The organism is Lentzea tibetensis, from assembly GCF_007845675.1.
Lineage (GTDB): Bacteria > Actinomycetota > Actinomycetes > Mycobacteriales > Pseudonocardiaceae > Lentzea > Lentzea tibetensis.
Map to the genome: position 1 here is coordinate 57,672 of NZ_VOBR01000017.1, position 113,669 is coordinate 171,340.

Below are 113,669 nucleotides of genomic sequence, written 5' to 3' on the forward strand. Positions count from 1 at the left end.
CAGGGCGATCGCGTCGACACCGAGGCCGGCGTAGCGCGCCGCCGCGTCGGGGTCGCCGATCAGGTCCCACGGATATGCATGGACAACGGACGTCACCACCGGGGACGCTTCCTCTCGTAGCTCGGGTCGAACTTCTGCATGTAGCCCGTGTCGTCGCGCGACGTGATGCCGCACTTGACGTAGTTCTCCGCCAGCCGCGCCAGCGCGTCGCGGTCGAGCGACACGCCCAGGCCGGGCGTCTTCGGCACCGGCACCGCACCGTCCACGAAGGACAGCACACCGGGCTCGACGACCTCGTCCCGCGCGTTCCACGGGTAGTGCGTGTCGCACGCGTAGTTCAGGTTCGGCGTGGCGGCCGCGAGGTGCGTCATCGCCGCCAGCGAGATCCCCAGGTGCGAGTTCGAGTGCATGGACAGCCCGATGCCGAACGTCGAGCAGATCACGCCCAGCTGCCGCGACCGCTGCAGCCCGCCCCAGTAGTGGTGGTCGGACAGGATGACCTGCACCGCGTTCACCTCGACGGACGGCTTGAGGTGCTCGAACGCGACGACGCACATGTTGGTGGCCAACGGCATCGGCGCGGACGCCGCGACCTCGGCCATGCCGGCGATCTCCGGCGTCGGGTCCTCCAGGTACTCCAGCACGCCGTCGAGCTCGGCCGCGACCTTCAGAGACGTGCCCGGCGACCACGCGGCGTTCGGGTCGAGCCGCAGCGGGTGGTCCGGGAACGCCTCGCGCAACGCGCGGATCGCCTCGACCTCCTGCTCCGGCGCGAACACGCCGCCCTTGAGCTTGATCGAGCCGAAGCCGTACTGGGTGATCATCTTGCGGGCCTGCTCGACGATCCCCGCGGGGTCGATCGCCTCACCCCACTCGTCCGGCTCGGCGCCGGGGTGCCCGTCCCACTTGTAGAACAGGTAGGCGGAGTAGGGAACGGAGTCCCTGATCGCGCCGCCGAGCAGGTCGTGCACCGGACGTCCGAGCGCCTTGCCCTGGATGTCCATGCACGCGACCTCGAACGGCGAGTACACCCGGTCGACCGTGCCCGCGACGCTCAGCTGGCCGGTGAGCCCGTGCTTGTCGGAGCCGGACTTCCCACCCAGCGAGGCGGCCACGCGGGCGTGCATCTCGTTGAGAGCGAAGACGTCCAGGCCGATCAACGCCGACACGACGGACCGCGTGCGCTCCAGGTGCCCCAGGTCGCCGTAGGTCTCGCCGAGCCCGGAGATCCCCGCGTCGGTGTGCACCTCGACGATCGTGCGCAGCGCCCACGGCTCGTGCACGCCCGCGGAGTTCAGCAGCGGCGGGTCGCGAAAGGCGATGGGCGTCAGCACGATCTCGGTGATCTTGATCGTGGGAATCGTCATGACGACAGCTTCCGCCCGGCCGCGATGATGACCTCCAGCGCGGCGAGGTGCTCCTCGGAGGGATCGATCAGCGGCGGGCGCACGCCGCCGACGTCGAGACCGTTCGCCTTCACCGCGGCCTTGACGAGCGCCACGGCGTAACCGGGCACCTTGTCGCGCAGCTCGACGAGCGGCTTGTAGAACTCGACCAGGTAGCGCTGCACCAGCGCGGTGTCGCCCGCCTGCACGGCGTTGTAGAACCCGAGCGAGATCTCCGGCGCGAAGCAGAACACCGCGGACGAGTACAGGTCGACGCCGATGCCCCGGTACGCGGGCACGGTCAGCTCGGCGGTCGGCAGGCCGTTGAAGAACTGGAACGGCTTGTCGACGTGCGTGCGCACGGCGAGCACGATGCGCTGCAACAGGTCGATGTCGCCGAGGCCGTCCTTGAAGCCGATCACGGTCGGCAGCAACGCCACCTCGACCGCGGTCTCCGGCGTGAACACGGCGTTGTTGCGCTGGTACACGATCACCGGCAGCTCGGTGGCCGCCGCGACCTCGGTGACGTAGCGGACGAGCCCGCGAGCGGGGTTCGTCACCAGGTACGGGGGAAGCAGCAGCAGACCGTCGGCACCGGCCCGAGCTGCGGCGCGCGCGTAGTTCTTCGCCCCCGCGACAGATCCACCGGTACCCGCGAACACCGGGACCCGGCCCGCGGTCGCCTCGACCGCCACCGTCACCGCGCGTTCGAACTCGTCGACCTCGAGAGCGTGGAACTCCCCTGTGCCGCAGGCGACGAAGACCGCGCCGCACCCGGCCGAGACCCCGTGCTTGACGTGCTCAGCGAGCACGGACTCGGCAACCGCCCCCTCGGGGTCGAACGGGGTCACCGGGAAGAACAGCACACCATCGAGTTGCATACCAGACACTCATCCCTTGATCGCTCCGGTGGTGATCCCACGCAGGAAGGACTTCTGCAGCGACAGGTACACGAGCAAGCTCGGCACCAGCGCCAGCAACGCACCGGCCAGCACGATGCCCGGACCGACCTGGTCGTCGGACCGGAGCGTGAGAAGTGCGACCGTGAGCGTGTAATCGGAGGGGTCAGCGGCGACGATCAGGGGGAGCAGATACTGCTCCCAAATCATGTTGAAGCCGAACACGGCGATGACGCCGAGTGCCGGCCGGCAGAGGGGGAGGATGATCTGCGCGAACACGCGCAGCTCCCCCGCACCGTCCACTTTGGCGGCTTCCTCGAGCTCGAGCGGGATCTCCTTCATGAACTCCGTCATGACGAAGATGGAGAAACCCCACGCGCCCAAAGGAAGGATCACGCCCAGGAAGGTGCCCTTGAGGCTCACGTGCACCAGCGGTAGGTCTCCGATCACCAGCGAGAGCGGGATCGCGATGACCTCCTCCGGGAGCATCATCGTGGTCAGGATCGTCAGCAGCGCGATCGCCTGACCCCGGAACTTCTTGCGCGCCAGCGCGTACGCGGCGAACACGCTGACCAGGAGCTGCAGCAGCAACGCGCCGCCCGCGATGACCAGCGAGTTGAACAGGTAGTGCCAGATCTTGTTCTCGCCCGCCACCACGAAGTTGTTGAGCGACGGGGAGTTCGGGATCACCGACAGCTGCGTCGGGTCGTGGTTGTCGTCGAACGCGCCGGAGAAGATCACCAGCAGCGGACCGGTGAAGAACAGCAGAGCGCCCGCGCACAACAGGATGCGGATGCCACGCGACACCCAGGCGTCCCGATCGGTCGCCCAGCCCAGCGCGGTGTCACAACGTCCGGCGACACTCATCGCGCCTCCCTGGCTCGCCGATAGAGCTGGACGACCAGGGTCATCAGGAAGGTGATCAGGAACAGCATCACCGAGCCGGCCGAGGCGATACCGATCTCGGACTGTTCGAAGGCCGTGGTGAACACGCGCGTCATCCACACGTCCGTCGACCCGGCGGGACCACCACCGGTCAGCACGTACACCTCGGTGAACACGCGCAGCCCGCGGATCGCCGCCAGCGTCAGCAGAATGGTGATCACCGGGCGCAACGCGGGCAGCGTGACGTGCCGGATCCGTTGCCACGTCGTGGCTCCGTCGATCGCGGCCGCCTCGTACTGCGTCCGGTCGATGCTCACGAGCCCGGCGATGATCAGCACCATGTCGTACGGCGCGTGCTTCCAGATCCCGACGACCATGACGGACACCAGCGCCTGGTCCGGGCTGCCGATGAACTCCAGCGGCCCCAGCCCGATGTGGGACAGGGCCGTGTTCACGAAGCCTTCCGGCGCCGGGTAGTAGAGCAGCCGCCAGATCTCGCCGATGACGGCGGTGGCGGCGACGACCGGGAGGAACACGGCCGAGCGCACGAACCACAGCGAGCGGGCATGACCTTCGAGCAGCAGAGCGAGGAAGAAGCCGATGAGCATCGCGCCGAACGTCTGGCCCGCGGCGAGGACCAGGGTGTGCCAGATGGCGTCGCGGAAGCGCTCGTCGCCGAGGATCCTGGCGTAGTTCGCGAACCCGACGAAGATGTCGCCGAGGAACGGCCGGACCTCGAACAGGCTGAGGCGGATGCCCTCCGCCATCGGGATGAACTTGAACGTCAGGAACAGCAGGAAAGCCGGCAGCAGGAAGAACCACGGTACGAGAGTGGCTCCCGTGAGGCGGCGCCGGCGGCGCCGCCTCACGGGGTGGGTTTCGACGGCACCGCCGCCACTAGCCGTCGAGCCCACGTCTTGGGTGTCGCTGAGCGGGTGAACCGCTGTCACTGCGACGCCTTCTGGTTGTCCAGTTCCTTCTTCAGGTTGCCCGCCAGCGTCTTCAGCTCACCCGCGACGTCCGGCGTGCACTTGGCGAAGATCGAGTTCAGGGTCTCCGAGGTCTGCTGCCGGAACGGGGTGAAGTTCGGGACGCTCGGGAAGGGCCTCGCCTCGTTGGCGTAGACCTCCGCGGTCGTGTTCCACCGCTCGTCGTTGTAGACCTCTTTGACGTTCACGTTCTTGTTGACCGGCAGGCGCACGACCGGCTGAGGGTTGCCCTTCATGCCCGCCTTCTGCGCGTCCGCCGTGATCAGGTACTCGGCGAGCTTCTTCTGGTCCAGCTGCTTCGGCGACCCGGCCATCAGGTAGACGTCCTCGCCCTCGCCCAGCACGGTCGAGCCGGCAGGACCCTTGGGGGACGCGATGACCTCGTACTTGTCCTTGCCGACCGACTTGTCGAAGCGGCCGATCATGTACGGGCCGGTCAGGTAGATACCGCTCTTGCCCGACTCGAACAGCGGGTGCGCGTCGTTGGTGTTCAGCGTCAACGCGCCAGGCTGGATGACCTTCTTGTCGCAGAAGAGGCCCTTCAGGTACTCCACGGACTTCACCGACTCCGCCGAGTCGATCGCCACGGAGAACTTGTCGCCCTCGGCCTTGAGGATGTCGCCGCCGCCCTGCCAGATGTAGTTGGCCGCCCACCAGCCGAGGTAGCCGCGGTCGGTGGTGCCGGGCACGAGCATGCCGTAGGTGTCGGCCTGGCCGTTGCCGTCCGGGTCGTCCTTGGTGAACGCCACCGCGAGGTCGGTCAGCTCGTCCCACGTCTTCGGCACGGGCTTGCCGAGCTTCTCCCGCCAGTCCTTGCGGATCATCGTGATCATCGCCTGGGTGGAGAACGGCACGGCGTAGTACTTGCCGTCCGCGCCCTTCGCGTTGTTCCAGGCGCGTTCGATGACGTCGCCGTTGCCGGCGATGGAGTTCTTGTCGAGCTGGCCGACCCAGCCCTGCTTGATGAAGTTGCCGAGCGAGCCGGTGTCGGTGATGACCACGTCCGGCAGGTCCTTCGACGCGGCGCGCTGCTGCACCTGCTTGTCGAAGTCGGTGAAGATCGGCTTGTAGTCGACCTTCACGCCTGACTTGGCCTCGAAGTCGGAGAAGATCTGCTCGTAGACCTTGGCGGTCGCCTCGGTGGATCGCGTCCAGACCTCCAACGGCGCGTTGGGGTCCTGGTTCGTGACCTCGGCCGGTTTCGAACCCGATCCACACCCAGCCACGAGCGCGCTCACGGCGAGCGCGGCGACTGCGGAAGCAGACCAACGAGGCATCTTGAGGACCTTCGCTTTCACGTATGTGAACCGGGGTCGTACTTGTGAACCTGGTTCCGGACTGTAAGAATCACCACAGCAACGTGTCAAGGGTGTGTTGCGAGTACGTTTCCCAGGAGGCCAGGTGACATCGCCAGCTCGTCCGGGCGCAGTAAAGTCCGCTGACCGAACGGTCGAACTGCTCGAGGTCCTCTCATCTTCGGACCGGCGGCTGACGCTCACCGAGTTGCATCGGGAGCTGAGCTACCCCAAGTCGAGCCTGTACATGCTCCTGCAGACGCTGGTCGCCCGCGGCTGGGTCGAGGTCGACTCCGAGCGCGGCACGTACGGCATCGGCGTGCGAGCACTCCTGGTCGGCACGTCCTACCTGGACCACGACCCCGTCGTGCGTGCGGCGATCAGGGTGATGGAGCAGGTCAGGCAGGACGTCAACGAGACCGTGCACCTCGCGCGGCTCGACGGACCGGACGTCGTCTACCTCGCCAGCCGCGAGTCCGAGCACCACCTGCGCGTGGTCTCCCGCGTCGGCCGCAGGCTCCCCGCGCACTCGACGTCGCTGGGGAAGGCCCTGCTCGCCACGCGCACTCGCGAGGAGGTCGAGCAGATCCTCCCCGAGGAGCTGGTCCCGCTGACGCCGAACACCGTGATCGAGCGCAACGCCCTGCACGAGCAGCTCGCGGGCTTCCGAAATGTCGGATATGCCCACGAACGCGAAGAGAACACGCCCGGTCTCGGGTGCTTCGCAGTCGCACTGCCGTACCGCAATCCCGTGATGGACGCTATGAGTTGCTCGGTTCCGTTGGGCAGACTGGACCCCGACCACGAACGTCAGGTCATCAGTGCCCTGCTGGACGCCGCCAGAACGATTACCGAGCTTCTCCGCCAGTTCGGTCGCTGAAAAGGTTTACCGGACAGACCATCCAACACGGAGGGGTACCAACCCGTGACCGCACGCATCCTGATCACCGGCGCCGCGGGCGTGGTGGGAACGCTCATGCGTCCCCGTCTCGCCGCGGAGAACCGCGTCCTGCGCCTGCTGGACATCGCCGAGCTACCGGCGGCGCGGGAAGGCGAGAACGTCGAGCTCGTCCAGGCTTCGGTGACCGACATGTCCGCCATGGAGTCGGCCATGAAGGACGTGGACGCCGTGATCCACCTAGGCGGGCACAGCCTCGAGAACCCGTGGGAGCAGATCCTCCAGGTCAACATCGACGGCACGCACAACGTGCTGGAGGCCGCTCGTCGTCAGGGCATCAAGCGCGTGATCCTCGCGTCGTCCAACCACGCCGTCGGCTACGTCGAGCGCGCGACCGGTGAGGCGGGCGACTACCTGTTCCCGCGCCCGGACACGTACTACGGCGTCAGCAAGGTCGCGCTCGAGGCGCTCGGCAGCATGTACGCCGACCGCTACGGCCTCGACGTGATCGCCGTCCGGATCGGATCGTGCTTCGAGAAGCCGCGCGACGTCCGGATGCTCTCGACGTGGCTCTCCCCCGACGACGGCGCCCGCCTGCTCGAGGCGTGCCTCGCCGTGCCGTCGCCCGGTTTCCGGATCATCTGGGGTGTGTCGGACAACGACCGCCGCTGGTTCTCGCTCGACGAGGCCAAGGCGCTGGGCTACGTGTCCAAGGACAACTCCGAGGCGTACGCGGCGGAGGTGCTCGCCGCGCAGGGTGACATCGACCCCGAGTCGTACGCGCTGAAGTACCTGGGCGGCGTCTGGTGCGGCCCCGATTTCGACACCGCAGTCAAGGAGGCAGGACGTTGAGCGTTGTTCAGGGCTTCAACCCGCGCACCGGTGAGCCGTTCGGTGAGGGGGTCCCGAAGACCTCGGACAGCGAGGTCGACCGGATCGCTTCACTGGCCGCCACCGCGTTCGACTCGTGGTCGGCCGTGTCCGCCGCTCAGCGCGCCGTCGTACTGGACGCGCTGGCCGACGCGCTGGACGCCGAGTCCGAGGTGCTGATCTCCACCGCCGACACCGAGACCGCGCTCGGCGTGCCGCGGCTGACCGTCGAGCTCAAGCGCACCACCAACCAGCTGCGGCTGTTCGGCGAGGTGCTGCGCGAGGGCAGCTACGTCGAGGCGACGCTCGACACGGCGAACCCGGACATCATCCCGCCGCGGCCGGTGCTGCGGCGCGTGCTCCGTCCACTCGGGCCGGTCGCGGTGTTCTCCGCGTCGAACTTCCCGTTCGCGTTCTCGGTCGCCGGTGGTGACACGGCTTCCGCTCTGGCGTCCGGGTGCCCGGTCGTCGTGAAGTCGCACTCCGCGCACCCGCGCACCTCGGTGGAGACGGCGCGTGTCGTGTCCGCGGCTCTCGCCGCGGCCGGTGCGCCCGAAGGCGTCTTCGGGATCGTCTACGGCACCGAGTCCGGTCGTGCGCTGGTGCAGCATCCGGCGATCAAGGCGGCCGGCTTCACCGGGTCGACCGGTGGCGGGCGCGCGTTGTTCGACCTGGCGCAGGGCCGTCCCGACCCGATCCCGTTCTACGGCGAGCTCGGCAGCGTCAACCCGACGGTGATCCTGCCCGGTGCGGCCACTCCGGACATCGCCGCGGGTTTCGCGCAGTCGCTGACGATGGGCGTCGGCCAGTTCTGCACCAACCCCGGCCTGGTGTTCGCGCCGGCGTCGATCGTGTCCGCGCTCGGTGAGGCCGTCGCGGCGACCGGTGGTGGCGCGATGCTGAACGAGCGCATGTGCGAGTCCTACCGCGCGTCCACGGATGCCTTGGCCGCCAGCGACCTCGTGTCGGTCGTGTCGACCGGCACGAAGCCGGACGAGGCGTGGGCGGTGGAGCCGCGGCTGTTCACCGTGCCGGTGAAGGTGTTCGCGGAGAACCTGGAGAAGCTGACCGAGGAGCACTTCGGCCCGGCCGCGATCGTCGTGACGTACGCGGACCCGGACGAGCTGCTGCCCGTGCTGGCGAAGCTGCCCGGCACGCTGACCGGCACCGTGCACGCTGCCGAGTCCGACCACGCCGCGGCGTCGCGGATCGCGGAGGTGCTGCGGGGCGTCGCGGGCAGGCTGATCTTCAACGCGTGGCCGACCGGTGTCGCCGTCGCGTGGGGCCAGCACCACGGTGGACCGTGGCCGTCGACGACGAACCCGCTGCACACGTCCGTTGGTGCCACGGCGATCCGGCGGTGGATCGCGCCGGTGACCTACCAGTCGTGGCCGGACGCGCTGCTGCCGGTCGAGCTCCAGGACGCCAACCCGCTCGGCATCCCGCGCCGCGTCGACGGCGTGCTCGGAGTGCACTGATTCGGTGCGGTCTGACCATGCCCCCTTGAGATCATGGGGGCAGGGTCAGACCCGACGCACCGCGGTTCGAGCTCGCCCACGCCGAGCGCTGGCACCGCGTCGGGCAGCGGCGGCTGACGCTGCTGTTCCTGACGTGGATCGCCGTGTTCGTCATCGCGCTCGTCGCGGGCGACTTCTCGTCCATGGCCTACGTCGCCGTGGTCGCCACGCCTCTCCTGCTGCTGACGCGGCCATGGCTGGGTTGTCTGGCCGGACTCGGTTCCGGAGGCTGGCTGGCCTCGTCCTACTCGTCCGAGCCGCTGCTCGTGCGGATCGCCTTCGCGTTGTACGCACTGTTGTGCCTGTGGGCTCTGGTCAGGTTCGTGCGCCAGGTCCGTGCGCAGCGCGCGATCGTCGCCGAGGTCGCCCGCGTGGTGCCGATCGACCTGCCCGCCACCCTCCGCAACTCGTCCCAGCCGCGGATCCGTCCGTTCGTCGTCGGCGGGGTGGTCGCGATCGCGTCGGTGGGCGGAATCGCCGCGGACGACGCCGCGTGGTGGTTGCTCCTGGGGATCTTCGCCGCCGTCCACGCCGCGCGCGAGGTGGGCCGCTGGTTCCCGCGACCGTCGTCGGCGGCCTCCGCGCCGGCGGCTGGGTCGCCGTGATCACCGACAACTGCGTGCTGCTGCCGAGCGGTCCGTTGCGCGACAGGTGGACGCCGCCCGCGGTGACCGTTCCACCGACCCTTGTGGACGGACGCAGGTGGTCCGGCCTTCAGTCCAATTGAGACACACACTGCGAAGTCGGGCTCGCACTGGTATTCCTGTGCGCCGTGTCGATCAACGTCTGGCTCGATCGCAGCGACCAGCTCGTCGCGGGCGCCGAGATCTTCCGCTCACACCGCAAGTTCCAGTGGTGGGACTACACACCCAGCCACAACCAGCTGCTGCTGCGCTGCGACGGCGGTTCCGTCTGGACACGCGTGGACGTGCACTTCAAAGCCGTGTCGGTGATGAAGCTGCAGAGCAACTACAACGGGCTGCACATCCGGTGCGCGACACCGTCCGAACGCGACCGGATCCAGAGCGAGACACCGGGGATCACCTACTTCGACCCGGAGTCCAGCGAGTTCGACCTCGGCTGCCGCTACTTCATCCTCGACGACGGCAGCGGCGGTATCGACTACGTCGTCGCGCAGGCCATCGGGTGGCACGAGTACCACGACCGCGGCCAGCCCGGTTGCGTCACCACCCAGGCCGCGCCCATGCCCGCCGAGGACCGCATCCGCTACCGGCACATCTACGTCGTGCTCGGCCTCGCGTTCGGGCCGGAGCCGCACGTGTACGGGACGTTCCTCACCCGCGGCGAGGCCGAGCACACCCGCAAGCTGCTCGCCGACCGCTACCCCGACGGGACGTTCACCATCGACGAGACCCCGGTCCGCGTCTGAGGCTTGACCTTGGAGTGCGGTCCAAGGTTTAGCGTGGACCGCATGAGAGTCGCCGAGCTCGCCGAACGGGCCGGGGTGCGGCCGGACACCGTGCGCTACTACGAGCGCACCGGGCTGCTCGCCCCGCCGCCGCGCACGCCGTCCGGGTACCGCCAGTACTCCGAGGACGCCGCCGACCGCATCCGGTTCATCCAGGGCTGTCAGCGCCTCGGGCTGAAGCTGCGCGAGATCGCCGAGCTGCTCGCCGTGCGCGACACCGGCGTGTGCCCGTGCGAGCCCGCGGAAGTGTTGCTGCACAGGCACATCACCGAGCTCGACTCGGAGATCGCGCGGCTCACCGTTCTGCGCGCGGAGCTGGTGCGGATGGTCGGGGCACTGCCAGGGGGTCAGTGCCCGGACATCGCGCCGGGCGTGTGGTGCCCGGAGGGAGGTGATCAGGATGGGTGACGAGTGCTGCGACTGCGGCTGTTGCTAGTCGGCTGCTGCTAGTCGGCTGAACCGGACGGTGAGGCGCCCGCCGACCGGCTGAGCCGGTGTCGAACAACCACATCTGCCCGAACTCGTCGCCGTCGAGCAACGGCCGCGAAACTCGCGCTTCATCGCAGGTGTCGAATCGAGAACATGTCATTGATCCAACATCAACGCCGACGAAATGCAAAAACGTCAACCCCTTCTAATACCATCCGTAGCAGAATGGCTACCGCGTGGCGACGTCAAGGGGAGCGCGACATGACGGATCTCGAATTCGCCTGGCTGGAGATCACCGGAAAGTGCCAGCTGACCTGCGCACACTGCTACGCGGAGTCCGGTCCCGGCGGCACGCACGGCACAATGCGGACCGCCGAATGGTTATGCGTCATCGACCAGATCGCCGATCTCGGCGGAAGCGGAGTGCAGTTCATCGGCGGCGAACCGACATTGCACCGGGATTTGCCTTCACTGATGGAGCACGCACTCGCCCGGCAACTGCACGTCGAGGTGTTCAGCAATCTCGTGCACGTCTCCCGGAAACTGTGGGAGACGTTCGAACAGCCCGGCGTCCGGCTCGCGACGAGCTACTACTCCGACAGCGCCCGCGAACACGACGCCATCACCGGCGGCCGCGGCAGCCACGCCCGCACCAAGGCCAACATCGTCGAGGCACTGGACCGCGCCATCCCGTTGCGCGTCGGCGTCGTCGACGTCTCCTCGCAGCGCACGCAGGCCGCGCGCATCGAGCTCCGTTCGCTCGGGGTCAGGCAGATCGGATCCGACTCGATGCGCGGCGTCGGGCGCGGCGCGTCGTCGGCGACTCCGGCGCCCGACCAGTTGTGCGGGCGGTGCGGACACGGTGCCGTCGCGGTGTCGCCCACCGGTGACGTGTGGCCGTGCGTGTTCGCCCGATGGACGTCGCTGGGCAACGTCAGACAGACACCATTGGGTGACATCCTGCGCAGCACGGCGATCGCGTCGACAGGGCGCGGTCCCTCGTGCTGGCCGCAGGGCGCGGGTCCCTGCGCACCGAACGACCGCTAGCCGGGCTCCTCGCACGTCGACAACGGCGTCACCGGGCGGTCTTCCGCCTCGATGAACGAGGCGATCCCGTCCAGCACCCTCGCCAGCCCGAACTCGAACTCGTCCAGCGGGTCCTCGAACCCGCCGCTCAGGTACACGTGCGTCATCATCGGGAACCGGTCCGGCGTGAGGTTCTCCCACACCGCGGCCCGCTTGGACCACCACACCTCTTCGGTGACGCCGGTGTCGCGCTCCTCTCGGACCCGCTCGGCCATCTTCCGCGCGACGCCGTCGACGTACTGCCCGACCAGGGTGACGACCGCCGACATCTCCGCGCCGGACAGCCCGAGCTCGGACACGACGGCCAGCGCGGCCTCGAACGTCGCCAGCGTGTTGGGTCCGGGCGTGCGCCGGGTCCCGGACAGCTGCACCGTCCACGGGTGCGCCCGGTACACGTCCCAGCTCTGCCGCGCGTAGAGCTCCAGCCCCTGCCGCCACGGTCCGCTGGTCAGCTCCATCTCACCAGCGGCGGCGTCGAGCATGAGGTCGAGCAGCTCGGCCTTGCCGGGGACGTACCGGTAGAGCGACATCGTCGTGAAGCCGAGGTGCTCGGCGACCCGGCGCATGGTGAGCGCGTCGAGCCCCTCCTCGTCCGCGACCTCGATGCCGGCCGCGACGACGCGGGCGAGGCTGAGCGCCGGCTTGGGTCCCCGTGACGGCTCCGACGGCGCATCCCACAACAACCGGACGCCGCGCTCCGGATCCTCCTGCTTCACACCGCTCCCCTCGAAACCTCTTGCCTCCGAATCCTAGAACTGTGTATGAAGTACACCTGAGTATATGACGTACACAGTTCATGGGGGTGGACATGGGCCACGCGGTGCTCGCAGAAGGCCTTCGCAAGAGCTTCGCCAAGAAACCCGCGCTCGACGGGATCGACCTGGCCGTGCCGGCGGGCACGGTGTGCGGCCTGCTCGGCCCGAACGGCGCGGGCAAGACGACGGCCGTCCGCATCCTCTCGACGCTCCTCAAACTCGACGGCGGCCGCGCCGAGGTCGCCGGCTTCGACGTCGTCCGCGACGCCGTGCAGGTGCGGCACCGGGTCGGCCTGAACGGTCAACAGTCGACAGTTGACGATGTCCTCACCGGCCGGGAGAACCTGGTGATGTGGGGCAGGCTCTACCACCTGAGCCGGAAGGTCGCGGAGCAGCGCGCGGACGAGCTGCTGGCGCAGTTCGGCCTCACCGACGCCGCCGACAAGCGCGCCAAGGCGTACTCCGGCGGCATGCGCAGACGCCTGGACCTGGCGTCGAGCTTCATCATGGCGCCGCAGGTGATGTTCCTGGACGAGCCGACGACCGGCCTGGACCCGCGCAACCGCGGCGAGGTGTGGCGCGAGGTGAAACGCCTGGTCGCGGCAGGGACGACGGTCCTGCTCACCACCCAGTACCTCGACGAGGCCGACCAGCTCGCCGACCAGATCGTCGTGCTCGACACCGGCAAGGTCGTCGCCGACGGCCCGCCCGACCAGCTGAAGTCGAAACTCGGCGGCGACCGGATCGAGGTCGTCGTGCGCGACGCCGACGACCTCCCCACCACCGCCCGCCTGCTCGGCCCGGCCGCCGAGGTCGATCCCGACAACTACCGCGTCAGCGTCGCCGTCGACGACCGCGTCGCCGCACTCACCCGAGTGACCCGCGCACTCGCCGACGCCGGCGTCGAGGCCGAGGACATCGCCCTGCGCAGACCCACGCTCGACGAGGTGTTCCTCGCACTCACCGGCCACCGGGCGGCGTGATGACCACCCGCGCACTCGCCGACGACTTCGTCGCCGCACGGGCGACCCGCGAACGGGCCGTTCACGCGCTCCCCCACACCGACGTCGTCGTCGTCGCACCCACACGAGCCACCCGCGACCTCACGACCCGACGAGTCACAACCGCCGACGACGACGTCGTCGAAGTCGTCGTCGCACAGCCGGCCGACGACTTCGTCGCCGCACGTGAACGGGCCGTTCACGCCCACCCTCGCACCGACGACCTCGTCGCACACACATTCGACGGCGCCACCGACGAAGTCGTCGCAGAGCCGGCCGACGACCTTGTCGCCGCAAGCGAACGGGCCGTTCACGCTCACTCCCGCACCGACGAAGTCGTCGCGCACACATCCGACGGCATCGCCGACGAAGTCGTCGCGAACACGACCGGCGAGGTCGTCACCGCTACTACCGACGACCTCGTCGCGCGCATCTCAGGCGGTGTCGCCGACGAAGTCGTCGCACACACCGCCGACGACTTCGTCGCCGCACGTGAACGGGCCGTTCACGCCCATCCCACACCGACGACCCCGTCGCACACATCCGACGGCATCGCCGACGCAGTCATCGCGAACACGACCGACGACGTCGTCACCGCTGCCACCGACGACGTCGTCGCACTCGGGCGAGCCGCCCACGACCTGACACCCCACATGCCCACCAACGCCGACGAAGTCGTCGCGCACCCAGCCGACGACCTCGTCACGACACCCACACGGGTGACCCTCGACCCCACCAGCCTCAAGGCGGCGCCATGACCACCTACACGTTCGTCGACACGTACGTGGTCGCCAAGCGCGACCTCATCCACTGGGTCCGCCAACCGGTCAGAGTCCTGTCCGGCCTCCTCTACCCGATCGTGTCAGTGCTGATCTTCGCGTTCGTCTTCGGCAGCGCGATGAGCGTGTACGGCGGAGGCGACTACCGGGAGTTCCTGCTGCCCGGCATGCTCGGCCAGGCCGTCGCGTTCGGCACCGCCGCCACGCTGATGGTGGTGTCGCTCGACGCGGACCGCGGCGTCACGGACCGGTTCCGCGCGTCGCCGATGTCGCAGACCGGGGTGGTCGCCGGGCGCAGCATCGCGGACCTCGTCAACTCGTTCATCGAGATCGTCGTGCTGGTGCTGTGCGGGCTGGCGATCGGCTGGCGCTGGCACACCGGCGTCGGCGGGCTGCTGGCCGCGGTCGGGTTGCTGCTGTGGCTGCGGTTCGCGTTGATCTGGGTCGGCATCTACTTCGGGCTCGCGCTCAAGCCCGAGGCGGCGCAGGCGTCGTGGATGTTGTTGTTCCCGCTGACGATGTTCGCGAACACGTTCGTCTCGCCCGAGCTGATGCCGGGCTGGCTGCGGATCGTGGCGGAGTGGAACCCGCTGTCGTCGACGGTAGCGGCATGCCGGGAGTTGTTCGGCAACCCCGGTGTCGGCGGCGACTCGTGGGCCGCGCAACACGCGCTGCTGCTCGCCGTCGCGTGGCCGCTGCTGCTGATCGCGGTTTTCTGGCCGTTGTCCGTGCGGGCCTACCGCGACCTCAGCCGTTGAGCCAGTCGCGCACCACGGCCTGAACCTGCTCCGCGTCGAGGTGCAGGTTCAGGTTGTGGCCGACACCCCGCCGCAGGTGCAGCCGCACGTCCGGCGACGACACGAAGTACGGGCGCTCCAGCGAGAACAGTGCCTCCTGCGACGTGCAACCGTTGCCGCAGAACAACGTGTCCTCGCCTCCCGCGACCACCAGCACGGGAACGGTGATCGCCGCCGAGTACGGGGCGATGATCCCGAGCGCCATGCCGTCGGCCATCTCGGCCGCCGAGAACACGTCCTTGGTCTGCTCGTCGAGCGACACCACGTGCGGGTCGTACGAGCCGGGGAAGTAGAACATCTCCGCGCGGTGCCCCGGCCGCGTCGACAAATAGCCAGGGTCGTAGCCGGGGAACTTCGGGTCGAGCGGAGCCGGGTACGAGTGCCGCCGGAAACCGTCCGCGACGTTCGCCACGTCCAGCTGGTGCGTGAAACCGGTCAGCACCACGCCGTCGACGTCGTGGTACGTGCCCGCCTCGAAGATCGCGTCGACCGAGCCCATCGAGTGACCGACCAGCACGACGCGGCGGTACCCCTTGTCCCGCAACGACTGCACGACCTCGTGCAGAACGGCGGCCTGTCGCGTCGACGTGACCGTGACACCCAGCGGGACGCTGCTGCGGCCGGTGCCGAGACGGTCGAACGTCACCGTGGCGAAGCCGGAGCGGTTCATCGCGCGCTGGAACGAGTACTTCTCGGGCTGGTACGGGAAGTCCCAGTAGGTCGAGTTGTACCCGGCGCCGGGCACCAGCACGAGCACCGTCGGCGAGCCGGACGTGCACAGCTCGGACCGGGTGCCCGCGACGTCCATGTCCTCACAGGCAAGCGCAGTCGCCGAGGCAGGTGGTGCGAGGAGCAGAGCCACCAGCAGGGTGACGACCGCGCCGACGGTGGAGGCGCGGTCGTCCCGGCCGGCGGCGAGCATGCGAGTCACGTGACCGACTATGGCACGTGAGTGGGAGCGGTCCCTCCTATCGAGCCGGTTGAGACGGCGCTTCGCCACTTTGGATTCGGCGGGCGCCTGCGCGTCGTTCGGCGGCGAGCTGGCTCTGGTAGTCGAAGAAGTCGACCTCGATCGTGTGCCGCTTCGACGTCACGTACCGAGCGTGCAAACCCTTGCGGTAGCTGGTGATCTCGGCGTCCATGTCCGCGCGCGACGGCAGCGCGGCGCGACCCGAGACGAGGTCGGCGATCCACTCCGCCTGCGCCTCCGCGAGCGGCATGATCGCGCCGAGCGGCTGGATGAGTCCGAGGAAGTACAGGCCGCGGTGGGCCGGGTCGACGACCCGCCGGTACAGCGAGACCTCGTTGTCCCGCACGGAGACGACCGAGTCCGGCAGGAACGGCAGGTCGATCTTGTAGCCGGTGCAGTAGATGACGACGTCGACCTGCTCGGTGCTGCCATCGGTGAAGTGCACGGTGTCGCCGTCGAAGCGCTCGATGTTCGGCTTCACGGTGATGTCGCCGTGGCCGAGCCTGGTCAGCAGGTCGTCGGACACGGTCGGGTGCGCGTGCAGCACCTTGTGGTCCGGCCGCGGCAGGCCGTAGTCGGTGACCTTGCCGCGCGCGAGCCGCAGCATGAGCTGGAAGCTGAGGCGCTGGAACCAGAACGGCGTCTTCGACGCGAGCCACGACGTCGTCAGCTGGTCGGTCGGCATGCCGAACAGGTACTTGGGCACGATGTGCGCGCCCCGGCGCATCGCGAGGAACGTGCGATCGGAGACACGGGAGGTCTCGACCGCGAGGTCGCACGCCGAGTTGCCGATGCCGAGCACCAGCACCCGCTTGCCCTCGAACCCCTCGGGCGTCTTGTAGTCGTGCGCGTGCACCTGCGTTCCGGTGAACGAACCGGGGAACGCGGGCTCGGGCATCCGCGGCGACCAGTGGTGGCCGTTGGCGACGATCACGTGCCCGTACACGGCGTCCGTTTCGGCGCCGGTGTCCATTTCCCTCGTGGTGACGCGGAAGCCCTCATCCAGCGGCTCGACCTTCGTCACCTCGGTGCGGAACGCGATGCGGTCGCGGAAACCGTGGTGCTTCACGAAGTCGTCGAAGTACTCGGCGATCTGGAAGTGACTCGGGTATGCCGGGAGGCTCTCCGGCATCGGGAACGACTTGTACTCCATGAGCTGCCGCGACGTGTTGATGTGCAGCGACCGATACGCCGACGACATGCCGTTGTCGTTGAGGTAACGCCAGTTACCGCCGATTTCGGAACCCGTCTCGAAGCAGTCGAAGCCGATTCCTCGTGCGGACAGCACCTGACATGCGGCGATACCCGACGAGCCTGCCCCGATCACGCACACGCGGTCCATGAGACGAAGGATTCTCACGTTTACCCTCCGTGTCAACCGACGATAAGGTCATCGTTGCCGCCGCTGTATCTCCTTCTGCGAATAGAGGATGCATGCGTCGGCGAACGGTTGCCAGCGCTGTCGTGCTGGCACTGGTCGTGGGGTTCTGCGCTGTCGCGCAGGCCGCGCCAGCAGCCAAGCCTGAACCAGGCGGGCAGGTCGTCACACTCGTCACCGGCGACCGGGTCGTGCTCGGCGACCATCCGCGCATCGTCCCAGGTCAGGGTCGCGCGGACATCACGTTCCACACCTCGCGGGTGGCAGGCGAGCTCACCGTGGTCCCGTCGGACGCGGCGCCGCTGCTCACGTCCGGACGACTCGACCCGCGGCTGTTCAACGTCACCGCGCTCGCCCGCGATGGCTTCGATGACTCCCGCCCCGACCTGCCGCTCATCGTCACCGGCGCGGTCACGGCCTCGGTGGTGCGGGAACTGCCGGTTCTGGGCGGAAGTTCCGTTCTGGCGCGGAAGTCCGACCTCACCGGACTGTGGAAAACGCGTCAGTTCTCGCGGATCTGGCTCAACGGCAAAGCACATCTTGTCGACGACGTCAGCAACGCGCAGATCGGCGCACCCGCCGCCTGGCAGGCCGGGTTCACCGGCAAGGGCGTGACGGTCGCCGACCTCGACGGCGGCTACGACGCGACGCACCCGGACCTCGCGAACGTGGCCGGGGCCAAGGACTTCACCGGCACGACCACGACCGACGAGAACGGTCACGGGACGCACACAGCGTCCACGATCGCCGGCACGGGCACCGCGTCGGCGGGCAGGTACGCCGGTGTCGCCCCGGACGCCCGGCTGCTGATCGGCAAGGTCTGCACCGACGGCGACTGCCAGGAGGACGCGATCATCGCCGGCATGCAGTGGGCCGCGGACCAGGGCGCGACCGTCGTCAACCTGAGCCTCGGCGGCGGCCCCACCGACGGCAGGGACCCGCTCTCCCTGGCGCTCAACCGGATCAGCGCCGCGTCCGGCACCCTGTTCGTCGTCGCCGCGGGCAACTCGGGCGCGGCGCGCAAGGTCGGCAACCCGGCCTCGGCGGACCTCGCGCTCGCCGTCGGCAGCGTCACGAAGCGGGACGAGCTGTCCCGGTTCTCCAGCCAGGGCCCCAGGCTCGGCGACGACGCGCTCAAACCGGACATCACCGCGCCTGGCTCGGACATCATCGCCGCACGCGCGGCGGGCACGTCGATGGGCACTCCGGTGGACGCTCGCTACACCAGCGCCAACGGCACGTCGATGGCCACACCGCACGTGACCGGAGCGGCCGCTCTGCTCGCACAACAGCACCCGACCTGGAAGGCGTCCGAGCTGAAGGCCGCGCTGATGAACGCGGCCACGCCGTTGCGCGATCTCACCGTCTACCAGCAAGGCGCGGGGCGCCTCGACATCGGCCGCGCGGTCGCCCAGCAGGTCCGCGCGACGGCGGGCTCGGTGAGCTTCGGCCGCTTTCCGTGGCCGCGCAACGGAAAACCGGTCACCAGGAAGGTCTCCTTCGCGAACTCCGGCACGGAACCGATGACCCTGAACCTGACCGCTCCGGACGTGATCGCCTTGTCCGGCAGGACACTCACCGTGCCGGCCGGTGGATCCGCCTCGGTGGACCTCACGTTCACGCCGCGCGTGGACGGGTTGTTCAGCGGCTGGCTGACGGCGACGTCCGGCACCACCACGACACGGGTCGCACTGGGCGCGTCCGTCGAACCGGAGAGCTACGACGTGACCGTGCGCAGGGTGCTGCGCGGCGAGGACGACGAGAGCTGGTTCGGCGGGCTCGTGAACGTCACGACCGGCACTTACCACCGGTTGAAGTTCCTCGACGGCGACACTGAGGTGCTGCGCCTGCCCAAGGGCCGCTACGACCTCGTCGGGTTCAGCGAGTCGTCCACGGACGGCAAGCGGTACGCGTCCGCCATCGCGAAGCCGAACATCACCGTGTCGTCGCCGGTGACCGTCGTCGCGGACGAGAAGGCCGCCAAGGCGGTGTCCGCGAAGGCGGGCAAGGCGAAGCTGAACGCCTACCAGGCGAGCCTGGTGTTCGGCACGGAGTCGCTGACCTACCTCGCCTCGGCGGGCACCGCGCTCTACGCGACACCGACGTCCGCGCAGTCCGGCCGGGTGTTCGGGTTCTCCTACCGGCCGGTGCTCACCGACGGTGCCTCGGTCTACAACCTCGTTTTCGCGCAACGGGATCGCGTGCCGTCGACGCTCGCGTTCGAGGCACGCGACCTCGCCTCGGTGCGCGCGTCGTACTACGTGCAGGGCGCGCCGGCGTCGGCGACGCGGTCGGACAGCGCCGCGCTGCCGTGGGACGACACGGCGCTCGGGTTCACCGAGCTGCCGGTGCCGGTGCCGGGCACGCGCACCGAGTACTTCACCTCCGGCGCGGACGTGACGTGGCGGCAGTCGCTGGCGCTCACCGACGGCACGTCCAACGAGTACGTGCAGCACGTGCGCTCGTTCCCGCGCGGCGGCTCGTTCACCGACGAGTGGAACCGCGCGCCGATCGGCCCGGTGCCGAACCCGGTGGTGTGGCACGGCGACACCGTCGACCTCGGCGTCGCGCTGTTCGCCCCCGGAGACGCGTCGTCCGCGGGCGAGTCGGACGGGGTCAGCTCGGGCCGCATCACCGGCACGTCGACGTTGTCCCGCGACGGCGTGGTCATCGGGCGGTCCGACGAGCCGGGCGGCGGCACGTTCACGGCCACACCCGGCCCGCTGACGCTGTCGACCACGGCCGTCCGGTCGCAGGGGTTCTCGGTGCTGGGCACGCGCGTGGACGCCACGTGGACGTTCGACGGGCAGCGGCTGCTGTGCGTGCGCACGTCCGGCAAGGTCGACTCGCGCGGCCGGGCGCCGGAGGGCCCGTTCGACCTCGCGGTGCGCGTCGACGGGAACGCGGGTGCGGTGACCGCGCTCGAGCTGTCCGCGTCGTTCGACGACGGCAGGACGTGGACGAGCGTCCCGGTGTCGGAGGACAAGGCGCGGATCGTGCACCCGGCGGGTGACGGGTTCGTGTCGCTGCGCGGCACGGCGCGTGACGCCTCGGGCAACACCGTCGACCAGACGGTGATCCGCGCCTACCAGTACGGACGGTGAGCCCGATGGCCGGAACGAGTGATCGACAGTCGACCGAGGAGCCCAATACGTTGAGCCGCATGACCAAGCGCCTAGCCGTGCTGACCACCGCGCTGACCCTCGTGATCGGCGCGGGTGGCGCCACCGCCGCAGCGGCCCCGCAGCCCGCACCGGAGATCTTCGCGACCAACAACACCTCGGTCATCACCGACCCGGACGACCCGAGGCTGAAGAACAGGCTGATCCGGTTCGACGCCGAGGTGCGCGGCATCGTCGCCACCCACGGCGGCCACACCACCGGCAGCACGCTGCTCGACGGCGTCTTCTGGTCGAGCAGCCTCCAGCAGACCACCTACGAGCGCTCCCGCAAGTTCGACGTCCGCGGGCTGGGCACGGCAGGCCTGCGGCACACCGCGGACACCGTCCGCAAGCGCTTCAACCAGGAATCCGTTCTCACGTTCGAGTTCCTGCCGCGCACCTCGCCCAGGGCCGACGCCGTGCAGGCGGAGATCCCCGGCGTCACCGCGCAGCAACTGCGCACCGGGCTGGCGAACGACCCGGAAGCGCGCGAAAAGCTCGGCGGCGGGTCGGTGACGCTGCACGACAAGCTCATCCTGGTGGCCGACGAGAACGACCTGGCGCTCGTGCGCCGATTCGTCGAGAAGATCGGCGGCGACTGGGAGGAGGCAGAAGTGCGGACCGGCGCGTGGGAGTTCGTCTCCGCCGAGAGTTCCCAGAAGAGTCCACAGTGGAGCGAAGCCGCATAATCCATTCGCGGCCCTGACCTGCGCGACCTAGCCTGGACGCATGGCAGCAACGACCGTCCGCGGACAGAACGTGGACATCCGCATGTGGACTCGACCGGACGAGGTCGAGCCGTTCGCCATGCAGCAGCTCCAGAACATCTCCGCGCTGCCGTGGGCCGTGAAGCACATCGCCGTGATGCCGGACGTGCATTACGGCAAGGGCGCGACGGTGGGGTCGGTGATCGCGTTGCGCGACGCCGTCTCCCCCGCCGCGGTGGGTGTGGACATCGGCTGCGGCATGGCCGCCGTGCGCACGTCGCTCACCGCGAGCGACCTGCCCGCGACGCTGCGGGGCCTCCGCAGCCGCATGGAGTCCGTCGTGCCCGTCGGGTTCGGCCAGCACCGGCAGCCCGCGTTCACCGACCGTGACGCGAGCGACTGGCCCGCGTTCTGGAAGGCGTTCGACGACCTCACGCCCGCCGTCAAGGCGCGGGCGGAGAAGGCGCTGCACCAGATGGGCACGCTCGGTGGCGGCAACCACTTCCTCGAGGTCTGCCTGGACGAGTCGCAGCAGGTGTGGATCATGCTGCACTCGGGTTCGCGCGGGATCGGCAACGAGCTCGCGCAGCACCACATCGCGACCGCTCGGGGCCTCGCGCACAACGCCGAGCTCCCGGACCCGGACCTCGCGGTGTTCCTCGCGGGCACCTCGGAGATGGCCGAGTACCGGCACGACCTGTACTGGGCGCAGGACTACGCGCGCCGCAACCGCGGCGTGATGCTGCGCCTGGTGTGCGACGTGCTGCGCGCCGAGTTCCCGCACGTGCTGTTCGACGACACCATTTCCTGTCACCACAACTACGTTTCCGAGGAGCACCACTTCGGCGAGGACGTCCTGGTGACCCGCAAGGGCGCGATCCGCGCCGGTCTCGGTGAGCTCGGGATCATCCCGGGCTCGATGGGCACCGGCAGCTACATCGTGCGCGGGCTGGGCAACCCGGAGTCGTTCGAGTCGGCGAGCCACGGCGCGGGACGCAGGATGTCCCGCAACAAGGCGCGCAAGACGTTCACGACCGCGGATCTGCGTTCCCAGACAGCCGGTGTGGAGTGCCGCAAGGACTCGGGTGTGGTCGACGAGATCCCTGGGGCCTACAAGGACATCGACACCGTCATCGCGGACCAGTCCGACCTCGTCGAGGTGGTCGCGAAGCTGAAGCAGGTAATCTGCGTCAAGGGATGACGTTTGTGCGTCGTCAACTACGGGAAGCCCACCGACATCAGTCTCCTTGCCAACAGGAGGTTTTCGATGTCAACCGGCAGCGTCATCATCCTGTTGGTCGCGGTGCTGGTCGTACTCGTCTTGGTCGCTATCGCAGCCAAGGTGTTCATGCAGCGCAAGCGGCTGCGTGACCGGTTCGGTCCGGAGTACGACCGCACCGTGGCCGACAGCGACAACCGGACCGCCGCGGAGAAGGAACTCGCCGCGCGCGAGAAGAAGCACACCGAGTTCGAGCTGAAGCCCCTGACCCCCACCGCCGCCGACAGCTACGCGCGGCACTGGGCCGCGCTGCAGGAGCAGTTCGTCGACTCGCCGGCCAAGGCCGTCACGGACGCGGACCGACTGGTCACCGATCTGATGGCCGAGCGCGGCTACCCCACCGAGGGCTACGAGGCCCAGCTGAGCGTGCTGTCCGTGGAGCACGCGAAGACGCTGGAGCACTACCGTGCGGCGCACGACATCTCCGAACGCGAGGAGATCGGTGAAGCCGGCACGGAGGACCTGAGGACCGCGATGGTCCACTACCGCACACTGTTCGAGGACCTGCTCCACACCGGCGTCCGCAGGGAGAAGACCGATGTCTGAGCGTCACGCCGTCACGACCGAGGACCTGGCGAACCAGGAGTTCACCCCGGAACACCGGCGGTCGGACGAACCCATGACCGACGAGTTCCCGGAACAGCACCAGCCTGATCACGACCGGGCGCCGGACGACCTGCGGCCCGAGGCCGACGACTTCCGGCCAGAGGCCGACGAGCCGATGGCCGAGGAGCAAGTGGCCGACGAGCCGGTAGCCGACGAGCCGGTCGCGGAGACGCCGCCCGCAGTGGTGGACACGCCGAAAACCACTGAGCCGCAACGGACTCCGCTGTTCGAGAACGACGACATCGACCGGTTCCGCACCGACTGGCGTTCGCTGCAGTCCGATTTCGTCGACGACCCGCGCGCGGCCGTCCAGCAGGCCGACGAGCTCGTCGCCGAGGTGATGCAGGCGATGGCGACCACGTTCGCGGAGCACAAGCGGACGCTCGAGCAGCAGTGGTCGCAGGGTGAGGCGCAGACCGAGGACCTGAGGATCGCTCTGCAGCAGTACCGCGTGTTCTTCCAGCAGTTGCTGGCCGTCTAGTCACAACGAGTGCCCTGGCGCCATGGCCGTAACAGGTCATGGCGCCAGTTGTGTCCGATCAACTGTGTCCGATCAACTGTGTCCGATCAACTGTGTCCGATCAACTGTGTCCGATCAACTGTGTCCGATCAACTGTGTCCGATCAACTGTGTCCGATCAACTGTGTCCGATCAACTGTGTCCGATCAACTGGGGAGCTCGCGGATCTCCATCTCCAGCACGTCGATCTCGTCGCTGATGGCCTCGTCGAGCATGTCGTCGAGCAGCTTGCGGCAGTCGGCCGCACCGCACTTGGTCCGTCCGGAGCCGAACCGGGGAACCTGCTCCCACCAGACCGCCGGGTTGTTCCAGAACGAACCCGAGCCCTGGTCGACCCCCTCCAGGCAGCGCAGGCGCTTGTCGTGGTCGGGCATCGCCCGCACGAACTCGATGAAGAACGCCAGCGCGTCGGGGTTGCTCACCGGAACGGCGCCATAGCCGCGCAGGCAGTCCTCGAGTTCAGCGAGGAACTCGGCCTTGAAGGTCACGGCACACCCCGCTCCCTCCGCACCGTTGCGGTCTCCGGGTAGTCCCACAACAGTACCTCCGCAACTTGAGTCACAAACGAGTGCGAACGGGCGGTTCCTCCGCGCGTCCATCAGGATTCTGGTGACCCGCTGTCGATTTCGATGTGGCCGCTGCGTCATGGATGTAGCCGGATCGGAGCCTGAGGAGGATGCCATGCAATACGCACTGCTCATCTACCAAGTCGACAAGCACTGGGCGGAGGCCGACGAGGCCGAGCGGGCACGCATGTACGCGGAGCACGGCAAGTTCGTCGAGCTGCTCAACGCGCACGACGCGATGCGGGGTGGCGCGGAGCTCGCGCTGTCCGCCAACGCGACGACCGTGCGCAGGAACAACGGTGAGGCGCTGCTGACGGACGGCCCGTACGCGGAGACGACCGAGCAGATCGGCGGCTACTACATCGTCGAGGCCAAGGATCTGGACCAGGCGCTCGAGTTCGCGAAGGCCTGCCCCGCGGACATCGTCGAGGTGCGGCCTTTCGCACCTGCTTCGGAGCCCGGCTAGCCACATGATCCAAAATCGGGTCGAGCAGGCGTACCGCGAACACTGGGCACGCCTGCTCGCCCTGCTCACCGGCCAGTTCCGGGACATGGACCTGGCCGAGGACGCGCTGCAGGACGCGTTCGCCGACGCGGTGCGCACGTGGCGGAACGACGGTGTGCCAAGCAATCCGGCCGCCTGGCTGCTGACCACCGCGCGGCGGCGCGCCCTCGACCGCATGCGCAGGGAAGCGAGCAACGCTCGCAGAATGCCGCTGCTCGTGGTGGACGGAGGTGAGCCCGAGATGGCTGACATGTCAGCGATACCCGACGAACGGCTGCGGCTCATCTTCACCTGCTGCCACCCGGCGCTCGCGCAGGAGTCGCGGGTGGCGTTGACGTTGCGGTGCGTCGGCGGCCTGACGACACCGGAGATCGCGCGGCTGTTCCTGGTGTCGGAGACAACGTTGGCAGCCCGCATCGGCCGGGCCAAGAAGAAGATCGCGATGGCGGGCATCCCCTACCGGGTACCGGAATCGGGCGACCTGGCCACGCGGCTCGACGGCGTGCTCGCGGTCGTCTACCTCATCTTCACCCAGGGCTACGCGAACCGGGCCGAGCTGGCACCCGAGGCGGTGCGGCTGGGTCGCGTGCTGGCCGAGCTGCTGCCGCGCGAGCCGGAGGTGCTGGGGCTGCTGGCGTTGATGATGTTGCAGCACGCGCGCAGGCTGGCCAGGTTCGACGACGGCGGCGCGCTGGTGCTGCTGGCGGACCAGGACCGCGAGCTGTGGCGGTGGAACGAGATCGCGGACGGGCTCGCGGTGCTCAACCGCGCGCTGGCGGCCAATTCCCTTGGCACGTACGCGATCCAGGCGTCGATCGCGGCGCACCACGCGACCGCGCGACAGGCCGCGGACACCGATTGGGAGCGCATCGCCGTGCTCTACGCGGAGCTGGAACGCCTGACCGGGTCGCCCGTCGTGCGGCTCAACCGCGCCGCCGCGGTCGCCGAGTGGCAGGGGCCGGGCGCGGCGCTGAACCTGTTGGCGGGCTTGGACGAACTGCTCCCCCGCCACCACCGCCTGCCCGCGACGCGCGCGGAGCTGCTGTCCCGGCTCGGCCGCGACACCGAGGCCGTCGAGCAGTACGACCGGGCGCTGGAGCTGGTCGGCGACAACTCCGAGCGGGCGTTCCTCTGTGGACGGCGCGACGTCAGCGCTCGGCGTGCAGCCGGGCGATGAAGCTGAACCGGTCGCCCCGGTAGAGCGAGCGGGCGCGTTCGATCGGGTGCCCGTCCGTGTCGAAGGAAACGCGGTGCAGCAACAGCATCGGCAGCGCCGGGTTCGTGCCGATGAGCAACGCCTCGCGCGGCGTGGCGAGCACGGTCTCGATGCGCTCCTCGGCGTCCAGGAACTCGACGCCGAGCTTCTCGGTGAGGCACGCGTAGAGCGACGTCGTCGGGTCCAGCACGTCGAGCAGGCGCGGGAAGCGGATGGCCGAAAGATACGTCGACTCCAGGCCGATGCGCTCGTCGTCGGCGATGAGCACGCGTTCGAGGTGGAAGACCGGGTCTCCCGCTTCGAGCAGCAGGTCGCGCGCCAGCTGCTCGTCGGCGGTCACGCGTTCGCACGTGATCACGTTGCGGCTGGGCTCGACGCCCTGGCGCCGCATGCCCTCGGTGTAGCTGACGAGCGACAGCGGCTGCACGAGCTTCGGCGGCGCGACGAACGTGCCGCTGCCCTGGCGGCGGATGAGCTTGCCCTCCAGCACCAGCTCGCTCACTGCCTGCCGCAGCGTCACCCTGGAGACGGAGAACCGTTCCGCCAGCTCGCGCTCCGACGGCAGGACCGTGCCCTCACCGAGTGTCTCGACGAGGTCGAAGAGCTCCGTCTTCACCGCGTAGTAGCGGGGGACCCTGCCGTGGTCGGGTACACCGGCACGGACCGGGCGGTCGGCGCGGTGCGATGTAACGCGGTTCACGTTTTGTGAGCATACGTCACGGAACGTGCGGCGGTTCAGTGCTCTTCGGCACTGTTCAAAGGATTCAGTCCTTGAGCTGGGGCGGCTCGGGGATCTTGTAGCCGGAGGATCCGATGTTGTCCTCGAGCGACTTGCGCCAGGCACCGGAGTCGATCATCTTGCGGACCGCCGCGACGATCTTGGCCTTGCTGCTGGGGTCGTTGCGGTGGATGCCGATGCCGTACTCCTCCTTGCTGAACGGGTCACCGACGACCCGGAGCAGCTCGGGGTTCTGCGCGGCGTAACCGGCCAGCAGGACGTCGTCCGTGGTGACCGCGTCGACGTTGTCCGCGAGCAGCGCCGTGACGCAGTCGCTGAACTTCGCGTACTCGACCATCCGCACATCCTTCGCGAACTGGTCGCGGACGTAGGCGGCGGACGTCGAACCGGCCGTGGAGCAGAGGCGCAGCGTGCTGTTGAGCGACTTGGGGCCCTCGATGCGGCTCTCGTTCATCCGCACGAGGAGGTCCTGGCCGGCGACGAAGTACGGGCCGACGAAGTCGACGAGCTCCTTGCGCTTCTCGGTGATCGAGTAGGTCGAGACGACCATGTCGACCTCACCGGTCGTCAGTAGCGTCTCGCGCGAACCGGTCTGCGCTTCTTTCCAGACGATGTTGGTCTCGGACACGCCCAGCTCGTTGGCGACGTACTTGGCGACGTCGATGTCGAAGCCCTTGTACGAGTTGTCGAGACGACGCACCGACATGCCCGGCTGGTCGAAGGAGACGGCGATGGTGAGCTTGTTGGTAGCGCTCGCCTTGCCGACGATGGTCGTCTGGTCGCTGCTGCCGCACGAGGCGAGAACGAGCAGAGCCGCGCATGTGCCGGCCACCAGGCGAAGAACCGCTGCGGGCGTCATTCTCTCCCTCTTCGACTTGCTTGTGTGGGCGTGCGCCGACGCGAGTACGCGGACGTCCTCGTCCAGCGGTCCAGCGGTCGGCGATGCCGGAAACCTAGGCGGCCGATGGACGCATGTCCATACCCGGTCTCGAATAGAGACAACGGAATCGAGGCAACCTGAGTTCAGTTCAGATTTACCACAACTCAACGCAGGCGTCGCGGGCCGACGTCGTGCAGCGACTGCCGCGACCCCACGGTGATCTGCGCGCTGCTGACGTACGCCCCGGCGGCGGAGGCCATCACCGGCTCCAGGGTCAGGCACCGCACCTCCGGAAGGTCCTCGGCCAGCGCGGCCGAACGGAGTACCAGATCCTGCAAAGCGTCCAGGTCAGCGGGTTCGTCACCGCGGTAGCCGGCGAGCAGCGGGGCGGCCTTGGGCGCGCGGACCAGTGACGCGGCATCGGTGTCGGTCAGGGGTACCGCCCGGTAGGCCCGGTCGCCGAGGAGGTCGCTGACGAGTCCCGACAAGCCAAATGAGACGAGTGCGCCGAACGAGGGATCGTCCTGGAGGCCGAGCGTGCACGAGATTCCCTTGGGGGCCATGCGCTGCACGTAGACACCGTCCAGTTCGGAGAGCTCGACGAGGTCCGCGTAGGCGGCGCGGACGGACTCCGCGCCGGACACGTCCAGGCGCACGCCGACCAGGTCGGTGCGGTGGCGCAGGCGTTCGCTGGTGGATTTCATCGCGACCGGGAAACCGAGTTCCACGGCGGCTTCGACGGCCTCCGCGGCCGAGTGCACGATCCGGAACGGGACGACGTCGATGCCGTAGCAGGCGAGCAGGCGCACGGCGGTCTCGTCGTCGACGCGCACGTCGCCGTCGCCGAACTCGGCGAGCACCGCGTCCACAATGGAGCGGGCCTTCGCCGTGTCGATGCCGTCGGGCCGGATGAAGTGCCCCTGGGGCCTGGATCGCCAACTGGCGTACCTGGTGGCGCGGGCGAGCGCGAGCACGGCGCGTTCAGGACTCGGGTAGCTCGGGATGGAACCGCGTCCCGTGCCGGGAACCGCGAGCTCGTCCGGGATGCCCTCGACGGCGAGGAACGTCGACACGATCGGCTTCGTCTGCCCCGACACGGCTTCCCTGAGCGCGCGGGCGTAAGCCGTACCGGGAACGGCGAGCGGCGGGACGAAGACGACGACGAGCGAGTCGGTGTCCGGCCGGTCCAGTGCCTCCTGCACGGCCTTGGCGAACTCGATCGGGTCGGCCTGCGCGCCGACGTCGACCGGGCCCCAGGCGAGTTCGAGACCCTGCGCGAGGAGCGTGTCGGCGGCGAGGACGCCGATGGCGGTGGAGTTGCCGACGACCGCGACCTTCGAGCCCTTCGGCAACGGCTGGTGCGCGAGCAGGAGCGCGGTGTCGAACATCTGGGCCAGCGACTCGACCCTGATCACGCCCGCCTGTTCGAACAGGGCCTGCACGCTTGCTTCGTCAACCGGCACACCGGTGGCGGCGAGCGCGGGCGAGACGGCGTGGCGGCCGGACTTGACCGCGACGATCGGCTTGGTGCGGCCGAGCCTGCGGGCGAGGCGGGCGAACTTGCGCGGGTTGCCGAACGACTCGAGGTAGAGCAGGACGACGTCGGTCGCCGGGTCGGTCTCCCAGTACTGGAGGAGGTCGTTGCCGGAGACGTCGGCGCGGTTACCCGCGGAGACGAAAGTGGACAGTCCGAGCCCGCGTGACGCGGCGTTGGCGAGGATCGCGGTGCCGAGCGCGCCGGACTGGCAGAAGAAGCCTGCGCGGCCGCGGTTCGGGAACTTCGGTGCGAGGGTCGCGTTGAGGCGGACCTTGGGGTCGTTGTTCAGCACACCGAGCGCGTTCGGGCCGACGACGCGCATGCCGTGCGCGCGGGCCTCGGCGGCGAGCCTGCGTTCGGCGCTCAGGCCGTGCGGTCCTGTTTCGCCGAATCCGGAACTCACGACGACGAGTGCCTTCACGCCCTTGGCGAGACAGGCGTCCATGACCTCGTCGACGCTCGCGGCGGGGACGGCGACGACGGCGAGGTCGACGTCGTCGGGGATGTCGAGCACCGACGGGTACGCCCGCACGCCGCGCACGCTCCGGCGTTCCGCGTTGACCGGGTAGACGGGGCCTTCGAAGTCGGCGGACAGCAGGTTCGTGAGCACGGCGTACCCGACCTTGGTCGGGTCGGTCGACGCGCCGATGACGGCGACGGACCTCGGGTGCAGCAGGTTGTGCACGCTGCGCGCCTCGGCGGCCTGTTCGCGGGCGCGGGCGACGGCGACGGACTCGTCGGTGGGGTCGATGGCGAACTCGAGGTGCAGGACGCCCTCGTCGAACTCGCGACTGACCTGGTAGCCGGCGTCGCGGAAGACGCGGACCATCTGGCCGTTCTCGGCGAGCACCTCGGCCTCGAACTTGCTCAGCCCGACCTCGCGAGCGGCGGCGGCGAGGTGTTCGAGGAGGATCGAGCCCAGTCCCCTGCCCTGGTGGCCGTCCTCGACGACGAACGCGACCTCGGCCGAGTCGCCGTTGTCGTCCTTGTTGAGCCGGTCGAACCGGCCGACGGCGACGATGTCGTCGCCGAGGAGCGCGATGATGGCGACCCGGTCCTGGTGATCAACGGTACTGAATCGTTCCAGGTCGCGTTGCGGGATGCGCGGGTACGGGCCGAAGTAGCGGAAGTACCGGGTCCGCTCGGAGAGCCGCCCGTGGAACTCGAGCAGCTCCTCGCCGTCGTCGGGCGTGATCGGTCTGAGGTGGACGGTGCCACCGTCGGACAGGACGACGTCGGCTTCCCAGTGCCTCGGGTAGTCGTACGGGTCGGACACTGTCAGTCCCTCGGGTCGTCGGGGTCCAGTCCGTGCAGCGGGAAGACCGCGCGTCGCGTGTCGCGGATGGCCTTGTCGACGGCGTCGTCGCCGTCTCCGCCCCACGGCTGGTGCACAGGGTCGCACCCATCGGTCATCGACGCAGGCAACGGCCAGTTGGGCGCGATGCGCGTCGCGTGCGCGACCCAGTCGGCGGGCAGCGGCAGGTCGGGGTCGAGATCGCGGTCGAGGACGGTGGCGAGCAGGTGCGTCCAGCTGCGCGGCACGACCCTGAGCAGTTCGTACCCGCCGCCACCCAGCGCGAGCCACTTGGCGTCGTGCCTGGTCACCAGCTCGCGCAACGCGAGGTAGATCGCCCGATGCCCGTCGACCGACAGGTGCAGGTCGGCGAGCGGGTCCTCCTTGTGGGTGTCGGCTCCGCACTGGGTGACGATCACCTGCGGCTGGAACGCGTTGATCAGCGCGGGCACCGTCGCGTGGAACGCCCGCAGCCAGGCGCCGTCCTTCGTGCCCGGCGGCAGCGCGACGTTGACGGCGGTGCCCTCGGCTCCCTCGCCGCCGACCTCGCGCGCCCACCCGGTGCCCGGCCACAGACTCATCGGGTTCTGGTGCAGCGACACGGTCAAGACTCGCGGGTCGTCCCAGAAGGCGGTCTGCACCCCGTCGCCGTGGTGGACGTCGACGTCGACGTACGCGATCCGGTCGAACCCGTTGCGCAGCAGCCACGCGATCGCGACGGAGCAGTCGTTGTAGACGCAGAACCCGGCGGCGTGGTCGGGCATGGCGTGGTGCAGGCCGCCCGCGATGTTGACGGCCCGGTCGGCCTCGCCGCTCGCGATCGCACGCGCCGCGGTGAGCGAACCTCCGACGACCAGCGCCGACGCCTCGTGCATGTGGTCGAAGACGGGGTTGTCGGCGGTGCCGAGCCCGTGTCCGACGTCCCACCCGGCGGTCGGCGCCGCTTGGACGGCGCTCAGGTAGCCGGGCCGGTGGACCAGTTCGATCTCGTCGTCGGTGGCGGTGACGGGGCTGACGACGTCGACGCCGTCGAGCACACCGAGCCCGGTGGCGAGCCGCACGGTCAGGTCGAGGCGGACGGGGTTGAGCGGGTGGTCGCCGCCCAGGTCGTAGCCGAGGAAGGACCGATCCCAGACGACGGTGACTGGCTTACCCATGACCGCAACCTACCGACCAATCGGCCTATCGGGTGATCACAGCTTGGTCGCCGACGAGCAATCCCCCGGTTTGGCGACTTACAGTGACCGCGCTCGGTCGGGGATCAGGGGAACCGAATTGTCTTGACAGGGGTCTGACAACACATGCAATCGCGACTCGCCTCCGCACTCATCGTGCTGACGCTGGCCATCGGCGTGACCGGATGCGCCCAGCGCATCGGCGGTACGGCCCTGGCGGGCGCAGACGCCAAGAAGGCCTCTGAGACCACGTCGAAGAAGCCCCCGACGTCCTCGTCGAAGTCGACGAAGACCTCCGCCCCGCCGACGTCGACGAAGTCGAGCTCGGGCGACGTGAAGATCAAGGTCGCCAAGAAGACCGAAGGCTACGAGGACTGCGACATCCTCAAGCCGGCCGACATCGCCACCGCCGTCGGCGGCAAGGCCGGTGAGGGCGGCTGCGTCCAGAGCACCGAGAACCCGTACGCCGTCATCACCCAGATGGTGACGTTCGCCGACGCCGACGGCGAGAAGAAGCCCATCGAGGTCGGGGGCAACACCGCGTGGGAGGTCGTCGACAAGGAAGGCGACTGCTCCATCGTCGTCATGCTCACCGACGACCCCAAGGCCATCACCCCCGCGTGGGTCGTGAAGGTCCTCGAGGTCGACGACATCGACTCCTGCGGCATCGCGCTCAAGCTCGCGACGCTCGGCTTCGAACGCCTCCCGAACGCCTGAGTCCGCGCGGACCTCGACGACGCCGTCGTACGGGTCGGCGAGGTCCGCCGCAGGTTCAGCCGGTAGCGACCTCACGGTCCTCGGCGCACCAGTTCGACCACGACCCCGCGTAGAGGGTCGCCGGGTTCTCCCTGCTCGTGATGCCCGCCACCTCGAGCGCGAGCACCACCGACGATGCCGTCACACCGGACCCGCAGTACGCGCCGACCGGCTCGCCGGGCTTCACGCCGATCTTCTCGAAGCGCTCGTCGAGCTCGTCGGACGACAACCAGCGGCCGCCGTCGCCGAGGTGCCCGGCCGACGGCGCGTTCAGCGCGCCGGGGATGTGCCCGGCCTTCGGGTCGATCGGCTCCGTCTCGCCCAGGTACCGCTGCGGCGCCCGCGCGTCGAGCAGCGCACCGTCGCGGGCCAGCGCGGCGGCGCCGTCGGCGTCGACGACCGGCATCTGACCAGGCCGGACGACGAAGTCGCCGGGGATCTGGTCGTGGACGTGATCGGTCACCTTGAAGCCCGCGGCCTGCCACGCGGCGAAGCCGCCGTCCATCACCGCGACCTCCCGGCATCCGGCCCACCGCAGCAGCCACCAGGCGCGCGCCGCGACGGACCCGTCGCCCGCGTCGTAGACGACGACCTGCCCGCCCTCGCGGACGCCGACCCGGCGCAGCACCTCCTGCAAGCGCTCCGGATCAGGCAGCGGATGCCTGCCCGCGGGCCCAGGCGGCGACGACAGCTCGGTGTCGAGATCGACGAACAACGCGCTCGGGATGTGCGCGGCCTCGTAGTCTTGACGTCCGGGTGGTCCGCCGAGGCGCCACCGCACGTCGAGCAGGGCGAAGCCCGCTCCCCACTTCATCGCCTCGGCGACCGTTTCGGGAGTGATCAAGGGGTCCACACGCCCCATCCTGCCGAACCGGGACGACCTTGTCCCAGGCAAGACCACCTATGCGACTAACATTGACACCATACGAAGGGGAGCGGGTGTGAACGACCTCATCGACACAACGGAGATGTATCTCCGCACGATCTACGAGCTCGAAGAAGAGGGCGTGGTACCTCTGCGCGCCCGCATCGCCGAGCGACTCGGCCAGAGCGGACCGACGGTGAGCCAGACCGTGGGGCGGATGGAGCGTGACGGCCTGGTGGTCGTCGCCGACGACCGCCACCTCGAGCTGACCGAGCAGGGCCGCAACCTGGCCATCGCCGTGATGCGCAAGCACCGCCTTGCCGAGCGCCTGCTGGTCGACATCATCGGGCTCGAGTGGGAGCACGTCCACAGCGAGGCGTGCCGCTGGGAGCACGTGATGAGCGAGGCCGTCGAGCGCAAGCTCGTCAAGCTGCTCGGCAACCCCACGACGTCGCCCTACGGCAACCCGATCCCCGGCCTCGACAAGCTCGGCGACGGCGAGCCCGCCCCGCCCGCCGAGGCGGACCTCATCCGGGTGGACGAGGTGGCCCGCCGCGGAGGCGGCCGAGTCGAGGTGCGCCGGATCGCGGAGCACGTCCAGCTCGACCCCGACCTGATGGCCGAGCTCCGGCAGGCCGGCGTAGTGCCGGGCGGCACGGTCGAGATCGACTCGCTCGGTTCAGGCAAGGTCGTCCAGGTCCGCGGCAACGGCAACACCGCCGAGCTCGACCCCGCGGTCGCGCACGCCGTCCTGGTGCTGGCCCGGTGACAGCTGGCTCGCTGACTCCGGCAGCCAAGGCGGCCTCGGCGTTCGAGCGTCAGCACGGGCGCGCACCCGAGGGCGTCTGGTCGGCTCCCGGCCGCGTCAACCTCATCGGCGAGCACACCGACTACAACGACGGTTTCGTGCTGCCTTTCGCACTGCCGCACCGCATCGCGGTGGCGGCCGCGCGCCGCGCCGACGGGATGCTCACCGTGAGCACCCTCGGCGACGACGGAGGCGTCCAGCACTCCCCGCCGGTCTCGGTGGCCGACCTGGCCCCCGGCACGCTCTCAGGGTGGAGCGCGTACCCGGCCGGTGTCGCCTGGGTGCTGCGCGACCAAGGCGTGCACGGCGGCGCCGACCTGGTCATCGCCGGGGACGTCCCCGCCGGTGCCGGGCTGTCCTCGTCGCACGCACTGGAGTGCGCGGTGGCGCTGGCGCTGCTCGGACTCGCCGAGCGGTCCGCCGAGCGCCCGGACATCGCCCGCTGGGTGCAGCGGGCCGAGAACGACTTCGTCGGCGCACCGACCGGCCTGCTCGACCAGACCGCGTCGCTGCAGTGCGTCGAGGCGCACGTGCTGTTCCACGACGTCCGCTCCGGCAAATCGGAACAGGTTCCGTTCGACGCTGCGGCGAGCGGGCTGGAGGTGCTGGTGATCGACACCCGCGCCAGCCATTCGAACACCGACGGCGGCTACGCCTCCCGGCGCGCGGGCTGCGAACGCGCCGCCGAGATCCTCGGTGTCCCCGCTCTGCGCGACGTCGACGTCACCGAGCTCGACCAGACGCTCACGCGGCTGCCGGAGGACGTGCGCCCATTGGTGCGGCACGTGGTCACCGAGAACGACCGCGTGCTGCGGACGGTCGACCTGCTGCGCGCCGGACGGCTGGCCGACGTCGGTCCGCTGATCTCGGCGTCGCACGCGTCGCTGCGCGACGACTACCGGGTCTCGTGCCTCGAGCTCGACATCGCCGTCGACTCGGCCATGTCCGCGGGCGCCCTCGGTGCCCGCATGATCGGCGGCGGCTTCGGCGGCTCGGCCATCGCGCTGGTGCCGACCGGCCTCCACACCGAGGTCGAGCGGGCCGTGCTCGCCGGGTTCGCGGCACGCTCCCTGACCAGGCCCCGGCTCTTCACCGCGGTTCCGGCCGCCGGTGCCGGCCGTGACATCTGACTGACTAGGAATGCGAGGAACGCGGTGAAGCTGCTCGTGACGGGTGGTGCCGGATACGTCGGCAGCGTGTGTGCGGCTCGGTTGCTGGAAGCCGGGCACGAGGTCGTCGTGCTCGACGACCTCTCCACCGGCCACGCGGACGCGGTCCCTGCCGGCGCCCGATTCGTCCAGGGCGACATCGCCGACGTGATCGGTGAAGTTCTCGCCGAGGGCTTCGACGGTGTGTTGCACTTCGCGGCGAAGTCCCTCGTCGGCGAGTCCATGCAGGACCCCGGCAAGTACTGGACGGGCAACGTCCTGACGGCGATTCGCCTGCTGGACGCGATGAAGGAGCACGGCACGCCGAAGCTCGTCTTCTCCTCCACTGCCGCGACTTACGGCGAGCCTCGGGAAGTTCCGATCCCGGAGACGGCGCCAACCCACCCGACGAACACCTACGGCGCGACCAAGCTCGCGATCGACCATGCGATCACGTCGTACGCGCAGGCGTTCGGCATCGCCGCGACGAGCCTGCGGTACTTCAACGTCGCCGGCGCCTACGGGCACATCGGGGAGCGGCACGCGGTCGAGACGCACCTCATCCCACTGGTGCTGCAGGTGGCACTCGGCCAGCGGGAGCACATCCAGATCTTCGGCGAGGACTGGCCCACCGAGGACGGCACCTGCGTCCGCGACTACATCCACGTCACGGACCTCGCCGACGCCCACCTGCTGGCCGTCGAGACCTCCGTCGCGGGCGAGCACCGGATCTACAACCTCGGCAACGGCACCGGGTTCTCGGTCAAGCAGGTCATCGACACCTGCCGCGAGGTCACCGGCCACCCGATCCCGGCCGTCGTCGCTCCCCGCCGTGCCGGCGACCCGGCCGTCCTCGTCGCGTCCGCCGAGCGCGCCCGCACCGAGCTGGGCTGGAAGCCCGAACGCGCCGACATCGCGGGCATCGTCCGCGACGCGTGGGAGTTCACCAAGACCAGGCAGGGGGCCTGAGTGACGGACTTCGCCTCGCTCGACAGCTACAACGCCACACCCCGCGTCTCGTCGCTCGCCGTGTCGCCGGACGGCACCCGGCTCGTCACGGTGGTGTCGTCGCTCGCCGCCGACGGCAAGACCTGGCAGGGCGCCCTGTGGGAGATCGACCCGCTCGGTGCCGCTCCCGCCAGGCGGCTGACCCGGTCGTCCAAGAGCGACTCCAGCCCGGTCTTCACCCCGGACGGCGCCCTGCTGTTCCTGTCGAGCAGGCCCGACCCGACCGCCAAGCCTGGCGACGCCACCGACAAGACCGCCCTCTGGCAACTGCCGGTCTCGGGCGAGGCCGCTGAGGTCTTCCGCCCCGGCGGTGGCGTCGGCCAGGTGCTCGTCGCCCGCGACGCGGGGACCGTGCTGCTCTCGGCGTCCGCGCACCGCCTGGTGGACTTCGGCGCCGCGGACGACGTCAAGCGCAAGGCCCGCGAGGATTCCGGGGTCACCGCGATCCTGCACGAGTCCTACCCGATCAGGCATTGGGACGCCGACCTCGGGCCCGCTCACCCGCGCCTGCTGACGGCTCCGGCCGTCCCGTTCGACGAGCCGGTAGAGCTCACCCCGGACGCCGACGGTCGCATCGCGGAGGACGTGGCGATCAGCCCGGACGGCCAGTGGGTGCTGTACGGGGAGGAGGTCGAGGTCAGCGCCTCCTACGGCCGCCACACCGTGCTGCGCCTCGCCGCCGCGGACGGCAGCGGCTCGCGCGTGCTCGCCGACGTGGAGCATCACTCGTTCTACCAGCCGACGTTCACCCCGGACTCGTCCGCGGTGATCGCGGTGCAGGCCCGCGACTCGACGCAGTCCTCGCCCACCCGGCACTGGCTGGTCCGCATCGACATCGCCACAGGTGCCGTCGAGCAGCTCGCGCCGTCGTTCGCCGAGGAGCCCGAGTTCCCGGTCGTCAGTCCCGATGGCGGCTCGGTGTTCTTCATCAGCTCCCACCTGGGGCACCAGCCGGTCTGGAAGCTCGACCTCGCCTCCGGCGAGATCATCAAGCTGACCGTGTCCGGTGCCTACACCGACGTCCGCGTCGCGCCCGACGGCTCCGCTGTCTACGCCCTGCGGAGCTCGGTCGACCACCCGCCGCAGCCGGTCCGGATCGACCCAGCTGTGGCGGACCAGGATCCCGTGCGGCTGCTGGCGCCGGGCGCTGTCACCTCGGTGCCGGGGACCCTGAGCGAGCTGTCCGTGAAGGTCTCCGACGGACGCACCGTCCGCGCGTGGCTGGTGCTGCCGGAGTCCGACGCGCCAGCTCCGCTGCTGCTGTGGGTGCATGGTGGTCCTGTCATGAGCTGGAACGGATGGAGCTGGCGCTGGAACCCGTGGCTGATGGCCGCGCGGGGCTATGCCGTGCTGCTGCCCGACCCGGCCCTGTCCACCGGCTACGGCCCGGACTTCATCGAGACCGGCTGGGGCCGCTGGGGCGGTGCCCCCTACACCGATCTGATGGCGATCACCGACGCGGCGGTGGAGCACCCGGCGATCGACTCCTCGCGCACCGCGGCGATGGGCGGCTCGTTCGGCGGCTACATGGCGAACTGGATCGCCACGCAGACGAGTCGCTTCAAGGCGATCGTCACGCACGCCTCGCTGTGGAACCTCGACGCCTTCACCGGTACCACCGACGAGTCGTTCTACTGGATCCGCGAGATGGGTGACCCGATCGCCCGCCCCGAGCAGGTCCTGGCCAACTCGCCGCATCTGCGGGTCGCCGACATCAAGACGCCGATGCTGGTGATCCACGGCGACAAGGACTACCGGGTGCCCATCGGTGAGGGGCAGCGGCTGTACTTCGACCTCGTCCGGCACGGCGTGCCCGCGAAGTTCCTGTACTACCCCACCGAGAACCACTGGATCCTCACGCCGGGGAACGCGAAGGTCTGGTACGAGACGGTGTTCGCCTTCCTGGCCGAGCACGTGCTGGACCAGGGATGGGAACGGCCCGAGCTGCTCTGACCCGGTCGTCGCGGTCTGGCTGCCCGGACTCCGGTCCGAGCAGCCAGACCGCACCAGGGCTCATTGCTGAGCACCCGCCGCGAGGTGCCAGGCGGCCTCCTGCGCGGCACCTTGCGCCAGCGCCCGGATGCGTGCGGGAGCGAGGCCGCAGTCGAGCGCGTGGCGCAGCAGGCCGGCCAGACGATGCCCTGGGCACGCCGTCTCCGCGGCGTGCAACGCGACCGAGGCCAGCCCGCCGTCGCCGCGCAGGTACGCGGTGAAGGCGAGCAGCGTCGCCGGGTCAGCTCGCTCGGGCGCGGGACAGCCTCGCGTCATCTCCAGCCACAGGTGCTCGGCCGCGGCCGACGTGGGTCCGATGGAGAACGAGAGGCTGGCGTCACGGACGCGGTCGTCGGACAGGGCCATGAGGAGACGCACGATCTCGTCGTCGGTGAGCGGGTTCGTCCGGCTGGGGAACTCGCCCACCGCGTCACGCACCAGGCGAATACCCGCCGCTGTCGCGATGCGCTGTTCCTCGACGGCTTCGTCGAGGAGAGCCGATCTGCGGGCCAGCACGTCGTCCGGCGCCGGGGCCACCAGCGCGGCCATCTCCGCCCGGTTGGAGAACGTGACGATGCCCGCCGCCGCGCTCGCCGCGGCGACCGGGGACGAGCTCGGGTCCGGCATCGTGCCGCCGCAGTCGATGTCGTCGTAGCAGTACCAAGGGGCGCCGGTCTGGCACGACTGCACCCACACGGCGTGGGCGACGGCCACGCCGATCGAGTCCACGGCGTCGTCGAGCACGTCGATCAGCTTCTTGTGGGGCAGTTCTTCCGGTGGGTCGGCTGTGCCGACGCCGCCGAACACGAGGAGCAGCACGCTGGTCGGCTGGTGCTCGCGTATCGGAATGAGCAGCTGTTCGGCCAGCGGCCGGCGGTGTCTGGCCAGTGGCAGGTCGACGCGCATGGTGAACGTGAGGTTGTGCTCGTGCATGGCCATGACGACCAGCGAGTCGTCCGGGTGGAACCCGAGTATGTGCGGCACGGAGGCGATCAGGTCCTCGGGAGCCAGCACGCGGAGCGGGGGCAGGAGTGGGGTGGTCATGGCGCCACTCTGCTCCGTTTGGCGCATTCCGTCCTGCCCCTTGGTCCCGGTTGTGGACAGGTGCCTGGGTGTGGACAGGTCGGGATCTTGGACTGGCTGAGGGCGGGGGTTTGTCGGGGGTGGCGTCTAGGGTGCCGCGGGTTCACGGCAACGGGGGCGTGACCACGGTCGTGGTCACGCCCCCGCGTCAGTGCGAACCGATCAGCCGAAGGAGTGGAACAGCGCACCCCAGCCGCCGACCACGGGCAGCTTGACCGTGGTGCGGGAGAGGTCCAGCGACAGACCAGCACCCGGCTTCGGGCGCAGGGTGTAGTCGTAGTCGCTGGAGATCAGCACGAACTCGAGCTTGTGGCCGGTCTTCAGGATGTAGTCGTCCGGCACGAGCTCGACCTCGACGTCGTAGGACTGACCAGGCGTGATCGGCTTCGTCCTCGACGGGCTGACCCGGTTCTGCGGATCGGTCCAGCCGCGGGTGATGACGTGCGACGTGCCGTTCGGCGCACGGTCGACCAGCAGGGTCGTCACGTTCGCCGCCGGCCGGTCGAACGCCAGCCGCAGGTCGGCGCGCGCGACACCGGAGAGCCGGATGTCCTTGCGCGTGGCGGGCGACGAGTACGACAGCCGGTTCGGCGACGACGGCAGGTCGATCAGCGACTCGGCGGTCTTGCTGGAGTCGTCGGTCAGCTTCTCGACCGCGCGGCCACCGGACCACAGGCCGATGCCGCCCTTCGCGGAACCGCCCGGCGTCAGCTTGAGCCGCACGTCCGACGCGTTCGGCGACGGCCACTCGGCCTCGTCGACCCACGTCTTGTCCTCGCGCTGCAGCGTCGCCTTGGGCTCGCGGTCGACACCGTTGCGCTGGCCCCACAGGTACTGGGTGAACCAGCGGTTGAGCGTGCGCCGCCACTCGACGGACCGCAGCGTGTCCGCGTCGGTGTGCCCGGACTGGTGCAGCCAGATCTTGTGCGCCACACCGTTGCGCTTCAACGCCGAGTACCACTGCTCGACGTGCGTCATCTTGACGTTCCAGTCGTTCAGCCCGTGCACCGCGAGAACGGCAGCACGCACCTTGCGGGCGTCGTTGACGTAGTTGCGCTCGTCCCAGAACTTGCTGTAGTCGCCGGTGATCCGGTCCTGCTCCTTGGCGATCTCGGCGATGACCGGCTTGCAGATCTCCCGGTCGGCGCGCGTGTAGACGTACTCGGCGAGCACGTCCTCGTCCTCGCCCTGGAACGTGCCGGGCGCGACGACGGCGCCGTCAGCGCGGTAGTAGTCGTACCAGCTGGAGATCGCCGCGATCGGGACGATCGCCTCCAGGCCCTTCACGCCAGTCGACGCGACCGCGTTGGGCAGGGTGCCGTTGTAGGAGACGCCCATCATGCCGGTCTTGCCGGTCGTCCACGTCGCCTTCACGGCGGCGCCCGCGGCGTCACGGGCCGACGTGCGGCCGTTCAGCCAGTCGACGACGGACTTGGCGCCGACGGTCTCGTTGCGGCCGCCCGACGTGGGGCAGCCGGTGGACTTGCCGGTGCCGAGCGACTCCGCGTAGACGACGGCGTAGCCGCGCGAGATGAAGTAGTCCTGGTAGCGCGTCGAGATGATCGGCTGCGGACCCACGGCTGCGGCGACGCGCTCGTCGGCCGACGCCTTCGTCAGCTTGCCGGTGCGCTTGTCCGGCACGTACAGCTCGACGTCGACGTTGTGGTTCGCGACGTCGTTGCCGCCGGAGAAGTACGGGCTGACCATGTAGACCACCGGGACCTTGAGTCCGCGGTCGGTCACCTTGGGCCGGACCACCTCGGTGTAGACCTCGTCGTCCTTGCCGTCACGGTCGCTGTCGACCGGGGCTCGGACCCAGAGGCTCTCCTTGACGACGTCCTTCGGGTCGAAGACGGGTTGAGCCTCGCCGTCTTTGAACACCGGGCCTTCCTGCGCGAACGCGGTAGCCGGGCAGAACGGCAGTGCGAGCACGGCCGCGAGCATTGCGGCTCTTCGTGCACCCCTCACGAGGGACCCCCAAGAAAGAATGGGTAATTGAACAGGGATAGAACGCACCCTCCACCGCGTCCACAAGACATGTCAAGCGCACTTCTGGTCCACATAGGACAGAGATGGAAAACACCCGACGAACGACCCCTTGACCTGAGACCATCAGGCGTGCTCTTTCGGACTTCGTCGCCGCGCTGCCCAAGGTCGAACTGCATCTGCACCTCGTGGGCGCGGCCTCGCTCGACACCGTGCTCACCCTGGCCGGAAACCATCCCGACGGTCCCGTTCCGACCGACGAAAACGAACTCAGGGAGTTCTACGCGTTCACCGACTTCCGCCATTTCATCGAGGTGTACGGGAAGGTCAACGATTTGGTGACGACCGGCGAGGACGTCACGACTTTGGTGGTCGGACTCGCGCGAGACGCCGCGCGGAGCAACGTGCGCTACGCCGAGGTGACGGTCAGCGCGACCAGTCACCTGCGCGTGGGCATCGCGCCCGACGAGCTCACCGAGGCACTCGAACGGGGTCGCGCCGCGGCGAAGGCCGACCACGGCGTCGAGCTCGCGTGGATCTTCGACGTTCCCGGACTGTGCGATCAGGACTTCGGGCTCACGAGCGCGGACTACGCGACCAAGTACCGGCCGGACGGCACCGTCGGCTTCGGGCTCGGCGGGTTCGAGGCCGACGCACCGCGTGCGGCGTTCAAGGACGCGTTCGCTCGGGCGCGTGACGCCGGACTGCATTGCGTCCCCCACGCGGGTGAGACGACGCCGTCGTCGGAGATCTGGGCGGCGCTGACGCATCTCCACGCCGAACGCATCGGGCACGGCGTCAGCGCCGTCGACGACCCCGACCTCCTGAAGCACCTCGCGGACCACGGCATCCCGCTCGAGGTGTGCCCGACGTCGAACTTGCGTACAGGTGTCATCAGTCAACTGTCGACACATCCCCTGCCGCGACTGCTCGACGCCGGCGTCGCGGTGACGCTCAGCACCGACGACCCCGGCATGTTCCACACCGACCTCGACCACGAGTACGTGCTGTGCGCGGAGGAGTTCGGGCTCGGCACGAGCGACCTGGCCGCCATCGCCCTCGCCGGCGTGGACGCGTCGTTCGCGCCGGACGAAACCAAGAGCGCGATCCGGGCGGAGATTGCTACGTTGTAGACGTGTACGTCATGGTGCCGCTCCCCCTCTACGGGGAGGACCATGAGCGCGGCGACCTCGACTGGTGAGTGACGGGCCCGATCCCGTCCACCCTCACCTGTTCGAAAGGTTCGTCATGCACAAGTTCATCTTCGGGCTGCCCAAGGTCGAGCTACACGTTCACCTCGTCGGCGCGGCCAGTACCGACACCGTTCTCACGCTCGCGCGCAGGCACCCCGAGGTCGGAGTCCCCACGGACGAGACCGAGCTGAGGAAGTTCTACGAGTTCACCGACTTCGACCACTTCGTCGACGTCTACGTGAAGGTCAACAGCCTGATGCTCAGCGGCGAGGACGTCTCGACGCTCATCACGGGCCTCGCCGAGGACCTGGCGTTCAACAACGTCCGCTACGCCGAGGTGACGGTGAGCGCGGTCAGTCACATCCAGATGGGCGTCGCACCGGACGAACTCAAGGCGGCGCTGGAGACCAGCCGCGTGCGCGCGCTCGCCGAGCACGGCGTGCACCTGGCGTGGATCTTCGACATCCCCGGCCTGCGGACACCGGGCGAGGAGCAGGCGACACTCGACTTCGCACTGCGTCAGCGACCCGGCGGCACCGTCGCGTTCGGGCTCGCCGGCCAGGAGGCCGGCCGGGACCGGGAGGGCTACCGCTGGGCGTTCGACATCGCACGTGACGCGGGACTGCACTGCGTCCCGCACGCCGGTGAGATGACCGGCCCGGCGACGATCTGGGCGGCGATCCGCGCGCTCCAGGCGGAGCGGATCGGTCACGGCATCAGCGCGGTGCGGGACCCGGCGCTGCTGAAGCACCTGGCGGACACCGGGATCCCGCTCGAGGTGTGCCCGATCTCGAACCTGCGCACCAACGTCGTGCGCTCGGCCCAGGAGCACCCTCTGCCGCAGCTGCTGGACGCCGGCGTCGTCGTCACCCTCAACACCGACGACCCCGGCATGTTCCACACCGACCTGAACAGCGAATACCTGTTCTGCCACCAGGAGTTCGGGCTCGGCCGGTCGGAGCTGGCCGACCTGGCGCGCAACAGCGTGCGCGCCTCGTTCGCTCCTGACGAGCTGAAGTCCCGGATCCTGAAGGAGATCTCAGAGCATGCCGGATAGCCGGTAGGCGACGAGGGAACCGGCCACGGCCACGTTGAGGCTGTGGCCGGTTCCGATCATCGGGATCTCGACGCATTGGTGCAGCAACGGCAGGGCCTCCGCCGGGATGCCCGTCGCTTCGTGGCCGAGCACGACCACGGTTCGTTCTCTCGCGGACGGCAGGTCGGCGAGGCGGACGGCCTCGTCGGCCAGTTCGACGCCGATCACCCTGGCGGTCGCGCGCTGCTTTTCCAGCCACCCCAACGGGTCTCCTGTGCGGTGCACGCAGCTGGCTTTGCGGAGCGTGTTGCCGCGGGCGAGTGCCTCGTCGACCCAGCGGAACGGTGGGACGACGAGGCACGCGCCGACGGCGTCGCACGTGCGGAGGAGTGTGCCGAGGTTGTCGCCGTGCATCGGCCACAGGGCGGCGATCAGCAGGTGGTCCCAGCAGCGGTGGGAACGGGTGCGGCGTTGCTTGTCCAGCTCTGCGCGGGTGCGCACGTGCACTGCCATGCGTGAGGGCGTTTCGCGGCACGCCCGGAGCCATCGACGACGAAGGTGTCCTCTCCAGCATAACTTCGACGCCCCGGATCGCCTCCACGGTTTGCCGCCACGCTCACGCAGGCGTCCCCGCCGGGGGTCCCCCAATTCTTACTCTGCCACGAAGCACCGACAGTTTTGGCGCCTCTGGTGCGGTGAACGGCCCGTTCACCGCACCAGACAACGCTTCCGCCTGCTCTAGGCGGTCACTCCCAGCAGAGCCACGACGGCAGGGGCTCGGTGTGCAGCACACCCAGGCGCTGGGTCGCGCGCGTCAGCGCCACGTACAGCTCCCCCGGCGTCATCCGCTGCGGCTCCGTCACGATGACGACGTCGAACTCCAGGCCCTTCGCCTCGCGAGGTGTCATGCCACCCGACCCGATCACCGCGATCGTCCCGGTGGTGTGCATCTCCAGCTCGACCCGCACGGCGTCGTCGAGGTCGAGGACGAACCGCGCCCACGGCCGGATCCCGTTGCGCCGCACGGACATCGGCACGACCGCGAACGGGTCGACGAGCTCGAGCACGGGCGCGGCCACGTCCATGACCTCGCCCGGCGTGCGGTAGTTGATCTCCAGCCTGCGGTAGCCGTACCGCGAGTGCACCTCGTCCCAGCTCCGCACACCGGAAGCGGACTGGCGCTGCGCCAGGTCACCCACGATCGTCATGGACTTGGCGGGACAACGGCGCATAAGCACCCGCCAGTCCATCGGGGACAGCTCCTGCGCCTCGTCCACCACGACGTGGCCGTACGTCCACAGCCGATCGGTCACGGCGCGTTCGGCGAGTGTCCGGTGGTCCCTGACCGTGTTGCGGGATGCCAGCGTCACCTCGTTCACCCAGTCGTCGGCGACCCCTCCCTCCTCGTACTTGTCCTCGTACATGTCCGTGTCGATCTCGATCACGTCCAGCACACCCCGCGCGTAGGCCAGCGCCTCGCGTTCGGCGGCCGAAACGGCGCGTTCCTCGCTGCCGTCGGTACCCAGCAGCTCGGCCAGTTCGTCCAGCAGCGGCACGTCGGACACGGTCCACGCGGCGCCGTCGGACCGGTGCAGCCGGGAGAGCCCGATCCGGAAGCACCGCGAGTGGTACAGGTCCGCCAGCAGCTGCTCCGGTGTCAGCAGCGGCCACAGCACGTCGACCGCACGCCGCAGGTCCGGGCTCCCGAGCAGCTCCCGGCGCACGTCCGCCTCGATCTCCGCCCAGTCGTACCCGATCAGCTCCACCGCGGGCAGCACCAGCTCCTCCGCCAGCGCGAGGAAGAAGTGCTTGCGCGCCGCGTTGTGCGGCAGGTCGAGCGACCGGGCCTTCTCCCGCGCGACGGCGGCGACGTAGGCGTCCAGCGGGACGACCACGTCCTCCAGCTCGATCGGGATCGGCTCGACCGGGACCTGCTGCCGGTCGGCGACGGCCGCGCGCAGCGCGTCCAGCACATCCAGCGAACCCTTGAACCGCTGCAGCTCAGGGGTGTCATCCCGCGACGTCGACACGCCGGGGTAGAGGTCGCCCGGCGTCGCGAACACGACGTCGGTCTCGCCGAGTGAAGGCAGGACGTTCCCGATGTAGGTCAGGAAGCCCGCGTTCGGCCCGACGATCAGCACGCCCTTGCGGGACAGCCGCTCGCGCTGCGTGTAGAGCAGATACGCGACGCGGTGCAACGCGACCGCCGTCTTGCCCGTGCCCGGACCGCCCTCGATCACCAGCACGCCCTGGTGGGTTTCGCGGATGATCTCGTCCTGCTCCGCCTGGATGGTCGCCACGATGTCGCGCATCGTTTCCGACCGCGGTGCGTCCAATGCGGAACGCAATGCCCGCATGTCGGACAACAACTCGTCGTCGTAGAAGTCCCGCAGGTCACGGCCACGCGTGTGGAAATGACGTCGCAGGACGATTCCCTCCGGATTCGCGGCGGTCGCGGTGTAGAACGGCCGCGCCGCCGGAGCCCGCCAATCGGTCAGCAGTGGTTCGTAGTCGCAGTCGAACAGGCCCACCCTGCCGACGTAGGTCGATGTGCCGTCCTCACCGTCGATCCGGCCGAAGCACAGCCCCTCCTCGGCCGCTGTCAACCTGCTGACCTGCGCAGACCAGGTGGACACCGCCACCTCCCGCTCCCAGCCTCCGACCTTGCCGTCCCTCAGGGCCGAGTCGAGCTGTGCCGCCGCGGCGTCCCGTTCCGCGTCGAGCTTGGAGTAGAGAGAGGTGATTTTGGACCGTTCCGCTGAAAACCCTGCCAGCACCTTGCCCCCTGTGATATAGTGAAGGCCGATTCCCAGGAAAAATGATTCCTGAAATTCCCAGCCCTCATTTATATCACGGGTTATCCGCGCACGGCACCCTTCGCCAGATCCGCGATGAAGTTGCGTGCGCCGATCAGGAAGACGATCAGCAGCGGGATCACCGCGAGCACCGTCCCCGCCATCACCATGCTGTAGTCGGTGTCGTGCGTGCGGTTGAGCTGACCGAGCGCGACCTGCAGCGTCAGCCGGTCCGGGTCGACGAGCACGACCAGCGGCCACAGGTAGTCGTTCCACACGCTGATGAACGTGTAGATACCCAGGAACCCGAGCGCGGGCCGCACCACCGGCAGGCCGACGTGCCAGTACTGGCGCAGGAACCCGCAGCCGTCCAGGCGCGCGGCCTCGAGCAGCTCGTCGTGCACGGCGCCCGCGATGTACTGGCGCATCCAGAAGATGCCGAACGCGTTGACGGTCGCCGGGATGATCAACGCCTTCAGCGAGCCCACCCAGCCGAACTGCGCCATCACCACGAACTGCGGGATGGCCGACAGCTGCGGCGGGATCATCATCGTCGCCAGCAGCAACACGAACAGGACCGTGCGGCCGGGGAAGTGGAACTTGGCGAACGTGAAAGCCGCCAGCGAGTCGAACAGCAGCACCAGCACGGTCGCGCCGGTCGCCGCGAGCACGGTGTTCAGCATCGACTCGAAGAAGTCGATCTCGGTGAACACCTTGCTCACGTTGGCCATCAGCTCACCACCCGGCGTCACTGCGGGCGGGAACTTCAGGATCTCCTCGGTGCTGTTGGTCGCCATGACGACCATCCAGTAGAACGGGAACAGCGACAGCACCACGCCGAACCCCAGGACCAGGTGCCGCCTCATGGCCTCTCCCCCCGCTGCACGAGCCGCCAGTTGATGACCGAGAACAACAGCACCACCAGGAACAGGCCGACGCCGATCGCCGCGCCGTAGCCGAAGTCGTTGTGCTTGAACGCCTGCTGGTACAGGTAGAGCACCATCGTCATGCCCGCCTGGCCGGGCCCGCCCTCCTCGCCGACGAGGATCTGGGCCTCGGTGAACGTCTGCAGCCCGCCGATGGTCGACGCGATCACCGTGAACAGGATGACCGGCCTCATCATCGGGATCACGATGCGCCACAGGATCTGCCAGCGCGACGCACCGTCCACTGTGGCCGCGTCGAACACCTCGGACGGGATCGCCTGCAGACCGGCGAGGTAGATGATCGCGTTGTAGCCGGTCCACTGCCAGACGATCAGCGCGGAGATCGACACCTTGATGCCGAGCTCGCTGGTCAGCCACGGGACCTTGGCCGCGCCGATCCAGTCCAGCACCGCGTTGAGCAGGCCGAAGTTGCTCGAGAAGATCGACCCGAACACGATCGCCACCGCGACCAGCGACGTCACGCTCGGCACGAAGTACGCGATGCGGTAGAAGGTCGTGAACCGCACCGACGAGTGCAGCACGAACGCGATCACCAGGCCCAGGAACAGGGTGGGCGCGGTGGAGAGCACCCAGATCTGCAGGGTGTTCGACAGCGACAGCCAGAACGTGTCGTCGGTGACCAGGAACGCGAACTGGTCGAGCCCGACGAACTTCATCTCGCCGACGCCGTCCCAGTAGTGGAACGCCAGGTACAGCAGGAACACCATCGGGAACAGGCCGAAGATCCCGAACAACAGGAAGAACGGTGAGATCGCGAGGTACTGCGGCAGGTACTTCCTCATGTCAGCCCCACGTGGTCGGCGATCCGGCGAGCCTTGTCCTGCGCGTCGCGCCAGGCTTCCTCTGGCGGCTTGCCGAGGGTCTCGACGCTGCTCAGCTCGTCGTGGAACAGGATCGACAGGCGCACCTCGTACGGACTCAGGTAGGCGATCGGGACCTGCTTCGCGCTCTCCGCGAAGGTGTCGACGATGACCTGGCCGCCGAAGAAGTCGTCCGGCTGCCGCAGCTCCGGCCGGGCGAACGTGTCCGGAGTGGACGGGAACAGGTTCAGGTCGAGGAAGCCCTGCGTCTGCCGGTCGGCGTTGAGCAGCCAGGTGATCACCTCGAACGCCTTGTCCGGCTCGCGGCAGTACTTGGTGATGCCGAGGAACGAGCCGCCGTAGTTCGCGGCGCCGCCCGGCGTCAGCGCGACCCGCCACGTGCCCGCGGAGTCAGGCGCGCCGGACTTCAGGTCGGCCGCCGCCCACGACGCGCCGATCATGCTCGGGACCTTGCCGGTGGTGAGCGCGGCGTTGACGTCGGGGCTGCCGTCCTGCATCGCGGCGTTGATGCCCAGTTGCTGAGCTTTGACGGCGAGGTCCCACGCGTGCCGGACGTGGTCCTGGTCGCCGATGAACCTGCCGCCCTCGTCGACCAGCTGCCGCTTCGACTGGGCCATCGCCATGATGAACACCATGCGCAGGTTGAGGATCATGAGCGCGTTGGGCTTGAGCTCGACGCCCGCGTCGAAGTAGTCCTCCCACGTGCGCAGGGAGTCGCCCTTGATGCCTCGCGTGTCGAACACGTCCTGCCGGTAGAACAGGCCGGTCGGGCCGGTGTCGATGGGGAAGCCGATCATCTTGCCCTCGGCGGTGCTGCCCTGCTGCCACTTCCAGTCGAGGTACTGCGGGCGCAGCCGTTCGGCGCCGAGGGACTTGAGGTCGACGAACTGGTCGGCGTTCGGGAAGAACGCGGAGATGTCCTCGCCCTTGAGGCCGGTGATGTCGGGCACGTGCGACCGGCCCGCGAGGTTCGTCATCAGCTTGGACTTGAACGCCGCGCCGACCTGCAGCGGCTTGAGGCCGGGGAACTGCCGCGACGCCTCCTCGAGGAGCTTCTCGCTCAGGCCACCCGACCACATCCACAACGTCAAGCCGTCGCGGTCCTCGGTCGCGCAGCCCGCGGCGACGAGTCCGGCGAGCGCCAGGAACGCCCTGCGGTTCACAGCTCCTCCAACCTGGGTGCCGCGAGCGCGCCGCCGACGCGCTGGACCGAGATCGACGCGGCGCGGTTGGCGAACCGCAGCCGGTCGGCGAGCGGCATGCCAGCGAGCGTCGCGTGGACGAACGCCGCGCCGAACACGTCGCCGGCGCCGGTGGTGTCGACGGCGACGACGTCGTCGCCGTTCACGGACGCCTGCTCGCCGGAGATGGCGTCGATCGCGACGGCGCCGTCGCGGCCGCGCGTGACGACGACGATCGGGACGATCTCGGCGAGGCGGGCTGCGGCGAGTTCGGGGGTGTCGGTGCGGGTGTAGGCCATGGCCTCGACTTCGTTGGGCATGAACGCGTGGCAGTGCTTCAGCTGGTCGAGCACGTCGGGACGCCACTGCTGGGTGGGGTCCCAGCCGACGTCCGCGAACACCAGGCCGGGCAGGTCCAGGTCCGAGTCGGGGGCGATGTGGACGATCGACGCCGCCGTCGACGGCGGCGTCACCTCGAACGACGGCGGCGTCGCGCCGTGCGTGACGAGTGCGCGGTCGTCGTCGTAGGCGAGTGCGACGGTGACCGGTGTCGCCCAGCCGGCGAAGCGGCGCGAGCAGCTGAGATCGACGCCCTCGGCTTCGAGGACGTCCCAGCAGTGCCTGCCGTGGAGGTCGTCGCCGAACGCGGCGGAGAGCACCGGCCGCATGCCGAGCCGTGCGAGTGCGACGGCGAAGTTCGCGATGCCACCTGGGCCGCTGCCCATGTCAACTGTCCACACTTCTTCGCCCGGCGTCGGCGGCTTGGGCAGACCGGTGAAGACGAGGTCGTAGAAGAGCAGTCCGGACAGGTAGACATCGTTGTCCACGCCTCAGCTCCCTTCGAAGATGCGCAAGAGACTGCACAGGTTGTGCACGAGTTGGCAAGAGTTTGCTCAACTTTGCGCAAGTTGGGTTGTAGGGTCGGGCCATGCTTCCCCAGAGCAGGCGCGACCTGATCCTGCGCACGCTGCGCGCGGACGGTCCGAGCGAGGTCCGCGCCCTCGCCGACAAGCTGGGCGTCAGCCAGGCGACGATCCGCCGCGACCTGGAGCACCTCGACACCGAAGGCCGTCTGACCAGGGTGTACGGCGGCGCGATGGTCGTCGACGACGACCACGACGACCCGTGGGCCGACGTCGCCGCCGAGCGCGTCGAAGACAAGGACGCCGTCGCCCGCGCCTGCGCGGACATGATCAAGGACGGCGAGACGGTGCTGCTCGACATCGGCACCACCGCGCACCGGCTCGCGCGGCTGCTGCACGGACGCGCGCTCACCGTGATCACCAGCAACCTGGCCGTCTTCGACGAGCTGCGCGACGACGAGAACGTCGAGCTCGTGCTGCTCGGCGGCGTCGTGCGCCGCGCCTACCACTCGCTCGTCGGCTACCTGACCGAGGACAACCTGCGGCAGGTGCACGCCAACCGGCTGTTCCTCGGCACGAGCGGCGTGCGCGGCGACGGCGCCGTCATGGACACGACCGTCGTCGAGGTGCCGGTGAAGCGGGCCATGATCAAGGCCGCCGACCAGGTCGTCCTGATGGCCGACGGCGGCAAGTTCCCCGGCGTCGGCATGGCTCGCGTGTGCGGGCCGGAGATCCTCAACGTCGTCGTCACCACCGCGTCGGCCGACCCGGCGACGCGGCGTGCGTTCACCGATGCCGGAGTGGAAGTGGTCGAAGCATGAGGCTGGTCATTCTCGGCGGTGGCGGGTTCCGCGTGCCGCTCGTCTACCGGGCACTGCTCGCCGACCGCGAGCCCAGCCGGGTCACCGAGCTCGTCCTGTACGACCTCGACGCGGCACGCCTGACGGCGATCGCACGCGTCCTGCAGGATCTAGCATCCAATATATTGGATGCACCATCCATCATGGTGACGACAGATCTCGACGAGGCGTTGCGCGACACCGACTTCGTCTTCTCCGCCATCCGCGTCGGCGGGCTCGATGGACGGGCCGTTGACGAGCGCGTCGCGGCCGACGCCGGCGTACTCGGCCAGGAGACCGTCGGAGCGGGCGGGATCGCGTACGGGTTGCGGACCGTCCCCGTCGCCGTCGAGATCGCGCAGAAGGTCGCCGTGCTCGCGCCGGAGGCGTGGGTCATCAACTTCACCAACCCCGCGGGGATGGTCACCGAGGCGATGTCGTCGTTCCTGGGCAACCGGGTGATCGGCATCTGCGACTCCCCCGTCGGCCTCGGCAGGCGGGTCGCCCGCGCGCTCGGGGTCGACCCCGGCGAGGCGTGGCTGGACTACGCCGGGCTCAATCACCTCGGCTGGTTGAACGGGTTCCGCGTCGAGGGCGTCGACCTGCTCCCCCGCCTGATCTCGGACTCCGCGCGGCTGGAGTCGTTCGAGGAGGGCAAGCTCTTCGGCGCGGAGTGGCTCGGGGCGCTCGGCGCCATCCCGAACGAGTACCTGCACTACTACTACTTCACGCGGGAAGCGGTCGCCGCGGGCGCGTCGCGCGGGGAGTTCCTGCTGCACCAGCAGGAGAAGTTCTACTCCGACCCGTCGCTGGAGAGCTGGGAGCGCACGCGGCTGGAGCGCGAGGCCACGTACATGGCCGAGACGCGCGACGACGAGCGCGACACGTGCGACCTCGACGGCGGCGGCTACGAGCAGGTCGCGCTGGCGTTGATGCACGCCATCGCGCACGACCGGCAGACGACGCTGATCCTGAACGTCCCCAACGGGTCGACGCTGTCCGCTGTGGACTCGACGGCGATCATCGAGGTGCCGAGCCTGGTCAACGCCAACGGCGCGCGACCGGTGTCGGTGTCGCAGCTGCCCGAGCACGGCGTCGGGCTGGTGACGACGCTGAAGACCGTCGAGCGCCTCACCATCGAGGCCGCGGTGTCCGGGTCGCGGTCGCACGCGTTGAAGGCGTTCGCACTGCACCCGTTGATCGACTCGGTCACCGTCGCCCGTCACATCCTCGACGCGCACCCCTACCTGTCTGGAGACTTCCGTGCACGATGACCGGCGGCTGGTGGAGGATCGGCTCTCGCGCGCGCTGACGACCCGTGTGCAGCCAGCGCTGTATTCGGCCTCGGTGCCGTTCACCGTCGAGGCGTGGCGGGTGCCGGACGAGCCGATCCCGTTCGCGGAAGCGCTTGCTGACGCGGTGTTCGAGCCGTTCGCGATCGGCGACCGGTGGGGTGCGCCGTGGTCGACGACGTGGTTCCGCGTCCGCGGCACGGTGCCCGCGGAGTGGACCGGCCTGCACGTCGAGGCCGTCTTCGACCTCGGCTTCCAGGACGCGTGGCCCGGCAACCAGGCCGAGGCGCTGGTGTACCTGCCGGACGGGACGCCGGTGAAGGGCGTCGCGCCGCGCAACAAGCACGTGCCGATCTCCGATGCGACGGAGATCGAGTTCTACGTCGAGGCGGCCGCCAACCCGGACATCCTCAAGCACGACTTCCAGCCGACACCGTTCGGCGACAAGAAGACCGCTCCCCCGGACCCGATGTACCGGCTGGACAAAGCCGAGCTCGCGGTGCTCGACGAGGAAGTCTGGCACCTGGGTCTCGACCTCGAGGTGCTGCGCGACCTGATGCTGGAGCTGTCGCTCGACGACCCGCGCCGGTACGAGATCCTGCGCGCGCTGGAACGGTCGCTGGACGCGCTCGACCCGCACGCCGTGTCCGCCACCGCGAAGGCCGCGCGAGCCGAGCTCACCGATGTGCTGTCACGTCCGGCCCACGCGAGCGCGCACACGCTGTCCGCGGTGGGGCACGCGCACATCGACAGCGCGTGGCTGTGGCCGCTGCGGGAGACCGTGCGCAAGGCGTCGCGCAGCTTCGCGAACGTGACGTGGCTGGCGACGCAGTACCCGGAGTTCGTGTTCGCGTGCTCGCAGGCGCAGCAGTACGACTGGGTCAAGAAGAACCAGCCGAAGATCTACGAGCGGATCAAGGACGCGGTCCGGAGTGGACAGTGGCGGCCGGTCGGCGGCATGTGGGTCGAGTCCGACGCGAACCTGCCCGGCGGCGAGGCGCTCGCCCGGCAGCTGGTGCACGGCAAGCGGTTCTTCGCCGACGAGTTCGGCGTCGACTGCGAGGAGGTGTGGCTGCCGGACTCGTTCGGCTACACCGCGGCGTTCCCGCAGCTCGCGAAGCTGGCGGGCGCCAAGTGGTTCCTCACGCAGAAGCTGTCGTGGAACCAGACGAACAAGCTGCCGCACCACACGTTCTGGTGGGAGGGCATCGACGGCAGCCGGGTGTTCACGCACTTCCCGCCGGTGGACACGTACAACGCGGAGGTGCTCGGCAAGGAGCTGAGCCACGCGGTGCGCAACTACGCCGAGAAGGGCCGCGGCACGAGGTCGTTGCTGCCGTTCGGTTTCGGCGACGGCGGTGGTGGTCCCACCAGGGACATGGTCGAGCGCGCCCGGCGGCTGAGGAACCTGGAGGGCTCGCCGAAGGTCGAGATCGAGCCGCCGCACGAGTTCTTCCGCAAGGCGCAGGAGGAGTATCCGGACGCCCCGGTGTGGTCGGGTGAGCTGTACCTGGAGCTGCACCGCGCCACGTACACCACGCAGTCGCGCACCAAGGCCGGCAACCGGCGCAGCGAGCACCTGCTGCGCGAGGCGGAGCTGTGGGCGACGACGGCGCACGTGCGCAACGGCTTCGACTACCCGTACGACGAACTCGACGAGCTGTGGAAGACCGTTCTGCTACACCAGTTCCACGACATCCTGCCGGGCAGCTCGATCGCGTGGGTGCATCAGGAGGCCGAGCAGACGTACGCGTCCGTCGCCGCCGAGCTGGAGAAGATCACCGCCGCGGCGCAGGAGTCGCTGGGCGGCGGTGTGTTCAACACCAGCCCGCGGGACCGCGCCGAGGTCGTCGACGTCGACGGCGAGCCGGTGTTCGTCACCGCTCCCGCGAACGGTGTCGGGTCAACAGTCGACTGTCGACAGCGTGTGACGGTCGAAGGCCTCGTCGTCGACAACGGGCTGGTGCGCGTCGAGTTCGACGAGAACGGCCTGATGACGTCGGTCGTCACCGACGGGCGCGAGGTGCTCGCCGGCCCCGGCAACCTGTTGCAGCTGCACCCGGACTTCCCGAACTACTGGGACGCGTGGGACATCGACGCGCACTACAAGCGCAAGCACGTCGACCTCGTGGAGGCGACGTCCGTCGAGTTCGAACAGCAGGGACCCCTGCGCGGTGCGGTCAAGGTCGTCCGCGAGTTCGGCCGCTCCAGGGTCACGCAGGTGATCACCGTGCGCGCCGGGTCGAAGCGCGTCGACGTCGAGACCGAGATCGACTGGCACGAGTCGGAGAAGATCCTCAAGGCCGCGTTCCCGCTGGACGTCCACGCCGACCGCTCGGCTGCGGAGATCCAGTTCGGGCACGTGTTCCGCCCGACGCACACCAACACGAGCTGGGACGCCGCGCGCTTCGAGGTGTACGCGCACCGCTGGGTGCACGTCGCCGAGCCGGGTTTCGGCGTCGCGGTGATCAACGACTCGACGTACGGGCACGACATCAGCCGCTCCGGCCGCGCCACGGTCGTCCGGCTGAGCCTGGTGCGCGCGCCGCACATCCCGGACCCGCACGCGGACCAGGGCCCGCACCGGTTCACGTACTCGCTGCTGCCGGGCGCGGACGTCGTCGACGCCGTCGCCGAGGGCTACGCGCTCAACCTGCCGCTGCGCGTGCTGCCCGGCGAGAGCGCGAGCGGCCAACTGTTGACAGTCGACAACTCTGCCGTGGCGATCGAGTCGGTCAAGCTGGCGGACGACCGGTCCGGCGACGTGATCGTCCGGCTGTACGAGTCGCTGGGCGGGCGAGCCGCGTTCACCATGACGCCGGGCTTCCCCACCACCGCGGCTCACGTGTGCGACCTGCTGGAAAACCCGGTTGACGAGACCTCGCTGGAGGCGATTCCGTTGAGGCCCTTCCAGGTCCTCACACTCCGACTCAGCAGGTAGGTCAATGCGGCACGAGCTGAACAACGACATCTGGCACCCGTTCCGGAAGGCGTACGGCGCCTGCGACGCCCCGGCGTTCATGGCGCTGTACAGCCCGGACCTCATCCGCGCGGGCGGGCCGGCCAAGGAGATCGTCGGCTACGACGCGTACGCCGCGCAGATCGACGAGTGGTTCTCCGGTGTGCTCGAGCGCGGCAGCAGGATCGCGATCGAGTTCCGGTTCCACGAACGGCTCGTCGGCGCCGACGTCGCGAGCGAGCGCGGCGTGTTCCGCATCGACACCCAGCGCGCCACGGGTGAGAGCCGGACGTTCTACGGCCGGTTCCACGTCTTCGCGCGCAAGTCCGGCGGGCGGTGGCGGATCGTCGCCGACCACGACACCGACGAGGGCGCCTCCGAGGAGACGTTCCTGGCCGGGACCGAGGTCGACGACATCGGGTAGCTACGCTGACGCCCGATGGACACCACACACGTTCGCCGCCTGCCGCTCGCACTGGGGATCGCGGCTGTTGTGCTCGTGCTCGACCAGGCCACGAAGTTCTGGGCCGAGCGCACGCTCACCGGCCGCGCGCCGATCCCCGTGCTGGGCGAGTTCCTGCAGTTCCGGCTGCTGTACAACCCCGGAGCCGCGTTCTCCATCGGCGCGGGCAACACGTGGGTCTTCACGATCGTCGCCGCCGTCGCGGTGGTGCTGCTGGTCCGGTACGCCGCCCAGCCCCAGCCGGCGAGCCGGGTCGTCGTGCTGGCGTTGCTGCTGGGCGGCGCGACGACGCACCTGCTCGACCGGCTGTTCCGCGCCCCCGGCTTCGCTCGGGGGCACGTCGTCGACTTCATCGACTACAACGGCTGGTTCGTCGGGAACGTCGCGGACATCGCGCTCGTCTGCGGCGCCGTGCTGCTGGTCCTGTTCAGCTTCAAGAAACAGGACGCAAAAACGGCTTGAGGTCGAGGCTGTCCGCGAACGGTGCGAGCTTCGCCGCGAGCTCGGGCGTCAGCGTCGTCATGTCGACCTCCAGCTTGGCGCGGTTCGTGCCGATGCGGATGTGGCTGTCCGGGTCCGGCAACACGGCTTTGAGCTGATCCCGCAACGCACGGTCGTCAGCGATGCTCAGATCGCCGCCGGCGGCAACGACGCACAGGTTGCCCTGGTAGCGGCTTCGGAGCTCACGGGTCTCCTCCGCGAGGTCACCCCGGACCACGCCCACGACGTACACCTGCTCGGTCACGAAGCCAGGCACGGCGAACCGGTCGGGGTGCGCCTGGGTGACGTAGTTCATCAGGTCTGTCAGGTCCGCACCCTTGCCATCCGGCTTCCACCCGCCGGGCGGCGGCGCGCACGGCGCAGGCCTCCCGTCGGAGGGCGGCTGGAACACCTCACCTGGATCTGCCTGCTCGGTCACGGTCAGCACGCCGCCACGCCACACGCCGGTCAGCCGCGCCTCGCCGATGCGAACGTCGAAGGAGCGCCTCTGGGTGGTGAGGCGGTCGGCGTCGACGCCGACGACCGGCACACCGTCGTCGCAGCCCGGCCCCGTGAGCGGCCCCACCATCAGGTACGCGCTGCAGAACTCGGCCTTGCCGTCCGCCTGCACGTAGACCGTGCCGCTCGCCCGCACCGTGTCGCCCTCGTGCACCACGAGGCCGGCGTACTTTCCCGCCCCGATCGTGTCCGGTGGCGACGTGCCCGTCACTCCGTAGGTGATCCCGGCGGCCAGGAGCACGGCGGCAGCCGCGGCGGTCAACGGCATCCATCGCGCTCGATGGGTCCAGCGCGACGTGTTCACGTCGGGCGGCGGCGGCTGAGCGGCGCGCCAGCGTTCTCCGGCATCACGCAGCAGTTCGTCGACGGGGTCGATCACGAGATCACCTCCAGCAGCACGCGCAACTTGGCGCGGGCATCGGACAAAGTGGACTTCACCGTGCCCTCGGCGCAGCGCATGACCGCGGCGGTCTCCGCGACGGACAAGCCGGCGAAGTAGACGCAGTCGACGGCGAGCCGCTGCCGGTCGGTCAGCTGGGCGAGTGCCCTGCGGAGGTCGACGCCGTCGTCGGAGACCGGGGCGGACTTGCCGCTGTCAACTGTCGACAGCAACCGCGACGACTTCGTCACGCGTGAGCGGGCCTTTCGCGCCTGGTCGGCGGTGATGGCCAGCAGCCACGCGGACGGTGAGCCGCGGCGGTCGTCGTACTGGTGGCGTTTGGTCCACGCGCGGACCAGCGCCTCCTGGACGACGTCGTCGCGGTCGGCGTCCGGCGCGAGCCGCGCGGCCAGCCTGGCCATCGCGGGCAGGTGCGGGCTCACCCATGCGGCGAAGGCCTCGGGCACGGTGTTCATACCGGGTCTACCCGCGGCTAGGGGTGTTCGGTTGGGTCCCGCAGCGAAAGTCGCGTGAGCTGGTCGGCCTGCCGGGTCGTCTCGGGCAGCCGGTAGCGGGGCGCGAGGCGCAGGACCTCGGCGCACGCGCGGTCGAGGTCGATCTTGTGGCCGACGGACACGAACACCGGCTTCACGCCGGACTGGGTGCGCAGCGCGCGGCCGACGACGTCGTCGTCCATCACCAGGTCCGTGTGCGACCCGCGCGCGTCGCCGGGCGGAGCGAAAGAGACCATTGGGCTCTTGGCGACGCCGATGCTCGGGATGCCGGTCTCGACACCCAGGTGGCACGCGAGGCCGAAGCGGCGCGGGTGGGCGACGCCCTGACCGTCGCAGACGAGCAGGTCAGGGGTCACGGCGAGCTTGCCGAGCGCGGTCATCAGCGACGGCATCTCGCGGAACGCGAACAGGCCGGGCACGTACGGGAAGTCGGTCGTGCCGTGGACGACGACCTCGTCGAGCGGTTCCAGCGTCGTCGCGTCGAGGACGACGACGACGGCGGCGAGCCGGTCGTCGGCGGCATAGCCGACGTCGAGACCGGCGACGACGCGGACGTCGAGGTCCGGATCGGTGGTGGTGACCACCAGATACCGGAGCTTCTCCTGGAGCGCGATGGCTTCGTCGACGGTCGTCGGCCAGGTCATGCGGCCAGCCTAGCCACGCGCTTCCAGCCGGAACCGCGCCCCGCGCGCCTGCAGGGCCAGCGCGGGCCGGACCGTCACGTCGCCCGCGGCGTGCAGCCGGAACCGGCGGCAGATCTCGGACACGGCGACCACGATCTCCGTCGTCGCGACGGCCCCGCCGATGCACGCGCGCGGCCCCAGCCCGAACGGGAAGTACGCGCCGCGCGCGGCGAGCCCGTCCTCCCAGCGGTCCGGACGGAACTCCGCCGCCCCGGCGAACCAGCGCTCGTCGCGATGGGTCACCCACTGGCACACCGTCACCGTGGTTCCGGCGGGCACGTGGTGCCCCTGGAACTCCACGTCCCGCGCCGCCTCCCGGCTGGTGATCCACGTCGTCGGGTACAGCCGGAGCACCTCGCGCACGACGCGGTCGGCGTACGAGGGGTCGGCGGCGACGCGGTCGGCGACGTCCGGATGCCCCGCCAGCAGGTGGCACGCCCAGGTGATCGCGTTCTTGCTCGTCTCGAACCCGGCGAGCAGCAGCGTCGCCAGCTCGTCCTGAACGTCCGAATCGGACAGTCCCGACCCGCGCAGCACCTCGAGCACGGGCGAGTCCGCCGGTGCGGTGCGCATGATGCGGGTCAGCAGCTCGTCGATCTCCCGCAACGACCTGCGCAGCCGCAGACCGCGCGGGGTCGGGAACCACTGCGGCAGCATGATCTGCTGCTCGGAGAAGTCCATGATCACGGCGACGAGCCTGCCGATGGTGTCGATGTCGGCCTGCCCGATCGCGTCGCCGAACATCAGGCGGGTGATCGTGCGCAGTGTCAGCACCGAGAGATCGTGGTCGGGCTCGACCGTCTGACCGCCGCGCCACGAGGCGAACGCACGGTCGGCTTCTTCGCGCGCGACGAGGGCCGCGGCATCGACCATGCGACGGGTGAAGGCCGGGCTCAGCCTGCGGCGCTTGGCGTGCCAGTCCTCGCCGTCGCTGTTCATCATCGCGCCGGGGAAACCTTGCTTGCGCGTGTGCAGCAGGGTTTTGTTCGTCGTCTTGACGAACGCCGAGTCGCGGTCGACCAGCACCCGTTCGATGTCATCCGGGTGTGCCAGCAGAACGTTGTGCGAGCCGAGCATCACGACATCGCCGTAGGTGCGGACGCATTCGGTCAGGAACTCGAGCGGACTCGCCGAGAAATCGCCGAGATTGCCGATGAACCGATCGCCCGCAGGTCCGGGCGCGGTGAGAACCCCAGTCGTCATACTGCCCCCCAGCAGGACGGCCGGGGGCACGAGGCCCCCGTCCGCATTGATCATCAGTAGTACATGTAAGGCGCGGTCACCCGGTCGTTGCGAGCGAAACCGGACCACACAGCAAGCGTCAGAAGCGCCTTGCGCATAACACGAACCTTCCTTTCGCAAGCGCCAAGGGCACCACGAGACAGCCATCCCACGGCGATTTCCCCACGAGCCCCCAGAGCCGATGGTTGGACGTTTCCATCAGACCAGAAGTCTGCGAAGTTCGCTAGTGATTCCCGACGCTTTCGAAGTGCGCGGCGAGGAGATCGTCGCCGAAGTCGCCGGAGTGCCTGCGCCACACGGTGTGGGCGTGGTTGGCCTCGTTCGCGGTGTTGTCGTACTCGATCAGCAGCTCGGGTCCCTGGATGCGGTAGTAGTGGCCCTCGCCGCGCCGGGTCGATCCCTCCCACGAGAAGTGCAGGCGCTCCGGGTCGATCCGCTGGAACTCCTCGTCGGCCAGCTCGTAGGCGAGCCGGTCGAGGTAGAAGCGGACGATGTCGACGAGCAGCTCGCCCGACGACTTGCCGAGCTGCGCCGGCGTCACGCCCACGGGCTCGAGGTCGCCGACGCGCGGCGAGTTGCCGGTGCGGATGTCGTGGGGCGCGGTGTCGGACACGATCGCCAGCCGCCGCGCGGTCGGGCCCATGCGGTCCAGCAGCTCGCGGGCCAGTTCCTCCTCCAGCCGCAGCGGTTGCCCGACGACGCGGCCCCGGTACGTCACGCGTGCCGGGTTCGCGCCGAGGAAGAACGGCGTCGCCGACACCTGGCCCTCGGCGACGACGACGTTCACCGACAGGTGATGTCCCTCGATGCGCCAGCCCCACGGGTCGTCGCCGGGCGTGCCGAACAGCACGGTCCAGAAGTCGCCGTTGTGCCGGTCGCGGTGGCCGCCCTCGCGGTGGTCGAGCACGTCCTCCAGCGCCATGACCGCCGCGGCCTGCGCGTAGGCGTGTTGACTGAGAACTGTTGACAGCATGCCGTGCACGGCCTTGCGCTGCGGCCTGCGCAGCTCGCCGAGCACGAGACCGGGCCGTTCACCGGGCGTGTAGGCCCACCGGTGCCGCAGGTCGTCGTCGGTGATGGCTTTGATCGCTGCCGCGCGCTGGTCTCCGTCGAGCTCGTCGAGGAACCGGCGCGTGGCAGCGGCGACGTCATGCAGCATCATTCGAACTTATAGGCCTTCAGGTTGCGCAGCAGCAGGTAGCAGTTCTGCAGCGAGCCGGACGAGTCGCCGAGCGACCGGTAGATGCCCCACTTGGGCCGCAGCCGGTCGCCGAGCCAGGTGTCGACACCTGTCTTCGTCGCGTCGAGCAGCGTGGTCGCGCCGTCGCGGACGACCCAGCGGACGTGGCCGTTGCCGTTGCCCGCCTTGATCTCCACCTCGGTGTCGAACCACTTGTTGTGCAGCGGCGCGAGGTCGACGGTGCCGACCGTGAGGTCTCCCTCGAACACCTTGAGCTCGATCTTCTGCACGCTGCCGTAGCGGCGCAGCGACATCACCGTCACCGGCGCCGAGCCGAGTCCGGGCATCTTGGTCTGCATGATGTGCGAGAAGCTCGTCGTCGACTTCAGCGAGCTGGGGATGAACATGGAGTAGGTCCACTTCCACGTCTCGCCCTCGAAGATGTCGATGTTCTTCCCGCCCGCCTTCATGCCGCGGACCTCGTTGCGCTGCCGGTCGGTCGACGTGTCGCGGTCCCGCGTGTGCATGTCGAACCGGTAGTCGTTGCCCGACACGTAGATGTGCTTCACGCCGGGGTGCGAGCCCGCGCGGTCGTCCTCGACGCCCTCGAACGCGCCGAGCCCGTCCTTCGCGGGGGCGGGGCTCCACTTGAGGTTCCAGGTGGCCGCCGAGGCGACTCCCCCTCCCGCCACCAGCAGCGGCACCGCCGCCGCGCCTCCGATCAACGCCGAACGACGAGTGATCTCCACGCCCGTCTCCTCCTGAGACCAGGGCGGCGGTTTCAGGGAAAGGTCTATGCGTTCCGGATCACATCACCGGCGGCCGATCGTGTCAACGGCAGCAGGGCCAGCGGCAGCAACACCGCCGCCGCCAGCGAGACCACGTTGCCGGCCTGGTCCGCGAACGGCATGTGCTCCAGGTGGTTGAGGTGGAACACGAAGTGCGGCACCGCGAACACCACGTACCCGGTCAGCACGGCCCTCGTCAGGGTCTTCTCCAGCGTGACCGCCGCGAAGACGAGCACCGCGCACAGCGCCAGGTTCAGCGCGCCGAAGTCGCGCATCAGGTGCTCGTTGTACGGCGGGAACATCGCCACCCAGTGCACTCCGGGGAACGGCCCGTCGTCGAAGAACGACCGGGGCGCGACCAGGGCCCAGCCGCCGACGGCGACCTGGGTGACGGCGAGGAGGGACAGTCCGGCTCGAAGCAGGTTCATGCCATGCAGACGAGGCCGGCACCCCAGGTGTGACACCCGAGGCGCGGGGCACGACACACCAGGTGTCCGACGATCTGGAGGCACCATGCTCCACACGAGACGCTCAGCGGCGATCGCGCTGGCCACCACGCTGCTGGTCACCACGCAGGTCCAGGCGAAGCCACTGGAACACGTCCAGTTCCACAACGCGGGCAGCGACGTGATCGAGGACTTCTGCGGCGACCTGGAGGTCAGGTTCACCTTCGACGACCGGGGCACGTTCCTGTTCAACCAGCAGGGCCGCGACAGGCTCGCCCACAGCCACGTCAACCTCCACGGCACCGCGTCGTGGACCAACCTGGCGAACGGCAGGACGCTCACCCACGTCTACCACGTCACCGAGAAGGAACTGAAGGTCACCGACAACGGCGACGGCACCCTCACACTCCTGGTCCAGGCCTCGGGCTCGACCAAGTTCATCGGACCGGACGGGCAGGTGCTCAACGATCCAGGGCAGTTCCGGTTCGAGCTGCTGTTCGACCACAACGGCACGCCCGCGGACCCGAGCGACGACGAGTTCGTCGCGGACCTCGGCGTCGTCAAACCGAGCACCGGGCGCAACGACCTCGAAGGCCACGACCTCTGCACGGACGTGCACGAGCTCATCGGCTGAGCGCGAGGACGGCGGTGTCGTCGTCGAGTCCGTCGCCGAAGCCCTTCAGCAGGGTCTCGACGGCGACGACGGCGTCCGACGCCGTCGTCGGCGTCAGGCCGGTGGCGAACGTCAGCAGCGCGTCCTCGCCGAAGCGGTTGCGGCCGGCGTCGGTGCGCGCCTCGGTGATGCCGTCGGTGTAGAGCAGCAGCGTGTCGCCCGGCCCCAGCCGGACGGAGGCCGACGAGAACCGCGCGTCAGGCAGCACCCCGACGAGCTGGCCGCCGACGTCGACGTACTCGGCGACGCCGTCGTCGCGCAGCAGCAGCGGAGACGTGTGGCCGCCACCCGCCAGGGTGACGACGAAGTCGTCGGGGTCGAGCACGCCGAAGATGACGGTGCAGAACCGCGGGCCGTCCGAGTTGTGGCTGAGCACCCGGTTGAGGTTGGTCAGCACCGCGAGCGGGTCGGGGTCGTACACGGCCGCGGAGCGCAGCGTGTACCTGGTCAGCGACGTCACCGCCGCCGCGGGCGCGCCCTTGCCGCACACGTCGCCGAGGAACAGGCCCCACCGGCCGTCGGCGAGCGGGAACAGGTCGTAGAAGTCGCCGCCGACCTCGTCGGGCGACGCGTGGTGGTAGTAGGCGGCGATGTCGAGGCCCGGCACCGACGGCAGCGTCGGCGGCAGCAGGGTGCGCTGCAAGGTCGTCGCCAGCCGTTCCGCCTCCTGCCGGGCGCGCAGCAGCTCGCGTTCGTAGGCGCGCCGGTCGCGGGCGTCGAAGACGGTGATGCGGATGAGCAGGGGCTCGCCGTCGGCGTCGGTCTTCACCGCGCTCGTCACCAGCACCGGCAGCCGCGTGCCGTCGACGGCGACGACATCGAGCGCGAGTCCACCGACCTCGCCCTGCATGCGCAGCAGCGGCGCGACGTGCGTCTCGTGGTAGATCCGGCTGCCAACTGTCAACAGTTCGGGGAAGCGCTTGCGGCCGACGACCTCGTCGCGGTCGTAGCCGAGCCACCCGAGCAGCGTCGCGTTGACCTTGACGATCGTGCCGTCCGGAAGTGTCGACAGGTAACCGCACGGAGCCTGCTCGTAGAGCTCGACGAGGTCGTCGTCCAGCAGCGGGCTCACGCGACGGCGGCGAACTCGGCGATCGCCCGCGCGGTCGCCTCCGGGGCGCTCAGCTGCGGGCAGTGCCCGGTCGCGTCGAGCGTGACGAGCGCGCTGCCGGGCACGGAGGCGTGCACGTAGGCACCCACCTCGCGCGGCGCGATGGCGTCCTGGGTGCATTCGACGACGAGGGTCGGCGCGGTGACCAAGGCCAGGTCAGCCCGGTTGTCCGACAGGAACGTCGCGCGCGCGAACACGCGGGCGATCCGCGGATCGGTGCGGCAGAAGCTGTTGGTCAGCTCCTGCCCCAGCTCCGGCCGGTCCGGGTTGCCCATGATCACCGGCGCCATCGTCGCGGACCAGCCGAGGTAGTTCGACTCCAGCGACTCCAGCAGCTCGTCGATGTCCGCCCGGCTGAACCCGCCCCGGTAGTCGCCGTCGTCGAGGTAGCACGGCGAAGGTGTCAGCAGCACGAGCCCGCCGAACCGCGAGGGCGCGTCCGCGGCGGCGAGCACCCCGATCATCGCGCTCACCGAGTGCCCGACGAACACGACGTCCCGCAGGTCCAGCTCGTCGAGCAGCGCGACGACGTCGTCGGCGTAGCCGTTCAGCGACGAGTACCGCTCCTCCCGCCACGCCGTCATGTCCGACCGGCCGGCTCCGACGTGGTCGAACAGCACGACCTTGAACCGGGCCGCGAGCGCGGGCACCACGAGGCGCCAGATGTTCTGGTCGCAGCCGAAGCCGTGGGACAGCACGACGACGCGGCCGTCGGGCTGCCCGGTCACCGTCACGTGGTTCCTGTGGAACACGTCCATCCCGCCATCCTGTCACCGGTGACGAGCCGATCGACCTTCACCCGAAGGCACCATAGGTGATATAAACCTTACGTAATGAAGATGACACATGATGACGACGCCGTCTGGAAGGCACTGGCGCACCCGCTGCGCCGGGCGATCCTCGACGTCCTCCGCACGGGGCCGCGCACCACGGGTGAGCTGGTCGACGAGCTGGAGACCGGGCGGCACGTCGTCATGCAGCACCTCGGCGTGCTGCGCGAGGCCGACCTGGTCCTCGTGGAGCCGCGGGGCCGGAAACGGGTCAACCACCTGAACCCCGTGCCCATCCAGCAGATCCACCAGCGGTGGGTCGCGCACTACGAGGAGAACTGGGTGGCCGCGCTCGTGAACCTGAAGCACTCAGCCGAGCGCCCCGAACAGGAGGGACAGGACGTTGGCTGACACGGAACTGCTGCACAGCATCACGATCGCCGCCCCGATCACCAAGGTCTGGGCGGAGCTCACCAGGCTCGACGGCAAGCAGCGCGCCATGATGGACGCCGTGCTGGAGTCCACTTTGGAGCCCGGTGCGCCGTTGTACTACAAGTCGCCGGACGGCAAACGGGTGTTCGTCGTCGGCCGCGTCGTCGAGGTCGACCCGCCGAACCGCCTGTCGCACACACAACGGCTCACGATGCGCGACGACCCGTGGACCGTGGTCACGTGGGAGCTCGAGGAGATCGACGGCGGCACGCGCGTGACGCTGCGCAACTCCGGCTGGCCCGAGGGCGTCGAGCGGCTCGACAAGGTCGACACCACGTGGAAGGGCATCCTGGCGGCGCTCAAGCAGGTCGTCGAGACCGGCGACGTCGGCACCGGCCTGAAGCTGCAGTACGCGATGATGCGCGCGTTCATGTGGGCGATGCCGGCCGGCACGAAGACGGAGAACGTTCCGGAACCGCCTGCCGCGTAATACGCTGCGAGCACGCTCCTTGACCGCCGCCACGCGGAACAGGAGACCCACATGCACCGAACCAGCGTTCTGCTGGCGGCGAGCGTGCTCAGCGCGGCGTCCATCATCGGAATTCCAGCCCAGGCGGAACCCTCTTGCGCCAGAACGGTTCCCGTCGCGAACACCGCCGAGCTCCAGAAAGCGCTGACCGGGTCCAAACCCGGTGACTGCGTCGTCGCCGCGGACGGCAACTACTCCGCCGTCACGGTGACCGCGAAGGAAGTCACGATCAGCGCGCGCAACCTGGGCAAGGCGGTGTTCACGTCGGGTTCGTTGCAGCTCAAGCAATCCGTCGACACCACGCTGTCCGGGTTCACCTGGACCAGTGGCGGCAACATCATGTTCACGGACTGCGTCGGTTGCCGCATCACGCGCTGGACGTTCCCGAAGCGGTCCGGCGGCGGCGAGCTGATCGACTTCGCCGGGTCGAAGAACGACCGCAACCGCATCGACCACTCGGACTTCGGGCCGCGCGGCCAGAAGGGCCGCTACATCTACGTCCGCGGCGGCAAGCCGACGCTCGCCACCCGGACCCAGATCGACCACAACCACTTCCACGACGTCGGATCAGGCCCGCAGGGCGGCGAGTGCATCGTGCTCGGCGGCGTCGGCGCGTGGGGCGACTACCAGAACACGTTCAGCGTCGTCGAGCACAACCTGTTCACCCGCTGCGACGGCGACGCCGAGGTCATCTCCACCAAGGCCTCCAGCAACATCATCCGGCACAACACCGTCCGCGACTCCAAGGGCCAGATCGTGCTGCGCGCGGGCAACAAGAACCAGGTGTACGGCAACGTGATCCTAGGCTGGAACAAGGAGGGCGCCGGCGGTATCCGCATCCACGAGGAAGATCACCTGATCTACAACAACTACGTGGAGACCAAGGACGCGCCGCTGATCGTCGGCGGCGGCACCCCGCGCGGACCCGGCTTCAGCCACGCGCAGGTGTTCCGGCCGAAGATCGTCAACAACACGTTCATCGGACGCGACGACGGCGTGCACATCGGCCAGTCCGGACGGCTTCCCGTGGTGGACATGACGTTCGCGAACAACGTCGTGCGCGCGCACGCCGGCAAGGTCGTCAACGTCAAGACCACGCCCACCCGGCCGATCTACGTGTCCAGCATCCTGCACCCGCAGGGCAGCGCGGCCGCGGGCATCACCGGGCCGGCATTCCTGGTGGCAGACCCCAAGTTCGCGCGCTCCGGTGAGCTGTTCAAGCTCGCCGACGGCAGCCCGGCGGTCGACAAGGGCTCGACGGCGTACGAGTTCGTCACCGTCGACGTCGACATGCAGGCTCGTGCGGCGCACGACATCGGCGCGGACGAGCGTTCCACCGCACCGGAGTCGTACCGTCCGCTCACCGCGGCCGACGTCGGACCGCTGGCTCCCTAAGGCCAGGGGCCGAGCTCGGGCAGGTCGCCGATCTTCGCGGTGACCTGCCCGGCGTACGCACGGCCGGCGAGCCACGCCGTCACATCCGTCGGATCTCCCAGCAGCACAACGTCTTCCGGCACGCGCACCCGCAGGAACTCCTGCGTGTGCGCGTTGAACTCGGCCGGCCAGTCCGGCGCGGCGAGCGCGAGGTCGGCCGTGTGGATCTCGATCTCGCGCCACAGGCAGTAGACCGTCGCGGTGACGTCCGACGAGCGGTAGGTGGTCGGACGCGTCCAGTCCTCTGTGGACGCCCAGGCGGCAGCGACACGGGCGACCGCGGCGGTGATCGCGGCACGGTGCTCGTCCGCGTCACGCCCGGCCTGCGCCTCGATCGCCGCGTCACGCGCGGGACGGCCGCCGTCGTAGACCTCGGTCAGCGTGCCGGCGATCGCGTTCTCCGCCTGCCGCGCCATCGCGTCCGTGATGCCGGCGATGTGGGCGAGCACGTGCCCGCGCGTCCATCCCGGCAACGCCGACGGCGCGCGGACGTCGTCATCGGTCAGGTCGCGCACCAAGCGGGTCAGCCGGGTGCACGACGCCAGCACCTTCAGGCATAGCAATGGATCGGTCCCCGTTGTAGTCGATCATGTCGCCCCACACCTTGATCGGTTCGAGACGCGTCTCGAGCGGGTTGCCGTCGAGCTCGCTGTACGCGCGGTGCAGGTTGCCGACGAGCCGCTCGCTCTCCTGCCAGCGGTCGAACCGCGTCTCCTTCTTGCCGCGCACGACTTCCAGCGGCGTGCGGCCGGCGGCGTGGCCTTCGCGCGCGAGCTCGTCGACGTGCCGCGCGTACGCCTCCAAGTCGTCGAGCAGCGCGGTGACCTCGTCGCCGCGGCGCACCGGACCGTGGCCCGGCACCAGCACCTCGGGCTCCAGTGCGCGGATCCGCGCCAGCGCCTTGGGATAACCGGCGACGCTGCCCTCGGCGAGGAACGGCTGCCCGCCCGCGAACGCGATGTCGCCGGTGTACAGGACGCGCTGCTCCGGCAGCCACGCGACGACGTCGCTGCGCGTGTGCGCGGGGCCGACGTGGTGCAGCTCCAGCGCGCGCTCACCCAGGTGCAGCGTGAGCGAGTCCGTGAACGTGACGTCCGGCGGCCGCACCTCGATGTGCCCGTAGTCGGGCCCGGTGAGCACCTGCGCCGCCAGCAGGCCGGCTGCGAGCACGTCCTCGCGGCACTTCACGTGCCCGATGATCGGCGTCTGGGCGGGCATCAGCCAGTTGCCGTACGTGTGGTCGCCGTGGTGGTGGGTGTTCACCAGCGCACGCGGCCGCCGCGCCGTGACGCCCTCGACCGCGGCGAGCAACGCACGGTTGCGCGCCTCGGTCGAGGTCATGTCCACGAGCACGACGGACCCGTCGTCACCGACGACGAGCCCGGTGTTGTTGATCATCCAGGACCCGTCGGGCTGGATGTAGGCGTGGGCACCTGGTGCCACCTCGACGAGTTCGGGCTTCACCCGATCAAGGTTAGCCAGTGATGTACGCCTGGAGCTGGTCCTGGTTCGTCTCCAGCTGGCTGATCCTGCTCTTGACCACGTCGCCGATGCTCACGATGCCGACGAGCTCGCCGTCCGACAGGACCGGCACGTGCCGGAACCTGCGTTCCGTCATCACGACGGTCAGGCTGTCGACGGTGTCCGACGGCGTGCACGTGAACACCTCGGCCGTCATGATCTCCGAGACCGGCACGTCCAGCACCGCCGCGCCGCCTTCGACGAGCCTGCGCACGATGTCCCGCTCGGACACGATTCCCTCGACCCCTGAGGGTCCCACGACGACGATGGCCCCGATGTTGTGCTCGGCAAGCGCTCTGAGCAGCACGGTCACCGTCGCACTCGGTTCGATCGTCGCGACCTTCGAGCCCTTGGTCCGCAACACGTCCGCGATCCTCATGTGGCGCCTCCAGATCCTCACGCGGTCCGGTGACCTACCTCTCCCAGGTTAGGGCGGATCCGGACAGAACGGGAGATCTTGACGCCCGATAGGACCACGCCGTCAGGTGGATCCGAGCAGAAATCGCAGCTCATCGGCCGTTTGGTCGCCCAGAACTGATCGAGCGCCCGCCACGAGTGATGCGAATTCGATGCCGTCGCGAGCCGACATGTAGGCGGTTCGGCTGTCGTGGACCATCCAGTTCCGGAGGTTCGCGAGCGCTCCCGCCCCCAGTTCCGGGTCGTGCAGGAGCACCAGGTCAGCGCGGACCCGGCTCCGCGGCCCGCGCTCCCGCAGCAGCCGGTGCGCGGCGCGCCGGGCGTGCGGCACTCCCGCGTCGAGCAGCTTCCACAGCGCCTGCTCGGTGAACGGCACGTCGAGCAACGACCTGGCCGCCTGTTTGACGACCGCGGCGGACGGGTCGGTGAGCATTCCGAGCAGCCGCTCGACGGGCACGGAGAACCCGAGCAGGCGCAGCGCGCGCACGGCCGCCGCACGCGCCCCGGCCAGCGGGTGCTCCAGTGCGGGCAGGATCAGCGGGACGTCCGCGGCCGCACCGATCTCCCCCAGGCCTGCGATGGTCGCCGGGGTGAGCGGCGCGGACCGGTAGTGCTCGGCAGGCTCCTCGCCCGCGCGCCGCAGCGCGACCTGGGCGGTGGACCGGACGAGCGGGCTGCGGTCGTCGAGCGCACTCCGTGCCACGCCGAGGTCTCCGGCCCGCGCGAGCAGGTGGACGACGTCGGCCCTGACCGCGGCGATCCGGTTCGACGCGAGCTCGCGCACGATGCCCAGCTGCCCGGTGGCGCGGGCGGTCCAGATGGCCTTGACCGCGCAGTGGGTGCGGATCACGTGGTCCTTCTCGAACCGCACCGCCGCGCGGAGCAGGTTCAGGGAGAGCCGGTCCGCGTCGATCGCGGCGGCGTACGCGGCTCGTTTCACGAGCACGTCGTCGGCCTTGAGCGCGGCGTCGAGCACGTCGGGGCTCGCCTCGCGCAGCGCGGTGACGATCCGGTCGACCAGCCAGCGCCCTTCGGTGCGGCGGCGCAACGCGAAGGCGATCCGGCCGAGCCCGACGATGCCGTGCGGCGTGTCCACCAGGGACTCGCACGCGCGGCGCGCGGTGTCGCGCACCTGCGGAACCCAGTCGGCGCACCGCAACGCGAGCACCGCCAACGCTTGCGGCGTGCCGAGTGCGGCCGGCTGCGCCACCGCCCGCTCGCGGACGTAGCCGCTGCGGTCGCACGCGAGCCACACCGGTTCGCGCGGGTGGTCACCCCACCTCTGCCGCACCCGCGCGTCGAAGTCGATCCACTCCTGTGCCCCCATGGGGCAGAGGGTGTGCCGTCAGGGCCGCCCGATGCAAACGAATAGCGGCCCTGACGGCGGGTGGCTCAGCCGCGGCGCCTGACGGCGTACTGGCGCGGGTTCACGACAGCGCCGGTCTGGCGCTGGGCGGGAATCTTCCCGCCTCCGTGCTTGGCCGCGCGCCGTTCACGACGGCTGAGCTGTGGCTGGGACTGGGACTGGTCTGGTTCGGGATGCTGTTCGGCAGGCATGCGAGAACCTCCTCGGAAGTCAGAGGGGTGCACGAAGAGGCGGCCGGGACACGGCCGCGACAAGACCCGCGAGGGTCACCTGGAGACATGAGAACGCGCGGCAGCGGATGCGCTGCGGGGCGGGAAGAAGACCTGTCAGATCGTCACGCCCACCACGCTAGCGCCGCTGCCGCGCGTCGCCAACCGATTTATTACCGCCGTGCGCGGGAAGCCGCTCCCGAGGCGCCGAGCAGCACGAGCACGATCGTCGCGATCGCCCACTTGCGGGTCTTGGTCAGCGCCGTCGGCTCGGATGCCGCGGCCACCGCGCGGCGCGGTTCCGGGCGTTTCATCGGCGCGCGCGGCGCCACCGGCTGCGGCGGCGTCGCGGAGCTGGACGGCGGCGCCGGCGGCTGGAGCGCCGGGGTGGCCGCAGGCGGTGGGACCGCGGCGGGTGGTGCCTGCGGCTTCGGTGCGGGCGGCGGCACCGGCTGGGCGGGCGGGATCGGCACGTTCGACCTCGGCGGCATCGGCGCCGGGAGGCAGCCCGCGCCGTCGACGAAGCCGACGGGCACGCCGCTGCCGACCTCGGTGGCCGCGTACGCACCGCCGAGCGCGACGTGGAAGAAGCGGCTGCGGTTGAGGAAGCCGTTGTTCAGCGCGTACAGCGTGCCGGTGGGACCAGCGACGACGGCGCCGTACGTGGAACCGCCGGGCAGGACCTCGGGTGCGGCGACCTTCGTGACCGCACCGGACGCCGGGTCGATCGTGACGACCTTGCCGGGGCCGTGGCCCTCCGACGAGAGGCCGTAGAGCCTGCCGTCCACCGGGTTCACCGCGAAGTCGTCCAAGGAGGACCCCAGCCAGCCCGGTTCCAGCCGGACGGACGACACGATCGCGAGGTACTGCGGGCTGGCCGGGTCGATGTTGACCGCGTGCAGCTTCTCGTTGTCCCGCAAGTAGAACAGGTTCCCGACGACGGCACCGGCGCTGACGTCGTCGAACTTGTACCAGGGCGCGCGGATCGCGCCCATGTCCGTCGCGACGCCCTGCTTGTCCAGCAGCACCACGTGCGCCTGGTGCAGGGGCCACTCGTGGCGGGTCCGTGTGCTGAGCGCCACAAGCCTGCCGAGCGCGGTCGAGTACCCCAGCGCATTCACCGCGTAGTCGAGACCGGCCACTGTGGTCACTCCACCGGTGGACACATCTACTCGATAGAGGGTCGACAGCACACCCCTGGCAGAGGCCCTGACTTGAAACGCTTCGCAGTTCACGGGTGCGGCTTGCGCAACGGGGCTGGTAGCGAGGGTAAAAAGCGCCAATAGAGACGCTGTAGTACTCAACGCAACCAAATCAGGCCGCCACCGCAATGGAGCAGCCCGCTGCGACAATCGGGTATTTCTGCCGTCGTTGAGCCGCATTCCCACCTAGCCACAATTCATCGGACCGTGCTGTACCGGCCACAGTAGACCGTGGTCTAATCCCACACCAGAAAGGAGCCGAATTGAGTATTTACGTCACCGGCCTGCTCTGGGTGTTCGGTGCGGCCGCCATCTCCGCGGTCCTGGTCGTTTTCACCCGTCGGTTCGGCTCGGAGGAGGACCGCGAGCGGACGCTCGGTTCAGGCGGCGCGGTGTTCAGCATCGTCGCGGGCCTGCACGCCGTGCTCGTGGCGTTCATCCTGATCTCGTTGTTCGACGCGGCCAACTCGGCCGAGGACGCGGTGACCAAGGAGGCGAACGCTCTCGTCGCCGTCCACTGGGCCGCGAACTCGCTGCCGGAACCCGCGCGCACCAAGGTTGATGAACTGGGCAAGCAGTACGTCAACATCGTCGTCGACGAGGAGTGGCCTCGGATGGACGACGGCGGCGACGTCGACAACAAGGGCTGGCAGAAGCTGAACGAGCTGCGCGCCACGATCGAGACGGCCGCGCCGGACGGCGAGTGGCAGCTCGACCGCAAGGCCGAGGCGGCGAACCAGCTGTGGGAGGTCTACCAGGCGAGGCAGACGCGCATCGACGCGGCGGGCGGCGGGGTGAACCCGGTCGTGTGGCTCGCGCTGATCATCGGTACGGTGCTGTCGCTGTTGTTCCCGTATCTGTTCGGCGGGCCGAACCTGTTCTCGCAGCTGCTCATCACCATCACGCTGACTTCGACGCTGATTCTGCTGTTGTTCGCCATCTACCAGATGCAGAACCCGTTCAGTGGCGGAGTTCACATCCCGCCGGACGCGTTCACGTCCGCTTTGGAACGTTTGAGCTAATCCACTTCCTCGATGGCGATGACTTCACCGTCAAGGATCATCGGGGTGGTTTCCGAGTTCGTGAAGAAGCGCCGGGCGAATGCGCCCACAGCTCTGGTCGAGGCGGCGTCGAAGCCACCGCCGATGACGCCGCCCACCAGTGGCACGCCTTTCGCGAGAGTCACCCCGGCGCGCTTGCCGCCGTACTTCGCGAGCAGCATCGCGGCGACGCGCTTGTTGAACTCCTTGATGCCGACCTTCTTCAGCAGGTCGGTGCCCGCGTTCCCGACCAGGCACAGCAGGATCGCCGTCTGCACCTCCTCGCTGTCGAGGTTCCGGCCGTGGACGGCCGCGATCGACGCGATCAGGTGCGTCTGGATCACGTAGGACGCCGTCACGTTCGTCGGCAGTGCGACGGGCAACGTGATCAGGCCACCCAGGTTGGTGACGAAGCCCTGCGCGCCGGCGAGCGCCATGTGCGTGCGGATCAGGCCCTTGATCGCCTCGTCGCGGTCGCCGCCGCTCTTGCCGAGCGCGTCCTCGGCGGACTCCCTGGCGCTCTTGAACGGGCCGAAGCCGTCCACGCCGACGCGGAGCAGATGGTCGATCAGGCCCTGCTGGGCCTTGGCGAGCGCACCGGGTTCACCTGTTGACACATTTCGACACTACAACGCGGCGAGCTGCCGCTGTGCACTGTCAACAGTTTGCTCGAGCAGCACGGCGATCGTCGTCGGCCCGACACCACCGGGGACCGGGGTGATCAGGCTCGCCTTGCCGACGGCTTCGTCGAAGGCGACGTCGCCGACGTTGCCCTCGTTGTAGCCGGCGTCGATGACGACGGCGCCCGGCTTGATCCAGTCACCCCTGACGAACTCGGGCTTGCCGACGGCGGCCACGACGATGTCGGCGGTGCGCACGACGTCCGGCAGGTTCTCGGTCTTCGAGTGGCAGATGGTGACGGTGGCGTCGCGGGCCAGCAGGAGCATCGCGACGGGCTTGCCGAGGATCGGGCTGCGGCCGATGACGACCGCGTGCTTGCCGCGCGGGTCGACGTCGTAGGCGTCGAGCAGGCGCATGATCCCGCCCGGTGTGCAGCTGGTGAAGCCCGCTTCACCGAAGGACATCTGGGCGAACGAGTGCATCGTGACGCCGTCGACGTCCTTGTCCGGTGCGATCGCCTCGAACGCGGCGCGCTCGTCGACGTGCTTCGGAACGGGGTGCTGCAGCAGGATGCCGTGCACTTCCGGGTCGTTCGACAGCTCGGTGATCGCGGCGACGAGCTGCTCGGTGGTGGTCTCCTCGGGAAGCGAGACGAGCCTGGAGTCGAGCCCCGCACGGTGACAGCGGTTGCGCTTCATGCGCACGTAGGTCACCGATGCGGGGTCGTCGCCGACGATCACCGTGGCGAGGCAGGGCTTGCGGCCGGTGTGCTTCTCGTAGTCGGCCGCCCGGTGAGCGGCCTGGTCGACGATGGCGCGCGCGAGTTCGGTTCCGGACATCATGGGCGTTCTCCTTCGGGGAATCGCCCAGGCGCGCGGCACGTCGTGGAGGCCACTCCCCGGTGGTGCTCCACCCTAGGCGCCAGTCACGGCCTCTTCGCTGATTGTAGAGACGACGCCGGTGCTGCCGTCGACCGTGATCCGCTCACCGGTCTTGATGCGCGTCACCGCCTCGCGGACGCCGACCACGGCCGGGATGCCGTACTCGCGGGCCACGACCGCGCCGTGCGAGTTCGCGCCGCCCATCTCCATCACGAGCCCGCCCGCGGTCAGGAACAACGGCGTCCAACCGGGGTCCGTCGACGGGGCCACGAGGATCTCGCCGGGCTCCAGGTGCGCGCCGACCGGGTCCATGACGACGCGGGCGGTGCCGGTGATCGTGCCCGCCGACGCCGGCGTGCCGGTCAGGTCGCCGGGTGCGACCGGGCCGCGGTGCGCCTCCGGTTCCGTGCCGTCGGAGAGCAGGATGCGCGGGATGCGCCTGCGCCGCATCTCGCGGTCGTAGGCCTCCCTGCGCTCGGCGACGAGCGCGCGCAGATCCCCTTGCGTGGAACGCATTTCCGCGAAGTCGAGGAAGAACACGTCGTCGCGGGCGTCGATGCGGTCCTCGGCGACGAGACGGTCGCCCTGCTCCGCGATCTGCTTGCGCAGCACGCCGAACAGCGTGATCACCAGGTACTTCGGGTACTCGCGGAGCCCGGCGAGCAGGCGGGTGCGCTTGAGCGCCCACCGCACGAACCCGCCGCGCCACTTGGCGCGCTTCGCGAGCGTCTCGATCATCGCCTCGGCCTCGGCCGCGCCCCTGGCGAACAACGCGTCCGGTGCCATCGACTCGTCCTCGAGGCGCAGGTAGTTGCGCACCACGCCGATGACGTAGGTCGGGTCGTCCGACCAGCGCGGCAGGCCGAGGTCGATCTCGGCGACGGCGCGGTGCCCCCACTGCGCGAGGAACTCCTCGATGCCCTTGCGGGCGAGCTCGGGCATGCCGCCGTTCTGGAACTCCCGCGCCGCAACGGGATCCTGCCGGATCGTGCGGGCGAGGCCCCACAGCGCGAGGTCCATCTCGGTGGTGACGTTGTTCGGCAGGCCGCGCAACACCGTCTGCAGGTCACCGGGTTCGGTGCGGACGACCTTGCTGACCAGACCGAGCATCGCGAACCCCGCGAGCGCGGTCGGGGCGAGCCTCGGCAACACCGGGACGACGCACTCGCGCAACGCCTCGTCCGGCGACTTCCCCCTGGCCCTGCCGAGCATCTCCTGTTCGAGCCCGACGGCCTTGGCGGCCGCCTTCTCGGGGTTGATCAGTGCGCGTGCGACGACCAACGGGATCTCGAACCTCCTGGCGAGGCGCGCCATCCGCTTGACGGCGGGCCACGGCGAGGTCTGGGTCAGCGACAGCCGCGGGTCGTCGAAGAGTCCGCGCAGCACCTCGGCCGAGCGGGCCTCCATGACGTCGAGCAGCCTCGGCACGAACGCGCGGCCCACCTTGCTGCGCATGACTTTCGTGATGTCGAAGTAGATCCGCTCACCCGCCTCGGTGTAGCTCTGGCTGTTCGGGTCACCGATGATGATCGCGAACGCGCTCTTGGCGATCTCGCGGAACGCGGCCCTGCCCATCGGCGTGATGGGACGTTCGAGGCCCTGCGCGAGGCTGAAGCAGAAGTAGACGTGGAAGCCGTCGCCGTCCGGCACGGGGTACAGCGTCGTGATCGGCCGCGCCTGGGTGAGGTGCAGCTCGCCGTCGGCGTCGATGGCCCACTCGGTGTCCTGCGGGCTGCCGTAGTGGTTCTGGACCTTCTTCCCCAGCTCGGCGAGCTGGATGATCTGCGCGTCGGTCAGACACGCCTCGCCGTGGTCGGCGAGCTCGACGTGCTCGGTGCCGCCGCCGGGCAGCGACCGGATCGCGAGCTTCTTGTCCCCCAGGCGCCTTTCGACGATCTCGTCGCCGTCCACGATGAAGTGGTCCGGGTTGACTGCGCCGGAGACGACGGCCTCGCCGAGGCCGGGGCTCGCGTCGATGACGTACTGGTTCCGCTTGCCCGTCACGGGGTTCGCGGTGAACATGACGCCCGAGATCGCCGAGTCGATCATGCGTTGCACCACGACCGCCAGGTACACGCTGCGGTGGTCGATGCCGTTGGTCTCGCGGTAGCTCACCGCGCGGTCGGTCCACAGCGACGCCCAACACCGCCGGACAGCTAGCAGAACCTCTTGCGCGCCAACGATGTTGAGGAACGTGTCCTGCTGGCCCGCGAAGCTCGCGAACGGCAGGTCCTCGGCCGTGGCGCTGGACCGCACCGCCACCGGCACGTCGTCACCGAGCTTCTCGTACTCGGCGACGATCGCCTTCGCGACGTCGTCCGGGATCGGCGCGGTGAGCAGCTTCTCGCGGGCATCCGCGGCCGTGAGCCCCGCGAGCTCGTCGATTCCCTCGACCAGGCGGTAGGCGTCCGTGGTGACGCAGAAGCCTTGCGGCACAGGAAGTCCGGCCTTGGTGAGCTCACCGAGGTTGGCCGCCTTGCCGCCGACGACGGCGAGCATCGTGCCATCGATGGCGCTGAAGTCTTCGACGAGCGACATGGTCCCCTCCAGGTTGTCTGAAGGCCACGTTACGAGCGTCCTGCGAAAAACTCAACACGTGATGAATAAATCACACCATTGAGCGGGGGTCGCCCGCGTCGGCCGTCGACGACGTCGTCGTCGAACGCGGCGACGTTAACGACCCGCCGGTCTCTTAATAAGAGCCCAGTGGTCCGTTACACATAACAGACCACTGGGCCGTTAAGGTGCGCGGGTGAGTGAGTTCCGACGAGCACGTCGCCCGGAGCACGTCGAGGCCCGCCGGACGGCGATCCTCGAGACGGCGTCGTCGATGCTGCGGTCGAGGTCGGTGTCGGACATCAGCCTGCGCGAGCTCAGCGACGAGGTCGGCCTGGCGAAGTCGAACGTGCTGCGGTACTTCGACAGCCGCGAGGCGATCTTCCTCGAGGTGCTGGACCGCACGTGGGGCGAGTGGCTGGACTCGCTGGACCTGCCGGCGTCGTTCGGCGACGGGCCGTTCGCACGCGAGGTCGCCGTGGCCACCGAGATCGCCTGGTCGGCCGGGACGAACCACCTGCTGTGCGAGTTGATCAGCGTCACGGCGAGCGTCCTCGAACGCAACATCTCCGTCGAAGTCGCCCGCACCTTCAAACAGCGCGCCGCCGCGCACACCGATCGCTTGGCGGCTCTGGTGCGCGCGGCGGTTCCCGCGCTGAGCCCGGAGGCCGCGGGCCACTTCGCGGGCGCGGTGTTCGTGATCGTCGCCGGGCTGTGGCCGTACGCCCAGCCGACCGAGTCCGTCCGGGCCGCAACGGCCGAGCTGGGCATGCCCGCCGCCGGCGAGATGTTCCAGAGCGGGCTGACCGAGGGCCTGGTCAACCAGCTCGTCGGCCTGGTGGCCCGGTCAGCGGGCTGACCAGTCCGGCAACGGTTCCCGGCGGGCCAGCCAGTTCTCCAGCGGGCGTCCGACGATGCCTCCGACGATCGCGGCGGTCGTGTCGACGTCACCGCCCGCCTCGAGCTTGCGGACCTGGCCGTCGTCGAGGTGGTCGAGCACGGCGTCGAGCAGGTTCGCCGGTCGCGTTCCCTCGAGGCGCGCGTGGGCCGTCACGGCACTGGCCGTCGCGACGGCGACGGCACCGGCGATCCCCTCGGGGTGCTGGTGGGTGACCTCCGCGGACTTGGTCGCCTGCGAGAGGTTCGCGAGCCGGTCCTGGTCGACCTCCCGTGGTCGCGGAGGTCGGTCACCAGGTTGCCGTCCAACGGTTTTCAGCTTCCTCGCGGTGCCGGGTCAGCGCGCACGACGTCCTGGAACAGCGCGGCCGTCTGCAGCACGAACTCCCGGCGCGTCACGTCGAGCACCTTCAACGCCGGGCCGTGGTCGTAGGCGACGGTGACCACGGCCCCGGCGAACAACACCCACCACACGACCCGCGCGAGCCACGGCACCGCACCCAGCCGATCGCAGTGGAACGGCACGTGCCGCTGTTCGTCGGCCAGGATCCGGCCGGCGACCTCGGTGGTGAGCGGGTCGTCGGTGCCGTCGCGCAACGCCCGGTAGTAGCGCAGCGCCACGACCTCCGCGATGAGCAGCACCATCAGCTCGAGCCGCAGCCCCAGCGCACGACGCAGCCGCACGAACACCGCGTCCGTCCAGTGGCCACCGATCGTCGGCCTCCCGGCCGCCCGCAGCAGGTTCTCCAGCAGCCGCGCGTGGTTCTGCTCCTCGGCGACGAACAGCCGCACCGCACCGCCGTAGGCGCCGGTACCGGACTTCGCGATGAGGTTCGCCCCGTCACCGGCCTCGCCGACCTGGAACCGTTGCACGCTGCTGACGACGGCTGGGTGCATGCGCGCACCGACCGTCCACTCAGGATCGCCGAGCTCCGCGCGGCGCGCGGCTTCCGCCTCGAAATCCTCTACCCACGTGGTGAACATGCTCCTAGGACGTGTGCTGCGGTGATCGCGTTGGCCGCCGTTTGCGGAGGTTCCGTGAAGATCCTGTGGTCATCCGGAGGAGCAGCCCGGCGATGCCGCACAACGACGCGACGACCAGCCAGATCATGAACGCCGGGTACAGGTACGCCACCTGGATCCACGCGACGTCACGCCCCCGGTAGAGCCAGCCCACCACCCAGTGGATCGACGGCAGCAGCACGAGCGGCAGCGACAGCAGGTAGATCCACCGGGAGCGGCGGCGCACCCCGCGCACGGTGAGCGCGACCGTTCCAGCGGCGGCGAGCAGCAACCCCAGGTCCACGGCGCGCGGCAGGAACACGTTCGGCAGCGGCACGGACCTGTTCTCCAGCAACGCGATGAGCCGGCCGGCGAGCGCCACGGCGTCGCCGGCTGTCACGCCGGTGTTGGTCATGACCGCGATGCCGTAGCCGGAGTCGGGCAGCAGCGCCTGGTACGCGGTCGCCGTGAACAGGTCACCGCTGTGCTTGATGATCCGCGCACCGGACTCGGTCCTGCCGACCGACCAGCCCAGCGCGTACGACCCCTTGGCAGGCGTGTGCATCTCCTCCATGCCCGGCTCGGTCTGCGCGATCAGCCATGCGGCCATGTCGTGCGCCGAGCTGAGCACGCCACCCGAGCCGTTGCCGAACGCGGGCGGCTCGGGCACCGCGACGGGCAGGCCGGCGATCGTGATGTGGCCGACGGTGCCGGGCAGGTCGGCGGCGGTGTCGACGGTGCGGCTGTCCGGCATGCCGAGCGGGCCGAAGACGTTGTCGCGCAAGTAGGAGTCGAACGGCCGGCCGCTGACGACCTCGACGAGTCGCGCGGCCACCTGGTAGTTCGGGTTGTGGTACTCGAACTCCGCGCCGGGGTCGGCGGCGAGCCCGGCCGTCCGCAGCTGCGCGACGCGTTCCTGCAACGTGCGGGGCTGCGGGCCGCTGAACGCCGCGAAGGTCCGGTCGGACAGGCCGGACGTCTGGTTCAGCAGCTGCCGCACGGTGATCGAGGCGGCCCTCGGGTCGGCCATCTCGAACTCGGGCAGCGAGGCGCGCACCGGGCCGTCGAGGTTCACCCGGCCCTCGCGTACGAGGCGCATCACGGCGTACGCGGTGATCGACTTGCTGACCGACGCCACGGGCAACGCGGTGTGCTCGGTGACCGGCTCACCCGTTGCCGTCCGGCCGTAGCCCGCGATGCGCACCACCTGCTTCCCGTGCGTGACGGCGACGGCCGCGCCGGGCAGTCCGGTCGCCTCCAGGTACTCGTGCACCGCGGTGTCGACCGAGGACGGGACGATCGGCGTCAGTGTCGCGAGTAGACACAAGGCAAGTGTGTGCACATCAACGAGTTTCGCCTCTCGAACTCCGCACGAGATCGGACCGGAGTCCGAGTCGCGATCATCCCGTGGTCGGAGCGGCTAGTCCCACCCGCGCCCGAACGCGGCGAGCTCGTCGCCGTGCTCGATCTGCTCCGCCCACTCCACCGGCCATCTGCGTGTCGTCCGTGATCAGCGCCGGGTCGCCGTCGAGGTCCCGCGGCCCCTCCGGGCCGTAGCGCGCGACGATCTCGTCGACGGTCATGAACTCCGTCGGTGCGCCGAGCGCGTCACCGTACGCGAGTCCCAGCAGACATCCGGTCGCCCGCATGCGTTCCCCTCCAAGATTGTCGATCTTGCTGCGCCCAGGTCGCCTGGTCCCCGACACTGGTACGTCGTGAGCAGAGTCGAATTCAAGGACATCGTCGCCTACTGGCAGAAGAAGGAGGACGAGTCCGGGCTGGCGGTCGATTGGAGCGAGGCGCACGAGCGCTGCTGGCGCTGCGCCTACAAGGCGCGGCTGGAGAAGTGCCACATCATTCCCGACTCGCTCGGCGGCACCGCGACGCCGGACAACTTCGTACTGCTGTGCGGCCGGTGCCACCGGGAGGCACCGAACCACGCGAACCCGCGCTACATGTGGGTGTGGCTCAGGGCGACCTGCCTGCCGTTCAACGACATGTACTGGACCAACCGGGGGCAGGAGGAGTTCGAGACCATGTTCGGCCGGACACCTCTCGACTGGGCCGACGCGCTGGACCTGGACGCGGGCGCGCTCCAGGCCGAGTTCAACACCTTGCTGCGCACCGAATTCAGCCGCGCCGTCATCCACTTCGGGGAAGGCCGGATGAACCCGTCGACCATCGCGTGCGTGCTGGCGGAGGTGGAGCTGCAGCTGGCCGCTCAGCACGACGTCGCGATCACGAACTCGGAAGCCGGGTACGCCGGTGCCCGGTTCATCAGGAAGATGCTCGGCCAGACCGACACCCCGTGACCGGCCGGGCGTCCCTCGTCGCTGGTGAGCCGATCATGACCGGAATCCAACAGGATCTTCACAGTTCCTCGCCAGTGTGCCTGTCATGACACGAATCCGTGACGTCGAACGAACCCGGTTCCGCGCACCGGTGAAACGCGCGCTGATCGCAGCGGTGGCGCTGGTGGGCCTGGCGCCCGGAACAGCGCAGGCGATCTACGGCGGCGAAGAGGCGGCGGAGCCGTACTCGTTCATGGCGTCCATGCAGTTCAAGACGAGCGAGGGTGTCCAGCACTGGTGCGGCGCGACGCTGATCGCGCCGCAGTGGGTCGTGACCGCGAAGCACTGCATGCTGTACCTGCCGACTGCCGGGACCCCGCTGCCGAAGCCGTCCGACGTCCAGGTGCGGGTGGGCAGCCTCGACCGCACGACCGGTGGTGACCTGGTCGACGTCACCGAGTTCGTGGTGCACGGCAAGCCGATCTCACCTGATCCGACCGCGCCGCAGGACACCCGCGGCACCGACATCGCGTTGCTCAAGCTCGCGCGGCCGGTGTCAGCACAGCCGGTCGAGATCGCCGACTCTCCCGCAGTCACGGACGTCCGCCTGCTCGGTTGGGGCTACAACTGCCAGCAGCCGCGCGGGCACGGCTGCACGCTGCCGACCGCCCTGCGGCAGCTCGACACGCGCACGCTGCCGCGGGAGGGATGCGTCTCGGCCAAGCCGGGAGACGCGATCATCGCGGACCGGGAGATCTGCCAGGCCGCGACGCCGAGCGGTGAGTCGATCCGGCCGCACGACTCGGGTAGCCCGATGGTGGTGCGCGCCGGCTCGGGCTGGCGGCTGATCGGTGCGGCGTCCGGTCCGGTCCAGCAGGGCGCGGACACCGACGGCACGGGTCCGAACATCTACACCGACGTCACTGCCTACCGCTCCTGGATCGCCGAGCACGTCCGGTGAAACGCCTGGTGGGGAGCCGGCGAAACCGGCTCCCCACCAGGAGATCACTAGCTGCAGCCGGACGTGCTGCCGCAGCCCTCGCACAGGTAGCAGGACCCGGCGGGGCGCATCTTCGTGCCGCAGGTCATGCAGAGCGGCGCGTCGGCGGCCTTGCCGAGGTGCAGCTCCAGCAGCTCGGTGGAGCTGCCGACCGACTTCGAAGGAGCCTCGACGGCAGGCGTCGTGGCCTCGACGGAGCTGCGCAGACCCTCGAGGTCCACTTCGGACGAACCGCCGTACTCACCGGCGACCTGGGCGGAGCGCTCGTCGGCGGTGAAGATGCCGAGCGACGCCCGCTTCTCGACCGGCAGGTAGTCCAGTGCCAGCCTGCGGAACAGGTAGTCCAGCACCGAGGTGGCGATGCGGACGTCCGGGTCGTCCGTCATGCCCGCCGGCTCGAACCGCAGGTTCTGGAACTTGGAAACGTAGAACTCCAGCGGAATCCCGTACTGCAGGCCCACCGAGATGGACATCGAGAACGCGTCCATCACACCGGCCAGGGTCGAGCCCTGCTTGCCCAGCTTGACGAAGATCTCGCCGAGGCCGTTGTCCGGGTACGAACCGGCGTGCAGGTAGCCCTCGGCACCGCCGACGGTGAACGACACCGTCTGCGACGGGCGCTTCTTCGGCAGGCGCTTGCGGACCGGGCGGTACTCGACGACCGTCTCCGCCTTGGCCTCGGCACCCTTGTTGGCGCCCTTGCCCGCGGACAGCGGCTGGCCGACCTTGCAGTTGTCGCGGTAGATCGCGAGCGCCTTCAGGCCGAGCTTCCAGCCCTGGTAGTAGATCTCCTGAACTTCCTCGACGGTCGCCGACTCCGGCATGTTGACCGTCTTGGAGATCGCGCCCGAGAGGAACGGCTGGGTCGCGGCCATCATGCGGACGTGGCCCATCGGGGCGATGGAACGCTCGCCCATCGCGCAGTCGAACACCTCGTAGTGCTCGCGGCGCAGGCCCGGCGCGTCGACGACGTGGCCGTGCTCGGCGATGAACTCGACGATCGCCTCGATCTGCTCTTCCTGGTAGCCCAGCGACTTCAGCGCACCGGGCACCGTCTGGTTGACGATCTGCATGGAGCCGCCGCCGACGAGCTTCTTGAACTTGACCAGCGCCAGGTCCGGCTCGATTCCGGTGGTGTCGCAGTCCATCATCAGGCCGATGGTGCCGGTCGGCGCCAGCACGGACGCCTGGGCGTTGCGCCAGCCGTTCTTCGCGCCGATCGCCAGCGACTGCTGCCACGCCTCGGTCGCGACCTTGTGCACGGCCGAGTCGTTGCCGCCGTAGGTGCGGATCAGGTCGTTCGCGGCGGCGTGCTTGCGCATGACGCGCTGGTGCGGCGTGGCGTTGCGGGCGTAGCCCTCGTACGGGCCGACGATGCCGGCCAGCTCCGCGGAACGGCGGTACGAGACACCGGTCATCAGCGACGTGATGGTGGCGGCCAGCGCGCGGCCGCCCTCGGAGTCGTACGCGTGGCCGGTCGCCATCAGCAACGCGCCGAGGTTGGCGTAGCCGATGCCGAGCTGGCGGAACTTGCGCGTGGTGTCACCGATCGCGGGCGTCGGGAAGTCCGCGAAGCAGATCGAGATGTCCATCGCGGTGATGATCAGCTCGACGGCCTTGGCGAACTGCGGCGCGTTGAAGGTGCCGTCGGTGCCGAGGAACTTCATCAGGTTCAGCGACGCGAGGTTGCAGCTCGAGTTGTCCAGGTGCATGTACTCCGAGCACGGGTTCGACGCGGTGATCCGGCCCGACTCCGGGCAGGTGTGCCAGTCGTTGATCGTGTCGTCGTACTGGATGCCGGGGTCGGCGCAGGCCCACGCGGCCTTGGCGAGCTTGCCGAACAGGTCCTTGGCGTCGACGTGCGAGATGACCTCGCCGGTCTGCCGCGAACGCAGGCCGAACTCGCCGCCGTTCTCGTAGGCGTGCATGAACTCGTCGGACACGCGGACCGAGTTGTTCGCGTTCTGGTACTGCACGGACACGATGTCCGAGCCGCCGAGGTCCATGTCGAACCCGGCGTCGCGCAGCGCGCGGATCTTGTCCTCTTCGCGCGCCTTGGTCTCGATGAACTCCTCGACGTCCGGGTGGTCGACGTCGAGGACGACCATCTTCGCGGCACGACGGGTCGCGCCACCGGACTTGATGGTGCCCGCGGACGCGTCCGCGCCGCGCATGAAGGACACCGGGCCGGACGCGGTGCCGCCGGAGGACAGCAGCTCCTTGGACGACCGGATTCGGGAGAGGTTGAGCCCGGCGCCGGAACCGCCCTTGAAGATCAGGCCTTCCTCGCGGTACCAGTTGAGGATCGACTCCATCGTGTCGTCGACCGCGAGGATGAAGCAGGCGCTGACCTGCTGCGGCGACGTGGTGCCGACGTTGAACCACACCGGCGAGTTGAAGCTGAACACCTGGTGCAGCAGCATGTGGGTGAGCTCGTGCTCGAAGATCTCCGCGTCACCCTCCGACGCGAAGTAGCCGTGCTCCTTGCCCGCGCCGACGTACGTCTTCACGACGCGGTCGATCAGCTGGCGCAGCGACTGCTCGCGCTTCTCGCTGCCGACGGCACCGCGGAAGTACTTGCTGGTGACGATGTTCGTCGCGTTCACCGACCAGAAGTCGGGGAACTCGACACCGCGCTGCTCGAAGTTCACCGAGCCGTCGCGCCAGTTGGTCATGACGACGTCGCGACGCTCCCAGGTCACCTCGTCGTACGGGTGCTTGCCCTCGGTCGTGTAGACCCGCTGCACCTTGAGCGCCGTCTTCGCAGCCCCGTTGCGCGCGGCTGTCTTCTTGGCTGAGCCGCCGACGGTCTCCGTCACGGTTCCCTCTCCCTCTAGCTGAAAGTACGAGTTCAATGCACGCTGGAGCGCACTAGTTCACTGCCCAGCCCCACCGCGGGCAGTGCGAAGATCAGAGATCTCCTTCTCGAAGTCCTCGACGGAGGAGAAGGAGCGGTACACGCTCGCGAAGCGCAGATACGCGACCTCGTCGAGCTCTCGGAGTGGACCGAGGATCGCCAAACCCACCTCGTGGCTGGGAATCTCAGCGCATCCGGTCGACCGGATCGACTCTTCCACTCGCTGGGCGAGCTGCTGGAACGCGTCCTCGTCGACGGGTCGGCCCTGACAGGCCCTGCGGACACCGGTGACGACCTTGTCCCGGCTGAACGGCTCCGTGACACCGGAGCGCTTGACCACGGCGAGGATCGCCTCCTCGACCGTGGTGAACCGTCGGCTGCAGCTGGCGCAGGAACGACGACGGCGGATCACCTGACCCTCGTCGACCTCGCGGGAATCGACCACACGAGAGTCGGAGTGCCGACAAAAAGGACACCGCACGCCTGTTCACCCCTTCCCAGCGCAGCACCGACCACAGCAGCCGCACACCGGTTGGGTTACCCACAACCTGTGGACTACTTACAACGGTGTAACCACTAGATGTAGGGGTAGAACCTAGATCTCCACGCTAGCGGTTGCAACTCGACACGGCGTGTCGGACGACACTCGGATGGAGGAATCCGAGGTGAACTGCGACTACTACGCACCGGTACCGGCAGATGACCGTCGGGCAACCTCGCCACCCGCCGTCCGCGTGATATTCCTGTGACGCGTCACTCGGGTGGCGCAACCGACAAGAGGGAGTGGCATCTTGGGGGCTGGGGTGAAGAGGGCCGCCGTGGCGGCCTTGCTGGTGGGCGCGTGCACGACACTGACACCGGAGGCGCACGCCGTCAGCCAGTCGGTGACGGCCAAGTGCGCGAAGGCCGACTTCAGCGGTGAGTTCAAGCTGTCCTACGACACCGGGGCCGGGTTCTACCGGCTGAAGGCGGGCAGGGGCGGAGCCGGACCGTACATCGGCGACTCCGGATCGATGAACGTCAAGGTCAACTACCGCGAGGGCGGCACCACCAACAACGCGGTGAACCGCACGAAGAGCGGGCTCAAGTCCGACGAGGTCGGCGAGGTCCCGGTCAACGGCACGAGCGTGCCGAGCACCAGCCGCGCGTGGGTCGAGGTCAAGTTCTCCGACAGCAGCGGCGTGCGCTGCACGGCGCGGAAGAACCTGATCTGAGTCCGACGTACCGCATCTTGGGACCGGTCACGGTCCTCGGTCCGGCCGGGCCCGTGCGCCCGGCCGGCCAGAAGCAGGCCTCGGTGCTGGCGGCGTTGCTGCTCAGCCCCAACCGGGTCGTGCCGGAAGACCGGCTCATCGACCTGACCTGGGGCGAGCAGGCGCCGCGCAGCGCTCGGGGCAGGCTGCAGGTGCACGTGTCGGACCTGCGCAAGCTGCTCGGCGCCGACGTGATCACCCGGAGCTCGTCCGGGTACGCGATCGAGGTCGGGCCGGGCGCGCGCGACCTCGACGTGTTCGACGCCGTCGTCGCCGACGCCCGCGGGCTGACCGGCGCCGCCGCCGTCGCGCGCCTGCACGAGGCGCTCGAGCTGTGGACGGGCACACCGCTCGACGGCGTCAGCGACGAGCTCGCCGAGCTGGAACGCCCCGCGCTCGTCGAACGCAGGCTCGCGGTCGTCGAGGAGCTGCACGAGCTGCGCATCGCCGAGGGCCAGCCCGCCGAAACCGTCGCCGACCTGCGCAAGCTCGTCGACGAACACCCCTACCGGGAACGGCTGCGGGCGGCGCTGATGCTCGCGCTGCACCGGTGCGGCCGGGCCGCGGAGGCGCTCGAGGTCTACGCACAGGGCCACGAGCTGCTGGTGTCCGAGCTCGGCATCGAACCCGGACCGGCGCTGCGGGACGTGCAGCTGCGGATCCTGCGCGGCGAGGACCAGGCGCCGGTGACCACCGTCCGCCCGGCCGAGCTCCCCTTGGCCGCCCGAGGCTTCGCTGGCCGCGCCAACGAGCTCGCCGCACTCGACTCCGGCGACGACGGCGTCTGGGTGATCACCGGGACCGCGGGCGTCGGGAAGACCGCGCTCGCCGTGCGGTGGGCGCACGACGCGCGCGACCGCTACCCCGACGGCCAGCTGTACGTGAACCTGCGCGGCTTCGACGCCGACGACGAACCGCTCAGCCCGACCGCCGCGCTGGCCCAGCTGCTGCGCGCGCTCGGCGCCTCTCCGTCCGAAACGGACGACCAAAGTGGACTGTTCCGGTCGCTGCTCGCGGACCGGAAGGCGTTGGTGGTGCTGGACAACGCGCGTGATGCCGCCCAGGTGCTGCCGCTGCTGCCCTCGACGGGCCGCGTGCTGGTGACCAGCAGGCACCGGCTGGGCGACCTGGTCGCCCGCACCGGCGCCCGCTCGCTCGCGCTGACGCAGCTGCCCGGCCACGACTCGCACGCACTGCTCACCTCGGCGCTCGGCGCGGACCGCGTCGCCGCGGAGCCCGCTGCCGCCGCCGAGCTGGCCGAGGTGTGCGGACACCACCCGCTTGCCTTGCGCATCGCCGCGGCCAACGTGGGCGCAAGCATCGCGGCGACCGTGGCGGAACTGCGCGGCGACCCGCTGCTCGCCCTGGACGGCGCCGAGCTGGGCGCGGTCGCGACCGCGTTCTCCCTGTCCTACCAAGCACTTCCAGCCGATCAGCAACGGCTGTTCCGGGTGCTCGGGATCGTGCCGGGACCGGACTTCACGCCGCACGCCGCGTCCGCGTTGCTCGACGTCGGCACCGGTGTGGCGACGCGCCTGCTGCGCGGGCTGGCGGCCGCCAACCTCGTCGAGGCGCACGCACCCGGCCGCTACCGGTTCCACGACCTGGTGCGCCGCTACGCCGAAGAGCTCGGGGACGAAGCGGAGGCGTGGGACCGGTTGTTCGCGAGCTACCTCGCGATCACCGACGCCGCGGTCGCCCACCTGGCCAAGCGGATCGTGACGCTCCCCCGCGACGACCAGCCGGGGCCGAGCCCGGTCGAGTTCGCGGGCAGCGCGGAAGCCGTGGCGTGGCTGGACGTCGAGGCGCCGAACCTGGTCGCCGCGCTGCGCAGGGCAGCGGTGAGCGGCCCGCGCCCGCAGGTCTGGTACCTGGCCGACGCGGTGCGCCGGTTCTTCCACGACCACGGCAGGCGCGCGGAGTGGCTGGAGCTGACGCCCGTGCTGCTGCGCGCCGCCCGGCGGCACGAGGCACCGGCCGCGGAAGCGTTGCTGCACCTCACGATGGGCGGAGCGGCGTTCCGCGAGGGACGCCACAAGGACGGCATCGCGCACACCACGGAGGCGGCACGGGCGAGCCGCGCGTGCGGGTGGCGCGAGTGCGAGGCGAGCGCGGTGGCGAACCTCGGATCCATGCTCGACTGGTCGGGCAGGCTCACCGAGGCGGTCGAGCACAGCCGGCGCGCGGTCGAGCTGTTCCGCGAGCTCGGGAACCCCTCGGGCGAAAGCCACGCGATGAACTCGGTGAGCTGCCACTACCGCCAGCTCGGCAGGCTGGCCGAGGCACGGGAGTGCCTGGACGAGTCGGTCGCGTTGTGCCGCAAGGAGTCGCTCTCGTTCTGGGAGGCCGCCAACCTGGCGGACCTCGGGTCGGTGCTGCTGGCACTCGGCGATCACCAGTACGCCGAGCACACCCTGCACCTCGCGCTGGAGTTGTTCCGCGAGCTGGGATCCCGCTTCGGCGAGGCGACCGCGCTGAACGGGCTGAGCGCCGTGCACCTGGCCCGCGACGACCACGACGCCGCACGTCAGGCCGCCACCGAGGCACTGGAGTGCGCCCGGCAGGACGGCGACCAGCAGGCCGAGGCCGTCGCGTTGATCAGGCTGGGCCGCGCGACCTCCGGACGGCAGCACCTCGTGCGAGCGCTGGAGATCGCGAAGCGGTCCGGCCTGCGCGGGCTGGAGGCGGAGGCGTCCGCCGCGCTCGCGCACGTTCTTGCTGTCGCACACCCCACGACAGCACGATCGCACGCGACCACCGCCCTCGCGGTGGCGCGAGCGGGCGGGTTCCGGCTCCTGGAGGCGGAGGCACTGCTGGCCGTCGCCGCCGCGGAGTCACCCGAGCAGGCCGGACACGCGGTGCGGGAGGCCCTGCGCATCTGGCACGACACCGGTCACGTCACCGGCGCCGCACGCGCGACGCGTGCCCTGGAGGACCTCACCGCGCGGTCGTGAGCGGGGTTGGGGGACACCCGCCCACGACCGAGCTCACCTCAGGCCACGCCCGTGTCGGTGTCGCAGTACTTGAGCTCCGCGCCCTTCTCCTTCTGCAGGCACACCTGCAGGTACACCTTGGTGCCCTCGGGGATCTCGATGTCGTCCGGGAACTTGTCGCAGTTCAGCCGCGGGTCCTGGTGGTGCCCGGTGTGGTGCCACAGCTTGCGCTCGTGCGTGACGCCACCCGTCGTCCAGGTGAGGCGACCGCGCACGCCGAGGCTGTCGTAGTCGCGGTCGCAGATCCCGAAGTGCTCGCCCTCGGCCCTGAACCAGGCCATGCCGCCCTTGGGGTCCGGGTCGTCGCTGTAGACCTCGACGTCCCTCGCCGCGCTGGCCCCCGGCGTCATCGACAGCAACGTGCCGACCGCGATCGCCGCAGCCGCGGCAACTCGTCCCATGCTCATTTGTTCTTCCTTTCGATGTCTAGCGAGGTGCCTGCACGCGCAGCACTCCGGCGAGTGCCTTCTCCGCGAGCGAGGTGTCGGTGAAGTAGTCCCAGCAGCTGCCGCTGGTGTTGTAGCTGCCGCCGCTCAGCACGCCCTTGGCCGCGACGCCGCCGTCACCGCGGACGGTGTAGATCGGGGCGCCGGAGTCACCGCCCCTGGTGCAGTTGCCGTCGCGGTGGCCTTCGGTGGCGTTGCGCAGCACCGCGCCGCTGCCGTAGCGGACGGTCACGTTGGTCGAGATGACCTTCCAGCCGCACATCTCGCCGGTGACCTGGCCGCTGACGCAGTACCGGTCGCCGCTGCCGGACCGGCTGCGCCACTTGTCGGTGACGGCCCTGGACTGGCCGGAGTTCCGGCCGCCGCGGTAGACGCGGTGGCTCGAGGCCTTGCCCGCGGCCATCTTGATCGTGGACACGTCGCCGGAGTAGTAGCTCTGGCCGTGCCACTTCACCGACCCGGTGGTGTTGTTCCAGTTGTCCGCGGTGACCTCGCCCATCACGCCGTTCGGGTTGGACGCGGTCTTGTTCAGCGCCGTGCAGTGCCCCGCCGTGAGGACGTAGGACGCGCCCTCGTGCACCCAGCCGAACGCCGTGGAGCAGCCGTCGAACAACGCGCCGCCGTAGTACGGGCTCTTGTCCGACTGCCTGGTGTCCTTCTGCTCCGGCGCGGCCATGCCCGGCACCAGGTAGAGCGCCACCCGGTCCGCGCCGTACCTCGCGGCCAGCGCCTCCCGCAGCTCCTGCGTCACCTGCGCCGCCTTGACCAGCACGCGGTTGTTCGGCGCGTCGACGTACGCCGTGCGCAGCTCGCCGCCACCCGGCAGCGAGGTCTCGAGCACCTCCTGCTGCACCTGGTCGAGCTCGGCGAGGCTGAACCGCACCCTGGGCACGTGCGGCCGCACCGTCCACGTCGGACCCGCCTGCTGCACGGCCATCGCGCTGGGCTCGGCGGCGGGTTTCTCGGTGACGCCGTCGTCCGGGATGCTGCCGTCGTCCGAGCCCAACCCCAGAGGGCTCGCGGCGACGGTCATGCTCGCGCTCGCACTGTCGACAGTTGACAGCGACGCCGTGGTCTTCACGGGCGCGACGACGGTGTCGAAGTCGGCGTACGGCATCGAGTACTCGGCCGGGTTGGCCTGCGCGCGGTCCATCGCGATGTCGAGCGCGGCGCGCGTGGTGTCCGGCAGCGACGGCTCGTCCTCGCGCGGGTCGTGCGTGATGACGGCGACCGCCGTGCCGGTCGCGGGCTGGTCGCCGGTGATGGCGGCCTGTGCGGGAACCGCGGCAGCGGCGCAGGCCACGACCGCCAGCCCCACGCAGGTGAGCGCACGTCTCACCGGAAGGACTTCATGTAGAACGTGGTGCTCGGGACCCGCGCGCCCGGCCGGTAGCTCATCGACGGCGTGCCGTGGCAGTTCTGCCCGGTGCGCATCGACGAGATCGCCGTGCTGCCGCCGACCTTCAGCGACTTGACGATGTAGATCTTGTTGGGCTGGCCGGGGTAGACGTTCCAGCAGTCCCGGTCGGTGACGGAGACCTCGTACTTGTCACCGCGGTAGTTCGTCTGCTTCCAGAAGCACACGGCGTGCCCGGTGCAGGACGTGTCCGCGGCCTCGGCGGTGCCCTCGGGTGCTTCCCGCGTCACGACACCGTTGCTGTAGGTCGTGACGACGACGCCCTCGGCGGTGGTGACGCTCTCCGACGTGACGACGTCGGCCTGTGCGGCGGTCGCGCCGGTGATGGTGGCGACCGCGACGGCGGCGGCGACGAGCACCGCGCGCAGGTACTTCGGCATTCTTCCTCCGGAGGTGGTCTTGTCTGTCGCACCGCATGGTCGACAGGGCCACTTCCGTGAGGCTTCGGTCCGGCTTCGGTCTTACGGAATCTGCTGCATGTACAGCACACCGATCGCGATGACCGTCAGCATGCTCAGGATCCCGACGGCCAGCAGTTCGAGCACCGACTCGCCCTTGGGCCGAACGTGGCACGACCGCGACTCGCGCTGAGCGACGGCCACGACGGGCCGCGGGCGCGTCGCGGGGCGCCGGGGAAGGACACGCGGACCCGATCGAAGGGGACGGCCGAGTGCGACGGCCTCAACCTCTTGCCTGGTCCGAACGAGAACCGCCATGACGCCCTCCGAGAGCTAACCAGCAGGTCATCCAGCTTGATCGAACATCGGTTCGATCGAACGTCCGTGCGAATTTCTACCACCTCGGGCCGTCGAAATCCACAACACGCCGAGACTTACCTCGAACAGGTGTTTGATCTGGACGAGAAGTGCGACTACCGTCCACAACTGAAGATCGTCGAACAAAGGACTGGACTGTGGCGCGCAAGACGATCGTGGATCCGGACAACGTGCCGTTGGTTCCCCCGCGGGTCACGGACATCGCCGGCAACGCGGGCCTCACGCTGCGCCAGCGGAAAGTCCTGGACGTCATCAGGGACTGGGTCGACAGGTTCGGCTACCCGCCGAGCGTGCGGGAGATCGGCGAGGCGGTCGGGCTGACGTCGACGTCGTCGGTCGCGTACCAGCTGCGCGCGCTGGAGCGGAAGGGCTTCCTGCGCCGCGACCCGAACCGGCCGCGCGCCGTCGGCATGCTGCCGAACGAGATCGACGCCGGGCTGGACCCCATGTCGAAGCCCACGCCCGCGTACGTGCCGATGCTCGGCCGCATCGCCGCCGGTGGGCCGATCCTGGCCGAGGAGTCGATCGAGGACGTGTTCCCGCTGCCGCGCGAGATCGTCGGTGAGGGCGAGCTGTTCCTGCTGCGCGTCGTCGGTGACTCGATGGTCGACGCGGCCATCACCGACGGCGACTGGGTCGTCATCCGCAAGCAGCCGACCGCGGACAACGGCGAGATCGTCGCCGCGATGATCGACGGCGAGGCGACCGTCAAGACGTTCAAGCGCAAGGACGGGCACGTCTGGCTGATGCCGCACAACCAGGCCTACGAGCCGATCAACGGCGACGAGGCCACGATCCTCGGCAAGGTCGTCACCGTGCTGCGCCGTCTCCCCTGAGTTCTGCCCACCACTTCTCACCCGCGTCGACCATGTCCTGGCTGATGCGTTCGAAGAAGCGGCCCATGAGGTCGAGGCGTTCGCCTGCGGGCGTCGCCCCGAACAGCGCGGCGCCCTCGCGGCCGGCGTCGGCCCACTTGAAGTTCATGCGCGTGCTCGACTGCCACGCCTGGAACCACACGTCGGCACCCACGACGTAGTGCTCGCGCCGGGTGCGCGGATCCCGTGAGCGGCCGATCAGGTCCATCGCCACCAGCATCGACACGGCCTTCGAGATCGACGCCGGGCTGACACCGAGCCGCTGGGACAGCTCCGCCGCGGTCATGCTGCCGCTCTCCGTCACGTAGATGCAGGTCAGCACGCGCGCGGCTGTACGAGGTATCCCGGTGTCGACCATCAACTCGACGAGCCGGGCCACGAACGCCTGCTCCGGGCCCGACATCTCCTCCACCCGCGGCGCCGTGACGCGGCGGTGGGCGCGCTTCGACGACGCCTGCTGGGCGCGGTCCGCGCGGTAGGCGTAGATGCCGCCGTTGCGCGACACCTCGCGGCTGACCGTCGACGTCGGCCGTTGCAACCGGCGGGCGATCTCGGCGTACCCGAGGCCTTCGCGCAGGCCCGTCGCGATGCGCTGACGGTCCTGGCGAGTCAGTCTTCCACCGGGCATCTCGAACGCTCACTTCCGCTGCTCAGCAAGGAAAAACAGTGTGCATTAACGCACACGCCATTGCAACCGACTCGTTGCAGCACCATGAAACGCAACGTAGCTTTCGCGTTATGGAAACCACGGGGGAACTCCAGCCGATGACCTGTCCGGACGGCCACGAGGGGTGGCTCGCGACCGGGAGGAACGCCGTCCGCGCGGTGCTCGCCGACAACCGGTTCAGCATCCGGCCCGACCTCATGCACTTCCCGTTCGCGGACACCGGCGGCGAGACGGCGCCGCCCTCGCCGCCCGGTGCTTTCGGCGACGCCGACCCGCCGGAGCACACCCGCTACCGGCGCGCGCTGACCGGCCAGTTCACCGTCCGCCGGATGCGGCAGCTGACCGAGCGGATCGAGGAGATCACCGCCGAGCACCTGACCGCGATGGAGAAGCAGGGGACGACGGCCGATCTCGTCCCGGCGTTCGCGCTGCCGGTGCCCGCGCTGATGATCTGCGAGCTGCTGGGCGTGCCCTACACCGAGCGCGAGCGCTTCCAGGCGGACGCGATCATGGTGACGGGCTCGATGGCCGACTTCGCCGAGACGGGTGCCGCGTTCGTGCGGCTGCAGGAGTACATGGGCGAGCTGGTCACGGCCAAGCGCGTGCGACCGCAGGACGACCTGATCAGCGGCATCGTCGGTGAGGACTTCACCGACGAGGAGCTGGTCAACATGAGCCTGATGTTGCTCGGCGGCGGGCTCGACACGACGACGAACGTGTTCGCGACCGGCCTGCTCGAGCTGCTCCGCTCACCCGAGCTCGTCGCCGAGCTCAGGGCGAAGCCGGAGGAGGTCGTCGAGGAGCTGCTGCGCCGGACGACGATCATCCCGACGCTGGTGCGCTCGGCGCTGGAGGACGTCGAGATCGACGGCCAGGTGATCAAGGCGGGCGACACGGTCGCGTTGTCGCTGGAGACGGCGAACCTCGACCGGTCCGGCAACCACATCGCGTTCGGGCACGGCATCCACCAGTGCCTCGGGCAGCAGCTCGCGCGCGTCGTGCTGGGCATCGGGTTCCCGGCGCTGTTCGAGTGGTTCCCGAAGCTGCGCCTCGCCGTGCCGGAGGCGGAGTTGCCGGTGCGCCCCCACGCGCTCGTCAAAGGCCTGCTGGCGCTGCCGGTCCGCTGGGATTAAGCCCTGCGGCGCATCCGCAGGCCGATCAGCAGCGCGGCGACGAGCACGACGCCGCCGATGCCGAGCGCCAGCGGCCAGTTGTTCCACGACACCACCTCGGCGCGGGGCGCGTCCGACGCGGTTTCAGCAGGGGGAACTGTGGTGGTGGGTGGCGGTGGCTTCGCGAGCGCCGCCGCTCCCGCCACGGCGCGGATCGGCGCGCCGGTGCCCTCCGATCCGGAGAGCAGCGTGCCGTCCGGGTCGAACGCGATGGCCTCGCCCTGCTGCTCGTCCGGCAGCGGGATGCGCACCGGGTCACCGGACAGCGCCTTCACCAGGTCGCCGTCCGGAACCGGGAACAGGTAAGCCTCTGTGTACGTCCGCAGCGCCACGACGGACCCGTCCGGCATGGCTGCACCACCGGTCACCAGACGCGAGTCCAGCGTGCCCTCCAGGGGCCCGCCGGGGGTGTCCGTGGACGGCAGCGACACGCGCGCGACCTGTTCCAGCGCAACGGGAGCAGCGGCGTTCAACGGCGCCGTCGGGCGGTAGACGAGTGCGGATCCCAAGGGCTCCTTGGTGATCACGTACGGCGTGCCGGACTTGTCCAGCAGCAGCGCCTCGGCGTCGTGCTTGCCGTCCGGGTAGGTCAGCCGGAACAGCTGGGCGGTGCCGTCCTGCGCCACGACGTGCAGCGCGACGGTCTCGCGGGACTTGCCGTTGTCGCCGGTGTCGGCGAGCCACAGCTTCCCGTCCGGTGCGAGCGCCATGTCCTCGACGTCGAACGGGTTGACCGGCGCGGTGATGGTCCGCTTGACGACGCAGTCGCGGCCCATCACCTGCACGCGCAGGGTGCCGTTGTCGCTGTCGTTGACGGCGAACCAGTTCGTCCCGTCGGACGCGAGCCCGGACAGCTCTTCGATGCTGACCGGGCACACGTCCACAGGTGGTGGGAGCGGGATCAAGCAGGCGTGCCGTTCGTCGCGAACTGCTCCAGCAGGCTCGCCAGGTCGGGCCGCACCCGAGCGCTGAGCAGGGTGCCCGCCTCGGTGTGCTTCTCCGACAGGATCTCGCCGTCGCGGTGCACGCGCGCGACGACCTCGCCGCGGGCGTACGGCACGAGCGCCTCCACCACGACCTCCGGCCGCGGCAGGAGACCGGCGATGACCGTGCGCAGCTCGTCGATGCCGACACCGGAGTGCGCCGACACGAACACGGCGGACGGGAACAGGTGCCGCAGGCGGGCCATGGTCAGCTCGCCCACCGCGTCGATCTTGTTCACCACGAGGAGTTCCTGCGGCATCGGCGCGTCGCGCTTCTCGTTGATCTCGCCGAGCACCTCGCGCACCGCCGAGACCTGCTTCTCCGGCATGCCGTCGGAGCCGTCGACCACGTGGACCAGCAGGTCCGCGTCGGCGACCTCCTCGAGCGTCGACCGGAACGCCTCGACCAGCTGGTGCGGCAGGTGCCGCACGAAGCCGACCGTGTCGGTGAGCGTGTACGGCAGGCCGTCCGGCGTGAGCGCCCGGCGCGTCGTCGGGTCGAGGGTCGCGAAGAGCGCGTCCTCGACCAGCACACCGGCGCCAGTCAAGGCGTTGAGCAGCGACGACTTGCCCGCGTTCGTGTAGCCGGCGATGGCGACGCTCGACACTTCGTTCGCGACGCGCTTGCCGCGCTTGGTCTCGCGGATCACGCCGATCGCGGCGATCTCGCGGCGCAGCTTGGAGATGCGCGCGCGAATGCGCCTGCGGTCGGTCTCGATCTTGGTCTCACCGGGTCCGCGCAGACCCACGCCGCCGTTGCCGCCACCGGCGCGACCACCGGCCTGCCGGGACAGCGACTCACCCCAGCCGCGCAGACGCGGCATCAGGTACTGCAGCTGAGCCAGCTCGACCTGGGCCTTGCCCTCCTTGGAGGACGCGTGCTGGGCGAAGATGTCGAGGATCAGCGCGGTCCGGTCGATGACCTTGACCTTGAGCTTCTCCTCGAGCTGACGCAGCTGGCCAGGCGAGAGCTCGCCGTCGCAGATCACCGTGTCCGCGCCGGTCGACTGCACAACATCCCGCAGCTCCATGACCTTGCCGGAGCCGATGTACGTCGCGGGGTCCGGCTTGTCCCGACGCTGCACGACACCCTCGAGCACCTCCGAACCGGCGGTCTCGGCGAGTCGAGCCAGCTCGGCGAGCGAGGCCTCGGAGTCCGCAGCGGTCCCCTCGGTCCACACACCGACCAGCACGACGCGCTCCAGGCGCAGCTGCCGGTACTCGACCTCGGTGACGTCCTGGAGCTCGGTGGACAGTCCCGCGACCCGGCGCAGCGCGGCACGCTCGGCGAGTTCGAACTCTCCGGTGGAGATGTCCTCCCACTCGCTGAATGCTGAGTTTTCGGCGTTGTTTTCCGTCATTTGCCCTTCATCGTCCCATGGATCCGTTCAGTCCCCCGGATACACCGCGAGGTAGATCGCGACACGGGGAGCCTCGGGATCTGCCGGCTGATCAGCCAGCTCTTCCATCAACGCCGTGAGCCGGCGCTTTAGTTCCTCTGGATCGGCGTTGACGACGAGCCGGGTCATGTCGACCTCCCCCACCCCGGCATCGGCGACCTCGCCGAGGAAAGCGTGCAGCATCGCCTCGCCGACCGAAACCATATTTTCGCTGTTGTCGAGCTGCCAGGACAGCCGGGTGGACCGGTACGGGATCTCTTTGGCACCCCGGTTGCCGGCTCGGACGGGCAGCGCCTCGAGGAATCCGGTCGCGACGAGCTTGCGCACGTGGTGCAGCGTCGTGGCGGGGTCCTTGCCGAGCCGGTGCGCCAGCTCCTTGTTGGTGAGCGGGTGGGCGTCGGTCATGCGGAGGATGCGCAGCCGGAGGTCCGAGCTGAGCGCTGCCGCCTCGTCCGCGGTCGACTTGCGTCTGTGCACGGGGTGAGCATAAGTGATTGACAGTTTCCAATCACTCGTCGCACACTCGGAACATGGCACTCAGGGGGCATGCGGACTTCACCCGGTTGTGGACCGGCGACACCATCAGCCAGTTCGGCGCGATCCTCGGGTACACGGTGTTCCCGCTGCTCGCAGCCAGTTTGCTGCACGCGTCACCGTTCGAGATGGGCCTGCTGGAAGCCGCTCTGATGGGTGCTTTCCTCATCATCGGGCTGCCGGCGGGTGTGTGGGTGGACCGGATGCGGCGCAGGCCGCTCATGATCGCCATGGACCTCACCCGCGCCGCGCTGGTGCTGACCGTGCCGGTCGCGTGGTGGCTCGGCGTGCTGACGCTCGCACACCTGATCGTGATGGCCCTGCTCCTGGGCGTGTGCACGGTGTTCTTCGACGTGGCGTACCAGTCGTACCTGCCGTCGCTGGTCGGCCGCGAGCACCTGGTGGAGGGCAACTCGAAGCTGCAGGCCAGCGCGTCGGTCGCCGAGGTGACCGGGCCGGGTCTCGGTGGCTTCGCGGTGCAGTTCCTCGGCGCGGCGAACGCCGTGCTCGCGACCGGGATCGGTTACCTGAGCTCGGCGTTCTTCCTGTTCCGCATCCGCGCGGAGGAGCCGCGTCCGGAGCGGCGCGAGTCGCCGAACCTGGTGCGCGAGGTGATGGAGGGCCTGCGGTTCGTGTTCCACAACCGGACGCTGCGGGCGATCGTCGGCTGCACCGGCACGGCGAACCTGTTCAACGGCGTGCGGATGGCCGTGATGGTCCTCTTCCTGGTCCGCACGCTCGAGCTCAGCGCGGCCCACGCCGGCCTGGTGTTCAGCTTCGGCGGGCTCGGGGGCGTGCTGGGTGCCGCGACGGCCAACCGGATGCAGAAGTGGTTCGGGCAGGCGCGGCTGATCTGGCTGTCGATGGTGGTGACGGCACCGTTCCTGCTGCTCACGCCGCTCGCGGCACCTGGCTGGCGGATGGCGTTCGCGCTGGCGTCGGTGTTCGGCTTCGGGTACGGCGTGATCATCTACAACATCGCGCAGGTCAGCTACCGGCAGACCATCTGCCCCGACCACCTGCTCGGGCGGATGAACGCCAGCATCCGGTGGGTCGTGTGGGGGTCGCAGCCGGTCGGCGCGCTCATCGGCGGGCTGCTCGGCGAGTGGATCGGGATCGTCGGGACGCTCTGGGTGTCCGCGATCGGCGGGTCGCTGGCCGGCCTGTTCGTGGTGCTCTCACCGTTGAGGACGATGCGCGACCTCCCCGCGAATGTCTAGCGTCGAGCCACATGGCTGACACCACAGTGCTGCGGGACGGGCTCTTCTTCGGCGAGGGACCGCGCAAGGGTCCCGACGGACGGTTGTTCTACTCGGACTTCTACGCGCATGAGGTGCGCGCGATCGACCTCGGGACCGGCGAGGACGAGCTGATCTGCACCGTTCCCCAGCAGCCGTCCGGGCTGGGCTGGCTGCCGGACGGGCGGATGCTCGTCGTGTCGATGCTCGACCGGCGCGTGCTGCGGCTGGAGTCCGACGGCACGCTCGCCGAGCACGCCGACCTGTCCGGCGTCGCGACGTTCCACGCCAACGACATGCTGGTGGACGGCTCCGGCCGGGCGTACGTCGGCAACTTCGGGTTCGACCTGCACGGGCTCATCGACCAGTTCGGCATCCCGAAGCTGATGGAGCCGTCGTTCGAGCCGGAGGGCGCCGCGCTCGCGCTGGTCCAGCCGTCGGGCGAGGTGAGCGTCGCCGCTGACGACCTCAAGTTCCCCAACGGCACGGTCCTGCTCGACAACGGCTCTTTGGTGGTGGCGGAGACCGTCGCGTTCCGGCTCACGGCGTTCGACGTCGAGGACGACGGGACGCTCACCAACCGCAGGCTGTGGGCCGACGTGCGCGAGCACGGCATCGCGCCGGACGGCACCGCGACCGACGGCGAGGGGATCTGGGTGGCCGCGGCGATCCAGGCGGCCGCGTTCCGGGTCACCGAGGGCGGCAAGGTGACGCACCGGGTCGAGACGACGCAGCCGTGCTTCGCCGTCGCCGTCGTCGACGACACGCTGGTGTGCGTGACCGCGCCCGACTCACATCCGCGGGTCGCCGCCGCCGAGCAGCAGGGGAAGCTCGAGACCTACCGGATCGAGTCCCACCAGGCCTGATCGATCTCACCGCGGGCGACCAGCACGGCCGGGCCGGTCAGCGTGGACGTCGTCGACTCGATCACGACGGTCACCTGGCCACCCGGCACGTCCACGGTCGCCTTGCCGGTGCTCTGCCCGATGCCCCACAGCCACGACGCGACGGCCGCGACCGTGCCCGTGCCGCAGGACCGGGTCTCGCCGACGCCGCGCTCGTGGACGCGCATGCGCAGCGCGCCGTCGTCGATGACGTTGACGAACTCGACGTTCACGCCGTGCGGGAACATCACCGGGTCGTGCGCGGGGGGCACGGTCAGGTCGAAGTCCTCGACGGGCACGTCGGTGACGCACGCGAGGTGCGGGTTGCCCACGTCGACGGCGACGCCGCCGAAGCCGCGGCCGTCGACGGCCGCGATGGACGCGCCGGTGACCTTTGCCCAGCCCATCTCTATCGTGACGGAGCCGTCGGGGTGCGTGACGACGGGCCGTTCACCGGCCCTGGTGTCGACGACGAACTCGCCCTCGGGCTGGAGACCGGCGTCGACCAGGTAGCGGGCGAAGACGCGCAGGCCGTTGCCGCACATCTCGGCGACGGAGCCGTCGGCGTTGCGGTAGTCCATGAACCACTTGCCGTCGCTCTTCACGACCCGCAGGACGCCGTCCGCGCCCAGCCCGCGCTGCCGGTCGCACAGCGCCTGCACGCGTGCGTCGGTCAGGTCCAGCTCACCGTCAAGGTCGGGGAGGATCACGAAGTCGTTCTCCGTGCCGTGCCCCTTCACGAACTCCACGTGACCAGGTTACTGGCCGCATCGACGAGATCGTCGCGTGCACCGTCGAGCCACGTCACGCGACGATCTCGTCTGAACCACGACCGCTGCCTGCGCACGAACCGGCGTGTTGCACGCTTCGTGTTGTCGACTGCATCCAATATATTGCATTCAGAATCCAATGCACTGAGTACTTGCTGGTAGCCCAGTGCGCGCGACGCCGTCTTCCCCTCGCGGAGTCCGCGCGCTTCGAGCGCGACGACCTCGTCGACGAGTCCGGCGTCGAACATCAGGTCCACCCGGCGGTCGACGCGGTCGTCCAGTTCGGACACTTCCCGGTCGACTCCGATGAGGACGGTGCCGTAGCGGGCGGGGCCGGGTTTCGGCAGGTTCGCGGAGAACGGCTCGCCGGTCAGCTCGATCACCTCCAGCGCCCGGACGATCCGGCGGCCGTTGGAGGGCAGGATCGCGGCCGCGGCGGCGGGGTCGAGCACGCGCAGCCGTTCGTGCAGGGCCTCGGTGCCAACTGTCGACAGTTCGGCCTCGAGGCGGGTGCGGATCGCGTCGTCCGTGCCGGGGAAGCGGAGGTCGTCGAGCACCGCCTGGACGTACAGGCCGGAGCCGCCCGCGAGCACGGGTGTCCGGCCGTCGGCGAGCAGCCGTTCGATCACCGCGCGGGTCTCGCGCTGGTACGCGGCGACGCTCGCGGTCTCGGTCACGTCGAGCACGTCGAGCAGGTGGTGCGGGACGCCCTCGCGTTCCTCGATCGTCATCTTGGCGGTGCCGATGTCCATGCCGCGGTAGAGCTGCATGGCGTCGGCGTTGACGACCTCGCCGCCGAACCGCTGCGCGAGTCGCACGGCCAGGCCGGACTTGCCGGTCGCGGTCGGCCCGACGACGGCGATGGGCGTGATCACGGGCGCTCCCAGACGGCGACGTGGTAGCCGACGCCGAACGGCGAGAAGAAGTCGTTGCGCGCGCAACGCCACGGTCCGGGCACACCGGCGAGGATCTGCCACGCGGGCACGCCCTGCGCGCCGAGCTCGCGCGCCTCGCCGAGGTCCAGCGCCAGCAGTCCCTCGGTGTCGGCGGCGGCGAGCAATTTGCTGATGTGCGCGTCGAACGGCCCGGATCGTTCGTCGTTTCCGCCGGGCGAGCGCAAACCGTGCCGAATCGAGCCGTCACCCAGCACCAGCAGGCCCGTCTCCCCCGGCTCCTCGGCGAGACGCCGTCCAATTGAGACACATTCGGGTGGAGTTGTTCCCGGCGGCACGACTTCGACGCGTGACACCTCGGCTGCGCAGCGTTCGCGCAACCAGGCCGCCACGAGCACCGGCAGCGGTACATCCGGATCCGTTGCACCGGCAACGCCCAATGACACCTTCACATCAACGCCATAACCGAGAAAAGTTCCGTTCACCGTCGGCTCGAAGGTCGCCGGACCTGACGGGTCGACCGCGACGGCGACCCATCTGCGAGGCAATTCTCCTGCTGCGGCAAGGGTTGCGGCCCTCACCGGCGCGGTCTCCCCCACCGCTCCCGCGACCAGTTCGGGGACCAGGAGGGGTGGGTGCGGGACGACCGCGGCACGCGTGATCACGACGAACCAGGCTACCTATCGTGGACTCCCAGTACCGAGTCGAGCTCTGACCTGTTTGAATGCGCGCGGGGTACTGGGGAATGTTGAACCTCCGGTACCCGGATTGCATCGGCCCCGCTGCTGGCGGGGCGCTCGTGGCTGGCACGGGCGTCAGATGGGAGGAAACCGGCGATGTCGGAGCAGGACAGCACACCTGAGGCCGTCGAGGTTGCGGGTGGAGTCGAGGAAACGCCGAAGGAAACCACGCAGGCGACGCCTCCGGCCCCGGCCGTGCCCGTGGCATCGGACCACCCTGACCGCTGGGGGCGTGTGGACGCCGACGGCACCGTCTACGTGAAGACCGCTGATGGTGAGCGCGCGGTCGGTTCGTGGCAGGCGGGCGAGCCCGCCGAGGGTCTCGCGCACTTCGCGCGTCGGTTCGACGACATCCGCACCGAGGTCGAGTTGCTGGTGACGCGGCTCGAGTCCGGCGCAGGCGACCCCAAGCACGCGCTGACCAGCGCCAAGCACGTCAAGGAGACCCTGGCGGAGGCCGCCGTGGTCGGCGACCTGACCGCGCTGGCCGCGCGGGTCGAGTTCGTGCTCGCGCAGGCCGAGGTCGGTCTGGAGAAGGCGAAGGAGGCCAAGGAGGCCGCCCGCGCCCAGTCCGTCGCGCGGAAGCAGACCCTGGTCGAAGAGGCCGAGTCGCTCGCGAACGAGTCGACCCAGTGGAAGGTCGCCGGCGATCGGCTGCGCGCGATCCTCGACGAGTGGAAGACCATCCGCGGCGTCGACCGCAAGACCGACGAGCAGCTGTGGCGCCGGTTCTCCAAGGCCCGTGACGCGTTCAACCGCCGTCGCGGCTCCCACTTCGCGGACCTCGACCGCCAGCGGTCGGTCGCGAAGAGCGCGAAGCAGACGCTCGTCGAGGAGGCCGAGAAGCTGGTCGACTCCGACGACTGGGGTCCGACCGCGGGCCGCTACAAGGAGCTCATGGTCGAGTGGAAGGCCGCCGGGCGTGCGCCCAAGGAGGCCGACGACGCGCTGTGGCAGCGTTTCCGCGCCGCGCAGGACGCGTTCTTCCAGAAGCGCTCCGAGGCGTTCAGCGAGCGCGACGCCGAGTTCGCGACCAACGCGAAGCTGAAGGAAGAGCTGCTGGCCGAGGCCGAGCAGATCGACCCGTCGCACGACCTCGAGGCGGCCCGCAACCACCTGTACAAGATCCAGGAGCGCTGGGACGCCATCGGCAAGGTGCCGCGCGAGCGGATCCGCGAGCTCGAGGGCAAGCTCCGCACGATCGAGGAGCGGGTCCGCGGCGCGGTCGACGCCCAGTGGCGCCGGTCCGACCCCGAGGCCGAGGCGCGCGTCGCCCAGTTCCGCGAGCGGGTCGAGCAGTTCGAGGCTCAGGCCAGCAAGGCCCGTGCCGCAGGCGACAAGCGCCGGGCCGAGCAGGCCGAGGCGCAGGCCGCCCAGTGGCGTGAGTGGCTGGCCGCGGCCGAGCAGGCGCTCGCCACCCGCTGAAGCAACTGACGAAGGCCCCCTCGACGCGTCGAGGGGGCCTTCGCTGTGTTCAGGCCCGCTCACGCGACTGGCCGGCCGAGGCCCTCGATGATCCGCCGATGCAGTTGTCCCCACCTGGGCTCCGCAGGGCCCGTTGCCTCACGTCAAGATGCCCGCGTGGGCGGGGTCGTTGCCTCGTGAGGAATGCCCGCTGCGGACAGGCGTCGGTAGGGCTTGACCGAAAAGGTCTTGGTGACCTCGGTGGCGAGGGCGTCGGTGACGGCGTGGATCTCGCGGCGGACGGCGGCGGGGTTGAGGGTCAGATAGTGGCCATGCAGGCGTGACTTGTCGCAGACGTCGACGGTCGGGTCGGCGCAGGTTCGTTGGAACGGGGTCTGGTACCGGCGGGTGAGCTGACGCGTCACCGCCTTGCGCTCCCCCATGCTCAGACCCATCCCTCACCATGCGCCCGCACCCTGCTCCGCGGGCATTCCTTCATGAGGCAACGAACCCGCTACGCGGGCATTTTCTGTGAGTCAACGCGGGGCCCGGAATTGTCGGTGCCGGCTGGGATAATTGCGATCAGGGGTTCCCCTGGCGGGGACGCCTGCGAGAGCGCGGGGTCGCGGACGAGGTCACAGGTGCGGCGGGCGGGAAGCGGCGATGCGCAGCCACTTCACCAGCAACACGATCACCGCGATCACAGCCAGCACCAGCCCGAACCCCGGACCGGGCCCCACAGACTTGTTGCTGGTAGTCGTCTGCTGCGACCAGATCGACAGCACCCCGATCACGGACGCCGCGAACAGCCCGAGCGAGCACACCCACGCCAGCCCCCACCGCCGCACGGCCAGCGTCAGCCCGGAACCCACGACACCCACGCCGAGAGCGAAGAACGCGAACAGCCGCGGCACGAAGGCCTGCACCTCACCCAGCAGGACGCGCAGCCCGCTCACCCCGTTGATCCACGGCAGCACGAGCGACACCAGGATCGCCATCACCGCCAGCGCGATCGTCAGCGCACCGGTGCCGGGGTCGATGCGCTTCGCGGCCTCGCGTTCGACGCCGTCGATCTCCTCGCGGAACGCCGCGAGGTCGTCCGCGTCGCTCACTGGACAGCACACCCCGACACGACGGGGAGCGGCTCGGGTGTGCCGAAGCCGGGCAGGCCCAGGGTCACGCCGGCGGTGCGAGGTTTGATGCCCGCCTCGGAACGGTCACCGGCCAGCGTGCGGCGCCACGACACGGGCTCGCCGTCGGCGACCAGGTAGTGCGGGGCGCCGTAGGTGATGACGGTCGAGACGACGTCACCGGGACGCGGCGCCGTGGCACCCGGCGTGAAGTGGACGAGACGGCCGTCGCGGGCGCGGCCGCTCATGCGGTGCGTCTCGGCGTCGCGCTTGCCCTCGCCGGTCGCGACGAGCACCTCGACGGTGCGGCCGACCTGCTCGCGGTTGAGCGTGTGCGTCATCTCGTTCTGCAGCACGACCAACCGGTCGAAGCGCTCCTGCACGACTTCCTTCGGCAGCTGGTCCGGCAGCGACGCGGCGGGCGTGCCGGGGCGCTTCGAGTACTGGAACGTGAAGGCCGACGAGAAGCGGGACTCGCGGACCACGTCCAGCGTGCCCTGGAAGTCCTCCTCGGTCTCACCGGGGAAGCCGACGATGATGTCCGTCGTGATGGCCGCGTCCGGCATGGCCGCGCGGACCTTCTCGATGATGCCCAGGTACTTGGCCGTGCGGTACGAGCGGCGCATCTCCTTCAGCAGGCGATCCGAGCCGGACTGCAGCGGCATGTGCAGCGAGTGGCACACGTTCGGCGTCTCGGCCATCGCGGCGATGACGTCGTCGGTGAAGTCCTTCGGGTGCGGCGAGGTGAACCGGACGCGCTCCAGGCCGTCGATCGAGCCGCACGAGCGCAGCAGCTTGCCGAACGCGAGGCGGTCGCCGAACTCGACGCCGTAGGAGTTCACGTTCTGGCCCAGCAGCGTCACCTCCAGCACGCCCTCCGCGACCAGCGCCTGCACCTCGGCGAGCACCTCGCCGGGGCGGCGGTCGCGCTCCTTGCCGCGCAGCGACGGGACGATGCAGAACGTGCAGGTGTTGTTGCAGCCGACCGAGATGGACACCCAGCCCGAATACGCCGAGTCGCGCTTGGCCGGCAGCGTCGACGGGAACGTCTCCAGCGAGTCGAGGATCTCGACCTGCGCCTCGCGGTTGTGCCGGGCGCGGTCGAGCAGGACCGGCAGCGAGCCGATGTTGTGCGTGCCGAACACCACGTCCACCCACGGCGCGCGGCGAACGATCTCGCCCTGGTCCTTCTGCGCCAGGCAGCCGCCGACGGCGATCTGCATGTCCGGGTTGGCCGCCTTCATCGGCGCCAGGTGGCCGAGCGTGCCGTAGAGCTTGTTGTCGGCGTTCTCGCGGACCGCGCAGGTGTTGAACACGACGACGTCCGCTGGTGAGTCACCGGCGACGGGCTCGAGGCCCGCGTCCTCCAGCAGGCCGGCGAGACGCTCGGAGTCGTGCACGTTCATCTGGCACCCGAACGTGCGGATCTGGTAACTGCGGGTCACTGCAACCAACCTTTCGTCGGTGACAGCGTAGAACCCCCGCGTGACACGATGCGCGGGTGTTGGGACGTGTGCATGCCGCCATGACCTTGCTGGCCGTCGCGGGGACGGTGCTGGCCGGGTGTGGCACGACGCTCGAGAACATCAAGCTCACGATGGCCACCGGCATCCCGGGCGGTGTGTACAACACGCTGGGCAACGCGCTGGCGGACATCTGGAGCGGCCGGCTCGGGATCGTCCGGCCGCAGGTCGTGCCCACAGCGGGGTCGGTGGACAACATCAAGCGGCTGGTCAACGGGCAGGCCGACATCGGGTTCACGCAGGCCGACGCCGTGGACACCCCCGGATCGGGCAAGCTGCGGGCGCTGGCGCGGATGCACGACGACTACCTGCAGATCATCGTCAGAGCCGACGTCAAGGCGACCAGGCTGGCCGATCTCGCCGGCCTGCGGGTGTCCATCGGGGAGCCGAGCTCCGGGGTCGAGCTCATCGCGTCGCGGCTGCTGCGCTCCGCCGGGGTCGCGCCGCAGATCGAGCACCTCAGCCTCGACAAGTCGGCCGACGCCATGCAGGAGGGCAAGATCGACGCGTTCTTCTGGTCCGGCGGCCTGCCGACGGCGCGCGTCACGCGGCTCACGAAGTCACTCGGTGTGCGCATGCTCGACCTGAGCGACGTGCTGCCGAAGCTGCGCGAGGAGTACCCCGCGTACGGGTCGGCGACGCTGCCCGCGTCCACCTACAACCTGCAGGGCGGGCCGGTGACGACGCTCGTCGTCCGCAACTTCCTGCTGGCGACGGAGTCGATGTCCGACGAGGTCGCCGAGGCGCTGGTGCGGCAGCTGTTCGAGTCGCTGCCGGACCTGGTGAAGGCCAGCTCGGCGGCGCGCACGATCGAGCCGCGCACCGCGATCGAGACGACGCCGGTGCCGCTGCACCCCGGTGCGATGCGCTACTTCCGCGACGTCAAGGTCTAGCTCATACAGCCGGCAACTCGATCACGACCCGCAGGCCACCGTCCTCAGGTGACTCCAGCACGACGACGCCCTCGACGCGTTCGACGACGAGCCGCACGATCGACAGGCCCAGCCCCGATCCGGGGACGTTCTGGTGCGCCGGGCTGCGCCAGAACCGGTTGGTGGCGCGGTCCAGCTCCTCGGGCTGCAGGCCGGGCCCGTGATCGGTCACCGAGAGCCGCACGCGGCCGTCGGCACGCCGGACGTCGACCACGACGAGCGTCCCCTCCTGGGTGAACTTCAGCGCGTTGTCGAGCAGCGCGTCGAGCACGGTCTCGACGCCGCGCGGCGGGGCGAGCGCCATGCCGCCGGGCTGGCCGTCGAGCACGAGGTGCACGTCCTTCGCGGCCGCCGCGGCCTGCCACGCCGAGAGCCGGGCGGCGACCGAGCGGTCGACGTCCACCGGCACCGGGTCGACCGAGCTGGACTCGGCCCGCGCCATCGCCAGCAGCTCGTCGAGGATCCGGTTCAGCCGGTCGGTCTCGGAGAGCGCTTCCAGCTGGTGCACCTCCGCGTCGGCGTCGACGTGTCCCTCCAGGTTGGACAGTCGGAGCTTCAACGCGGTCAACGGGTTGCGCAGCTGGTGCGACGCGTCGGCGACGAACGCCCGTTGCGCGGCGAGCGTGTCGGCCACGTTCACCGCCATCTGGTCGAACGACCGGCTGAGCTGGCGCAGCTCGGGCGGGCCGTGGTCGGCGTCGACCGGCGGCACCGGCCTGCCGGACACGACGGCGGCGAGCAGCTTGCCGGTGGCCTCGTCCAGCGCCTGGACCGGCCGCAGCGTCCACCGCACCACCGGCAGCGCCAGCAGCACGGCCATCGCGAGCACCAGCAGCGACGCGGCGAGCAGCAACGCCCACCAGCCGAGGATCTCGAGGCGCGTCTTGTCCGTCGGCGAGAACGTGACGACCGCGCCGCGCACCTCGCCGTCCACCAGCACCGGCTCCGCCAGCACCACCTCGGCCGTGTTCCACGGCATGAAGAGCTTCGGCGCGGTCGGCAGCCTGCCCGCGAGCGCCTCGTTGACGCGGTCCTGCGCCTCGGCGCCGGTGAACGGCAGGCCGGCGCGCGACGTCACGAGTGGACGGTCGGGCCGCTCCCTGCCGACGACCGCGACGCCGACGCCGTAGACCTCGTCGTAGCGCTCCAGTTCGGCGCGCAGCAGCTGCGGCTTGTCGTCGATCAGCGGGCGGCCTGCGAGCGAGGCGAAACGGCTCGTGTCGGTGAGCCGGTCGAGAAACATCTCCTGCTGCTCGGCCGCCGCGACACCGCGGCCGAGCGGGACGCCGAGCCCGACGAGCACGAGCACGATGAGCGCGAGGACGACCCCGAGGAGCCGCGAGCGCATCAGGCCTGCCCGAGGCGGTAGCCGACCCCGCGCACGGTCTCCAGCAACGCGGGCCGCCCCAGCTTCGTGCGCAGCGTCGCCACGTGCACGTCCAGCGTCCGGTTCGCGCCGGACCAGGTGCGTCCCCACACCTCGGCGAGAATCCGCTCGCGCGTGCAGACGGCACCGCCCGCGGCCATGACCAGCGCGAGCACCTGGAACTCCTTGCGCGAGAGCGACACGGCGTCACCCGCGACGGTGACCTCGTGCCTGCCCAGGTCGACGCGCACGTCACCGGTCTGGAAGATCTCCGTGCTGGACGCGCCGACGCCGACCGGGTCGGTGCCGCGCCTGCGCCGCACCGCGTGCACGCGGGCCACCAGCTCGCCCACGTCGTAGGGCTTGACCAGGTAGTCGTCCGCTCCGGCGTGCAGGCCGAGAATGCGGTCGTCGATCTCCCCGCGCGCCGACACGACGATGATCGCCACGTCGCTCGCCGCACGGATCGCGCGACACAGCGTCACCCCGTCGATGTCCGGAAGTCCCAGGTCGAGCAGCACGACGTCGACGCCGCTGAGCCGGTCGAGGGTGCCGCGACCGGTCGCCTGGCGGTCCACGGTGAACCCGCGCCTGGTCAGGGCGGGGAGCAACGCTTCCGCGACCCGATCGTCGTCCTCGACGAGCAGCACGCGCACTTTTCGTACCTCCCGGCAACCGAAGCCAGCCTGTGACAGAGTTGAGACCCTAAGTCTTGCTCAATGATCTGGACTGGTGTGGTGGCACAACTCTAGGTTTCCGCCAGCGCCGACGACCCCCAAATGGAGGACTGGATGACTGCCGCCTCTACCCCGCCGATGATTCGCATGGCGGGCGTGGACAAGTTCTTCGGCCCGTTGCACGTGCTCAAGGACGTGCAGCTCGAAGTGCCGAAGGGGCAGGTCGTCGTCGTGCTGGGGCCGTCGGGTTCCGGCAAGTCGACCCTGTGCCGGGCCATCAACCGGCTCGAGCCGATCGATTCCGGAACCATCGAGATCGACGGTCAGCCGTTGCCCGCGGAAGGAAAGGAACTGGCCCAGCTCCGCGCCGATGTCGGCATGGTGTTCCAGTCCTTCAACCTGTTCGCCCACAAATCCATCGTCGACAACGTGATGCTGGCTCCGGTGAAGGTGCGCAAGACGCCCGCCGCCGAAGCCCGCAAGTCGGCGATGGCGTTGCTGGAGCGGGTCGGGATCGCCAACCAGGCCGACAAGTTCCCGGCCCAGCTCTCGGGTGGACAGCAGCAACGCGCCGCGATCGCCCGCGCGCTGGCGATGCGCCCGAAGGTGATGCTGTTCGACGAGCCGACCTCCGCATTGGACCCGGAGATGGTCCAGGAGGTGCTGGACGTCATGACGACGCTGGCCAAGGAGGGCATGACCATGCTGGTCGTGACCCACGAGATGGGGTTCGCCCGCAAGGCCGCGAACCGGGTCATCTTCATGTCCGACGGCGAGATCGTCGAGGATTCGACCCCGGAAGAGTTCTTCTCGGCGCCGAAGTCCAACCGCGCGAAGGACTTCCTTGGCAAGATCCTGACGCACTGAAGTCCGCTAGCTGAACTGACAAGGCAGGAGAAGGACGATGAGGGTTCGCACCCTTGCGGCGTTGCTGCTGGCAGGTGGTCTCGCCCTGACCGCGTGCGGCAAGGAGGGCACCCCTGGCGACACGGGCGGCTCGACTGCCGCGTTCGAGGTCGCGAAGGACGTCAAGATCGAGGGTTCGCCGACGTTCGACAAGATCAAGGCCCGTGGCGCCCTGGTCGTCGGCGTCAAGGAGGACCAGCCGTTCCTCGGGTACAAGGACCCGACCACGGGGCAGTACAGCGGCTTCGACATCGAGATCGCGAAGCTGGTCGCCGCGAAGCTGGGCTACCCGGCTGACAAGATCCAGTTCCGGACGATCCAGTCCGCCGCGCGCGAGCAGGCTCTCATCAACGGTGACGTCGACTACTACGTCGGCACGTACACCATCAACGCCGCCCGCAAGGAGAAGGTGTCCTTCGCCGGGCCGTACCTGGTCGCCGGCCAGGACCTGCTGGTGAAGAAGGCCGACAGCGCCATCACCAGCAAGGACACCCTCAAGGGCAAGAAGGTCTGCTCGGTCACCGGCTCGACGCCGATCAAGCGGATCAAGGACGAGAAGCTCACCGAGCCGGAGAACATCGTCGAGTTCCAGGGCTACTCGCAGTGCGTGACCAAGCTGCTCGACGGTGAGGTCGACGCCGTCACGACGGACGACGCGATCCTCAAGGGCTACGCCGCCCAGGAGCCCGAGAAGCTGAAGGTCGTCGGCAAGCTGTTCTCCACCGAGCCCTACGGCATCGGCCTGGCGAAGGACGACAAGGTCCTGCGCGACAAGGTGAACGACACCCTGCAGGCCGCGCTGGACGACGGCACCTGGCTGAAGATCTACGACAGCACCCTCGGCAAGTCCGGTGCGAAGTCGGAGAAGCCCGCTCTCGAGCGGTACTGACGCTGCCCGCGGCCGGTGGACTCGTGCGCGGGTCCACCGGCCGTTCCGTTTCTTGAACGACGGCAAGGATTTCCATGGGCGTCCTCACCAACAACCTCACGCTGTTCCGGGACGGCTTCGCCACCACGCTCCAGCTGTTCCTGTACTCCGCCGTGCTGTCGCTGCTGCTCGGCACGTTCCTCGCGATGCTGCGGGTCAGCCCGGTCCCGGTGTTCCGCGCCATCGGCACGACGTACGTGACCGTCGTGCGCAACTCGCCGCTGACGCTGGTGTTCGGGTTCTTCGTCTTCGCGTACCCGTACCTGGAGATCATCAAGTTCGACTTCTTCACCAGCGCGATCGTGGCGCTGACGCTGTACACCTCGGCGTTCATCTGCGAGGTCGTGCGCTCCGGCATCAACACCGTTCCGGTCGGCCAGGCCGAGGCGTCCCGCGCGCTCGGGCTCACGTTCCCGCAGATGCTCGGCAGCGTGGTGCTGCCGCAGGCACTGCGTTCGGTGGTGCCGCCGCTGGTGAGCACGCTGATCGCCCTGCTGAAGAACACCACGATCGCCGCGGGCTTCTCGGTGTCCGAGGCGGGCGCGATCCGCGACTCGCTGTCCGAGCAGGGTGCGAACATGCTGCTCGGCCTGACGTGGATCGCGTTCGGATTCGTCGTGCTGGTGATCCCGCTGACGCTGCTGCAGCGCGTGCTCGAGAAGCGATGGAGTGTGGCCCGATGAGCTCGGTCCTGTTCGACGTGCCGGGCCCGCGCGCCCGGCTCCGGTACCGCATCCTCACCGTCGTCGGCATCGCCGTCCTGCTCGGCGCGCTCGCGTACGTGATCTACCGGTTCTACGACACCGGCCAGTTCACCGCGCGCAAGTGGAGCTGGGCCGAGTACCGGGTGCAGCAGGAGGCCCTGTTCAACGGCCTGCTGAACACCCTGCGCGCGTTCGCCGTCGGCGCGGTGCTCGCGATGCTGTTCGGCGCGGTGTTCGCGGCGGCCCGCCTGTCGGACCACGTGTTCTGGCGCGGTCCGTCCACAGTGGTCGTCGAGTTCTTCCGCGCCGTGCCACTGCTGATCATGATGTTCTTCTTCTACTACGGCCTGCCCACGATCGGCATCAAGATGTCGCCGTTCATGGCCGTGGTGCTCGGCCTGACCCTCTACAACGGGTCGGTGCTGGCCGAGGTGTTCCGCGCGGGCATCAACTCGCTGCCCAAGGGCCAGAGCGAGGCGGCGTACGCGCTCGGCATGCGCAAGACCCAGGTGATGGTGCTCGTCCTGCTGCCGCAGGCGCTGCGCGCCATGCTGCCGACGATCATCAGCCAGCTCGTCGTGCTGCTGAAGGACACCGCGCTCGGCTTCATCATCACCTACGAGGAGCTGCTCGACTGGGCACGCGACCTCGGTGGCCAGCTGCTGTTCGGCAGGCCGTACGTGCCGGTGATCATCGTGGCCTCGGCCATCTACATCGGACTGTGCCTGCTGCTGTCGTGGTTCGCCACCTACCTGGAGAAGCGCAACCGCCGCAGCAAGAAGGTGCTGCCGATCGACACCGGCGACGCGGGCAACGTCGTCGCGGGCAGCGCCATGGGCCAGGTCTGACAGGTGTACGAGAGGGGCCGCCGGTTCGCCGAGCGGCCCCCTTGTCACCCATGTGCACTCTGAGGTTCGACTACTCCGCAAGGCCTCCTGCGCTCGATTCCTGAGCACAGGAGGCCTTTTGACACATTTGAGCCGAATGGAGTATCGCGGCAGATCACCTTCCCGGCATACTGGAAGCCTGGGGGCACGAATGGGGGTTCGTGGCGGAGCAAGCCGATTGTCGGAGAAGAGTCTCTTGCTCCAATTCTTTCACAAATCTCTGTTGATGCCTGCGTTTTCACGACGAAAGGCCTCGCAGAATGAGATGCAAAACGGTCACGATCGGGGCAGTCCTCGCGACAACGGTTTCGCTCGCCATGGGCGTGAACGTCAATGCCGCTCCACCGAATCAGTCGGCCGATGACGCACGACAGATTTCCGAGCTGTCGCAGCGCTATCTTCAGCAACGGGCGGACCGGCTGACCAACCGGCCGCAGACCGCAGGATTCACGGTCACCACGACCACGGAGTTGTCGAACGAGTTGAAGGGGGACACCGCCCGGCTCGACGAGCGCCGCAAGAAGCTGCAGGACATCGACTGCGGCTTCTCGCACGCCGAGGTCGCCACGACCGTCGAGAAGCTGGACGTCGCCGCCAACGGGCGGCGGGCAACGGTGCGCGTCCTCGAGAGCACCAAGCTGTACTTCCAGGTGACCGACGCGAGCTCGCCCAAGTTCGAGTGGTTCGCGTTGCCGCACACGCTCGAGCTGGTTCGCGGAAGCAGCGGCTGGCAGCTCGCGGAGGTCAAGGCCGAGCTGACCACCGGTGCGCCCGCACCGTCGACCCAGTTCACGTCGTCGGTGCCGACCACCGGGCAGGCAGGGCCGGGTAAGACGCGGTCGGACGTCGCCAAGCCCGCCGACGGCCAACGGGCGCAGAAGGTCATCACGGCCGCGTACGACTACTACGCGATGGCCGAGTACGCGAAGAGGTACGTGTACTCGTCCAACCCCGCCTACCGGACGTACGACCAGGACTGCACGAACTTCATCTCGCAGGCCATGAGGGCGGGTGGCTGGGAGCCGGTCGACGGTGACCGCACCAGCAACGGCGCCTGGTACTACGGGAACTGGACCTGGACGACCTCCTACACCTGGGCGGGTGCGGAGAACTGGTACTGGTTCGCGACCGGCTCCGGCCGGACGTGGATCCTGCCGTACGTCTACGACATGGGGTTCGCAGATGTGCTGCAGGCCGACTGGGACAGGGACAACATCGTCGACCACACGATGCTCGTGACCCAGGTGGACACGGTCGACCGGTATCTCACTTACCACTCCGGACCGGAGCTCAACAAGCGACTGGCACACCTTATCAATGAGAACCCGAATGCCTGGTGGTACTCCCACCGGACCTGATTCGGTGTAACCTGGAAGTATGCACAGGAAAAGGAATGGCGGGCAGGGCGTTAATCGCCCTGCCCGCTTCGCCTATCTCATTGCAGCCGCACTGGTCACTACCGGTTGCGCCGGGTCCGACCAGGGAGCGGAGAACGAACGCGGCGCGGTCGACGCCTACATCTCCGCCCTGAACAATCGCGACGCGGCTG

Annotated in this window: 114 protein-coding genes and 1 riboswitch (2 of these 115 cut by a window edge); of the genes, 51 read left to right on the forward strand and 63 right to left on the reverse strand. The window is 69.4% G+C overall.

The features are described from left to right. The 6 genes from FKR81_RS25470 to FKR81_RS25495 all read right to left on the reverse strand — a co-directional run. Positions 1-96, reverse strand: the 5' end (the start) of a protein-coding gene (locus tag FKR81_RS25470; protein ID WP_235921761.1) for a hypothetical protein. It extends 1,029 nt beyond the left edge of the window; 96 of the gene's 1,125 nt are visible here — the first part of the coding sequence; the start codon lies at positions 94-96; its stop codon lies beyond the left edge, outside the window. Continuing rightward, positions 93-1,352 (reverse strand): glucarate dehydratase family protein, encoded by a 1,260-nt coding sequence (locus FKR81_RS25475; RefSeq protein WP_222598401.1) that lies wholly within the window; start codon positions 1,350-1,352, stop codon positions 93-95. The genes FKR81_RS25470 and FKR81_RS25475 overlap by 4 nt, the downstream gene beginning before the upstream one ends. Positions 1,353-1,363: 11 nt before the next feature. Further along, positions 1,364-2,266: a 5-dehydro-4-deoxyglucarate dehydratase gene (locus tag FKR81_RS25480; protein WP_146355177.1), complete on the reverse strand. Its 903-nt coding sequence runs from the start codon at positions 2,264-2,266 to the stop codon at positions 1,364-1,366. Between the two features lie 9 nt (positions 2,267-2,275). Further along, positions 2,276-3,151 carry a carbohydrate ABC transporter permease gene (locus FKR81_RS25485; RefSeq protein ID WP_146355179.1) on the reverse strand — a complete coding sequence of 292 codons (876 nt, stop codon included), beginning with the start codon at positions 3,149-3,151 and terminating at the stop codon, positions 2,276-2,278. After that, entirely contained in the window at positions 3,148-4,038 is an 891-nt protein-coding gene (locus FKR81_RS25490; RefSeq protein ID WP_222598396.1) for a carbohydrate ABC transporter permease, read from the reverse strand. The genes FKR81_RS25485 and FKR81_RS25490 overlap by 4 nt, the downstream gene beginning before the upstream one ends. A 77-nt stretch (positions 4,039-4,115) precedes the next feature. After that, positions 4,116-5,435 (reverse strand): ABC transporter substrate-binding protein, encoded by a 1,320-nt coding sequence (locus tag FKR81_RS25495; protein WP_146355181.1) that lies wholly within the window; start codon positions 5,433-5,435, stop codon positions 4,116-4,118. A 124-nt stretch (positions 5,436-5,559) separates the two neighbouring features. Between FKR81_RS25495 and FKR81_RS25500 the strand changes: the two genes are divergently transcribed. The 7 genes from FKR81_RS25500 to FKR81_RS25530 all read left to right on the forward strand — a co-directional run bounded on the left by FKR81_RS25500 (position 5,560) and on the right by FKR81_RS25530 (position 11,643). Beyond that, entirely contained in the window at positions 5,560-6,333 is a 774-nt protein-coding gene (locus FKR81_RS25500) for an IclR family transcriptional regulator (protein WP_146355183.1), read from the forward strand. 45 nt (positions 6,334-6,378) lie between these two features. Continuing rightward, a complete protein-coding gene (locus tag FKR81_RS25505; RefSeq protein ID WP_146355185.1) occupies positions 6,379-7,203 on the forward strand; it encodes an NAD-dependent epimerase/dehydratase family protein in 825 nt (274 codons plus the stop codon). Continuing rightward, positions 7,200-8,699 carry an aldehyde dehydrogenase (NADP(+)) gene (locus FKR81_RS25510; protein ID WP_146355187.1) on the forward strand — a complete coding sequence of 500 codons (1,500 nt, stop codon included), beginning with the start codon at positions 7,200-7,202 and terminating at the stop codon, positions 8,697-8,699. Before FKR81_RS25505 ends, FKR81_RS25510 begins: the two co-directional genes overlap by 4 nt. A 143-nt stretch (positions 8,700-8,842) precedes the next feature. Further along, positions 8,843-9,343, forward strand: a complete 501-nt coding sequence (locus FKR81_RS25515; RefSeq protein ID WP_146355189.1) for a hypothetical protein — start codon at positions 8,843-8,845, stop codon at positions 9,341-9,343. Between the two features lie 167 nt (positions 9,344-9,510). Beyond that, entirely contained in the window at positions 9,511-10,128 is a 618-nt protein-coding gene (locus tag FKR81_RS25520) for a hypothetical protein (protein WP_146355191.1), read from the forward strand. A gap of 42 nt (positions 10,129-10,170) precedes the next feature. After that, on the forward strand, positions 10,171-10,575 hold the full coding sequence (locus FKR81_RS25525; protein ID WP_146355193.1) for a heavy metal-responsive transcriptional regulator: 405 nt from the start codon (positions 10,171-10,173) through the stop codon (positions 10,573-10,575). 282 nt (positions 10,576-10,857) lie between these two features. Continuing rightward, a complete protein-coding gene (locus tag FKR81_RS25530) occupies positions 10,858-11,643 on the forward strand; it encodes a radical SAM/SPASM domain-containing protein (RefSeq protein ID WP_186763167.1) in 786 nt (261 codons plus the stop codon). Here FKR81_RS25530 and FKR81_RS25535 read toward each other — a convergent pair. Beyond that, positions 11,640-12,398 (reverse strand): TetR/AcrR family transcriptional regulator, encoded by a 759-nt coding sequence (locus FKR81_RS25535; RefSeq protein WP_146355195.1) that lies wholly within the window; start codon positions 12,396-12,398, stop codon positions 11,640-11,642. The two genes, FKR81_RS25530 and FKR81_RS25535, sit on opposite strands and share 4 nt — an antisense overlap. Before the next feature lie 80 nt (positions 12,399-12,478). Between FKR81_RS25535 and FKR81_RS25540 the strand changes: the two genes are divergently transcribed. From FKR81_RS25540 to FKR81_RS25550, 3 genes are read left to right on the forward strand one after another with little or no spacing between them, the layout of a single operon-like run. Next, on the forward strand, positions 12,479-13,420 hold the full coding sequence (locus FKR81_RS25540) for an ATP-binding cassette domain-containing protein (RefSeq protein ID WP_235921762.1): 942 nt from the start codon (positions 12,479-12,481) through the stop codon (positions 13,418-13,420). Beyond that, positions 13,420-14,196 (forward strand): hypothetical protein, encoded by a 777-nt coding sequence (locus FKR81_RS25545; RefSeq protein WP_146355197.1) that lies wholly within the window; start codon positions 13,420-13,422, stop codon positions 14,194-14,196. Before FKR81_RS25540 ends, FKR81_RS25545 begins: the two co-directional genes overlap by 1 nt. Next, positions 14,193-14,975, forward strand: coding sequence for an ABC transporter permease (locus FKR81_RS25550; protein WP_146355199.1), 783 nt, complete (start codon positions 14,193-14,195; stop codon positions 14,973-14,975). Before FKR81_RS25545 ends, FKR81_RS25550 begins: the two co-directional genes overlap by 4 nt. On the opposite strand, the gene FKR81_RS25555 is transcribed toward FKR81_RS25550, so the two are convergent. Both FKR81_RS25555 and FKR81_RS25560 read right to left on the reverse strand, forming a co-directional pair. After that, positions 14,965-15,936, reverse strand: a complete 972-nt coding sequence (locus FKR81_RS25555) for an alpha/beta hydrolase (protein ID WP_235921774.1) — start codon at positions 15,934-15,936, stop codon at positions 14,965-14,967. The genes FKR81_RS25550 and FKR81_RS25555 overlap by 11 nt on opposite strands. A 46-nt stretch (positions 15,937-15,982) precedes the next feature. After that, positions 15,983-17,344, reverse strand: a complete 1,362-nt coding sequence (locus tag FKR81_RS25560; RefSeq protein ID WP_235921763.1) for an NAD(P)-binding domain-containing protein — start codon at positions 17,342-17,344, stop codon at positions 15,983-15,985. A 74-nt stretch (positions 17,345-17,418) separates the two neighbouring features. Between FKR81_RS25560 and FKR81_RS25565 the strand changes: the two genes are divergently transcribed. The 5 genes from FKR81_RS25565 to FKR81_RS25585 all read left to right on the forward strand — a co-directional run bounded on the left by FKR81_RS25565 (position 17,419) and on the right by FKR81_RS25585 (position 23,596). Continuing rightward, positions 17,419-20,466 carry a S8 family serine peptidase gene (locus tag FKR81_RS25565; protein WP_146355203.1) on the forward strand — a complete coding sequence of 1,016 codons (3,048 nt, stop codon included), beginning with the start codon at positions 17,419-17,421 and terminating at the stop codon, positions 20,464-20,466. 59 nt (positions 20,467-20,525) lie between these two features. Then, a complete protein-coding gene (locus FKR81_RS25570) occupies positions 20,526-21,212 on the forward strand; it encodes a hypothetical protein (protein WP_146355205.1) in 687 nt (228 codons plus the stop codon). A gap of 40 nt (positions 21,213-21,252) precedes the next feature. Beyond that, positions 21,253-22,431 (forward strand): RtcB family protein, encoded by a 1,179-nt coding sequence (locus FKR81_RS25575; RefSeq protein ID WP_146355207.1) that lies wholly within the window; start codon positions 21,253-21,255, stop codon positions 22,429-22,431. Between the two features lie 66 nt (positions 22,432-22,497). Continuing rightward, the gene (locus FKR81_RS25580; RefSeq protein WP_146355209.1) at positions 22,498-23,055 is read left to right on the forward strand and encodes a hypothetical protein; all 558 of its coding nucleotides are present in this window, start codon (positions 22,498-22,500) and stop codon (positions 23,053-23,055) included. Further along, positions 23,048-23,596: a hypothetical protein gene (locus FKR81_RS25585; RefSeq protein WP_235921764.1), complete on the forward strand. Its 549-nt coding sequence runs from the start codon at positions 23,048-23,050 to the stop codon at positions 23,594-23,596. Before FKR81_RS25580 ends, FKR81_RS25585 begins: the two co-directional genes overlap by 8 nt. 184 nt (positions 23,597-23,780) lie before the next feature. Here the strand turns inward: FKR81_RS25585 and FKR81_RS25590 are convergent, their stop codons facing one another. After that, positions 23,781-24,122, reverse strand: a complete 342-nt coding sequence (locus FKR81_RS25590; protein WP_146355211.1) for a hypothetical protein — start codon at positions 24,120-24,122, stop codon at positions 23,781-23,783. Positions 24,123-24,315: 193 nt separating this feature from the next. Here FKR81_RS25590 and FKR81_RS25595 point away from each other — a divergent pair, with 193 nt between their 5' ends. Then, positions 24,316-24,666, forward strand: coding sequence for a YciI family protein (locus FKR81_RS25595; protein ID WP_186763168.1), 351 nt, complete (start codon positions 24,316-24,318; stop codon positions 24,664-24,666). A 4-nt stretch (positions 24,667-24,670) separates the two neighbouring features. Beyond that, the gene (locus FKR81_RS25600) at positions 24,671-25,882 is read left to right on the forward strand and encodes an RNA polymerase sigma factor (RefSeq protein ID WP_146355215.1); all 1,212 of its coding nucleotides are present in this window, start codon (positions 24,671-24,673) and stop codon (positions 25,880-25,882) included. Here FKR81_RS25600 and FKR81_RS25605 read toward each other — a convergent pair. The 4 genes from FKR81_RS25605 to FKR81_RS25620 all read right to left on the reverse strand — a co-directional run bounded on the left by FKR81_RS25605 (position 25,854) and on the right by FKR81_RS25620 (position 31,528). Continuing rightward, a complete protein-coding gene (locus FKR81_RS25605; protein ID WP_146355217.1) occupies positions 25,854-26,621 on the reverse strand; it encodes a GntR family transcriptional regulator in 768 nt (255 codons plus the stop codon). The genes FKR81_RS25600 and FKR81_RS25605 overlap by 29 nt on opposite strands. Before the next feature lie 64 nt (positions 26,622-26,685). Then, positions 26,686-27,519, reverse strand: a complete 834-nt coding sequence (locus FKR81_RS25610) for a glutamate ABC transporter substrate-binding protein (RefSeq protein ID WP_146355220.1) — start codon at positions 27,517-27,519, stop codon at positions 26,686-26,688. Between the two features lie 185 nt (positions 27,520-27,704). Continuing rightward, positions 27,705-30,359 carry a bifunctional acetate--CoA ligase family protein/GNAT family N-acetyltransferase gene (locus tag FKR81_RS25615; protein WP_146355448.1) on the reverse strand — a complete coding sequence of 885 codons (2,655 nt, stop codon included), beginning with the start codon at positions 30,357-30,359 and terminating at the stop codon, positions 27,705-27,707. After that, positions 30,356-31,528: an acetoin utilization protein AcuC gene (locus FKR81_RS25620; RefSeq protein WP_146355222.1), complete on the reverse strand. Its 1,173-nt coding sequence runs from the start codon at positions 31,526-31,528 to the stop codon at positions 30,356-30,358. The genes FKR81_RS25615 and FKR81_RS25620 overlap by 4 nt, the downstream gene beginning before the upstream one ends. A gap of 144 nt (positions 31,529-31,672) precedes the next feature. Between FKR81_RS25620 and FKR81_RS25625 the strand changes: the two genes are divergently transcribed. Then, complete coding sequence (locus tag FKR81_RS25625; protein ID WP_146355223.1) at positions 31,673-32,263, forward strand: DUF3558 domain-containing protein; 591 nt, start codon at positions 31,673-31,675, stop codon at positions 32,261-32,263. 55 nt (positions 32,264-32,318) lie between these two features. Here FKR81_RS25625 and FKR81_RS25630 read toward each other — a convergent pair whose 3' ends face one another. Further along, positions 32,319-33,155: a sulfurtransferase gene (locus FKR81_RS25630; protein ID WP_268891579.1), complete on the reverse strand. Its 837-nt coding sequence runs from the start codon at positions 33,153-33,155 to the stop codon at positions 32,319-32,321. Between the two features lie 88 nt (positions 33,156-33,243). Between FKR81_RS25630 and FKR81_RS25635 the strand changes: the two genes are divergently transcribed. The 4 genes from FKR81_RS25635 to FKR81_RS25650 are packed head-to-tail and all read left to right on the forward strand — an operon-like array spanning position 33,244 to position 38,084. Further along, positions 33,244-33,936: a metal-dependent transcriptional regulator gene (locus FKR81_RS25635; protein ID WP_146355227.1), complete on the forward strand. Its 693-nt coding sequence runs from the start codon at positions 33,244-33,246 to the stop codon at positions 33,934-33,936. A gap of 11 nt (positions 33,937-33,947) precedes the next feature. Beyond that, complete coding sequence (gene galK, locus FKR81_RS25640; protein ID WP_146355450.1) at positions 33,948-35,105, forward strand: galactokinase; 1,158 nt, start codon at positions 33,948-33,950, stop codon at positions 35,103-35,105. A 24-nt stretch (positions 35,106-35,129) separates the two neighbouring features. After that, positions 35,130-36,092 (forward strand): UDP-glucose 4-epimerase GalE, encoded by a 963-nt coding sequence (galE, locus tag FKR81_RS25645; protein WP_146355229.1) that lies wholly within the window; start codon positions 35,130-35,132, stop codon positions 36,090-36,092. After that, positions 36,093-38,084, forward strand: coding sequence for a S9 family peptidase (locus FKR81_RS25650; RefSeq protein WP_146355231.1), 1,992 nt, complete (start codon positions 36,093-36,095; stop codon positions 38,082-38,084). It abuts the gene before it with no gap. 60 nt (positions 38,085-38,144) lie between these two features. On the opposite strand, the gene FKR81_RS25655 is transcribed toward FKR81_RS25650, so the two are convergent. Beyond that, positions 38,145-39,167: a DUF4192 domain-containing protein gene (locus tag FKR81_RS25655; protein WP_186763169.1), complete on the reverse strand. Its 1,023-nt coding sequence runs from the start codon at positions 39,165-39,167 to the stop codon at positions 38,145-38,147. Positions 39,168-39,368: 201 nt separating this feature from the next. Next, entirely contained in the window at positions 39,369-41,150 is a 1,782-nt protein-coding gene (locus tag FKR81_RS25660; protein WP_146355234.1) for a Xaa-Pro dipeptidyl-peptidase, read from the reverse strand. Positions 41,151-41,350: 200 nt separating this feature from the next. On the opposite strand from FKR81_RS25660, the gene add (FKR81_RS25665) reads away from it, so the two are divergent. Then, complete coding sequence (add, locus tag FKR81_RS25665; protein WP_328593160.1) at positions 41,351-42,325, forward strand: adenosine deaminase; 975 nt, start codon at positions 41,351-41,353, stop codon at positions 42,323-42,325. Between the two features lie 115 nt (positions 42,326-42,440). Next, entirely contained in the window at positions 42,441-43,442 is a 1,002-nt protein-coding gene (add, locus tag FKR81_RS25670) for an adenosine deaminase (RefSeq protein WP_146355238.1), read from the forward strand. Here the strand turns inward: add (FKR81_RS25670) and FKR81_RS25675 are convergent. The 6 genes from FKR81_RS25675 to FKR81_RS25700 form a co-directional block, all read right to left on the reverse strand. Beyond that, positions 43,425-43,934 (reverse strand): TrmH family RNA methyltransferase, encoded by a 510-nt coding sequence (locus FKR81_RS25675; RefSeq protein WP_146355240.1) that lies wholly within the window; start codon positions 43,932-43,934, stop codon positions 43,425-43,427. The genes add (FKR81_RS25670) and FKR81_RS25675 overlap by 18 nt on opposite strands. Before the next feature lie 233 nt (positions 43,935-44,167). Continuing rightward, the gene (locus tag FKR81_RS25680; RefSeq protein WP_235921766.1) at positions 44,168-46,198 is read right to left on the reverse strand and encodes a UvrD-helicase domain-containing protein; all 2,031 of its coding nucleotides are present in this window, start codon (positions 46,196-46,198) and stop codon (positions 44,168-44,170) included. A gap of 80 nt (positions 46,199-46,278) precedes the next feature. Beyond that, a complete protein-coding gene (locus FKR81_RS25685; RefSeq protein WP_146355242.1) occupies positions 46,279-47,082 on the reverse strand; it encodes a carbohydrate ABC transporter permease in 804 nt (267 codons plus the stop codon). Further along, positions 47,079-47,945, reverse strand: coding sequence for a carbohydrate ABC transporter permease (locus FKR81_RS25690; protein WP_146355244.1), 867 nt, complete (start codon positions 47,943-47,945; stop codon positions 47,079-47,081). Before FKR81_RS25690 ends, FKR81_RS25685 begins: the two co-directional genes overlap by 4 nt. Next, entirely contained in the window at positions 47,942-49,147 is a 1,206-nt protein-coding gene (locus FKR81_RS25695; protein WP_146355246.1) for an ABC transporter substrate-binding protein, read from the reverse strand. Before FKR81_RS25695 ends, FKR81_RS25690 begins: the two co-directional genes overlap by 4 nt. Further along, positions 49,144-49,992, reverse strand: coding sequence for a carbohydrate kinase family protein (locus tag FKR81_RS25700; protein WP_146355248.1), 849 nt, complete (start codon positions 49,990-49,992; stop codon positions 49,144-49,146). The genes FKR81_RS25695 and FKR81_RS25700 overlap by 4 nt, the downstream gene beginning before the upstream one ends. Before the next feature lie 101 nt (positions 49,993-50,093). Between FKR81_RS25700 and FKR81_RS25705 the strand changes: the two genes are divergently transcribed. Genes FKR81_RS25705 through lspA form a run of 5 tightly spaced genes read left to right on the forward strand, consistent with a single transcriptional unit; the run spans position 50,094 to position 56,043 of the window. Further along, a complete protein-coding gene (locus tag FKR81_RS25705) occupies positions 50,094-50,849 on the forward strand; it encodes a DeoR/GlpR family DNA-binding transcription regulator (protein ID WP_146355250.1) in 756 nt (251 codons plus the stop codon). Beyond that, positions 50,846-52,141: a 6-phospho-beta-glucosidase gene (locus FKR81_RS25710; RefSeq protein WP_146355252.1), complete on the forward strand. Its 1,296-nt coding sequence runs from the start codon at positions 50,846-50,848 to the stop codon at positions 52,139-52,141. The genes FKR81_RS25705 and FKR81_RS25710 overlap by 4 nt, the downstream gene beginning before the upstream one ends. After that, positions 52,131-55,100 carry an alpha-mannosidase gene (locus FKR81_RS25715; protein WP_146355254.1) on the forward strand — a complete coding sequence of 990 codons (2,970 nt, stop codon included), beginning with the start codon at positions 52,131-52,133 and terminating at the stop codon, positions 55,098-55,100. The genes FKR81_RS25710 and FKR81_RS25715 overlap by 11 nt, the downstream gene beginning before the upstream one ends. Before the next feature lie 4 nt (positions 55,101-55,104). Next, positions 55,105-55,542 (forward strand): YybH family protein, encoded by a 438-nt coding sequence (locus tag FKR81_RS25720; RefSeq protein ID WP_146355256.1) that lies wholly within the window; start codon positions 55,105-55,107, stop codon positions 55,540-55,542. 15 nt (positions 55,543-55,557) lie between these two features. Beyond that, on the forward strand, positions 55,558-56,043 hold the full coding sequence (lspA, locus tag FKR81_RS25725; RefSeq protein ID WP_146355258.1) for a signal peptidase II: 486 nt from the start codon (positions 55,558-55,560) through the stop codon (positions 56,041-56,043). Here lspA and FKR81_RS25730 read toward each other — a convergent pair. The 8 genes from FKR81_RS25730 to FKR81_RS25760 all read right to left on the reverse strand — a co-directional run bounded on the left by FKR81_RS25730 (position 56,015) and on the right by FKR81_RS25760 (position 61,795). After that, positions 56,015-56,959 (reverse strand): hypothetical protein, encoded by a 945-nt coding sequence (locus tag FKR81_RS25730; RefSeq protein ID WP_146355260.1) that lies wholly within the window; start codon positions 56,957-56,959, stop codon positions 56,015-56,017. The two genes, lspA and FKR81_RS25730, sit on opposite strands and share 29 nt — an antisense overlap. Beyond that, positions 56,956-57,435, reverse strand: a complete 480-nt coding sequence (locus FKR81_RS25735) for an RNA polymerase sigma factor (protein ID WP_146355262.1) — start codon at positions 57,433-57,435, stop codon at positions 56,956-56,958. Before FKR81_RS25735 ends, FKR81_RS25730 begins: the two co-directional genes overlap by 4 nt. Before the next feature lie 17 nt (positions 57,436-57,452). After that, positions 57,453-58,118, reverse strand: coding sequence for an endonuclease V (locus FKR81_RS25740; RefSeq protein WP_146355264.1), 666 nt, complete (start codon positions 58,116-58,118; stop codon positions 57,453-57,455). A 9-nt stretch (positions 58,119-58,127) separates the two neighbouring features. Next, complete coding sequence (locus FKR81_RS25745) at positions 58,128-59,360, reverse strand: cytochrome P450 (protein WP_186763170.1); 1,233 nt, start codon at positions 59,358-59,360, stop codon at positions 58,128-58,130. Between the two features lie 53 nt (positions 59,361-59,413). After that, positions 59,414-59,497, reverse strand: a complete 84-nt coding sequence (locus tag FKR81_RS46040; RefSeq protein ID WP_407936555.1) for a cittilin family RiPP precursor — start codon at positions 59,495-59,497, stop codon at positions 59,414-59,416. A gap of 125 nt (positions 59,498-59,622) precedes the next feature. Next, on the reverse strand, positions 59,623-60,558 hold the full coding sequence (locus FKR81_RS25750) for a DUF3500 domain-containing protein (protein ID WP_146355268.1): 936 nt from the start codon (positions 60,556-60,558) through the stop codon (positions 59,623-59,625). Continuing rightward, complete coding sequence (locus FKR81_RS25755; RefSeq protein WP_146355270.1) at positions 60,558-61,328, reverse strand: Tat pathway signal sequence domain protein; 771 nt, start codon at positions 61,326-61,328, stop codon at positions 60,558-60,560. Before FKR81_RS25755 ends, FKR81_RS25750 begins: the two co-directional genes overlap by 1 nt. A gap of 44 nt (positions 61,329-61,372) precedes the next feature. Further along, the gene (locus tag FKR81_RS25760) at positions 61,373-61,795 is read right to left on the reverse strand and encodes a hypothetical protein (protein WP_146355272.1); all 423 of its coding nucleotides are present in this window, start codon (positions 61,793-61,795) and stop codon (positions 61,373-61,375) included. 85 nt (positions 61,796-61,880) lie between these two features. On the opposite strand from FKR81_RS25760, the gene FKR81_RS25765 reads away from it, so the two are divergent. After that, a complete protein-coding gene (locus tag FKR81_RS25765) occupies positions 61,881-62,447 on the forward strand; it encodes a hypothetical protein (protein ID WP_146355274.1) in 567 nt (188 codons plus the stop codon). On the opposite strand, the gene FKR81_RS25770 is transcribed toward FKR81_RS25765, so the two are convergent. Together FKR81_RS25770 and FKR81_RS25775 are read right to left on the reverse strand one after the other, a co-directional pair. Next, positions 62,437-63,558 (reverse strand): PP2C family protein-serine/threonine phosphatase, encoded by a 1,122-nt coding sequence (locus tag FKR81_RS25770; protein WP_235921767.1) that lies wholly within the window; start codon positions 63,556-63,558, stop codon positions 62,437-62,439. The genes FKR81_RS25765 and FKR81_RS25770 overlap by 11 nt on opposite strands. Further along, positions 63,555-64,355 carry an alpha/beta fold hydrolase gene (locus FKR81_RS25775; RefSeq protein ID WP_146355289.1) on the reverse strand — a complete coding sequence of 267 codons (801 nt, stop codon included), beginning with the start codon at positions 64,353-64,355 and terminating at the stop codon, positions 63,555-63,557. Before FKR81_RS25775 ends, FKR81_RS25770 begins: the two co-directional genes overlap by 4 nt. Positions 64,356-64,436: 81 nt before the next feature. Between FKR81_RS25775 and FKR81_RS25780 the strand changes: the two genes are divergently transcribed. Genes FKR81_RS25780 through FKR81_RS25790 form a run of 3 tightly spaced genes read left to right on the forward strand, consistent with a single transcriptional unit; the run spans position 64,437 to position 66,723 of the window. Beyond that, positions 64,437-64,778 carry an ArsR/SmtB family transcription factor gene (locus FKR81_RS25780; protein WP_146355291.1) on the forward strand — a complete coding sequence of 114 codons (342 nt, stop codon included), beginning with the start codon at positions 64,437-64,439 and terminating at the stop codon, positions 64,776-64,778. Continuing rightward, complete coding sequence (locus tag FKR81_RS25785) at positions 64,771-65,289, forward strand: SRPBCC domain-containing protein (protein ID WP_146355293.1); 519 nt, start codon at positions 64,771-64,773, stop codon at positions 65,287-65,289. Before FKR81_RS25780 ends, FKR81_RS25785 begins: the two co-directional genes overlap by 8 nt. 51 nt (positions 65,290-65,340) lie before the next feature. Next, positions 65,341-66,723: a polysaccharide lyase 6 family protein gene (locus FKR81_RS25790; protein WP_146355295.1), complete on the forward strand. Its 1,383-nt coding sequence runs from the start codon at positions 65,341-65,343 to the stop codon at positions 66,721-66,723. Here the strand turns inward: FKR81_RS25790 and FKR81_RS25795 are convergent. The 5 genes from FKR81_RS25795 to FKR81_RS25815 all read right to left on the reverse strand — a co-directional run bounded on the left by FKR81_RS25795 (position 66,720) and on the right by FKR81_RS25815 (position 71,657). Continuing rightward, a complete protein-coding gene (locus FKR81_RS25795; protein ID WP_235921776.1) occupies positions 66,720-67,277 on the reverse strand; it encodes a maleylpyruvate isomerase family mycothiol-dependent enzyme in 558 nt (185 codons plus the stop codon). The two genes, FKR81_RS25790 and FKR81_RS25795, sit on opposite strands and share 4 nt — an antisense overlap. Next, positions 67,258-68,226 carry an MBL fold metallo-hydrolase gene (locus tag FKR81_RS25800; RefSeq protein WP_235921768.1) on the reverse strand — a complete coding sequence of 323 codons (969 nt, stop codon included), beginning with the start codon at positions 68,224-68,226 and terminating at the stop codon, positions 67,258-67,260. Before FKR81_RS25800 ends, FKR81_RS25795 begins: the two co-directional genes overlap by 20 nt. 10 nt (positions 68,227-68,236) lie before the next feature. After that, positions 68,237-68,662 (reverse strand): CBS domain-containing protein, encoded by a 426-nt coding sequence (locus FKR81_RS25805; protein WP_146355299.1) that lies wholly within the window; start codon positions 68,660-68,662, stop codon positions 68,237-68,239. Positions 68,663-68,764: 102 nt separating this feature from the next. Then, the gene (locus FKR81_RS44425; RefSeq protein ID WP_146355301.1) at positions 68,765-70,027 is read right to left on the reverse strand and encodes a HEAT repeat domain-containing protein; all 1,263 of its coding nucleotides are present in this window, start codon (positions 70,025-70,027) and stop codon (positions 68,765-68,767) included. Between the two features lie 421 nt (positions 70,028-70,448). Beyond that, the gene (locus FKR81_RS25815) at positions 70,449-71,657 is read right to left on the reverse strand and encodes a DUF6923 family protein (protein ID WP_407936554.1); all 1,209 of its coding nucleotides are present in this window, start codon (positions 71,655-71,657) and stop codon (positions 70,449-70,451) included. A gap of 83 nt (positions 71,658-71,740) precedes the next feature. Between FKR81_RS25815 and FKR81_RS25820 the strand changes: the two genes are divergently transcribed. After that, entirely contained in the window at positions 71,741-72,499 is a 759-nt protein-coding gene (locus tag FKR81_RS25820; protein WP_146355305.1) for a bestrophin-like domain, read from the forward strand. Here the strand turns inward: FKR81_RS25820 and FKR81_RS25825 are convergent. From FKR81_RS25825 to FKR81_RS25835, 3 genes are all read right to left on the reverse strand, one after another. Continuing rightward, entirely contained in the window at positions 72,496-73,134 is a 639-nt protein-coding gene (locus FKR81_RS25825; protein ID WP_146355307.1) for an EcsC family protein, read from the reverse strand. The two genes, FKR81_RS25820 and FKR81_RS25825, sit on opposite strands and share 4 nt — an antisense overlap. 9 nt (positions 73,135-73,143) lie before the next feature. Next, positions 73,144-73,980, reverse strand: coding sequence for a bifunctional 5,10-methylenetetrahydrofolate dehydrogenase/5,10-methenyltetrahydrofolate cyclohydrolase (locus FKR81_RS25830; protein ID WP_146355309.1), 837 nt, complete (start codon positions 73,978-73,980; stop codon positions 73,144-73,146). A 15-nt stretch (positions 73,981-73,995) separates the two neighbouring features. Then, positions 73,996-74,077, reverse strand: a riboswitch (ZMP/ZTP riboswitch). Next, a complete protein-coding gene (locus FKR81_RS25835; protein ID WP_146355311.1) occupies positions 74,053-76,557 on the reverse strand; it encodes a PEP/pyruvate-binding domain-containing protein in 2,505 nt (834 codons plus the stop codon). It overlaps the preceding riboswitch by 25 nt. 214 nt (positions 76,558-76,771) lie before the next feature. Between FKR81_RS25835 and FKR81_RS25840 the strand changes: the two genes are divergently transcribed. Further along, on the forward strand, positions 76,772-77,434 hold the full coding sequence (locus FKR81_RS25840; protein WP_146355313.1) for a TetR/AcrR family transcriptional regulator: 663 nt from the start codon (positions 76,772-76,774) through the stop codon (positions 77,432-77,434). On the opposite strand, the gene FKR81_RS25845 is transcribed toward FKR81_RS25840, so the two are convergent. The 4 genes from FKR81_RS25845 to FKR81_RS25860 form a co-directional block, all read right to left on the reverse strand. After that, positions 77,423-77,629, reverse strand: coding sequence for an ADP-ribosylglycohydrolase family protein (locus FKR81_RS25845; protein ID WP_222598398.1), 207 nt, complete (start codon positions 77,627-77,629; stop codon positions 77,423-77,425). The genes FKR81_RS25840 and FKR81_RS25845 overlap by 12 nt on opposite strands. 158 nt (positions 77,630-77,787) lie before the next feature. After that, positions 77,788-78,456 (reverse strand): ferritin-like domain-containing protein, encoded by a 669-nt coding sequence (locus FKR81_RS25850; RefSeq protein WP_146355315.1) that lies wholly within the window; start codon positions 78,454-78,456, stop codon positions 77,788-77,790. Positions 78,457-78,460: 4 nt separating this feature from the next. Next, positions 78,461-79,816, reverse strand: coding sequence for a serine hydrolase domain-containing protein (locus FKR81_RS25855; RefSeq protein ID WP_146355317.1), 1,356 nt, complete (start codon positions 79,814-79,816; stop codon positions 78,461-78,463). Positions 79,817-79,874: 58 nt separating this feature from the next. Next, positions 79,875-80,123, reverse strand: a complete 249-nt coding sequence (locus tag FKR81_RS25860) for an ADP-ribosylglycohydrolase family protein (RefSeq protein ID WP_146355319.1) — start codon at positions 80,121-80,123, stop codon at positions 79,875-79,877. Between the two features lie 66 nt (positions 80,124-80,189). Between FKR81_RS25860 and FKR81_RS25865 the strand changes: the two genes are divergently transcribed. Both FKR81_RS25865 and FKR81_RS25870 read left to right on the forward strand, forming a co-directional pair. Beyond that, complete coding sequence (locus FKR81_RS25865) at positions 80,190-80,786, forward strand: HNH endonuclease (protein WP_186763171.1); 597 nt, start codon at positions 80,190-80,192, stop codon at positions 80,784-80,786. A gap of 85 nt (positions 80,787-80,871) precedes the next feature. After that, complete coding sequence (locus FKR81_RS25870; RefSeq protein WP_146355324.1) at positions 80,872-81,726, forward strand: S1 family peptidase; 855 nt, start codon at positions 80,872-80,874, stop codon at positions 81,724-81,726. 47 nt (positions 81,727-81,773) lie between these two features. Here the strand turns inward: FKR81_RS25870 and FKR81_RS25875 are convergent, their stop codons facing one another. Continuing rightward, positions 81,774-84,584 carry a vitamin B12-dependent ribonucleotide reductase gene (locus FKR81_RS25875; protein WP_146355326.1) on the reverse strand — a complete coding sequence of 937 codons (2,811 nt, stop codon included), beginning with the start codon at positions 84,582-84,584 and terminating at the stop codon, positions 81,774-81,776. Between the two features lie 57 nt (positions 84,585-84,641). Then, on the reverse strand, positions 84,642-85,103 hold the full coding sequence (gene nrdR / locus FKR81_RS25880) for a transcriptional regulator NrdR (protein WP_146355328.1): 462 nt from the start codon (positions 85,101-85,103) through the stop codon (positions 84,642-84,644). A gap of 310 nt (positions 85,104-85,413) precedes the next feature. Between nrdR and FKR81_RS25885 the strand changes: the two genes are divergently transcribed. Further along, positions 85,414-85,836 carry a hypothetical protein gene (locus FKR81_RS25885; RefSeq protein ID WP_146355330.1) on the forward strand — a complete coding sequence of 141 codons (423 nt, stop codon included), beginning with the start codon at positions 85,414-85,416 and terminating at the stop codon, positions 85,834-85,836. A 17-nt stretch (positions 85,837-85,853) separates the two neighbouring features. Continuing rightward, positions 85,854-88,829, forward strand: coding sequence for an AfsR/SARP family transcriptional regulator (locus tag FKR81_RS25890; RefSeq protein WP_235921769.1), 2,976 nt, complete (start codon positions 85,854-85,856; stop codon positions 88,827-88,829). A gap of 38 nt (positions 88,830-88,867) precedes the next feature. Here the strand turns inward: FKR81_RS25890 and FKR81_RS25895 are convergent, their stop codons facing one another. From FKR81_RS25895 to FKR81_RS43730, 4 genes are all read right to left on the reverse strand, one after another. Next, positions 88,868-89,275, reverse strand: coding sequence for a hypothetical protein (locus FKR81_RS25895; protein WP_146355332.1), 408 nt, complete (start codon positions 89,273-89,275; stop codon positions 88,868-88,870). Between the two features lie 19 nt (positions 89,276-89,294). Then, on the reverse strand, positions 89,295-90,653 hold the full coding sequence (locus FKR81_RS25900) for a S1 family peptidase (RefSeq protein ID WP_146355334.1): 1,359 nt from the start codon (positions 90,651-90,653) through the stop codon (positions 89,295-89,297). Further along, on the reverse strand, positions 90,650-91,111 hold the full coding sequence (locus tag FKR81_RS25905; protein WP_146355336.1) for a peptidase inhibitor family I36 protein: 462 nt from the start codon (positions 91,109-91,111) through the stop codon (positions 90,650-90,652). Before FKR81_RS25905 ends, FKR81_RS25900 begins: the two co-directional genes overlap by 4 nt. Positions 91,112-91,192: 81 nt before the next feature. Further along, positions 91,193-91,333 (reverse strand): hypothetical protein, encoded by a 141-nt coding sequence (locus tag FKR81_RS43730; RefSeq protein ID WP_186763172.1) that lies wholly within the window; start codon positions 91,331-91,333, stop codon positions 91,193-91,195. A 344-nt stretch (positions 91,334-91,677) separates the two neighbouring features. On the opposite strand from FKR81_RS43730, the gene lexA reads away from it, so the two are divergent. After that, the gene (lexA, locus tag FKR81_RS25910) at positions 91,678-92,343 is read left to right on the forward strand and encodes a transcriptional repressor LexA (RefSeq protein WP_235921777.1); all 666 of its coding nucleotides are present in this window, start codon (positions 91,678-91,680) and stop codon (positions 92,341-92,343) included. On the opposite strand, the gene FKR81_RS45185 is transcribed toward lexA, so the two are convergent. Beyond that, complete coding sequence (locus FKR81_RS45185; protein WP_146355340.1) at positions 92,318-93,010, reverse strand: GbsR/MarR family transcriptional regulator; 693 nt, start codon at positions 93,008-93,010, stop codon at positions 92,318-92,320. The two genes, lexA and FKR81_RS45185, sit on opposite strands and share 26 nt — an antisense overlap. A 110-nt stretch (positions 93,011-93,120) precedes the next feature. Here FKR81_RS45185 and FKR81_RS25920 point away from each other — a divergent pair, with 110 nt between their 5' ends. Next, on the forward strand, positions 93,121-94,182 hold the full coding sequence (locus tag FKR81_RS25920) for a cytochrome P450 (RefSeq protein WP_235921770.1): 1,062 nt from the start codon (positions 93,121-93,123) through the stop codon (positions 94,180-94,182). On the opposite strand, the gene FKR81_RS25925 is transcribed toward FKR81_RS25920, so the two are convergent. The 3 genes from FKR81_RS25925 to FKR81_RS25935 are packed head-to-tail and all read right to left on the reverse strand — an operon-like array spanning position 94,179 to position 97,081. Continuing rightward, a complete protein-coding gene (locus FKR81_RS25925; RefSeq protein WP_146355343.1) occupies positions 94,179-95,126 on the reverse strand; it encodes a hypothetical protein in 948 nt (315 codons plus the stop codon). The two genes, FKR81_RS25920 and FKR81_RS25925, sit on opposite strands and share 4 nt — an antisense overlap. Further along, positions 95,123-96,565, reverse strand: a complete 1,443-nt coding sequence (gene hflX, locus FKR81_RS25930) for a GTPase HflX (protein WP_146355345.1) — start codon at positions 96,563-96,565, stop codon at positions 95,123-95,125. Before hflX ends, FKR81_RS25925 begins: the two co-directional genes overlap by 4 nt. 27 nt (positions 96,566-96,592) lie before the next feature. Continuing rightward, positions 96,593-97,081, reverse strand: coding sequence for an ArsR/SmtB family transcription factor (locus FKR81_RS25935; RefSeq protein ID WP_146355347.1), 489 nt, complete (start codon positions 97,079-97,081; stop codon positions 96,593-96,595). 53 nt (positions 97,082-97,134) lie between these two features. Here FKR81_RS25935 and FKR81_RS25940 point away from each other — a divergent pair, with 53 nt between their 5' ends. Together FKR81_RS25940 and FKR81_RS25945 are read left to right on the forward strand one after the other, a co-directional pair. Then, positions 97,135-98,358, forward strand: coding sequence for an MFS transporter (locus FKR81_RS25940; RefSeq protein WP_146355349.1), 1,224 nt, complete (start codon positions 97,135-97,137; stop codon positions 98,356-98,358). Between the two features lie 11 nt (positions 98,359-98,369). Next, positions 98,370-99,242: an SMP-30/gluconolactonase/LRE family protein gene (locus tag FKR81_RS25945; protein ID WP_146355351.1), complete on the forward strand. Its 873-nt coding sequence runs from the start codon at positions 98,370-98,372 to the stop codon at positions 99,240-99,242. Here FKR81_RS25945 and dapF read toward each other — a convergent pair. The 3 genes from dapF to FKR81_RS25960 are packed head-to-tail and all read right to left on the reverse strand — an operon-like array spanning position 99,215 to position 101,588. Next, positions 99,215-100,009: a diaminopimelate epimerase gene (gene dapF, locus FKR81_RS25950; protein WP_146355353.1), complete on the reverse strand. Its 795-nt coding sequence runs from the start codon at positions 100,007-100,009 to the stop codon at positions 99,215-99,217. The two genes, FKR81_RS25945 and dapF, sit on opposite strands and share 28 nt — an antisense overlap. Continuing rightward, positions 99,997-100,905 (reverse strand): tRNA (adenosine(37)-N6)-dimethylallyltransferase MiaA, encoded by a 909-nt coding sequence (gene miaA, locus FKR81_RS25955; RefSeq protein WP_186763173.1) that lies wholly within the window; start codon positions 100,903-100,905, stop codon positions 99,997-99,999. Before miaA ends, dapF begins: the two co-directional genes overlap by 13 nt. Further along, positions 100,902-101,588, reverse strand: coding sequence for a class III extradiol ring-cleavage dioxygenase family protein (locus FKR81_RS25960; RefSeq protein ID WP_146355355.1), 687 nt, complete (start codon positions 101,586-101,588; stop codon positions 100,902-100,904). The genes miaA and FKR81_RS25960 overlap by 4 nt, the downstream gene beginning before the upstream one ends. Before the next feature lie 171 nt (positions 101,589-101,759). Here FKR81_RS25960 and FKR81_RS25965 point away from each other — a divergent pair, with 171 nt between their 5' ends. Then, positions 101,760-103,088: a DUF349 domain-containing protein gene (locus tag FKR81_RS25965; RefSeq protein ID WP_146355357.1), complete on the forward strand. Its 1,329-nt coding sequence runs from the start codon at positions 101,760-101,762 to the stop codon at positions 103,086-103,088. Between the two features lie 143 nt (positions 103,089-103,231). Here FKR81_RS25965 and FKR81_RS25970 read toward each other — a convergent pair whose 3' ends face one another. From FKR81_RS25970 to miaB, 3 genes are all read right to left on the reverse strand, one after another. Continuing rightward, positions 103,232-103,510 (reverse strand): hypothetical protein, encoded by a 279-nt coding sequence (locus FKR81_RS25970; protein WP_146355359.1) that lies wholly within the window; start codon positions 103,508-103,510, stop codon positions 103,232-103,234. 192 nt (positions 103,511-103,702) lie between these two features. After that, a complete protein-coding gene (locus FKR81_RS25975; RefSeq protein WP_146355361.1) occupies positions 103,703-104,179 on the reverse strand; it encodes an Rv2732c family membrane protein in 477 nt (158 codons plus the stop codon). Further along, positions 104,176-105,642 carry a tRNA (N6-isopentenyl adenosine(37)-C2)-methylthiotransferase MiaB gene (gene miaB / locus FKR81_RS25980; RefSeq protein WP_186763174.1) on the reverse strand — a complete coding sequence of 489 codons (1,467 nt, stop codon included), beginning with the start codon at positions 105,640-105,642 and terminating at the stop codon, positions 104,176-104,178. The genes FKR81_RS25975 and miaB overlap by 4 nt, the downstream gene beginning before the upstream one ends. Positions 105,643-105,722: 80 nt before the next feature. On the opposite strand from miaB, the gene FKR81_RS25985 reads away from it, so the two are divergent. Then, on the forward strand, positions 105,723-106,613 hold the full coding sequence (locus FKR81_RS25985; RefSeq protein WP_235921771.1) for a TAXI family TRAP transporter solute-binding subunit: 891 nt from the start codon (positions 105,723-105,725) through the stop codon (positions 106,611-106,613). A 1-nt stretch (position 106,614) separates the two neighbouring features. On the opposite strand, the gene FKR81_RS25990 is transcribed toward FKR81_RS25985, so the two are convergent. Further along, positions 106,615-108,000, reverse strand: coding sequence for a sensor histidine kinase (locus tag FKR81_RS25990; protein WP_146355365.1), 1,386 nt, complete (start codon positions 107,998-108,000; stop codon positions 106,615-106,617). After that, on the reverse strand, positions 108,000-108,674 hold the full coding sequence (locus FKR81_RS25995) for a response regulator transcription factor (RefSeq protein WP_146355366.1): 675 nt from the start codon (positions 108,672-108,674) through the stop codon (positions 108,000-108,002). The genes FKR81_RS25990 and FKR81_RS25995 overlap by 1 nt, the downstream gene beginning before the upstream one ends. A gap of 159 nt (positions 108,675-108,833) precedes the next feature. On the opposite strand from FKR81_RS25995, the gene FKR81_RS26000 reads away from it, so the two are divergent. From FKR81_RS26000 to FKR81_RS26025, 6 genes are all read left to right on the forward strand, one after another. Continuing rightward, entirely contained in the window at positions 108,834-109,562 is a 729-nt protein-coding gene (locus FKR81_RS26000) for an amino acid ABC transporter ATP-binding protein (protein ID WP_186763180.1), read from the forward strand. A gap of 37 nt (positions 109,563-109,599) precedes the next feature. Then, positions 109,600-110,490, forward strand: coding sequence for a glutamate ABC transporter substrate-binding protein (locus FKR81_RS26005; protein WP_146355369.1), 891 nt, complete (start codon positions 109,600-109,602; stop codon positions 110,488-110,490). Positions 110,491-110,564: 74 nt separating this feature from the next. Further along, on the forward strand, positions 110,565-111,212 hold the full coding sequence (locus tag FKR81_RS26010; protein ID WP_146355371.1) for an amino acid ABC transporter permease: 648 nt from the start codon (positions 110,565-110,567) through the stop codon (positions 111,210-111,212). Next, positions 111,209-112,081, forward strand: a complete 873-nt coding sequence (locus tag FKR81_RS26015; protein WP_146355373.1) for an amino acid ABC transporter permease — start codon at positions 111,209-111,211, stop codon at positions 112,079-112,081. Before FKR81_RS26010 ends, FKR81_RS26015 begins: the two co-directional genes overlap by 4 nt. A gap of 509 nt (positions 112,082-112,590) precedes the next feature. Further along, positions 112,591-113,478, forward strand: coding sequence for an amidase domain-containing protein (locus FKR81_RS26020; protein WP_186763175.1), 888 nt, complete (start codon positions 112,591-112,593; stop codon positions 113,476-113,478). A 19-nt stretch (positions 113,479-113,497) separates the two neighbouring features. Next, positions 113,498-113,669, forward strand: the 5' end (the start) of a protein-coding gene (locus tag FKR81_RS26025) for a hypothetical protein (RefSeq protein WP_146355377.1). 269 nt of this gene lie beyond the right edge of the window; only the first 172 of its 441 coding nucleotides appear in the window; it begins with the start codon at positions 113,498-113,500; its stop codon lies beyond the right edge, outside the window.

Coding starts and splice junctions, on each gene's coding strand:
- FKR81_RS25480 (WP_146355177.1), bottom strand. CDS start 2,266: ATGCAACTCGATGGTGTGCTGTTCTTCCCGGTGACCCCGTTCGACCCC.
- FKR81_RS25485 (WP_146355179.1), bottom strand. CDS start 3,151: ATGAGTGTCGCCGGACGTTGTGACACCGCGCTGGGCTGGGCGACCGAT.
- FKR81_RS25495 (WP_146355181.1), bottom strand. CDS start 5,435: ATGCCTCGTTGGTCTGCTTCCGCAGTCGCCGCGCTCGCCGTGAGCGCG.
- FKR81_RS25525 (WP_146355193.1), top strand. CDS start 10,171: ATGAGAGTCGCCGAGCTCGCCGAACGGGCCGGGGTGCGGCCGGACACC.
- FKR81_RS25530 (WP_186763167.1), top strand. CDS start 10,858: ATGACGGATCTCGAATTCGCCTGGCTGGAGATCACCGGAAAGTGCCAG.
- FKR81_RS25540 (WP_235921762.1), top strand. CDS start 12,479: ATGGGGGTGGACATGGGCCACGCGGTGCTCGCAGAAGGCCTTCGCAAG.
- FKR81_RS25545 (WP_146355197.1), top strand. CDS start 13,420: ATGACCACCCGCGCACTCGCCGACGACTTCGTCGCCGCACGGGCGACC.
- FKR81_RS25550 (WP_146355199.1), top strand. CDS start 14,193: ATGACCACCTACACGTTCGTCGACACGTACGTGGTCGCCAAGCGCGAC.
- FKR81_RS25555 (WP_235921774.1), bottom strand. CDS start 15,936: ATGCTCGCCGCCGGCCGGGACGACCGCGCCTCCACCGTCGGCGCGGTC.
- FKR81_RS25565 (WP_146355203.1), top strand. CDS start 17,419: ATGCGTCGGCGAACGGTTGCCAGCGCTGTCGTGCTGGCACTGGTCGTG.
- FKR81_RS25570 (WP_146355205.1), top strand. CDS start 20,526: ATGACCAAGCGCCTAGCCGTGCTGACCACCGCGCTGACCCTCGTGATC.
- FKR81_RS25575 (WP_146355207.1), top strand. CDS start 21,253: ATGGCAGCAACGACCGTCCGCGGACAGAACGTGGACATCCGCATGTGG.
- FKR81_RS25580 (WP_146355209.1), top strand. CDS start 22,498: ATGTCAACCGGCAGCGTCATCATCCTGTTGGTCGCGGTGCTGGTCGTA.
- FKR81_RS25585 (WP_235921764.1), top strand. CDS start 23,048: ATGTCTGAGCGTCACGCCGTCACGACCGAGGACCTGGCGAACCAGGAG.
- FKR81_RS25595 (WP_186763168.1), top strand. CDS start 24,316: ATGCAATACGCACTGCTCATCTACCAAGTCGACAAGCACTGGGCGGAG.
- FKR81_RS25600 (WP_146355215.1), top strand. CDS start 24,671: ATGATCCAAAATCGGGTCGAGCAGGCGTACCGCGAACACTGGGCACGC.
- FKR81_RS25610 (WP_146355220.1), bottom strand. CDS start 27,519: ATGACGCCCGCAGCGGTTCTTCGCCTGGTGGCCGGCACATGCGCGGCT.
- FKR81_RS25620 (WP_146355222.1), bottom strand. CDS start 31,528: ATGGGTAAGCCAGTCACCGTCGTCTGGGATCGGTCCTTCCTCGGCTAC.
- FKR81_RS25625 (WP_146355223.1), top strand. CDS start 31,673: ATGCAATCGCGACTCGCCTCCGCACTCATCGTGCTGACGCTGGCCATC.
- FKR81_RS25655 (WP_186763169.1), bottom strand. CDS start 39,167: ATGACCACCCCACTCCTGCCCCCGCTCCGCGTGCTGGCTCCCGAGGAC.
- FKR81_RS25660 (WP_146355234.1), bottom strand. CDS start 41,150: ATGCTCGCGGCCGTGCTCGCACTGCCGTTCTGCCCGGCTACCGCGTTC.
- add (WP_146355238.1), top strand. CDS start 42,441: ATGCACAAGTTCATCTTCGGGCTGCCCAAGGTCGAGCTACACGTTCAC.
- FKR81_RS25675 (WP_146355240.1), bottom strand. CDS start 43,934: ATGGCAGTGCACGTGCGCACCCGCGCAGAGCTGGACAAGCAACGCCGC.
- FKR81_RS25685 (WP_146355242.1), bottom strand. CDS start 47,082: ATGAGGCGGCACCTGGTCCTGGGGTTCGGCGTGGTGCTGTCGCTGTTC.
- FKR81_RS25690 (WP_146355244.1), bottom strand. CDS start 47,945: ATGAGGAAGTACCTGCCGCAGTACCTCGCGATCTCACCGTTCTTCCTG.
- FKR81_RS25705 (WP_146355250.1), top strand. CDS start 50,094: ATGCTTCCCCAGAGCAGGCGCGACCTGATCCTGCGCACGCTGCGCGCG.
- FKR81_RS25710 (WP_146355252.1), top strand. CDS start 50,846: ATGAGGCTGGTCATTCTCGGCGGTGGCGGGTTCCGCGTGCCGCTCGTC.
- FKR81_RS25720 (WP_146355256.1), top strand. CDS start 55,105: ATGCGGCACGAGCTGAACAACGACATCTGGCACCCGTTCCGGAAGGCG.
- lspA (WP_146355258.1), top strand. CDS start 55,558: ATGGACACCACACACGTTCGCCGCCTGCCGCTCGCACTGGGGATCGCG.
- FKR81_RS25735 (WP_146355262.1), bottom strand. CDS start 57,435: ATGAACACCGTGCCCGAGGCCTTCGCCGCATGGGTGAGCCCGCACCTG.
- FKR81_RS25740 (WP_146355264.1), bottom strand. CDS start 58,118: ATGACCTGGCCGACGACCGTCGACGAAGCCATCGCGCTCCAGGAGAAG.
- FKR81_RS25745 (WP_186763170.1), bottom strand. CDS start 59,360: ATGACGACTGGGGTTCTCACCGCGCCCGGACCTGCGGGCGATCGGTTC.
- FKR81_RS46040 (WP_407936555.1), bottom strand. CDS start 59,497: ATGCGCAAGGCGCTTCTGACGCTTGCTGTGTGGTCCGGTTTCGCTCGC.
- FKR81_RS25750 (WP_146355268.1), bottom strand. CDS start 60,558: ATGCTGCATGACGTCGCCGCTGCCACGCGCCGGTTCCTCGACGAGCTC.
- FKR81_RS25760 (WP_146355272.1), bottom strand. CDS start 61,795: ATGAACCTGCTTCGAGCCGGACTGTCCCTCCTCGCCGTCACCCAGGTC.
- FKR81_RS25765 (WP_146355274.1), top strand. CDS start 61,881: ATGCTCCACACGAGACGCTCAGCGGCGATCGCGCTGGCCACCACGCTG.
- FKR81_RS25775 (WP_146355289.1), bottom strand. CDS start 64,355: ATGGACGTGTTCCACAGGAACCACGTGACGGTGACCGGGCAGCCCGAC.
- FKR81_RS25780 (WP_146355291.1), top strand. CDS start 64,437: ATGACACATGATGACGACGCCGTCTGGAAGGCACTGGCGCACCCGCTG.
- FKR81_RS25790 (WP_146355295.1), top strand. CDS start 65,341: ATGCACCGAACCAGCGTTCTGCTGGCGGCGAGCGTGCTCAGCGCGGCG.
- FKR81_RS25805 (WP_146355299.1), bottom strand. CDS start 68,662: ATGAGGATCGCGGACGTGTTGCGGACCAAGGGCTCGAAGGTCGCGACG.
- FKR81_RS44425 (WP_146355301.1), bottom strand. CDS start 70,027: ATGGGGGCACAGGAGTGGATCGACTTCGACGCGCGGGTGCGGCAGAGG.
- FKR81_RS25815 (WP_407936554.1), bottom strand. CDS start 71,657: ATGCGGCTCAACGACGGCAGAAATACCCGATTGTCGCAGCGGGCTGCT.
- FKR81_RS25830 (WP_146355309.1), bottom strand. CDS start 73,980: ATGATGTCCGGAACCGAACTCGCGCGCGCCATCGTCGACCAGGCCGCT.
- FKR81_RS25835 (WP_146355311.1), bottom strand. CDS start 76,557: ATGTCGCTCGTCGAAGACTTCAGCGCCATCGATGGCACGATGCTCGCC.
- FKR81_RS25850 (WP_146355315.1), bottom strand. CDS start 78,456: ATGTTCACCACGTGGGTAGAGGATTTCGAGGCGGAAGCCGCGCGCCGC.
- FKR81_RS25860 (WP_146355319.1), bottom strand. CDS start 80,123: ATGCGGGCGACCGGATGTCTGCTGGGACTCGCGTACGGTGACGCGCTC.
- FKR81_RS25870 (WP_146355324.1), top strand. CDS start 80,872: ATGACACGAATCCGTGACGTCGAACGAACCCGGTTCCGCGCACCGGTG.
- FKR81_RS25895 (WP_146355332.1), bottom strand. CDS start 89,275: ATGAGCATGGGACGAGTTGCCGCGGCTGCGGCGATCGCGGTCGGCACG.
- FKR81_RS25905 (WP_146355336.1), bottom strand. CDS start 91,111: ATGCCGAAGTACCTGCGCGCGGTGCTCGTCGCCGCCGCCGTCGCGGTC.
- FKR81_RS45185 (WP_146355340.1), bottom strand. CDS start 93,010: ATGCCCGGTGGAAGACTGACTCGCCAGGACCGTCAGCGCATCGCGACG.
- FKR81_RS25920 (WP_235921770.1), top strand. CDS start 93,121: ATGGAAACCACGGGGGAACTCCAGCCGATGACCTGTCCGGACGGCCAC.
- hflX (WP_146355345.1), bottom strand. CDS start 96,565: ATGACGGAAAACAACGCCGAAAACTCAGCATTCAGCGAGTGGGAGGAC.
- FKR81_RS25940 (WP_146355349.1), top strand. CDS start 97,135: ATGGCACTCAGGGGGCATGCGGACTTCACCCGGTTGTGGACCGGCGAC.
- FKR81_RS25945 (WP_146355351.1), top strand. CDS start 98,370: ATGGCTGACACCACAGTGCTGCGGGACGGGCTCTTCTTCGGCGAGGGA.
- FKR81_RS25965 (WP_146355357.1), top strand. CDS start 101,760: ATGTCGGAGCAGGACAGCACACCTGAGGCCGTCGAGGTTGCGGGTGGA.
- FKR81_RS25970 (WP_146355359.1), bottom strand. CDS start 103,510: ATGGGGGAGCGCAAGGCGGTGACGCGTCAGCTCACCCGCCGGTACCAG.
- FKR81_RS25985 (WP_235921771.1), top strand. CDS start 105,723: ATGACCTTGCTGGCCGTCGCGGGGACGGTGCTGGCCGGGTGTGGCACG.
- FKR81_RS25990 (WP_146355365.1), bottom strand. CDS start 108,000: ATGCGCTCGCGGCTCCTCGGGGTCGTCCTCGCGCTCATCGTGCTCGTG.
- FKR81_RS26000 (WP_186763180.1), top strand. CDS start 108,834: ATGATTCGCATGGCGGGCGTGGACAAGTTCTTCGGCCCGTTGCACGTG.
- FKR81_RS26005 (WP_146355369.1), top strand. CDS start 109,600: ATGAGGGTTCGCACCCTTGCGGCGTTGCTGCTGGCAGGTGGTCTCGCC.
- FKR81_RS26010 (WP_146355371.1), top strand. CDS start 110,565: ATGGGCGTCCTCACCAACAACCTCACGCTGTTCCGGGACGGCTTCGCC.
- FKR81_RS26015 (WP_146355373.1), top strand. CDS start 111,209: ATGAGCTCGGTCCTGTTCGACGTGCCGGGCCCGCGCGCCCGGCTCCGG.